Genomic DNA, 113,766 nt, shown 5'->3' with positions numbered 1-113,766 from the left:
CTGGACGCTGGCGAATTGCCTGACCTACGGGCGGCTCGTCGCCGTCCCCGTCGTCGTGGCGCTGCTGTACTGGCCGGACGAGCATGCGGCACGGTTCGCGGCTCTCGGCGTCTTCATCGCGGCCGCCATCACCGATTATCTCGACGGCTACGTCGCACGGACCTACGATCAGAGCTCGGCCCTCGGGCGCATGCTCGATCCGATCGCCGACAAGCTCCTCGTCGCCGCCTGTCTGCTGATGCTGGTGGCCGACAAGACGATCCATGACTGGAGCCTGTGGGCGGCCATCGTCATCCTGTGCCGCGAGATCCTCGTCTCGGGCCTGCGCGAATATCTGGCGGAGTTGAAGGTCAGCGTGCCGGTCAGCCGCGTCGCCAAATGGAAGACCACCCTTCAACTCGTGGCGATCGGCTTCCTCGTGGCCGGAAAGGCGGGGGAGACGATCCTCCCCCATACTGTCATCGCCGGAGAGGCCCTGCTCTGGATCGCCGCGGCCCTGACGCTCTACACGGGCTACGATTATATGAGAGCCGGCATCCGGCACGTGATGGACGATCCGCGCTGACCCGCCGATGCCACAGCCGGAAGGGCAGACCATGAAGCTCGTCTATTTCGCCTGGGTGCGAGAACGCATCGGCAAGGCCGAAGAGGTCGTGACCCCGCCCGCCGGGACCGAGACGGTCGCCGACCTCGTGGCCTGGTTGAGTGGCAGGGGCGAAGAATATGCCTACGCGTTCGAGAATGTCGGCATCGTCCGGGCGGCCATCGACCGCGTCCATGCCAAGCCGGATGCGCCCATCGCCGGTGCCACCGAGATCGCGTTCTTCCCGCCGATGACGGGCGGCTGAGCCGCCTCGGATCGTCTGCGAGGAGACCCTCACGCGATGACGCCCGTGATCCGTGAATTCCAGGACGCCGATTTCGATGGCGTCGCGGCCCTATGGCTCGCGGCCGGAATCTCTCGGCCGTGGAACGATGCGGGCAAGGACATCGCCTTCGCCCGCCGCGATACGCACTCGACCATCCTGGTCGTCGAGCGCGAGGGGGCCGTCGCCGCCACCGCCATGGTGGGTGAGGACGGTCACCGGGGATGGCTCTATTACGTCGCCGTCGACCCGCGGTATCGCGACCTCGGCCTGGGCAGGGCGATCATGGAGGCTGCCGAGCGGTGGCTGTCCGCGCGTGGCGTCTGGAAGGTTCAGCTTCTCGTGCGCGAAGAGAACGAAGCGATCCGCCACTTCTACGAACATCTCGGCTACCGGGACACCCGGACGATCTGTCTGCAGAAAGTCATCGGCGAGACGGCGGGGTGAGTGGCTCCGGCCCAAAACCCCGCCGGGCACTCACTTCTTGCCGAGAGCCGCGCTGAAGGCGGCGATATTGCTGCGCATCATCGCCGCGTAGGTGGCCGCCGGACCATCGGGACCCGACAGGGCGTCGGAATAGACCTTGCCGCCCACAACGGCACCGCTCTCCCGCGAAATCTGCTGCATCAGGCGGGGATCGGCCACGTTCTCGAGGAAGACGGCCGGGATCTTGTCGCGCCGGATCTGCCGGATGATGCGGGCCACATCCTTCGGGCTCGCCTCGCTGTCGGTGGAGACACCCTGGGGCGCGATGAAGTCGAGGCCGTAGGCGGCGGTGAAATAGCCGAACGCATCGTGCGTGGTGATGATCTTGCGATGTTCGGGGGGAATCGCCGCGATGGCCGCGCGGATGTCGGTCTCCAAACCCGCCAGGGTCGTCAGATAGGCCTTCGCGTTGGCTGCGTAGTCGGCGGCGTGTTCGGGATCGATGGTCGAGAGCCCGTCGCTGATGTTGCCGATGTAGATCCGCACATTGGCGATGCTCTGCCAGGCATGGGGATCGTCGTGATGGGCGTGTCCCGCATGCCCTCCGCCATGGTCGTCGTCACCCTCGATGGGCTTCACGCCCTTGGTCGCGACGATGACGGGCGCCTTCGTCCCGGAGGCCTTGATCAGTCTGTCGAGCCAGCCTTCCAGGCCGAGGCCGTTGACCACGACCAGCTTGGCGGCGGTGAGTTTGCGCGCGTCTCCGGGGGCCGGGTTGTAGCCATGTGCGTCGGCATCGGGGCCGACGAGGGTCGAGACCTCGACGCGGTCGCCGCCCACCTGCTTCACCAGGTCCCCGAGGATCGAGAAGGTCGCCACCGCCTTCAGCGGCTCGGCGGCATCCGCATTCCCGCCGAAGGCCGTGAGAGCGAGGGCGATACCGACCCACGCCGAAAGGCCCGTCTTCATGGCGTGACGTCTCGATCGCATGGCCGTCGTCCTTCGCATCGGCTCCCGGAACCGGGCAGACCAGATGAACCGTCGCGCGGTGTAATGTAACACTATCACATTGCCAAGCCCGATGGCCTCGCTTGATCTTCCGGTCTCTGACCGGCAAACCCCCGACCGAGAGCCGGGAGCCCCCCGCGCGACAGACAATGGATGAGCATGGCCCGTCGGCCGCTTCTGAGGGGTGAGACCCTCCCCCTCCTCGGCCGGGTCTGGCGCGAATGGCTGCGGCCGCATCGGGGCACCCTCGCCGTGGTGCTGGTGCTCATCGCCATCATCGGAGCGGCGACGGGTTTGTATCCCGCCCTGATCAAGGGGGCGTTCGATGCGTTCGACCACAAGGACCCGTCGGCCCTCACCTACGGACCGCTCATCGTCATCGCCATCACCTCGATCCGGGGCTTCGCCCTGTTCGGGCAGACGGTGCTGACCAATCGGGTCGTCACGCGGGTCGAAGCCGACATGCAGGCGGCGCTCTACGGCCACCTCATCGATTCCGACCTCGCCCAGCTCGGCCGCGAGAGCCCGGCGGCGTTCACCCAGCGCTTCACCACGGATTTCGCCTTCATCAAGGAGGCGCTGACCCGCATCTCCACCGTGTTGCTGCGCGATCTCGCGATGCTGATCGCCCTCGTGGTCGCGTTGCTCTGGATGGACCCGGTGCTCACCCTCGTGGCCGGCGTGGTCGTGCCCTTCGTCGCCGGCCCCATCGGCCGCATCGGCAAGAAGCTGAGGCGGGTCTCCACCACCACGCAGGAGCAGATGGGCCTCACCGCCAGCCTCATCACCGAGAGCCTGCAGGGCGCGCGCATCGCCAAGACCTACGCGCTGGAATCCTACCTGAAGGGCCGTGCCTCGGGCGCGTTCGATACCGTCCGCCGCTTGAAGATGAAGGCGGCCAATGCGCGGGGACGCCTCGACCCGTTGATGGAGATCGGCGGGGGCTTCGCCGTGGCGGCGGTGCTGGTCCTGGTGGGCCAGCGCGTCATGTCCGGTGACCGCACGGTGGGCGATTTCACCGGTTACGTGGCAGCTTTGCTCCTGGCCGCGCAGCCCGCCCGCGCCTTGGGCACCCTCAACGCCATCCTTCAGGAAGCCGGGGCGGCGCTCCATCGCTACTTCGCCCTGATGGACGAAGCACCGCGCATTCGTGAAAAGCCCGATGCCGTGCCGCTGGTCATCACCGGCGGCGAGATCCGCTTCGAGGAGGTCCGCTTCCGATATCGCGAGGATGCGCCGGCGCTGGAGGGCATCGACCTCACCGTTCCCGCAGGCGCCACCGTCGCCCTGGTCGGGCGTTCCGGCTCCGGCAAGTCGTCTCTGCTGAACCTCGTGCCCCGACTGTACGATGTGACGGGGGGCCGCGTTCTCATCGATGGCGCGGATCTGCGCGACCTGACGATCCCATCCCTGCGCGCGGCCGTGGCGGTAGTCTCTCAGGACGTGGTGCTGTTCGACGATACCATCGCGGCCAATATCGGGTTTGGGCGCCCCGGTGCGACGCTCGCCGAGATCGAGGCGGCTGCGGAGGCCGCCGCAGCGCATGGATTCATCACCCGGCTGACGGAGGGCTACGAGTTCCGCGTCGGGCCTTCCGGCGGGCGGCTGTCCGGTGGCGAACGCCAGCGCATCTCCCTGGCCCGCGCCTTCCTCAAGGACGCGCCGATCCTGCTTCTGGATGAGGCGACGAGCGCCCTCGATTCCGAATCCGAGCGGCTGGTCCAGGGCGCGCTGCTGCGCCTGATGCAGGGGCGGACCACCCTCGTCATCGCGCACCGCCTCTCCACCGTGCGCGATGCCGACATGATCGTGGTGATGGAGGCCGGCCGCATCATCGAGACGGGGACGCATGACGCCCTGATGGCCTCGCAGGGTGGCTATGCCCGTCTGCATCGCATGCAATTGTCCGGAGATGCGGAAGAGCCCGCCGCCCCCTGATCCGCATTCCGCGCGTTGAAGCGTCACGAATCCTCGCGCGTGAAACGGATGCCGGCATGGCAGGACAGCCCTTCGGACGGACGAAGGATGGGAGCCCCGTCACTCGATACAAGCTCGCCCGGTCTCGCCTGCGGGTCGATATCCTCGATTATGGCGGCGTGGTCAGCCGGATCGATACGCCCGACCGCGAGGGAGCCTGGACCAATGTCGTCCTCGGTGCGCGTGACGTCGCGGGCTACGAGGCCAGCGACGCGCATTTCGGCGCCATCATCGGACGCTACGCCAACCGCATCGCCGGAGGGCGCTTCAGCCTCGACGGACACGAATACCAATTGCCGCTCAATGTCGGTGGCAACACCATGCACGGCGGGACGAATGGGTTCGACCGTCGCGTCTGGCGGGTGATCCGGGCGGACGAGACGACCGTGGTACTCGGCTATCGCTCAATCGACGGTGAACAGGGCTTCCCCGGCAATCTCGATGTGGAAGTCGCTTACTCCCTCAGCGACGACCAGACCCTACGGATCGATTACAGGGCCTGGACCGACCGGCCGACCATCCTCAACCTCACCAACCACAGCTATTTCAACCTCTCCGGCGAGGGCTCCGGTGACGTGATGCAGCATCGGGTCGCCATCGCGGCGGACCATTACCTCCCCACCGATGCCGACCAGATTCCCACGGGCGAGATCAGACCCGTGGCGGGCACCGCCTTCGATTTCCGCGAGCCCGAAGCCCTGGGCTCACGCATCCGCGACGGGGATTCGCAGCTCGCTCTGGCCCACGGCTACGACCACACCTTCGTGCTGCGCGAACCCGGCTCCCTCCGGCATGCGGCCTCCGCCGTCGATCCTGCGAGCGGGAGACGGCTCGACGTCGCCACCACCCAGCCGGGCCTGCAACTCTACACCGCCAACATGCTCGACGGCACGGCGATCGGGTCCGGCGGGCGCCTGTACCGAGCCGGCGACGCGGTCTGTTTCGAGGCGCAGGGGTTTCCCGACGCGCCGAACCGGGCGGAGTTTCCCTCCACGACGCTCCGCCCCGGCGAGGTCTTCACCGCGACGACGACCTATCGTCTCAGCGCGGACTGACACACCGCCTGTCATCGCCCGAAGTGATGGTCGCTTGACTTGGGTTCTTTTGTGTCTGTAATTTCTGTCATGACAGAAATTACAGATATTCCCGAAAAGCTTCCCGTGGCGGTGGAGCGCTTCATCCTCCACTGGGGCGATCTCGGCGGGCAATGGGGCGTCAACCGTTCCGTCGCCCAGATTCACGCGCTGCTCTACCTGTCGGACAGGCCCCTGGCAGCGGAGGAGATCGCGGCGACGCTGGGCATCGCGCGCTCCAACGTCTCGACGTCGCTCAAGGAGCTGTCCGGTTGGAACCTGATCCGGCGCGTCCCCGTGCTGGGCGAGCGTCGCGATCACTTCGTCGCCGAGACCGACCTGTGGGAGATGGTCACGCGCATCGCCGCCGGCCGCAAGGAGCGCGAGATCGATCCGGCGATCGCGGCCCTGCGCACCTGCGTGGCGCAGGCCGAGGGCGATCCGACCATCGGCGCCGTTGCCTCCCGCCGCCTCAAGGCGATGCTCGAATTCACCGAGACCATGGATCGCTGGCACAGCCAGATGCTCGGCGTTCCGCACGCGACCCTCGCCAAGCTGATCCGCCTCGGCAGCCGGATCGTGCGCTTCCTGCCCTCCAAGCCCGAAGGCTGAGCCGGGGAGCCGCGATCATGACCATGACGGCGATGAGGGGGCCTTCCAAGAGCCGTACACCAATTCCCATCGGCGAAAGCCCGGTGATGGCCCGTGCGCACGAGGCCGACCTCCGCGACCTGCGCTTTCGCAGCCTGATCGCGGACGAGGACTGGACCACTCTGTCGCCCGCGATCCGCCGGCGCTTCACCAAGCGTCTCCGCCCCGGCACCAGCGCCGTCTATGTGGGAACCGTGATCGAGACGCGGATGAGCCGCCTCGGCTGGGTCCTGGCACAAGCCGCCCGCCTCATCGGCGGCCCGCTCCCCACCTCCCGGGCCACGGGCCTCGCCAGCGTCGTCTCCGTGACGGAGGACCGGTCGGGCGGCGGGCAGGTCTGGACGCGGCTCTACGCGCGGCCGGACGGATTTCCCCAGACCGTCAATTCGGCCAAGCGCTTCGCCGGGCCCACCGGCCTCGAAGAGCATGTGGGCGGCCGTCTCGGTATGAGCCTCGATGTCTCCGTCGTCGACGGCAGGCTGGTCTTTTCGAGCCGCCGCTACTTCCTCCGGCTGGGCGGATGGCGTCTGCCGCTTCCCGGTTTCCTGACGCCGGGCACCCTCACGGTGACCCACGGCGAGACCGGGACGAACCGCTTCGCCTTCATCCTCACCGTTCGTCATCCCTGGTTCGGCACGCTGATCCGCCAGGAGGCGGAGTTCCGCGACGTCGTCGACGCCTGATCCATCACGGGGGAGACCCGACATCATGACTTCGATAGTGCTGTGGTCGCTGATCGCCGTGCAGATCGCCATGGGGGCCTTCGACACGCTCTACCACCACGAACTGACCGAGCGCCTCGCCTGGCGCCCGTCCCAGCGCGGCGAGTTGCGTCTCCATGCCGTGCGCAACGGGCTCTATGCCCTGCTCTTCCTCACCCTCGGTTTCGCCGAACCCAAGGGACTGCTCGCCTGGGCCATCATGGGCGTGCTCATCGTCGAGGTCGTCATCACGCTGATGGACTTTGTCGAGGAGGATCTGAGTCGGCGCCTACCGGCCACCGAACGGGTGAACCACACCCTCCTGGCGCTGAATTACGGTGCGATCCTCGTCCTCATTCTGCCGGTGCTGCTCGGCTGGGCCAGGGAGGCCACGGGCATCGCCTGGGTGAGCCACGGAGCCTGGAGCGCCCTCGCCCTCGCCGCCTCGCTCTCCGTCGCGATCTTCGGCCTGCGCGACTGGTTCGCCGCCGGGCGGTCCGAGCGCCTGGGCCTGCCCGCGCCGGCCGGGCTCGCGGACGTGCTCGCTCCGGCGCGGGCGATCCTGGTGACAGGCGCCACCGGCTTCGTCGGCCAGCGCCTCGTGGCGAGCCTCGTGGCGGCCGGCCACGAGGTGACGGTCCTGACCCGTGACGGGGCGAAAGCCGCGGCACTGCCCGCGCCGTTGCGGATCGTCACCTCCCTCGACCAACTGCCGGACGGCGCGCGGCTCGATGCCATCGTGAATCTCGCGGGCGAACCGATCGCCGACGGGCCGTGGACGCCCGCCAAGCGCCGCGCGATCCTCGCGTCGCGCCTGAGGATAACTCGGAGGCTCGCCAAACTGGTGGCCCGCCTCGACAGGGCACCGTCGGTGGTCGTCAGCGGCTCGGCCGTCGGATGGTACGGCCTGCGCGGCGATGACCGCCTCACCGAATCGAGCCCGGCGGCTCCAGCCTTCACCCACAGGGTGTGCGCGGCCTGGGAGCGGGAGGCGATGGCAATCGCGGCCCTCGGCCCACGGGTCGTCCTCCTGCGCACCGGGCTGGTGCTCGGAATCGAGGGCGGCCTCCTCGCGCGACTTCTCATGCCGTTCGAGTTCGGCCTCGGGGGACGGATCGGCTCCGGGCGGCAATGGATGTCGTGGATTTCCCGCGACGACCTCGTCCGCCTGATCTGCCACGCCATCGCGACGCCGACCTTGGCGGGACCGGTGAACGCCACCGCGCCGGAGCCGGTCCGCAATGCCGATTTCGCCGCATCCCTGGCGCGGCAGCTCCACCGCCCGGCAATCTTCCCGCTTCCGGCGCGGCTCCTGCGCTGGCTGGGCGGCGACTTCGCCGAGGAGATGCTCCTGGGCGGGCAGAGGGTGCTGCCCGAGAAAGCGCTCGCCAGCGGGTTCGCCTTCCGGCATGCCCGGCTGGATTCGGCACTCGGATCCATTCTGGGCCGGAATGTCGGGCGGGAGGCGGAGGCCCGGCCCTCGCGGGCCGTCATCCCGCTGAGAGAATGACCGGCATGGGAACGCGGCGCACGGTCCCCCTTCGTGATGGAGCGAACCCCTGATCACCGCCCTCGTCTATACCGGCGCCGCTTTGGCCGAGATCGCCGGGTGCTTCGCCTTCTGGGCCTGGCTGCGACTCGGCCGGTCGGCCTGGTGGGCCCTGCCGGGCGTGGCGTCCCTCGTCCTCTTCGCCGTGCTGCTCACCAGGGTGGAGAGCGACGCGGCGGGCCGGGCCTATGCCGCCTATGGCGGCGTCTACATCGCCGCCTCCATCCTGTGGCTGTGGCTCGCCGAGAGCCAGAGGCCGGACCGGTGGGATATGACCGGTGCCGCGATCTGCCTCGTCGGCACCGGGATCATCCTGTTCGCGCCGCGCGCCTGACGGCGCGCATCACATCTCGTGCGGATCGGGCTCGACCAGGATCTCTCGTTTGCCCGCGTGGTTGGCCGAACCGACGATCCCCTCGACCTCCATCCGCTCCATGAGCGAGGCGGCGCGGTTGTAGCCGATCTGCAGGCGGCGCTGGATGTAGCTGGTGGAGGCTTTCTTGTCCCGCATCACCACCTGCACCGCCTGGGCGTAGAGGTCGCCGCCGCTCTCGCCGAAGCTGCCCTGGTCGAAGACCGCGCCATCGACCTCGATCTCGTCGATCGAGCCCTTGGCCGATTTTCCGCCGCCCTTCGAGCCCTTGTCGTCGTCCTCGCCATCGTCCGCAGTGACGGCTTCGAGATAGGACGGCCGGCCCTGGCGTTTCAGGTGGGCGACCACGCTCTCGACTTCCGAATCCGAGCAGAACGGGCCGTGGACACGGGTGGTGCGGCCGCCGCCGGCCATGAACAGCATGTCGCCCTGGCCCAGCAGCTGCTCGGCGCCCATCTCGCCGAGGATCGTGCGGCTGTCGATCTTGGACGTGACCTGGAAGGAGATCCGGGTCGGGAAGTTCGCCTTGATCGTGCCGGTGATGACGTCCACCGAGGGACGCTGCGTCGCCATGATCAGGTGGATGCCGGCCGCGCGCGCCATCTGCGCGAGACGCTGGATCGCGCCTTCGATGTCCTTGCCGGCCACCATCATCAGGTCGGCCATCTCGTCGACCACGATCACGATGTAGGGGAGCGGATTGAGATCCATCTCCTCGGTCTCGTAGACCGCCTCGCCGGTTTCGCGATCGAACCCGGTCTGGACCGTACGGGTCAGGACCTCGCCACGCCCACGGGCCTCGGCGAGGCGCGCGTTGAACCCGTCGATGTTGCGCACACCGACCTTCGACATCTTTTTGTAGCGCTCTTCCATCTCGCGCACGGCCCATTTGAGGGCGATGACCGCCTTCTTCGGGTCGGTGACGACGGGGGAGAGCAGGTGCGGGATGCCGTCATAGACGGAGAGTTCCAGCATCTTCGGGTCGACCATGATCAGGCGGCACTCTTCCGGCTTCATCCGGTAGAGGAGCGACAGGATCATCGTGTTGATGGCCACCGACTTGCCGGAGCCGGTGGTGCCGGCGACGAGCAGGTGGGGCATCTTGGCGAGATCGGCGATGATCGGCTCACCGCCGATATTCTTGCCGAGGCACAAAGCGAGGCTCTGCTTCGTCTCGACGAAATCCGCCGAAGCGAGAAGCTCGCGCAGATACACGGTTTCGCGCCTGGCATTGGGCAATTCGATGCCGATGGCGTTGCGGCCGGGAACGACCGCGACGCGAGCCGAGACCGCCGACATGGAGCGGGCGATGTCGTCCGAGAGCGAGATCACGCGGCTCGACTTGGTGCCGGGGGCCGGCTCCAGTTCGTAGAGCGTGACCACCGGGCCGGGGCGCACGGCGAGGATGTCGCCGCGCACGCCGAAATCGCTGAGCGTCGCCTCGAGCAGGGTCGCATTCTGCTCCAGGGCCTCGGTCGAGACCTGGCTGGCGAGGGACAGGCTCGGCGCTTCGGCGAGCAATTCGAGGGCCGGATGGGCGTAGCTCTCCGCACCATAGTTCTGGGCGACGGGCGCGCGCCGGATCGGCGCCGGAGCGGGAGACGGTGCCACCGGGGCGACGCGGGAGCGCGGGGCCGGCACTGATGCGGCCGGTTCCTCGGACGCATAGAACTCCTCGCCGCCATCATCCGGCTCGTCGTCGTGCAGGATCGGCTCCGGGAGGGGCCGGCGTGTCACCGGGCGGGGCTCGGACATGGGCTGCGGCTCGAAGACCGGCTCGCGGCGAGCCGAGGCGTCCGCCCCACCCTGCCGCGGCGCCGCCTGACCGGCACCGCTTCTGACCGGGTTTCCCATCTCCTGCGGCGCATGGGCCGACCAGGGCGCGTCGTCTCCATCCGAGAACGCGCGGCGCGCGGCCAGAGCCGGCGAGGCGCCCGCATAGGCGAGGTCCGTGGCCGCCGCTGCCCTTTCGGCACGCCATTCGGCGATGCGCCTGGCGAGGGCGGTCCGGCCGCCCATGAGGAGATGCGCCAGGGTGCCAAGGGAGACGATGCCGAGGCTCGGCTCGTCCTCCTCATAGCGGCCGTCATGCCGCGCGGAGGATGGCGGACGCTGGTTGGACGCGGACGGAAGGGGTTGATCGTAGGGCTCCTCCTCCGGCTCCGCTCCGGCGCGGCAGGCACCCGTGAGGCAGAGGATTGCCACGGCCGCGAAGGCGAAGCCCACGAGGGCAGCCGCCGGCGACGCGATGGCGCCGACGATGAGTCGCGCGGTATGGATCAGGGCATCGCCCGCCACCCCGCCGAGACCGGTGGGAAGAGGCCAGCGGGCGGTGGGCGGCAGAGCGCTCGCCACCGCGCTCGCGGCAAAGAACCCGATGATCCAGAGGGTGAGCCGCAGCCCGCCTCGGGGCAACTCGCGCGATCGCATCAGCTGCACGCCCCAGAAGGCGGGCGGCAGGGCGAAAGCGAGAGAGCCCAGCCCGAGGAGCTGCATCGCGAGGTCCGACACCACCGCACCGCCGGTGCCGAGCACGTTGTGCGCGGCATGATCGGTGGCGTGGTTGATGCTCGGATCGTCGATGGACCAGGTCGCCAGAGCGACCGTGAGCGCGGTCGCGCCGGCAAAGAGGATGAGACCGCCCATCTCCGTCATCCGCTTGGCCAAAAATGGCCGAAAGCTGTCGACGAAGGTGTCGTAAGGCGATGCGGAACGGCGGAGCGAGCGCATACGGGACCAGACGCAGGGAGAAACGATCCGGTAACGCTATGGCGACCGAGTTAACGGCTGTTTAAGGCTTAGAGATCGTTAGCGCGGTGCGTACAGATGTCTGTGCTTTCATGCGCTGTCACGACGCGCCTTGCCGGCATTCATCCGCGCCGCCAACGAAGAAGGCCCCGGATCGCTCCGGGGCCTTCTTTGTCCGTCGCTGAGCTTGGGGCTTAGCGGAAGAGGTTCAGGAGGCCGCCCGGCTCGGCATAGATGCCAGGAGCTGCAGTCGACGTCTGGAAGGTGATCGAGCCGATGACGGCATCGCCACACCACTTGGAGGTTCCGCCGTTGTTGAAGCCGCGGTAGTCGCCGGTGAAGTTGAAGCAGTCCGTCTTGCTCAGGTTGGTGTTGTGGTAGCGAACGTCGAGGACGATGTTCTTGTAGGTGTAGGACAGGCCGACGTTGCCGTAGAGGTAGCTCGGCAGGTTGAACGCGGTCTGGCCGGTGGCCGAGGTCTTGGCGGCGGTCAGGAAGTAGTAGCCGAGCTCGGACGAAAGCGAGAAGCCGCCCGAATAGGCCTCGGGAAGGAACGAGAACCAGTTTGCCGGCAGGGTGTAGGCGGCGGTACCCGAGGTGTAGGTGCCGTTGGCGTGCTGGCCGAGGAAGTTCGGCGAGAAGAACACGTTGAGGCCGAGGGTCAGCGCATCCGACGCTGCCCAGGTGCCCTTGGCGGCATATTCCATGAAGTCGGTGTTGGCGGTGGTCAGGAACGCGCCGCCGGGGCCGAGCAGGCGCTTCTCATTCGGGTAGAAGTAGTAGAGCACGCCGAGATCGAGGGTGAACTTGTCGAAGGTCGGACGGATACCGGCGGCGAGATCGAACTCCATGTCCGGCTGCGTGGGCAGGCGGGTCTGGTAGGTGGCGAGGCCGGTATAGGCGAAGCCGCCGAAATACTGGGCCTCGAAGAAGGACTGGTAGCTGCCCTGGCGGTTCGACTGCGACACACCGCGGAAGTTGTAGTCCGTCTGGTAGCGCGAGCCGAACGAGAAGCCGATCAGCGGGTCGGCGACCTTCGCCTCGACCGGCATGACCTTCGGAGCGGCAAGGTCGGCGGCGTTGACGCTGCCAACGCTCAGGAACGCGGCGAGGGAAGCGGCAGTCCCCAGTGAAGTCAGCTTCAGTGTCATTAGAGTTCAGCCCCAGTTATTCTGTGAGAGCCAAGTTGCCCAATCCCACCGATCTTCGCAAAACTAACTTTGATGCAATTGCCCAGCAAATAGGCAAATACGGCTTCTCGCGGGACTTGCCATCGGGATGTTGCATTTGCATCACATTCTCGCCCCAGTCCGGCGGGGTGAGCCGGTCCCGCCCGTATACCGAGGGGCGGTCGATGCCTCTTCGCGGGCCTTCACAGCCATGAAAAAGGCCCCGGTCGCATGGCGACCGGGGCCTCTCGGTGCGGTGAGATCGCGCTAGAGCAGGATCAGTAGTTGTAGGCGCGCTCGCCGTGATCGGCGATGTCGAGGCCTTCGCGCTCTTCGTCCTGGGTCACGCGCAGACCGATGGTCAGGTCGACGAGCTTGTACAGGATGGCGGAGCCGATGGCGGACCACAGGATGGTGAAGCCGACGGCCTTACCTTGGGCGAGGAGCTGGGCCGCCATATCGTAGGCGCCCACAACCAGTTCGCCGGGCTTGCTGGTGTAGTCGGGGATGCCGACGCCGCCGAGGTCCGGGCTCACCAGGATACCGGTGGCCAGGGCGCCGAGGATGCCGCCGATGCAGTGGACGCCGAAGACGTCGAGCGAATCGTCGTAGCCGAGGGCGTTCTTGACGGTGGAGCACATGATGAAGCAGGCGCCGCCGGCGACGAAGCCGAGGACGATCGATCCCATCGGGCCGGCGAAGCCGGCAGCGGGCGTGACGGCGACGAGGCCGGCAATGGCGCCCGAGAGCATGCCCAGGAGAGAGGGCTTGCCCTTCAGCATCCACTCCACGAACAGCCAGGAGACGGCCGCGGCGGCGGTGGCGACGAAGGTGTTGATCATGGCCAGACCGGCCGAGCCGTTGGCTTCGAGGTTGGAACCGACGTTGAAGCCGAACCAGCCGACCCAGAGCAGCGAAGCGCCGATCGTGGTCATGGTCAGCGAATGCGGGGCGAGCAGGTCACGGCCGTAGCCGATACGCTTGCCGAGCATCAGGCAGCCGACGAAGCCGGCGATGCCCGCATTGATGTGCACGACGGTGCCGCCGGCGAAGTCGAGGGCGCCCCACTTGAAGAGCATTCCGGCATCGGCGTTGACGGCGTCCAGGGCAGCCTGAGCGGTCGCCTTCGAGGCGTCGTCGGTCGCGGCAGCAAGAGCCTTGGCCGCATCGCCGACGACGTCCGGACCACCCCAGTACCAGACCATGTGAGCCATCGGGAAGTAGATCAGCGTGACCCACAGGATGGAGAACACGAGCAGGGCCGAGAACTTCATCCGCTCGGCGAAGGCACCGACGATGAGGCCGGGCGTGATCATCGCGAACGTCATCTGGAAGCAGATGTAGACGTATTCGGGGATCACGACGCCGTTGGAGAAGGTCGCCACGGTGGTGGACGGATCGACCCCCTTCAGGAAGACCTTGGAGAAGCCGCCGACGAAGTCGTTGAGACCGCCGCCATTGGTGAAGGCCATGCTGTAGCCGAAGGCGACCCACAGAAGGCTGACGACCGCCGCGATGGCGAAGACCTGCGTTAGGATCGAGAGCATGTTCTTGGTGCGCACGAGGCCGCCGTAGAACAGCGCCAGGCCGGGCACCGTCATCAGCAGCACCAGGACCGCCGAGATCATCACCCAGGCGGTGTCGCCCTTGTTCGGAACGGGTGCGGCGGCAGCCGGGGCCGAGACGACTTCTGGCGTCGGCGACTGTGCGAGGGATGGCTCGACGAACAGGAGGGCCAGCGCGGCGCCTCCCATCCCGAGCGCAAGGGCATTGCGAAGTTTCATGGAAACGGAACTCCCGGTCGCGGTGCGATGGTGATGTTGGGAAAGGAGGGGAAGGCAGGCCGGAGCGTCGTCCAGCCGGGCCTCTGGATCAGAGCGCGTCGACGTCGGTCTCGCCCGTGCGGATGCGGACGGCCTTCTCGAGCGGCACGACGAAGATCTTACCGTCGCCGATCTGGCCGGTGCGGGCGGCGGCGGCGATGGCGTCGATGACGCTGCTGGTGAGGTCTGACGCGACGGCGACCTCGATCTTCAGCTTCGGCAGGAAGCTCACCGCGTATTCGGCGCCGCGATAAATCTCGGTATGGCCCTTCTGGCGGCCGTAACCCTTGACCTCGGTCACCGTGAGGCCGTGCACGCCGATCCCGGTCAGCGCATCCCTGACCTCCTCGAGCTTGAACGGCTTGATGATAGCCATCACGATCTTCATGGGCGGCGCCCCCTTTGTTCTGGATGCCCCCGGTCACCGGCGCGATCTACGTCGCGGCCCGGCGATCCGGCATTTTCGCACCAGCCAGAATGGCCAAGCGATCGGCGCCCATCATTCAAGGATTATGCCAAAGGGAACTTTTCGCGATTTTGCCATCTGCACACAAAGTGACCGATCACTGACGCGTGATCGGGCGAAATTTCTGCGTCAATCGCCTAAAGAATACTCATTCAGACGATATCGTGAGCAGAATGGCAGCCAGTAAAGCAAAGGTTGCAGAGGTTCAGGATCCATCGCCGGTCGGGCGTATCAGGCCTTCCTGAGCCACGGAGGCCACCAGCTCGCCACGTCGAGTGAAGAGCGATCCTCTGGCGAAACCGCGCGCGCCGGAGGCGGACGGGCTGTCATGGACATAGAGCAGCCATTCATCGGCGCGGAACGATCGGTGGAACCAGAGCGCGTGATCCAGGCTGGCGGATTGGATCGACGCGTCGAACACCGTCTTGCCATGCGGAATCAGGGTGGCGTCGAGGAGCATCAGGTCGGAAGCATAGGCGAGTACGGCCCTGTGTAGCGCCGGCTCGTCCGGTAGCCGCTCTCGCGCCCGCATCCAGACGTGGAACCGAGGCTCGCGCGGATCGCGCGACAGATAGCGTTCGACCTCCACCGGCCTCAACTCGATCGGGGTGGCCCGTCCGAGATAGGCGCGCATGGTCGCGGGGATCGCCGGCCCCGCCGCCGCGGCGAGAGCGGGGGCGTCGAGCAGCGCCTCGGGGGCCGGCACGTCCGGCATGCCGGCCTGATGGAAAGCACCGTCTTCCTCGATGTGGAACGAGGCCGAGAGGGTGAAGATCGCGCGGCCATGCTGGTGGGCCACGACCCGCCGCGTGGCGAAGCTGCGCCCGTCGCGAATCCGCTCCACCGCGTAATCGATCGGGGCGGCGGGATCGCCGCCGAGGATGAAATAGGCGTGGAGGGAATGCGCCGGGCGGCTGGCCTCCACGGTACGCGACGCGGCCACCAGGGCCTGCCCGAGCACCTGGCCGCCGAAGACGCGGAACCATCCGGTCTGGATGCTCTGTCCACGGAACAGGTCGTCAGTGAGCGGTTCAAGGTCGAGGCAAGCGAGGAGTTCGTCGACGGATCCGGTCATGCGGGCCTTTGCAGGACAGTGACACCAAGGGTGTCTTGCAACGCGTATTATTGGGCATCGGCATCGCCACACCGGGCACGGAATGCAAGGCGCGCGGGTGAAAGCCACGCATCGGACGTCTCGCCCACGTATCGAGCCTCGCCAATGCACCAAGCCTCGCCTTCGCGCGTTGGCTCCGGCAAAGCGCATGGCCTCGGGCAAGAAACGTTGCCTCGGATGAGACGCGGTGCCAGTGCAGGCCCGTCGGATCGCAGCCGGCGCGGAAGGGGACGAGGTGAAGAGCATGGGCGGATCGATGGACGGTCGCGCACCTCGCAAGGTGATCGTCGCGGGCGGCGGTATTCCCGGCCTCAGCCTGGCGCTGGCTCTGCGCCAGGCCCATGGCGAATCGTTGGATGTGGCCGTCTTCGATCCGGGGTTGGATCGTGCGGCTTTACGCCATCGGGGGCGTGCCTTCGCGGTGGCGGCCGGCGGGCGGCGCATGCTGACGAGGCTGGGGGTCTGGGACGACATCGCCCATGCGACCGAACCGATCCTCGACATGGCGATCAGCGACAGTCGGCTGACGGACCCGGTCCGGCCCATCTTTCTTACCTTTGGCGGACATGGCGCCGATGACGGAGCGGAGGCCGGCGAGCCCTTCGCGCACATGGCCGAAGCGGAGTTCCTGGTGGAATCCCTGCTCTCGGCATCGAGAGCCTGCGGCGTTGTCCTGGAACCGGTCGGCATCCGCCATGCGCAGGCGCGGGGTTCCGGCATCGCCGTCGCCCTGTCCGACGGGCGCGAGGCCATCGCCTCCCTGCTGGTGGCGGCGGATGGCTCGCGTTCGAGATTGCGCGAGGCCGCGGGGATCGGTTGGGTCGGACGCTCCTATCCGCAGATGGGCATCGTCGCGACGATCGGGCATGAGCGTCCGCATGGTGGCCGCGCCTTCGAACATTTTCTGCCGAGCGGCCCCTTCGCCATCCTGCCGCTGGTGGATGGCGGCGCATTGGGTCATCGCTCGTCCATCGTCTGGACCGAGCGGACCTCGGATGTGGAGGCGCTGATCGGCGGCAGCCGGGAAGAAACGCTTGCGGAAATCGAACGGCGCTTCGGGCTCAATCTCGGTCGTCTCGTCCTCGAAGACGGGCCGAGCGCCCACCCGCTGTCCCTCGGCATGGCACGGAGCTTCCGGGGCGAGCGACTCGCCTTGCTCGGCGACGCGGCCCACGTGATCCACCCCATCGCCGGGCAGGGATTGAATCTCGGCCTCGCGGATGCCGCCTCCCTTGCGGAAGAGATCACAGAGGCCCTGCGTCTCGGCCTCGATCCGGGGGCGAAGGATGTGCTGCAGCGCTACGAGCGCAGCCGGCGCTTCGACACTTTCGCCATGGCGGCGGCCACGGATGGGTTGAACCGGTTGTTCTCGAACGACGTCCTGCCGGTTCGCCTCGTGCGCGATCTCGGGCTCGGCCTCGTCGACAGGCTCCCCGGCCTGAAGTCGCTGTTCATCGGCGAGGCCTCGGCCTCGCGGGCTGCCTCGCCCCGGCTGATGCGGGGCGAGGCGTTGTGAGCGTTGGTGTGATCGGATTTCTCAGTGGCTGCTCAAGGCACAGTAGATCATCCTATCAGACCTCCTCATCCTGAGGCGCCCTTTGCCTGAGCGAAGGGCCTCGAAGGAGCCTTCCAGGGATCGCGCGACCACTGGAGGGCTCCTTCGAGGCCGCTACGCGGCGCCTCAGGATGAGGTAGAGCTTGGACAAACACCTCTTGAACAGGCCCTGAGAGGTCCGTGGTTCAGGCCTTCTCGGCCTTGGCGCGCTCGATACCCTCATTGATGAGGCGCTGAGCCTCGGCCTTGTCGCCCCAGCGCTTGATCTTGACCCACTTGCCGGGTTCCAGATCCTTGTAATGCTCGAAGAAGTGCTGGATCTGCTGGATCGTGATGTCCGGCAGGTCGGTGTAGTTCTCGATCCGGTCGTAGCGCATCGTCAGGTGGCGCGAGGGCACGGCGATGATCTTCTCGTCCTCGCCGGCATTGTCCTCCATCACGAGGACGCCCACCGGCCGAACGCTGATGACCGCGCCGGGAGCGATGGCGCGCGTATTGGCCACGAGAACGTCGCACGGATCACCGTCACCAGAGAGCGTGTGCGGGATGAAGCCGTAATTCCCCGGGTAATGCATCGCGGTGTAGAGAAACCGGTCGACCACCAGAGCACCGGATTCCTTGTCCATCTCGTACTTGATCGGATCACCGCCGATCGGAACCTCGATGATGACGTTGACGTCGTCCGGCGGATTCTTACCGATCGAGATGGAATCGATGATCATGGGGTCCTCTCTCTAACCTGCAGCAACCTGGGGCGCTGTTTGACGCGTCTCTTAAATCCCTTCCCGGTTAAAAGAAATCGGCCTTCGCCCGTTGCGCGGGGCTTTTGCCCCAAATCGTTACCTCAGGGTGCAGTGACGCCCGCCCGGTGAAGCGTCCATCGAGCCCGCTTCCGGTCGATCGGCACGACGTCCACGTCGTCGATCAGGGCTTGTTCTTGCGCGAGCCGAACCAGCGCTGCCAGACGCCCTCGGTCCAACGGGCCGAGCGTTCGAGCGGGATCTTCAAGGCCGGGATGTCCTGGCTGAGGAGAGCCAGGCCCACCGGCAGCATCCAAAGCCCAAGTACCGGCAGGATGGAGAAGATACCGCCGAGGATAAACAGGAGCGCCGCCCCGATCCTGATCCAGCGGCGATGGGGTTCGCGAAGCCACTCGATGGCCTTGCGCAGCGTGTCCGGCAGCTTCTCGGTGAGGCGGGTGACGCGGTCGTCCCAATCCTGCGCCGTGCAATCACGGCGCGACACGTCCTGCTGACTGGTGGTCATTGTGATCCTTGTTCCGGCGCAGGGAAGTCCGGGCCGGCCCCCGACATGTGGGGGCGGTCCGGCTTCAGCGCAGGATCAACGATCCATGCCGTGCTCAGGGTTCCGTGACGGCGGATTACAGAACGGTCCGGCGGCCGGAGGTCATTCGAAGCGGTAGGCCGCCTTGTCGAGGACGGCACCAGCCATGCGGTCGACGGCCTCGGCCACCCTCTTGCCGCCAAGACCGGCGTAGAACGCGCAGGCGCGCTCGTTGCCCGTCAGCGTCCAGACCCCGATCCGTGTCAGGCCGTGGTCGATCAGGTCGTTGCGGATCGCGCGGAACAGGCGCCGGCCAAGCCCCAGGCCCTGATAGGCCGGCAGGATGTAGAGCTCGTCGATCTCGCCCGCTGCCTTGAGCGCGCTCCCCCTCGCCTGCCCGTAGATGGCGTATCCGACGATCTCGTCGCCGATCTCGACCACGACCAGGGGGCGGTTGCGCTGGGCCGCGCCGACCCACCATTGCGACGAGCGCTGGGAGATCATCCGCTCCAGGGAAATGCCGGGGATGATGCCGCGATAGGCCTCCCGCCATGTTTCGTCGAAGACGTCGCTCAGCCGGTCGGCGTCTCCCGAACGGGCGCGGCGGATGCTGGTGGTGCTCGTCTTCATGACTGTCCCTACGCTCGGTGGAAACGGGAACGACGTCGCATCGAAATCCACGATACGGGCATGATGAAGGCAAGCCGGATGCCGAATTCTCGTGGCCGGGAATATCGATGCCCGATGGCGCCCTTACGCGACACGCGTTTGCCCGATCCTCTACCGGCTGTTAGAGCCGCAGCACTGTCCTCCCGACCGGTTCCAGCAGCCACCCGTGTTCAACAGATTCATCAAGCCCGAGATCCGCTATGCCCGGCGCATGGCGCGGATCGCCCGCTTCGAGCAGCCGATCTCCGGTCGGAGCGCACGCGTGCGGGCCTGGGCCAACATGCTGCTCGTCGACCACGGCGTGTTCCGTCTCGCCTATCTGAACCGTCATAAGATCGGGACCGGCAAGATCTGGCGCTCGGCCCAGCCGACGCCCCACCAGCTCGCCTGGTTCCGGCGGCAGGGCGTGCGCACGGTGATCTCCCTGCGTGGCGGCCGCGAGCACGGCTCCTGGCCGCTCCAGCGCGAGGCCTGCGCCCAGCAGGGGCTGAACCTCGTGGAATTCGTGCTGCGCTCTCGCGAAGCGCCCTCGAAGGAGACGATCCTCGCTGCGAAGGCGTTTTTCGACGGCGTCCAGTATCCCGCCGTGATGCATTGCAAGTCGGGAGCGGACCGGGCCGGCCTCGGCGCGGCCCTGTTCCTCATCCTCCACGAAAGCGTGCCGGTCTCGGAGGCGATGCAGCAGCTTTCGGCCCGGTACGGCCATTTCCGCTTTGCCAAGACCGGGATTCTCGACGCTTTCTTCGACCTCTACCTGCGCGACGGCGAGGCGAAGGGTCTGGATTTCCTGACCTGGGTCGAGACGGTCTACGACCCCGAGGCCTTGAAGCGCGATTTCCGCCCCGGCTTCTGGTCCGACCTCGTGGTCGACCGGGTGATCAAGCGCGAATAGGTCCGCCGCCCGCGCCTACTCCGCCGCCAGCCGCGTCGTCTCGCGGAACGGATGGGCCGGGTAGGTGCCGATGATGCGCAATTCGCGCGAGAAATACGCGAGTTCGTCCAGCGCGCGGGCGAGACCCGGATCCTCCGGATGGCCGTCGACCTCCGCATAGAACTGCGTCGCCGAGAACTGGCCTTCGACCATGTAGCTCTCGAGCTTCGACATATTGACGCCGTTGGTGGCAAAGCCCCCGAGCGCCTTGTAGAGCGCCGCCGGAATGTTGCGGACGCGGAAGATGAAGCTCGTCACCGTCGGTCCGGTATTGGCCGGCACCTCCACAGCCTCGGGCGAGAACACCACGAAGCGCGTGGTGTTGTGGCTCTCGTCCTCCACGTCACGGGCGAGGATATCGAGCCCGTAGACGCCTGCCGCCATGGCCGGCGCCAGCGCGCCGCGACTGGGATCCCCGGCCTCGGCGACTTCGCGCGCCGCGCCCGCCGTGTCGCCGGCCACGATGGCCTTCAGCCCCAGCCGCCGGATGATCTTGCGGCACTGGCCGAGGGCGTGGACATGGCTGTGCACCGTTTTGATCGCCTCGATCGGCGTGCCGGGGAGCGCCATCAACTGGAAATGGATCGGCAGGAAGTGCTCGGCCACGATGTGCAGGCCGGATGTGGGGATGAGATGGTGGATGTCGGCGACACGGCCGGCGATGGAGTTCTCGATCGGGATCATGGCCAGCGCCGCGCGGCCGTCATTCACCGCCGCGAAGGCTTCCTCGAACGAGGCGCAGGGCAGCGGGGTCCAGTCCGGATAGGCCTGGGCGCAGATGATGTGCGAGTTGGCGCCGGGCTCACCCTGGTAGGAGATCGTCTTACGGGATTCGGACGTGCGGGATTCGGACGTGCGGGGCTCGGTCGTCTGGGACATTGAGGTGATGACTCGGTTCGTCAGTTGAGACGCCGGGCCTTGAGCACGGCCCGCGCGCGCTCGAGGTCGGCGGGGGTGTCGACGCCCAGCGGCAGGTCGTCGACGATGGTGGCGTCGATGCGCATGCCCGCCTCCAGCGCCCGCAGCTGCTCCAGCTTCTCGCGGGTCTCGAGCTCCCCGGGCGGCAGGGCCATGAAGCGGGTGAGCGCACGGCGGCGATAGGCGTAGAGGCCGATATGGTGGAACAGCGGCCCCTCCCCCCAGGGGGCCTGCGCCCTGGTGAAGTAGAGGGCGCGCAGGCGGGTCGGCGTCACATGGTGGCCCACGAGTTTCACCACGTTGGGATCCTGCCGCTCCTCGTCGCGGATGATGAGGGCGCAGAGGGTGGCGATATCCACAGCCCGATCCGCGAGTGGCAGGATCGCGGCGACGATGGCCGCCGGGTCGATCGTCGGCAGGTCGCCCTGCACGTTGACGATGACGTCGTGGTTGCCCTGCGGATCGATGATCTCGAGGGCCTCGGCCAGCCGGTCCGATCCGGAGGGGTGATCGGCCCGGGTGAGGGTCGCGAGGCCTCCGACCCGCTCGATGGCATCGACGATCTCGACGGCATCGGTCGCCACCACCACGGGGCCGATGCCGGCCTCCACGGCCCGGCGCCAGACATGCACGATCATCGGCTCGCCGGCGATGTCGGCCATGGGCTTGTTGGGCAGCCGCGTGGCCGCCATGCGGGCGGGGATCAGGACGAGGGGATCTGACATCGACCGGCGGATCTCTCCAGCGAGGGGGCGGATTAGCAGGGGCGATGCGGGTTGTCATCGTCGCCGGGGCGTCGCACGGGTGACAGCTTCGCCTCTGCGACTACGCGGCCCGTGACTCCGGCATTGTCAAGATCGGTCGAGTACCGCTATTCACCCTCGAACATTTCCAGAGTCCGGGGCATCCGCTCACCGGGCCTCGCATGCCGCCGCAACCGGCGGACGCCCCCGGAGTTGTCGAGAATGGACTCTTTCGAGCTGAACAAGGTCGCGGGCGCCGTACTCGGCACTCTTCTTCTCGCCATGGGCTCCGGGTTTGTCGCCGAGTTGATCTATTCTCCCAAGCCCGCCGGCAGCGCGGGCTACGCCCTCCCCGAGCCTCAGCCCGAGGCGGCGGGGGGTGGTGCGGCCGCCGCTGCCAAGGTCGAGCCGCTTCCGGTTCGCCTCGCCAGCGCCAGCGTCGAGAAGGGCACCGGCGCCGCCAAGAAATGCGCCGCCTGCCACAGTTTCGAGAAGGGCGGCCCCAACAAGGTCGGCCCGCATCTCTGGGGCGTGGTGGATCGTCAACGCGCGCATGAAGGCGGGTTCGAGTATTCCGCCGCCTTGAAGGAAAAGGGCGGCACCTGGACCTACGACGAGCTCGACCACTTCCTCGCCAATCCGAAGACCTACGTGCCCGGCACCAAGATGGCCTTCGCCGGGATCCAGTCTCCGCAGGAGCGCGCCGATGTGATCGCGTATCTGCGTTCGCTCGCCGATACGCCGGCTCCGCTCCCCGCCGTGGAGAAGGCCGCGGCTGCGGACAGCCCGGCTGGCGACAAGCCTGCCGATCAGAAAGCGCCGGAAGAGAAGCCCGCGCAGTAGGCTACGCGACCGGGGGAAATTCCCGCATCGATGAACGATCGGAAAGGCCGGGCTTGTCCCGGCCTTTTGCGTTCCAGGACGTGAGCCGCGTTTCCAAGGAGGGAATCACCCGGACCGACAGCATCCCGCACTGCAGCAAAATAATGTGAAAGCCGGCTCACCCGGTGACTGGGGCGGTGCGGATCGCATGATCGTGACGACAGCAAATTAAGCACGATAATCCTGCGCTTCGAGTCGAAAAACAGTCTCACTGTCGACTTTGTGGGAGGATTTCCCGGTAAGACGGGGGAGTGGGACACCACCACATTGAGTTAGAATTATATCAGTTATTGCATTGCACAATAAAAATGATGCAGGAAAGCCCCGTAATCTGGGCCGTGGAAACGGCGCGTAGGTCGAACGGATTTGAAGGGCAGAGTGTCATGAGCGAGCATGCATCGATCCACCGTCGCAAGCTGCTGACGTATTTCTCGACCAGCCCGCTTTTCGCACCGAGCGCTGCCCGCGCCCTGGCCGGCATCGCCGCTTTCGGAACCACCGAAGCCGTGGCCCAGAGCTACGACGTGCTCCGCGCCGCCCCCGTGATGAACGGTGACCTCATCGCCTCCCCGGCGCAGGCCCTCAACGTGTTCGATTTCGAGCCCGTGGCGAAGAAGGAATTGCCGCCGGCGCATTATGGCTACCTCGCCAGCGGCGTCGACGCCGACAAGACGCTGAAGGCCAACCGCGACGATTTCGACAAGATCCACGTCCGTGCCCGTCGCCTGATCGACGTGCGCAAGATCGACACGACCGTGAAGATCTTCGGCGAGACCTGGGCGAGCCCCATCGCCCTGGCGCCCGTCAGTAGCGTGGGCGCGTTCCACCCCGAGGCGGAGGCGGCCGCCGCCCGCGCCTGCAAGGTCAAGGGTCACCAGATGATCCTGTCCACGGTGGGCAGCACCTCGATCGAGGATGTCATCAAGGAGCGCGGCGCGCCCGTCTGGTACATGCTCTACCCGACCGACGATTGGGCCGTGACCGAGAAGCTGGTTAAGCGGGCCGAGGCGGCCGGCGCCCCGGCCATCGTGCTCACCGTGGATCGCCAGGGCGGCCGCAACACCGAGACGCTGTTCCGCGAGCGCCGCGCCGACACCCGCACCTGTACCGATTGCCACACGCCCGGCTTCAAGAACGAAGTCAGCCGCAAGCCGATGTTCGACGAGATCGACGTGTCGAAGGTCACCAACCTCTACGGCACAGGCATGACCTGGGATTATGTGAAGCGCCTGCGCGGCATCGTGAAGGGCAAGCTCGTCCTCAAGGGCATCATGACCCAGGAAGATGCCAAGATCGCCCTCACCCACGGCGTCGATGCGATCATCGTCTCCAACCATGGCGGCCGCGCCGAGGAGAGCCTGCAATCGACCATCGGCGCCCTGCCCGAGGTGGTCGCCGCCGTGAACGGCAAGGTGCCGGTCCTCATCGATGGCGGGTTCCGCCGCGGCACCGACGTGCTCAAGGCCCTGGCGCTAGGCGCCACCGCCGTCTGCGTCGGTCGTCCCTACATCTGGGGCCTCGCCGCCTTCGGCCAGCCGGGTGTCGAGACGGTGCTGACCCTGATGCAGCGCGAGTTCGAGACGATCATGCGCCAGGTCGGTGCGACCAAGATTGCCGAGATCACGCCCAAGAGCGTTCAGATCGTCTGACGTCCGGTCGATCGGATTTGTCCTACGGATGATCAGGCGTGAGCGGATCATCCGCAGAAGTCGATTATCCAATCAGACCACCTCATCCTGAGGTGCCCTTTGCCTGAGCAAAGGGCCTCGAAGGAGCCCTCCAGTCTGCTCTATGGGTTCTGGAGGCCTCCTTCGAGGCCGCTGCGCGGCACCTCAGGATGAGGTAAGCCCTTGGGAGAACAGCCTAAACAGGTTCTTCCCCTCTCTCACGAAACTCCCGCTCCCGCTACGGCGCCGTACGTCGCGGGAAAATCGACCCTGATCTAGAGTTCCGTCAAGTACTCCGACGTCCTTCGGAGGACGGTCCTCCCACGCGTTCAACCGACGCGCCTGGGACTTGCCCGCTTGGCGCGCCCCGCCCCGGCGTCCTAGAAGGACATGCCGCCTGAGCCCTCTACGGCTTCGGCCATGGAATTCGGGAGACAGCCGCCTCGTGAAGCGAACAGCCCTGATCGGACGCCTACTCGCCGCTACCCTGGCAGTCTCCCTCGCCGTGGCGAGCTTCGCGGAGAATGCGCGCGCCGCCACGCAGGACGGTGGATGGGCCCATGCCCTCACGCTGATGGGCGAGCCGAAATATCCGGCCGATTTCAAGCATTTCGATTACGCGGACCCGAAGGCTCCCAAGGGCGGCCTCGTCCGCCTCGGGGCACAGGGCGGGTTCGACAATTTCAACCTCGTCGTCTCCGGCCTGAAGGGCGATCTCGAGAGCGGGATCGGCCAGATCTACGATACGCTCATGACGGAATCGCTCGATGAGCCCTTCACCTCCTACGGCCTGCTGGCCGAGGGGGCGAAACTCGCCGACGACCTCTCCTCCGTGACCTACCGCCTGCGCGAGAACGCCCGCTGGCACGACGGCAAGCCGATCACGCCTGAAGATGTGGTCTGGTCCTACGAGACCCTGAAGGCCAACAGCCCGTTCTACGCCGCCTATTACCAGACCGTGGCGAAGGGCGAAGTCACCGGCCCGCGCGAGGTCACCTTCACCTTCGCCGAGAAGGGCAATCGCGAGCTGCCGCAGGTCCTCGGCCAGCTCCGCGTGCTGCCCAAGCATTGGTGGACGGGCAAGGACGCGGAAGGACGCCAGCGCGACGTCACCCAGACCACCCTCGAGATGCCGCTGGGCTCCGGCCCCTACCGCCTCGCCAAGTTCGAGCCCGGCCGCAGCGCCACCTATGAGCGCGTGGCCGATTACTGGGGCGCCGACCTGCCGGTGAATGCCGGACGCAACAATTTCGGCACGATGCGCAACGAGTATTTTCGCGATTCCACCGTGCTGATCGAGGCGCTGAAGGGCGACCTGTTCGATTTCCGTGCCGAGAACGTCGCCCGCAACTGGGCCACGGCCTATGACGATTTCCCCGCCGTGAAAGAGGGCCGCCTCATCAAGGAGGAGTTCCCCGATCGCGGGAACGGCACCATGCAGGCCTTCGTCTTCAACACCCGCAAGGCGAAATTCGCCGACGAGCGGGTGAGGCGCGCCTTCAACCTCGCCATGAATTTCGAGGAGATGAACCGCTCGCTGTTCTACGGCCTCTACAAGCGGATCGACTCTTACTACTTCGGCTCGGAACTCGCCTCGTCGGGGCTCCCCCAGGGTGAGGAACTGGCGATCCTCGAGGCGGTGAAGGACAAAGTCCCGGCCTCCGTCTTCACGACCCCTTACGCGAACCCGGTGAACGGCACACCCGATGCCGTGCGCGCCAACCTGCGCGAGGCGGTGCGCCTCCTCAAGGAGGCCGGCTACGAGCTTCGCGACGGGCGCATGACCAACGTGAAGACCGGTGAACCGCTCACGGTCGAGTTCCTGGAGTTCCAGAGCGTGTTCGAGCGGGTGATCCTGCCCTTCTCGGCTCAGTTGAAGCTCATCGGCATCCAGACCTCGCTCCGCGTCATCGACCAGGCGCAGTACCAGAACCGGCTGCGCGGCTTCGACTTCGACGTGACCACGAGTTCCTGGGGCCAGTCCCTCTCGCCCGGTAACGAGCAGCGCGAATATTGGGGCTCGGCCGCCGCCGACAAGCAGGGATCGCGCAACCTGATCGGCATCAAGGACCCGGCCATCGATACGCTGATCGAGCGTGTGATCTTCGCCAAGGACCGCCCGGGCGTGCTTGCCGCCACCCACGCCCTCGACCGGGTGCTCCTCGCCCACAACTTCGTTGTGCCGCAATGGGCCTCGAACGTGTCGCGGACCCTGCGCTGGAACCGGTTCGCGCATCCGGCGACCCTGCCGCTCTACGGTTCGTCCGGCTTCCCGACCACGTGGTGGTACGACGAGGCGCTCGCCGCCAAGACCGGGGCGCCGCGGTGAGGTTCGCGCCGACCCGCCGGGACTTCGTCGCCGGGGCCGGCGCTCTCGGCATCGCCACCGCCCTGACGAAGCCGGCGGGGGCCGCCCCCACCGGGGCGAGCCACGGCATGTCGAGTTTCGGGGAACTGAAATACCCGGCCGACTTTCCGCATTTCGCCTATGTGAACCCGGCGGCCCCGCGCGGCGCCCGGTTCTCGGCGCAGCTCTCCTCCACCCTCGGCAACCAGGCCGGCGACACGTTCAACACCCTCAACATTTACGTCCTGCGCGGCGACGGCGCCGCCGGCATGAACCTAACCTTCGATTCGCTGATGGTGCGGGCGTTGGACGAGCCCGATTCGCTCTACGGCCTCGTCGCCCGCAGCGTGGAGGCGAGCGAGGACGGCCTCACCTACCGCTTCACCCTTCGCCCCCAGGCGCGGTTCCACGATGGCACGCGCCTCACCGCCGCCGATGTCGCCTTCTCCCTGAATCTACTGAAGGAGAAGGGACATCCCGAGATCTCCCAGGTGATCCGCGACATGGCGGATGCCGTGGCCGAGAGCGACGAGACGCTGATCGTGCGTTTCGAGAAGGGCCGCAGCCGCGATCTGCCGCTCTTCGTCGCCACCCTGCCGATCTTCTCGAAGGCCTATTACGCGGGCCGCGACTTCGAGGCGTCGACCCTGGAGCCGCCGATGGGGTCCGGCCCCTACAAGGTCGGGCGCCTGGAAGCCGGTCGCTTCATCGAGTTGGAGCGAGTGGCCGATTACTGGGCCACCGACCTGCCCGTGATGGTCGGTCAGAACAATTTCGAGCAGATCCGCTACGAGTATTTCCGCGATCGCCAGGTGGCGTTCGAGGCGTTCAAGAGCGGCATCTTCACCTTCCGCGAGGAGTTCACCGCCCGCGTCTGGGCGACGGGCTACGATTTCCCCGCCTTCCGCGAGGGTCGTGTCCGCAAGGAAATCGTGCCCGATGCCCGACCCTCCGGCACGCAGGGCTGGTGGATCAATACCCGCCGCGAAGCCTTCAAGGATCGCCGGGTCCGCGAGGCGATCGGCCTGTGTTTCGACTTCCCCTGGGCGAACAAGAACTTGATGTTCGGTGCCTATATCCGTACGGCCTCGTTCTTCGAGAATTCAGACCTCAAGGCCACCGGTAAACCCTCGGCCGAGGAGCTCGCGCTGCTCGACCCCATGCGCGCCGGCCTGCCGGACGAGGTCTTCGGCGAAGCCTGGCAGCCGGCCCAGTCGGACGGCTCCGGCCAGGACCGGGCGTTGCTCAGCCGCGCCGTGGCGCTCCTTCGCGAGGCGGGCTGCACGCGGGAAGGCGGCACCATCGCGCTGCCGGGGGGCAAGCCCCTGGAGATCGAGTTCCTCGACGCCGATCCGGCCCTCGAGCCGCACACCCAATCCTTCATCCGCAATCTCGGCCTGATCGGGATCAAGGCCACCATCCGGCGGGTGGACACCTCCCAGTATCAGTCCCGCCTGAAGGATTTCGACTTCGACATCACCTCGCGCCGCTATAGCAACGGCCCGACGCCCGGGCCGGAACTGAGGCAGGTCTACGGCTCGGCCAGCGCCGCGACGCCGGGCTCCGACAACCTCGCCGGGATCTCCAACGCCACGGTGGACGCCCTGATCGGCCGGGTGCTCGATGCGTCCACCCGCGCCGATCTCACCGTTGCCGCCCGCGCCCTCGACCGGGTGCTGCGCTCGGGCCGCTACTGGATTCCGATGTGGTACAAGGCCGATCACCGCCTTGCCCTCTGGGACGTCTACGGCCACCCATCGCCCGGACCGGCCTACGATCTCGGCGCCCCGGCGATCTGGTGGCACGATGCCGAGAAGGCCCGGCGAATCGGCAGGAATTGAGGACCAGACGTGCTCGCCTACATCCTGCGCCGCATCGCCCTCATGGTCCCGACGATCTTCGGGATCATGCTTATCACCTTCGTCATCGTGCAGTTCGCCCCCGGCGGGCCGGTGGAGCGCGTGCTGGCGCAGCTGCAGGGCCAGAGCGAGGGCAGCCTGTCCCGCGTCACCGGCGGGGCCGGCGATCTCGGCGGCGGCGGGCGCTCGGCCGGCGGCGGCTCGGAGGCGAGTTCGCGCTATCGCGGCGCGCAGGGGCTCGACCCGGCCTTCATCAAGAAGCTCGAACAGCAATTCGGCTTCGACAAGCCCGCCCCCGAGCGCTTCGCCAAGATGCTGTGGGACTACGCCACCTTCGATTTCGGCAAGAGCTATTTTCGCGATGTCTCGGTGCTGCAGCTGATCCGCGAGCGCCTGCCGGTCTCGATCTCCCTCGGCCTGTGGATGACGCTCCTGTCCTACGCGATCTCGATTCCGCTGGGCATCCGGAAAGCCGTGAAGGACGGCTCGCGCTTCGATCTGTGGACCTCAAGCATCGTCATCGTCGGCTATGCCATCCCGAGCTTCCTGTTCGGCATCGCCCTCATCATCCTGTTCGCCGGCGGCTCGTTCCTGCAGGTCTTCCCGATTCGCGGCCTCACCAGCGAGGGCTGGGAGAACTTCACCCTCTGGGGCAAGATCGTCGATTACGCCTGGCACATGACGCTGCCCCTCACCGCCCTGGTGCTCGGCGCCTTCGCCACCTCGACGCTCCTTACCAAAAACTCGTTCCTCGACGAGATTCGCAAGCAATACGTGATGACGGCCAGGATGAAGGGGCTCACCGAGCGGCGGGTGCTCTATGGCCACGTGTTCCGCAACGCCATGCTGATCGTGGTCGCGGGCTTTCCCGGCGCGTTCATTTCGGCCTTCTTCGCCGGCTCCCTGCTCATCGAGACGATCTTCTCCCTCGACGGGCTCGGCCTCCTGTCCTTCACCGCCATCGTCGGGCGCGATTACCCGATCGTCTTCGCCACGCTCTACATCTTCTCGCTGATGGGCTTGGCGGTGAACCTGCTCTCCGACCTGATCTACACCTGGATCGATCCGCGCATCGATTTCTCGGCGCGGGCGACATGACCAGCCTGCCTATCGTCATCCGGTCCGAGCGGCCGGGCGACGCCGATTCCATCGAACGCCTCCACGCCCGCGCCTTCGGGCCGGGACGTTTCGCCCGCACCGCCTATCGCCTGCGCGAAGGCGCCCGGCCCATGGCGGATCTCTGCTTCACCGCGCTGGTCGGCACCTATCTCGTCGGCTCGGTCCGTGTCGCTCCTGCAGAGGCGGGAGGGCCGCTGCTGGTTCTGGGGCCGCTCACGGTGGATCCGAGCTTCGGTAAACGCGGCATCGGCGGATCGTTGATGCAGGCGAGCCTCGATGCCGCGCGGGCCGGCGGCCACGGGCTCGTCATTCTGGTGGGAGACGCGCCCTATTACCGCCGCTTCGGCTTCGCGCCGGTGCCGCCGGGCCGCCTGCTGCCGCCGGGACCGGTGGACCCCGCGCGCTTCCTCTGGCTCGAACTCCGTCCCGGCGCCTTGGAGACGGTATCTGGGATCGTCAGGCCCGTTCGTCCGGTCGCAATCTTGGGTGGCGAAACGCGAGGCTGACCCTCCCCAGAGGGTGAGACGCGCGCCACTCCTCTCCCCTCTGCGGGAGAAGGTGGCCCGCAGCCAAGTCGGATGAGGGGAGCGCCATCATCGGAGAGGTCGCCCCCTCTCCCGGTCGCTCCGCGACCACCCTCCCCCGCGAGGGCTATCGCATATGCCGATCCGCCTGTCAGAAACCCGCTGGCACCACCCCGTCATCCCGGGTCCGCGCAGCGGAGCCCGGGATCCAGAAACACAAGTGGTGCAGGACTTTACACTGTCGGCGGCTCTGGATTGCACGCCTCTGGCGCGGCCCTCCGGGTCCGGGCTCGCCTGTGGCGACCCGGAATGACGGCGTGGTGTCATATGCGATCGCCCTGCTCCCCCGCAGAGGGGGGAGGGTCGACAATCTCTACGCCACCCGGCCGCGCCGGCCCTCCACCAGCCACATCGCCAGCACCGCACCGGCCAAAGCCACCAGCGCCCACAGACCGAGCGCCAGGGGATAGACCTCGACGCCGCGAATGACGGCGCTGTCGCTGGGGCGGAAGCCGATCCAATCGGCACCGGCAAGACGCCCACTGCGCACGGCCTGAAGGCGCGGCACCACGGTGGTCCCGCCCGCATCGGCGAGGCGGCGGATCGACCCGCCGGTCCCTTCGGCCAGGGCCTTCAGACGCTCGGTATCGCTGAACACGTCGGTGAGTTCGCGCGGGTTCGGCGGCCCGACGCTGACGAAGGCGATGAGCGAGCCGGAGCGCAGGGTATGGAGCCCGAGTTCCGTCGCTTCGAAGGTCGTGCTGAACAGGCCGGGCTCCCCGGCAGTGAGGGTGAGCGTCCGCTCCGGTCCGGTCGGTCCCTTCACGGTGACGGGGTCGGTGGTCTCGGCCATGGTCTGGCGCTCGACGCGGACTTCGCGGCCATGCCCCGTCGTCTGCGCCCGCAGGGCCTCCTCTTCGAGGGCCGGCTCCTTCATCAGCCAATGGCCGAGGCGGCGCAGCAGGTCGAGATAGGGGCCACCTTCCTGGTAGCCCCGCGCCCAGAGCCAGGCATGGTCGGACAGGAGCAGGGCGACACGGCCCTTGTCCTCCCGCGAGAGAGCGAGGAGCGGCAGGGCGTTCGGCCCCTGCAGGATCGGCTGGATGCCGGGCTTTGTCTGGGCCGAGACGATGCGCAGCCAGTCACCCCAGGCCGGGGGAGAGGCCTCCGATCCCGGCAGGGCGCGGGTGACGGGGTGGCGGGTGCCGGTGCCCGTCAGCGCCGCCTTGTAGGGCTGCTCCACCACGCGGCCATTGGGTTCGCCGGGCAGGATCTGGGAGAGGCGGGTACGGGCGAGGCTCGCCGAGGAGGCGAATTCCGGCCCCGCCGCGATGAGCAGCGCGCCGCCATCGCGGACATAGCGGACGATGTTGTCGAAATAGGCCGAGGGCAGCACGCTCTGGTTGGCGTAGCGGTCGAAGATGATGAGGTCGAAATCCTTGATCTTCTGGACGAACAATTCGCGCGTCGGGAAGGCGATGAGCGACAGTTCGGAGATCGGCGTGCCGTCCTGCTTCTCCGGGGGGCGCAGGATGGTGAAGTGGACGAGATCGACGTTGGCGTCCGATTTCAGCAGGTTGCGCCAGGTCCGCTCACCCTGGTGCGGCTCGCCCGAGACGAGGAGAACGCGCAGCTTCTCGCGGATGCCCTCGATGGGCAGGACGGCGCGGTTGTTGATGGTGGTCAACTCACCGGGCAGCGGCTCGACCTCGATCTCCACGACGTTGGGGCCGCCATGCTCGATCTTGGTCGTCAGCGAGAAGGGCTGGCCGGTGGGGAAGGTGCGGCGTCCGATCTCCTCGCCGTCGCGGCGCACGGTGACGGTGGCGTTGCCGGTGCCGCCCCGCTCCATCACCTCGGCGCGAATGGTGAGATCGCGCCCGACGATGCCGAAGCGCGGCGCTTCGATCAGCTTGATCTGCCGGTCGCGCTCGTCCGGATGGCCGGTGACGAGGACATGGAGCGGCGCCTTGATGCCGAGTGCCGCGACATTGGCCGGGATGTCGTGGACCACGCCGTCCGTCAGCATCACCACCCCGGCGAGGCGATCCGGCGGAACGTCGGCAAGCCCCTGGGACAGGGCCGTGAACAGCTTGGTGCCGTCATCGCCGTCCTTGGCGTCGGGCACATCGATGAAGCGGGGCTCGATGTTGCTGAGCGATCCGAAGCGCCGCTGCAACTCGGCCCGGACCGTATCGGTCATGGCCGGCCGGTCACCGAGGGTTTGCGACCCCGACCGGTCGACGACGATGGCCGCGATGTCCTTCACCGGCTCGCGGTCCTCGCGCACCAGCGACGGGTTGGCGATGGCCAGCAGCACGAGCCCGAGGGCCAGCGCCCGCAGGATCGCTGTGCGCCCCCGCGCCACGAAGGCGAGGACGACGAAGATGGCCACCAGAACGCCGAACCCGGCAATGACCGGCCACGGGATGAGCGGCGTGAAGCTGAGGCTCAGCATGGACTAGCGGCCTCTGTGGTTCGGGTTCCCGCACTTTCCCGCCAGACCACCTCATCCTGAGGTGCCCGCAAAGCGGGTCTCCGGATGAGGTCGGAGGCCAAGCGATTGCAAACGCCGACAACCCAATCGTAGCAGGCAGTTATCCCGGGGCCGCGCAGCGGAGCCCGGGATCCAGAAACACAGGTGGTGGAGGACTTTGCACCATCAGCGGATCTGGATTCTGGGCTCGCCTGCGGCGCCCCAGAATGACGGAGTCGTGTCACTTGCGATTGCCCTGGGACAAAGGGGAGTACGCCGCGCATCATGTGGCTCATCACTGTCCCAACCGCTCCAGCAGGGCCGGGACGTGGACCTGATCCGCCTTGTAGTTGCCGGTGAGCGTGTAGATCACGAGGTTGATGCCGCCGCGAAACGACATCTCACGCTGGCGCTGGTCGCCGCCGACGATCGGGTAGAGCGCCTCGCCGCGCTTCCCCACCGCCCAGGCGGAAGCCAGGTCGTTGCCCGTGATGACGATGGGGGAGACGCCGTCGCCGGCCCGCGCGGGGCGGCGTTCGGCCCCGTCTCCGGCGGGCGGCAGGGTCTCGACCCAGGTCTGGCCGGTGGCGTAGCGGCCGGGAAAATTGTCCACGAGGTAGAAGGCCTTGGTGAGCACATGGTCCGCCGGAACCGGCTCCAGTTCGGGCACTTCCAGCGTGGAGAGCATCTTGCGCAGATAGGCCCCCTCCGGTGTCGGGGGGCCGCCCGGCCGCGCCGTGAGCGCGTCGCGGGTGTCGAACAGGACCGTCCCGCCATTGCGCATGAAGGCGTCGATCCGGCGGATCGCGGCTTCGCTCGGCTGCGGACGGCTGGCGACGATGGGCCAGTAGATGATCGGATAGAAGGCGAGCTCGTCCTTGCCCGGATCGATGCCGATCGGGTCGCCCGGCTCCAGGGCGGTCCGGCTGGCCAGCATCTGCGTCAGGCCGTTGAGCCCGGCGCGGCTGGCCGTATCCGTCGCCTCGTCGCCGGTGACGACGTAGGCCAGACGAGTGGCGAGGGCCGAGTCGAACGTGTTCAGCCGCGCACCCTCCTGCGCATGGGTGCCGCTCGACAGGCCGGCGACGCCGATGCCGGCCACGATGAGCACAGCCGCCGCCCGTCCGGCGAAGCGTCCGAACAGCCCCCCGCGCGACCGGTTGAAGAGGCCGCCGAGCCAGAGGCCGGCGAGGGTGTCGAGGATCAGGAGCATCAGCGCCAGGGTAAACAGCGTGGCGCGCAAGTCGAGGGTGTCTCCGCCGGTGAGCGAACCGGTGCGTGCGTCGGTGAAGGCCGACAGGTCGAGGGGTTTCAGGCGGTCGTCGGGCCTGAGCGCGTTCACGGCGACGCCGCCGTCGGCCGGGCCATAGAATCCGGCCGGGTGTTCGAGGCTGGCGCGCTCGCCGTAATCGTCCGGCACTGCCGTGGCGCCGGCGGGCGGGCTGCCGAGTGCCCCGAAACCGTCGAGGGTCAGGCGAGGCGCCAGGACGGCGGCGGCGGGCCGGGTCGACCCCTCCCCTCCGTTCGGCGCAGCGCTGCCCGACAGGGCGACCACGCGGCGCAACATGTCGATGAACAGGCCGGAGAGCGGCAGGTTCGACCAGGTCGTGTCGGCGGTGACGTGGAACAGAACGATCTGCCCCTTGCCGCGCTTCTCGGCGGTGACGATGGGCGTGCCATCCTGCAGCGAGGCCCAGGTGCGGCCCGGCAAGTCGCCATCCGGCTCCGCCAGGATCTGGCGGCGCACCCCGATATCCGCCGGGGGGACCAGCCCGGCAAACGGACTTTCCGGGGCAAAGGTCGCGAGCGTCTTGGGGCTGTCCCAGGACAGGGTACCGCCCAGGGTCCTGCCACCCCGGCGCAGGCGCACGGGGACCAGGGTGTCGTTGCCGGCAGCCAAACGCGGCCCGGCGAAGCGCAGCAGCAGGCCGCCCTCGTCCACGAAACTCGCCACCCGGCGCATGGTCGCCTCGTCGAGGGCGCCCACATCGGCGAGCACCAGGACCGAGACCTGATTGTCGAGGAGCTGCCCGACGGATTCGGCCACCCCCTTGGCCCCGCGTGCTTCCTGCACATCCGCGAACGGGGTCAGTGCACGGGAGAGATAGTAGGTTGGGGCCAGGAGTGGTTGGGCCTGATCGTTGGTGCCGCCGAAGACCAACCCGACGCGGCGGCGCTTGCCGCGCTCGTCCATCAGCGTCACCGCGCCGGCCGAGCGCTCGGCGGCGATCTCGAGCCGGCTGATGCCGTTGCGGAGCTCCACCGGAAGCTCGAACTGGACCTCGGTTTCGGTGGCCCCATCGGGGAAGCGGAAATCGTGCTCGGCCAGCGGCAGGCCCTTCTGGTCCAGGGCACGGACCACGCCGGCATCGCGGCCATTGGCCGAAGCGCGCAGCACTTGGGCGGTCAGCTTGCCGCCGCTCTCGGCCGCGGCGAGGGCCAGAGCCGGTGGACGGTCCGCGCGCAGGATGGTGAGACGGGCGCCGGCCTTGTTCAGCGCGTCGGACAAACCCTTACCGAATGCTTCGGATGCGGCACCCGCAACGCCATCGGTGATCCAGACCACAGCGACCGCCGGATGGCGGTCGAGGAAGGCTCCGATGGCGGTCAAATGGACGTCGCGTTGCGGTAGATGCGAGCGCGGCGCGACGGCCCGGAGCCGGTCCAGAGCGGCGGCGGGCGTCTTCGCCTCTATAGCCGCCGGGGCGTCGGCCAGGGCGATCAGGGCCACAGGGCGACCGTCCCGCGAGGCCGCCTCGATTTCGTCAGTGGCGGCCCGCATGCGCTCGCGCCAATCATGCGCGGCGGAAAACCCGTTATCGATCATGACGATAAGAGGCGTCCGCCCCGATGTCGCGCCGGTACCCGATGGGTTCCAGACCGGCCCCGACACGGCGAGGATCAGGCAGGCGGCGGCAATCATCCGGAGGATCAGCAGCCAGGGCGGGGTCCGCGCCGGAGTCTCGCGCTTGGCCAGCAGGTCGGCCATGATCCGCAAGGGCGGAAACTCGATCCGCTGCGGCCGCGGCGGCGTCACCCGCAGCAAATACCACAATGCCGGCAATGCGATAAGCGCCGCGAGCGCCAGCGGCGCGGCGAAGGTCAGGGGCAATCCGAACATGCGCTGCTCCTCACCCCGTCCCGCGCGCGGCGGCGACCAGCGTGAGGAGACGCAGGGCCGCCTCACTTGCCGGCCGGTCGGTGCGGTGGATCGTCAGGGTCCAGCCCTGGGCTCGGGCGATCTCGGTGAGACCCTCCCGATGCGCGGCGATGCGGGTGCGATAGGCCGCCCCCCACGACGCCGCGTCACCGATATCGAGGCTCATCTTGGTCTCAGGATCGTGCAGCACGGCCTGCCCGGCGAAGGGAAAGGTCTCCTCCACCGGGTCGACCACCATGACGAGATGGCCTCTCGTGCCGGAGCCCGCCAGCGAACCCACAGATTCTCTAACCTGTTCCAGAGGCGAGAGAAAATCGCTGATTAGGATCGCCTCGTCGAAGCGGCCCGGCGTGGCGCGCGGCGGCATATCCTGCGTAAGACCTGCTTTGTCGGCAACCAGGGCATGCGCCATCGTCTCGACAATGCGGCGTGAGGCCGTGGCTCTGGTGAGACCGAGAAGCCCCGCCCGCTCACCCCCGTCGACCAAGGCATCGGCGACGGCAAGGCCGAGCACGAGGGCGCGCTCGACCTTCGGCCCCTGTCCGAGGCTCGACGAGAACCCCATGGAGGCGGAACGGTCGATCCAGAACCAGATATTGTGGGTCGCCTCCCATTCGCGCTCGCGCACGTAGAGCCGGTCGTCGCGGGCGGAGCGGCGCCAATCCACCCGCGCCGCCGCTTCGCCAGCCACGAAGGGTCTGAACTGCCAGAAGCTTTCCCCCTGCCCCGCCCGGCGTCTGCCATGCAGGCCATGCGCGAGCGTCGAGGAGACACGGCGCGATTCAAGGGTCAAACGCGGCATCCGCTCGGCGAGAGAGAGCGCGCCTTCGGTCTCGTGTCGCCCAGGAGCGCGCTGGGCCTCGTCGAGAACCCGGGTCGCGATCATCCGGCTAAAGCTTCCCAGCCAGCTGGGCGATGATCCCCGGCACGGTCTCACCGTCGGCGCGCGCCGCAAAGCTCAGCGCCATCCGGTGCTTGAGCACGGGCTCCGCGAGCGCCTTCACGTCGGCGACCGAGGGTGCGACGCGGCCTTCGATCAAGGCGCGAGCGCGCACCGCCAGCGTCAATGCCTGACTGGCGCGGGGACCAGGCCCCCAAAGGAGCTTTCCCTTCAAAGAAGGATCGCCCCCTTCCGGTCGTGCGGAGCGGACGAGGTCGAGGATCGCGTCCACCACGGCGTCGCCGACTGGCAGGCGACGCACGAGGCGCTGCGCCGTGAGAAGCGCCTCCGTGGATATCACCGCCTGCGGGCTATGGTCCCCGATTCCCGTCGTCTCGATGAGGATCCGACGCTCAGCCGCGCGGTCAGGATAGCCGACATCGATCTCGAGCAGGAAACGGTCGAGCTGCGCCTCGGGGAGCGGGTAAGTGCCCTCCTGCTCGATCGGGTTCTGCGTCGCCAGCACATGGAACGGGCGCGGAAGGTCGTGCCGCTCACCGGCCACCGAGACGAAATTCTCTTGCATTGCCTGCAGCAGAGCGGATTGGGTGCGCGGGCTGGCCCGGTTGATCTCGTCCGCCATCAGCAATTGCGTGAAGACAGGGCCGCGCACGAAACGAAACGAGCGGCGGCGGTCCTGGTCCTCGTCGAGGATCTCGGTGCCGAGGATGTCGGAAGGCATCAGGTCGGGGGTGAATTGAACGCGCCGGGCATCGAGTCCAAGCACGGTGCCAAGCGTCTCGACGAGCTTGGTCTTTGCCAGACCGGGCAGTCCGACGAGCAGGCCGTGGCCACCCGCCAGAATGGTGATGAGGGCGAGGTCGACCACTTTTTCCTGGCCGAAGATGACCTTGTGGATCGCGTCGCGGGCCTGTCCCACCTGGCCGAGACACGCCTCCGCGGTGGCAACGATGCCGTCGTCGAGAGAGGTGGCCGTCGCCGGCGTGGAGCCTGAAGTCATGCGTTCGATCCCGGTTTGCCGCGCGGCCGATGGTCAGGATCGCGGTGGCACGTGGGTGCAGCCTGGCGGCGGCATTGGGAGAGAGTGTGGCGTTCTTTCCCGCATGCTGGCAAGGTCGGCGCGACGACGCAGGCATTTTGCGGTCCCTCGTTGACGGCGAAGGACGATTTCGCGTCTCGGCTACCGCTGGACCCGCTACAAGAATGGCGCATCCGCGATCAGGCTGGAGACGTGCAACGTCGGCAACTGAAGCTTCTCACCGCTGCGGGAAGTTGCCCGGTGATTCAGAAGTGGCTGAAGGAGCGCGTGGCGAAGGCGTACTCACTGCCGTCCGCCCGGCGGAACGCAGGCGGGCGGTCGCCTTCGACGACCGATCCTATCCGCGCCAGCGGAACCCCCAACGAGAGGGCTTCGGCAATGAACGCCTCGACCCGGTCCGGTGCCACCACGCAAAGGATTTCGTAATCGTCGCCACCGGTTACAATCGGGCTGATCAGCGACGGATCGAGAGCAAGCGCAGCACGGGCGGCATCGGACAGTGGCACTTTGGAGAGTGTGATCTCGGCAGTCCGACCAGCACCCATCAGCATCTTCGTCAGATCGCCGGCAAGCCCATCGGAGACGTCCATAGCGGCCCGCGCATGGCGGCGGAGAAGCGGTGCGAGGGCGATACGCGGGCGCGGATGGCGATAGCGGTCGATCAAGACATCGCGACCTTCCCCTCCCAAGCGCTCGGCCCATTCAGGCGTCACCCCGTTCAGGGCAAGTAGGCCTAGTGCCGCGTCGCCGATCGTGCCGCTGACGCAGATGACGTCACCGATTTCCGCACTCATCCGCCGAACCATGCCGCCGCGCGGCACTTCCCCGAGGGCGGTCACGCCAATCAGAGCGGGACCCGCTGCGCGGACGGTATCGCCTCCGAGGAGCGGGCAATGGAAAGCGATCGCCGCTTCCCTGAGGCCGTCTGCGAAGCCGGCAAGCCACGCTTCCGTCCAGTCGTCAGGCAGGGCGAGCGTCAGGAGGAACCCACGCGGCATCGCCCCCTTGGCGGCGATATCGGACAGGTTCACCCCGAGCGCTTTGCGCCCGATGGATGCGGGAGGGTCGCCGGCCAGGTAGTGGACGCCCGCCACGATAGCGTCTGCAGTCAACACCAGATCGCAGCCTGGACTTGGCACGAGGGTGGCGGCATCATCCCGCAGCCCATCCGCGCCATAGCCAGCCCAGGGCGCAAAGTAGCGCGCGATCAGCCCGTTCTCATCGGAACGAACGGTGGGGGGCGTGATCGTCAAGCGCGCCCGGAGCCGGGGAGCCCGGCGAATTCCGATCCGCGAACCTCACGGGCTACCTTATCGAGGACCGCGTTGACCATGCCGGGCTCGTCGCCGGCATAAAAGCTATGGGCGACGTCGACATATTCAGAGATCGCAGCGCGAGCTGGCACATCCTTGCGGAACATGAGTTCGTAGGCCCCAGCGCGCAGGATAGCACGCAAAACTGCTTCGATGCGCTTCAGCGGCCAGCCGCTCGACAATGCCTTGTCCAATTGCGGATCGATGGCACGCTGCTCCTCGACGACACCACGCAAGAGATCGCGGAAGAATGAGATTTCGGCGGGGGGCTGTTCGACGCCGTCGACGTCGCGGCCGATCCAATACGCCTCGAACTCGGCAAGTGCTTCGATGACGCCCTTGTCGGAGATTTCCATCTCGTACAGCGCTTGAACCACGGTGAGGCGTGCGCCGCTGCGCTCGATCGTCTTGGCCATCGGGTTCTCAATCCTCTCCCACGGGCGCGGCAGCCGCGGCACGTTTGAGCGCCAGGACGGCCAGGGCTGCCTCCGCGGCACCCGCACCCTTGTTCAGGTCGGAAACGCGGGCGCGGGCAAGCGCCTGCTCCATCGTTTCCACCGTCAGAATGCCGTTTCCGAGGGGAAGGCGACCCACCACGGACAAGTCCATGAGAGCCCGTGCGCTCTCAGTCGCTACGATGTCGTAATGGCCGGTCTCGCCACGGATGACGCAGCCCAAGGCAACGGCAGCGTCATAGGGCTGACCTGCACGGGCGGCCTCCTCCACCAGAATGGCAATGGCGGCTGGGATCTCGAGGGCACCTGGCACCGTCACCACGATGCCCTCGGCCTCCGCTGCGTCGAGGGCACCCTGTGCTCCGGCAAGAAGCTCATCGGAAATGTCGTCGTAATATCGCGCTTCTACCACGAGGACGCGCGCGCCCTTCACGTTCGTAGGCGTTGCCAGCCGGGCGGCGGGTGAGGGCGAAACCATCGTAGGCCTTGTCTGTAGTGGCGAAGGGCAAGATCGGCACGGATGTGACGAATGAGCCGTTAGCGCGGATCGTCGGCGTCGCCACCCAGTATGACCGGGTCGGCCCGGTTCGAAATCTTGCGACCGATGACGCCTGAGACGCGGACCGGCGACGTGTCGTTCGTGGTGGGCGAGCGATAGACTGAAGGGTGGCGTATCACAAGATAGCGCGTCAGGAGGCGCGATTCTCGAATAGGCGGGCAGCATACCGAGCGATCAGGTCGACCTCTAAATTGAGCTTGTGGCCGGTTCGTCGGTCACCCCAGGTCGTAACCGCCAGGGTGTGCGGAATGAGCAGGACCGAGAAGAGGTCTCCGTCCACGGAGTTGACCGTGAGTGACGTTCCGTCGAGGCAGATTGACCCCTTCTCTGCAATGAAGCGCGATACGGATGACGGCGCACGCAACACGAATCGGTCGCTCGGTGCCCATTGCGGATCGCCGGTCCCACCCGTCACGCTCTCGCGAGCGACGATCTCGGTGACGCCGTCCACATGCCCGGTCACAAGATGGCCGCCGAGCTCATCCCCGATCTTCAACGAACGTTCGAGGTTGAGGCGCGTACCTTCAGCCCAGCCGCCAACGGTGGTCCGCACGAGAGTTTCGGCCGCGGCGTCAATGGCAAAGATACAGCCCTTGGTTTCGCGCTCGATCGCCACCACGGTGAGGCAGGGACCGGAACACGCAATGGATGCACCGAGGGCGATGGTTGCGGGATCGTAGGAGGACCGGATGCGGATTCGGCGCAGACGCTCATCACCCTCGACACTGAGGACCGATCCCACATCGCTTACCAAGCCAGTGAACATCTAGACGCTCCGTTCGTAGGTTACACACTGGTCCGGTCCGAAAGCGCGAGTTTCGGTAATGCTGAATTCGGGCTCTTGGAGGCGCGCCGTCAACGCATCGCCGACTGCGGGAAGGCCTCCCCCGCCGATGGCACGAGGGCCAGTCACGAGTGTGCAGACATCCACCAGATCCGCGGCTGCAAGCGAATCGGCGAGGTGGGGACCGCCTTCGCAGCAGATCCGTGTCACTCCACGCTCGGCCAATTGTGAGAGCGCGGCAGAGAGGTCGATCCGACCATGTGTGCAGGCCTCGACTTGGATCGTTTCGACCCCAAAAGAGACGAGCATCCGCTTGGCATGAATGGGAGCCGATCGTGTTGTCACCACGAGAGTCGGGATGTCCCGTGCGCTTCGCACGAGGTGAGAAGCCGGCGAGAGACGAAGTGTCGAATCGAGGATGATGCGCAGCGGCGATCGTTGCGAGAGACCAGGTAATCGCACCGTCAGCGACGGGTCGTCAGCCCGTGCCGTTCCAATCCCTACGAGAATTGCGTCGGCATGAGCGCGCCAGAGATGGACCGCGCCATCGGCAATGGGGCCCGTGATGCGAAGGCGCTCATCCGGCGCGCCAGCCGCAAATCCGTCCAGGGTACGGGCAAGCTTGAGATGTAGGCTGGGACGTTTCTTCGTTACGCGGGTGACGTGACCGCGATGATCCCTCGCGGCCTCGTCGCAGAGTACATCCTGTGTCACGGCGATACCGGCCTGGGCGAGGCGGGCATGGCCCCTCCCCGCCACGCGCGGATCCGGGTCTGCGATCGCAGTGACGACACGAGTGATTCCCGAAGCGATGATAGCGTCGACACAAGGGGGGGTGGCCCCGTGGTGAGAGCAGGGCTCGAGTGTGACGTAGAGAGTCGCGCCGCGCGCGCTCTCCCCGGCCATCGCGAGAGCAAGAGGCTCTGCATGGGGACGTCCTCCCGATGCCGTTACGCCCTGCCCGATGATGCGCTCCCTGCCCCTCTCACCCGCGACCACCACCGCGCCGACGGACGGATTGGGCCAGGTCCGCCCGAGATTGCGCCTGCCGATCGCCAGAGCCAGGCGCATGAAGCGACGATCATCCGTGCTGGCTGTCTGATAGTCGTTCATGGCCGCCCTCGCGTCTGGCGCTTCGCAGGCGGTTTGGCCGGCGGGCTACCACCGGGCAAGACTTCATGGAGAGCGTGTTGGTCGCTCATTCCATCGTCTCGTAGCCTCGTGATATCGGGAGTATGACCGAGGGTTCCGAGCAACGCTTTGAAGTCGCTCGCCTCTCGGAAGTTCTTGTAAACTGAGGCGAAGCGGACATAGGCCACGTCGTCTAGCCCCTTTAGCCCCTCCATCACCAATTCACCGATGGCCTCGCTGGCGATCTCAGCCTCGCCGCCGCTTTCGAGTTGGCGGGTGATCCCACTGACCAGACGTTCGATCCGTTCCGGATCCACCGGCCGTTTGCGGACGGCCACGTCGATAGAGCGTTGAAGCTTATCGCGATCAAACGGTACGCGCTTACCCGAGCGCTTGAGCACCGTCAGTTCCCGCAGCTGCACCCGCTCGAAAGTGGTGAAGCGGCCGCCGCAGTCCGGGCAGACCCGCCGCCGGCGGATTGCCGCTGAATCATCGCTGGGACGCGAATCCTTCACCTGGGTGTCGGGACCGCCGCAATAGGGACACCGCATCGGGCGGATACCTGCATGGTTGGTGAAAAAATGAGAACGGCCGCGGATATGGCGATCCGCGGCCGTCTCTATCATGACGTCATCTGCGGGGGCACCCGCAGACGGAGGCTTCAGCCGTAGATCGGGAAGCGGTGCGTGAGGGCGTGGACCTTGTCCTTCACCGCGGCCTCGATCGCCGGATCTCCGCCTTCACCTTTGGCCACCAGACCGTCGAGTACCTCAATGATGAGGGCACCGATCTGCTTGAACTCCGCGACGCCGAAGCCGCGCGAGGTGCCGGCAGGTGTGCCGAGGCGGATGCCCGACGTGATCGTCGGCTTGGCCGGATCGAAGGGCACGCCGTTCTTGTTGCAGGTGATGTGGGCGCGGCTGAGTGCGGCTTCCGCCGCCTTGCCGGTCAGGCCCTTCTTCTGAAGGTCCACCAGCATGAGGTGGTTGTCGGTCCCACCGGACGTGATGTCGTAGCCGCCGGAAATGAGGGTATCGGCGAGCGCCTTGGCGTTCTCGATCACCTGCTTGGCGTAGATCTTGAACTCGGGCTTTAGCGCCTCACCGAAGGCCACGGCCTTGCCGGCGATGACGTGCATGAGCGGTCCGCCCTGCAGGCCGGGGAAGATCGCCGAATTGAACTTCTTGGCGAGCGCCTCGTCGTTCGTCAGGATCATTCCGCCGCGCGGGCCGCGGAGTGTCTTGTGGGTCGTCGTAGTGGCGACATGGGCGTGTGGGAACGGCGACGGGTGGACACCGGCCGCGACGAGACCCGCGAAATGGGCCATGTCCACGAAGAAATAAGCTCCGACCGCATCGGCGATCTCGCGGAACTTGGCAAAGTCCCAATGACGCGGGTAGCCCGAGCCGCCAGCGATGATGACCTTGGGCTTATGTTCATGGGCCAGACGCTCAACCTGTTCCATGTCGATGCGCTGGTCGTCGCGACGCACGGTGTAGGAGACGGGCTTGAACCATTTGCCGGACACATTCGGCGGGGCGCCGTGGGTCAGGTGGCCGCCAGCAGCGAGGTCGAGGCCCAGGAAGGTGTCGCCCGGCTGCATAAGAGCCATGAACACGCCTTGGTTCGCCTGACTCCCGGAATTCGGCTGAACGTTTGCGAATCCGCAATCGAACAAGCGCTTAGCGCGCTCGATTGCAAGGTTCTCAGCGATGTCGACGAACTCGCAACCACCATAATAGCGACGGCCCGGATAGCCTTCCGCGTACTTGTTAGTGAGGACCGAGCCCTGGGCTTCCAGGACCGCACGGGAGACGATGTTCTCCGACGCGATCAGTTCGATCTCGTGCTGCTGCCGACCGAGTTCCTGGCCCACCGCCTTCGCGACTTCCGGATCCGCGTCGGCCAAGGATGCGCTGAAGAAGGAATTCGAAAAATGCTTGTCGCTTGCAGTACCGGCGCTCATGGAAAGCCTCGATTGTTGAACGGGCGAGGGCGTCCGTTATCCGCTGGCGTAGGGCGGGCGGTCGCTCGAAGCGTGATTTACTACACGTGCCGCGGGGCGAGGCCAAGCACAGCTAATTTGTAGCCCCGGGCAAAAAAAATTCGGTGCATCCTGTATTTGTCGGTGCGCCAATGACATCCACGGGATACTGGCCGTGCCGATCGGGAGTTTGGCGACCCTATGTCGCGACGCTTGCATGCATGTGTCGCGCTCGAAAGCTGTCGGCGTCTCGCGACTAAGGGGTGAGCAAGAGCCGCGTCATACCATGGCGGCGAACCAAGCTTTCTCCAGGCGATCTGTTTTCCAAGACCTGCGATCGTAATTCAAAACCAAAGAGGCGGGATTCGCACCCGAATCCCGCCGCCCGCTTTCGCGCACATAAGTGAAGCGATTAGTTCTCTTCGTCACCCGGTTCGAAGGTCTGAATTTGCTCAGCGCTGGCGACCGGAGTCGGCCCAGACAAGGTTGAAGGCACATTGACACCGTCGCGCTTGTAGATGTCGTCGCGGAACTGGACGAGACCGTCTGGGGTCGCCCAGGCCGTGATGTAGGTCCAGTAGACCGGAACCGGGCTGCTCAGAGTCGCGTCGACGCGCTTGCCGCTCTCGATCGCCTGTTCCACTTGGTCGCGGCCCCAACCGGGCGTGTCCTTGAGAAGCCAGGTGATGTACTCGCGCACATTCTGGACGCGAACACATCCGGAAGAGATGAAGCGGAAATCGTCTCCGTACACACCCTTCGAATTCGTGTCGTGCATGAACACGCCGTGCGGGTTCGGGATATTGATGCGGACGATTCCCATCGAGTTGAAATCGGCGCCCGAGTCCTGACGGTAGCGATAGCGCGTACCCTCATCCGAGTTCCAGTTCACCGAGGCCGGCGAAATCTCAGTGTCCCCAGTGAAGATGCGGATCTTATTCTCGGTAAGGTAATTCGGATCCTTCTGCATCTTGGGGATGAGGTCCTTCTTCACGATGGAAGCCGGAACCGTCCAGAAGGGGTTGAAATTGATCTGCGTCGCCTTGGTATTCATGATCGGCGACTGACGGTCGATCTTGCCGACGCCGGCGGCGTGCAAGGTCACGACTTGGCCATTCTCTACCGTCTGGACCAGGGCGGCGGGAATGTTGGTGATGACGAAGCGATTGCCGAGATTGCCCGCGTAGGAGCGGAGGCGGACGGCGTTCACCTCGAGCTGCTTCAGGCGGATATCGGCCGAGACGTTCATCGCCTGCTGGGTGGCCATGCTCATGGAGCCAGTCTGGCTCAGCCCGTGACGGGCCTGGAAGCGCTTCACCGCAGCGGCGACGTAGGAATCGTAGACACCCGAGCTGCCCGACGCCGAGTCGATGTCGCCGGTCACGGCGAGACGAGCGCGCAGAGCCGCCACAGCTGGACCCTTGGCGCCGACGCGCAGGCGATCCGCGCCGGAGACCGGGCGCCAACCGCCGCGTGCGACGATGTCCTTGTAGCGTTCGACCATCTGCTCAGTCGCCGCCATCGTCTGCGGAGAAAGAATCGGTGTCGAGGAACGCTGCACCTGCATCGTTGCAGGCGAGGCATAATCCTGGGCCCACTCCGCCTGAGCGAAGCCGGCCGCTTCGCGCGCAGTGGCCGTTTGGGCGAAGGCGGCGGCGCTGGCGAGAAGCGCGAAGCCCAGCGAGCGGGCGATGGGAGCCTGTTTCAGCATCGGACGGAAACTCTAATCTGACCTGTGAAGCGGCACGAGGCCGTCGGGGCATGGTTGGGGTGGATACCGACCACCGAAAGTCTTGTGCCGCGAACGTGTCGGGGCACGGTTAAGAAGTCATGCCGTCCGGGCTAGATTGTGGCGCCGCCGCGATAAATCACAGGCTGTGCTGTACTGCAGCGCACATGCAACATGACGCCTCGTCCGATTGTGAAAGAGATGGCGGGATTATGTCCGTTGCGCTAAGCGCTGAAGGATGATGTCGCGAGATTCAGGGGCTGGCGGCTTGCGCGCGATCACTGCTGTGATCGCGCTCTACGCGTTGGTTCTTCAGATCTTCCTCGGCACCCTGATGCCATTGCCCTCCCTCGGCCATGTCGGTCCGCTCTGCTCGAGTCTGACCGATGGGACGGATACCGATCAGAGCCCGGTGAAGTCCGGGCACGGCAAACACGACTTCTGCTGTACGTCCGCGTCCGCCGTTGCAGTGGCGACAGTGATTGGGCTCGTCTCGAGCCAGACGGTCTGGCCTCTCTCGGCGGGCATCCGCCTGACATGGCTTACTGAGGCCCGACCCGGTGGGCGCGGTCCCCCTGGCACCATTCCTCAACCGCGTGGTCCTCCTGTCGTCTGAAGTGATCCGAAATCTCGATCCCTTCAGACACGGACAGCCATCATGAAACGGATAGTGCGGGCAGAACTTGCCGCGACCCTTCTCCTCACCGTCTCGACCAATGTCGCTTTCTCTCACGCCACGCTCGAGCGGAAGGAGGCCAGCCCGAACGCCACCTATCGGGGCGTCATTCAGATCACCCATGGCTGCGAAGGCACGCCGACGAAACGCGTGAGCGTGACCATTCCAGAAGGCGTCATCGGTGCCAAACCGATGCCGAAGCCCGGCTGGACCCTGTCCTTGGAAAAAGCTCCCTATGCCAAGGCCTATCCATATTACCACGGCGATATTTCAGAAGGCGTGAAAACTATAACCTGGAGCGGAGGTGAACTGCCCGACGATCAGGTCGACGAATTTACGTTCCTCGCCCGTGTCACGGATACATTCGCTCCCGGTGCGATCGTGTACTTTCCTGTGGAGCAGGATTGCATGAAGGGCGCGTATCGCTGGAGCGAGATTCCCGCAACGGGCCAGAACGCTAACTCGTTGCAATCTCCCGCTCCCGGCGTGACCATCGTTGCCGCGCGCACTAAATCGTCGTCGAGCGCTGCGTCCTCCCCTGCGAACACCATCCAGGCCGGTGATCTCGTCATCGATACACCGTGGATGCGTGCCACTCCCGGTGGCGCGACGGTTGCTGGCGGCTACGTCCGGATCACGAATACCGGAACGCGCCCGGACACGCTGATCTCCGCCTCTATTCCGTTGGCTAGCACCGGTTCAATCCATTCCATGACCATGGATGGCGGGGTGATGAAGATGGCCGCGGTGGATGGCGGCCTCGTCATCAAGCCCGGCGAAACCGTGGAGCTCAAGCCCGGCGGCTTCCATTTGATGTTCGAAGGGCTGAGTGCGTCGCCGAAGGTCGGTGAACCGGTTTCCGGGACACTGGGCTTTCAGCGCACGGGTGAGGTGCGAGTCACCTTCGCCGTCGCTCCGATCGGCGCCAAGGCCCCTAATGCGCCTGCTGCGACCGAACCCGCGGCCGGACATCATCAGCACTGACGAATCACGTCGACGAATCGGTTTCCCCTGGGGAACACGATGCCGGATTTGATCCCAGGCTTTCCGTTGCCGCGTGATCGCCTGGGCTAAGGCCGATCCCATCTCTTTCTCTTTCAGGATCCGCTGCTCCTCCGCGCTGACCGCGCGGAGTGATTGAGGGCGCGGGGTCCGGAGCCTATTTCCATGCAGAATTCCTACTTCGGAAGTGCGCTCGCCTTCCTACTTTTGTCCTCGACATCGGCCCTCGCACAAGAAGTGGCCAATGCCGAACTGCCAGAACTCAGCGTTCAGGGCGCTTCGGCCGGGTCCCTCACGGTGCCGAGCGTCGCGGCGCAACGCGCTACGGTGAATGCCACCGTCGGGTCCGTCGCCTTCGTCGATGCCAAGGACTTTCAGAACCGCTACGCCAATACGCTACGCGATGTTCTCAAGGATACGCCCGGTGTCTTTGCGCAGCAGCGTTATGGTCAGGAAATGCGCCTTTCCCTGCGCGGATCGGGCATCTCGCGCGGTTTTCACCTCCGCGGCATCGAGCTGCTTCAGGACGGATTTCCGGTGAATGCCGCCGATGGAAGCGGTGATTTCTACCAGATCGATCCCCTCGCCCTGCGCTCCGTCGAGGTCTACAAAGGCGGCAACGCCTTGACCTACGGCGCCACGACGCTCGGCGGGGCGATCAACTTCGTGACACCGACGGCGCAGACCGCCCTTGCGCCAAACGTCGTGCGCGTCGATGGCGGCAGCTTTGGTACGATCCGCGAGCATTTCCAGTTCTCGCGTTTATCAGGACCAGCCAATTTCCTCATCAGTGGTACGATCACCAATGCTGATGGGTTTCGGGATCACGAGGCCCAGCGGACGCAGAACTTCAACGCCAATCTCGGCTATCAGCTAGCCCCCGGTATCGAAACGAGATTCTATGTTGGAGTTTACCTTACAGACCAGAAGCTCCCCGGCACCCTGAGCCTGTTCAACAGTCTGAAAAATCCGACCATCGCGAATCCTGGCGCCATCGCGGGCAATCAGTCCCGGAAGGTGGAGACTGAGCGCGTCGCCAACCGAACCTCGTTTGCCCTCGACGTCGGCAAGCTCGATATCGATACCTGGGCGATCCACAAGTCGCTCTACCATCCGATCTTTCAGGTCATCGACGAGGATGGCTGGACATACGGTATCTCACCTCACTGGGCCGGCACCTTCGACATCGCCGGCTACCGCAACGACACGATACTGGGTCTGCGCGCGTTTGCCGGGCAGAACTCGTCGCTTCGCTTCACCAATCTTGCCGGTCAGCGGGGCGCGCAGACTCTGAATGCGCTGCAAAGTTCATCGAATTACGAGGCTTACGGTGAGAACCGCTTCTGGTTCCTGCCTGATGTCGCGCTGATGACGGGCGCGAAGGCCTTCTCGTCGAACCGGACCTATAGCGACAAAGGCGGCTTCGGCCCGAACTCCGGCGCCAAATTTGACAACCAGACCTATCAGGGCATCAACCCGAAACTTGGTGTGATCTGGCAGCCTGTGCCGGATGTCCAGGTCTTCGCCGACATCACCCGTTCACGCGATGTGCCCGACTTCACCGATCTGACCCAGACCATCGGGGTAACAACGCAGTTCGTGCCGCTTCAGGCTCAACGCGCCTGGACTTACGAAGCAGGCACGCGCGGCCGGCTCGATGGGATTGCCTGGGACGTGACGCTCTATCGGTCGGAAGTTCGGGATGAGCTAGTCAATTTCAGCGTCAATCCGGGACTGAACATTCCGGCAGCTACGTTCAATTCACCGCGTACGATCCACCAGGGTGTCGAGGCGGCAATGACCCTCGACCTCGTTCGCGACGTCACCGGCAGTGGCGACCGTATCTCGGCTTCGCAGATCTGGACGCATAACGACTTTCGCTTCGTAAGCGACCCGCAATTCGGAGACAACCGCATCGCCGGCATCCCGCAGGACGTGTTGCGGAGCGTCGTGACCTACACCCATCCGAGCGGTTTTCACCTGAGCCCGTCAGTCGATTGGGTACCGCACGGAGCTTTCGCGGATCATGCCAACACTCTTCAGGTGCCCGGCTACACTCTCGTCAACGTCCAGGCTGGTTTTGACTTTGCCAACGGAGTTTCGCTGTTCCTGGATGCGAGAAACCTGGGGGATATCCGATATGTCTCGGACATTTCGGTGTTGAACGACGCGGCTGCGATGGGCGGCAATCCGATCGCGTTCTATCCCGGCACCGGCCGCAGTGTATTCGGGGGGATCCGCGCCTCGTTTTGACGGCAGGTCGAATGAAGCCGCCTATTCACGCCAGCAGAAGGGCGTTTGATTTCGGCACTTTTCTTCGATCGACCGGCGCCGTTATGGCGACACTTCCCGGACCACCGCTCGCCCGAGCGTCGGGTGTCCGGGAAGGGAGAGAGGCAGCCTAATACAATCCGCCTGCCTGCGCCGCACGGTCTGCATCCGCAGGCGCTGCAGCGGGCGCGGAAGGTGCAGCCACATAAGCGTCCGGCGGGGCAGTGCCCGGCTTGAAGGCTTCGAGGATCGTACCTGAACCCTCGCCCGAGCCGGCGCGCATGCCGGAGGCGACATTGACGCGGATCAGCTTGATCCCCGGAGGCACGCGGAAGGGGGTCGGTGGCTTGTCTTTAAGAGCCTGCTTGAGGAAGTCGAGCGCGATGGGCGCCGACAACCCGCCGCCGGTGGCCCGGTCGCCGAGTGAGCGAGGCTTGTCGAAGCCGAGATAGACACCGACCGCGAGATCCGGCGAGAAGCCCACGAACCACGCATCCTTGGCGTCGTTCGTCGTTCCGGTCTTACCGGCAAGGGGCTTCCCAACCTGTTTCAGGATCGTCGCCGTGCCGCGCTGGACCACACCCTCCATGATGGAGACCATCTGGTAAGCCGTCAGCGGATCGAGGACCTGCTCCGAATCGTCCACGAGCTTGGGCTCATCCTGGCCGGACCACTTCTCGGCATCGCACCCAAGGCACTTACGGTTGTCGTGCTTATAGATGGTCTCGCCGACGCGGTCCTGAATCCGGTCGATCAAGGTCGGACGGATGCGGCGGCCACCATTGGCCAGCATGGAATAGGCCGTGACCATACGCATGACCGTGGTCTCGCCGGCCCCAAGGGACATTGGCAGAACAGGGAGCATGTCGTCATAGACGCCGAAGCGGCGGGCATATTCGGCGATGAGCGGCATGCCGACATCCTTGGCCAGCCGCACGGTCATCAGGTTCTTCGAATGCTCGATGCCGTAGCGCAGCGTGTGCGGACCACCCGACTTGCCGTCATAGTTCGAGGGCGACCACGCTTCCTGGCCTGGTCCAGCCTCGATGGTGATCGGTGAATCCTGCACGATCGAGGACGGGGTGTAACCATTGTCCAGGGCCGCCGAGTAGACGATCGGCTTGAACGAAGAGCCCGGCTGGCGCTGGGCCTGTGTCGCTCGGTTGAACTGGCTCTCGTCATAGGAGAAGCCGCCGACCATGGCGTGGACGCGCCCGGTGAACGGGTCCATCGCGACGATGGCACCAGAGATTTCTGGGCGCTGACGGAGGCGATACTGTCCGCGACCGCCGTCTATAGCTTCGACATAAATGACATCACCGGCGTTCAGCGCGGCCGAGGGTGAGCGACCGGTCCAACGAGTACCGTCAGCGGCGATTGTTCCGGTCTCGCGCTCCTTCGAGACTTGGCCAGAGGCTTCGCGGCGGGGCTGAAGACCGATCTGGGCGACGCCGCCCGTGGTGCTCAGGACGACGGCAAGCCGCCATGGCTGCACGTCGCCAAGGCCCGGAACTTCCGCTACGGCGAGGCCCCAATCACGACCGACGAGATCGACCTTGGCCTGCGCACCGCGCCAGCCATGCGACTGGTCGTATCGGATAAGGCCGTCCACCAGTGCCTTGCGCGCCCAGGCCTGCATCTTCGGATCGAGGGTCGCGCGTACGGAGAGGCCACCCTCATACAGCTTCTTCTCGCCGTAGCGCTCGGTGATCTCTCGCCGGACCTCTTCGGTGAAGTAGTTGGCGTTCGCCGCGTTGGCAAAGGCCACGCGCGGGTTCACGCCCAGCGGCATCTTGCGGGCAGCCTCACCTTCTTCCTTGGTGATGTACCCGTTCTGGGCCATCAGGCCGATGATCTCGTTGCGGCGGTCGAGGGCCTTCTGGGTCTGACGGTAGGGGTGGTAGTTGTTCGGGCCCTTCGGCAAAGCGGCGAGATAAGCGGCCTCGTTGATGGTCAGTTCGTGGACGGACTTGCCGAAATAATCGAGCGCCGCGGCGGCAACCCCGTGTAGGTTGCGACCGGGCACGATGGTGCCGAGGAAGATTTCGTTCAGATAGAGTTCGAGGATCTTGTCCTTCGAATAGGTCGATTCGATCCGAAGCGCGATCAGCGCCTCCTTGATCTTGCGGTCGAAGGTCTGCTCGTTGGTGAGCAGGAAGTTCTTCGCCACCTGCTGTGTGATGGTCGAGGCGCCCTGCTTTTTGCCGCTCTTGGCATTGGTCAGAATTGCGCGAACGACACCTTCGGGGTCGATGCCGCCATGCTTATAGAAATTCTTGTCCTCGGCCGAGAGGAAGGCCGCCACCACGACCTTCGGCATCGCCTGGATCGGTAGGTAGAGACGGCGCTCGTTGGCATATTCGGCGAGCAGGCTGCCATCCGCCGCGTGGACGCGGCTCATCACCGGCGGCTCGTAATTGGCGAGCGCGGCGTGGTCGGGCAGGTCCTGGCTGTAGGTGTAGTAAAAATACGCCCCGGCTGCGGATAGCAGTACGAACAGCATCGCACCGATGCTGAACAGGAAGCCGAAGAAACGAAGGATGAAGCGCATCCGGGTCCCGTCCGTCGATGATCTGCCGCTGCCGGTCCGGCCGAGAGGCGAGGATGACCGAGACCTCGATTATCCCGGAAAGGCAAGAGTGACGCGACGACCCGTGATCGACCGGAGGCGGTGGAACGCCTGTTCCGAGGCCGGGGCGCCGTGAGCCCCGGTTTCACACCGTATCTATGGTGAAACTGGGGCGATTGCCGCAGAGCGGCGCGGCGGCACAGGCCGGGTCAGCGAAGTGCGGTTGGCGAAGAACGCGTCGATCGCCTTCGCCATGCCCCCGGTGACGTCAGCGCGCCAAGCTTCGGATTGAAGCATCTCAAGGTCGCGCTTGCTCGACAGGTAGCCGAGCTCAACCAGCACCGAAGGCACGTCGGGCGAGCGTAGGACCACGAAGCCGGCCTCACGATGAGGCTTGTTGCTCAGCTCCATCACGGGGCTGAGATAGGACATCAGCCCTTTGGCGAAGCCCGACGAGAAGGTCCGCGTCTCCCGCAGGGTCAGTTCCTGGAGGATGTCCGCGATGTGGCCGGGGCCTTCGCTGGAATCCGTGCCGGCGGTCGAATCCGCCTTGTTCTCACGCTCAGCGAGCTTGGCCGATTCGGCGTCAGTGGCCTTCTCGGAGCCGGTATAGATGGTGGCGCCACGCACCTGCGGCGCGGAGGAAATGGAATCGGCGTGAATCGAGACGAAGAGGTCGGCGCTCGCCTCGCGGGCGATCCGCACGCGCTCTGACAGCGGTACGAACACGTCACGATCTCTGGTCATCCGGACACGGTAACGGCCGGAGGCTTCGAGCTTCCCGACAAGAGCCTGGGCGAAGCCGAAGACGATGTCCTTTTCAAAAACACCGCTGGCGGCGATAGCGCCCGGATCGATTCCGCCATGGCCAGCATCGATCATAATGAGTGGTCGGGAATCGGTCGGCTCCGCCACGGCTTCCTTCCGGCTAGGTGGAGATGGGTCGTTGGAAACGGCGGCTCGGCGGAAGGCGTCGCGGTCGGCTTTCTGGAACTCGACCGTCAGCAGAATGGCGCCGTCACGCGTACGTGTCGTCGTCTCGATTCGTCCGACTGTAGCTGGTTGCGCGAGATCAACGACGATGCGGGAGCGTCCGGGCGCAAACAGGCCGTAGCGGAAGGAGGAAACCAAGCCTTCGCGGCGGCGGCCGGTTTCTGGCCCAAGCTGAAAGTTCACTTCCGCGAGGTCGATGACCGCCCGGTCCGGCCGCTCCATAACGAAGACGCGTGCCTCGATGGGCTTTGACAATGTCAGGGTCAGCTTCGTCGAGCCGCCCGAACCGGCGGAAAGATCGGCGGCAATGGCGACCGCCGATTGTTGGCTGGATGCCGCTGGGTTGGTTCGCAGACCGTCCTGGGCCACGACCGGAGAAGTCGTCGCGACAACACACAGAATAAATGCGGAACGGAGCAGGCGAGCGAGAGGCGGCATCGGTCCGGCAGTCGTTGTCCTGGAACCATAAGGTCCTTCGGAAGCGCGAGCGTTCGTTAAGGGATACGATCAGGATGGTTAACCGTTCCTATCGTCCCTGATTCGCAAAGTGGCTAGGATGGTGCCGTGGGGCGACAGGTGCGAGCCGGATGCCGCGCACCCGACTACGGCGGCAAAGTTGAGACGGCGGCTGCGTTGCTGCTTGCCAAGCGCCCGCGACGATCTGTAATGGTAGTGTCCCTTCCCGGGTGCCGTGCGGTCGTCACCGTGGCCCGCGGGTGCGTCATGGCCTTTCGCCGCGTCGCCTCGCAGTCGGCTCTCCGCGTCAAGTTCGCCGGTAACTTCAATCCGGGTGGGTATCGGTGCATGCGGCGATTGTTTCGCCGAAGCGCCGTTCTTGAAATCAGCGGCCGGCGATTGCTCGGCTTCAAATTATTCGTGAGGTCAGGGAGCGGATGGGCGGACGCACAGCATCGGTTGCCGTTGCTCGTGTTCAAAGCGTACGCGATTCGCGTGGCGCCGGTTCCCCGTCGGCCTTGGCCAGGTTCAACCCCAGTCGCGCCGATCACCGGCGCCTAGCGGCGGTTGACGGCAATCCCTTCCCTAAAGCCCCCTTGGCCCGCTTCTGTGGGCCTAAGCGTGCTCTCCCCTCGACGGCCGATGGGCCGGGATCGGGCAGCGCTTCGCCGGGACAATTCGGCTGCAGAAGGACGACGTCGACCGCCATGAAAGTTCGTCATGGCCAACAACAACAAGATGCTCATCGATGCGATGCACCCGGAAGAGACCCGGGTCGTCACGGTGCATGGTTCCCGGGTTGAGGAGTTCGACTTCGAGGCGGCGAACCGCCGGCAGCTTCGGGGCAATATCTACCTCGCGAAGGTGACCCGAGTGGAGCCATCGCTCCAGGCTGCGTTCATCGAATATGGCGGTAACCGCCACGGCTTCCTCGCCTTCAGTGAGATTCATCCCGACTATTACCAGATCCCCCTCGCGGATCGTCAGGCACTGTTGGAAGACGAGGCGCGGGACGCCGAGGAGCATCGCGAGCGTGAGGAGCGTAAGCCACGCCGGCGCTCGCGCGGTCGCCGCGCTGAAGCCGCATCCGCCAAGACCAGCGATACGGTGAGCGTCGAGGACGTGTCCGAGGCCGTCGCGGCGCGTTCTTCCGACGACGCGACGCCGCAGGATCACACACCGCAGAACAACGAATCGGGTGAACATCCCATCGTGCCCGAGGCTGTCGGGACGCCTGATTCTGTCGTGTCCTCGGAAAATGCCGTCGACGAGTCTGTGAAGGACGAGGCCACTTCAGCCGATCCCTTCGCGCCTGACGCCACTTTCATCGAGCCCGGTTCGGACGCGTCGTCGGACCTGCCGCCCGCATCCCTCGAAGGCGAGGCTGCTGCTCCCGTCGAGGCCCCTGCCCTCAACTTGGAGAGGACGGCTCCCTCAGAGGATGCTGTTGAAGAGCCGTCGCCTGAAGCCCATCCGGATGCCTCGGTTGCCGAAGACGAGACCGATGAGGACGACGATTCCGATGAAGACGAATCGGATGAGGACGATGATTCGGACGATGAGGACGACTCCGATGACGAAGATTCGGACGACGAGCATGAAGGCGAGGATGGCGAGCACAAGATCGCCCAGGTAGGTGGCAACGGCGACGCGTTGGCCGAGATCCCCGAGCGGCCGCGCACCTATCGCCGTCATTATAAGATCCAGGAGGTCATCAAGCGTCGCCAGATCATCCTGGTTCAGGTCGTCAAGGAAGAGCGCGGCACCAAAGGCGCGGCGCTCACCACGTACTTGTCGCTGGCGGGCCGGTATTCCGTGCTGATGCCCAATACCGGTCGTGGTGGCGGCATATCCCGCAAGATCACTTCGGCAGCGGACCGTAAGCGCCTCAAGGAAGTCGCTCAGGATCTCGAAGTGCCGGAGGGCATGGGCGTAATCCTTCGCACCGCCGGTGCGTCTCGGACCAAGCCCGAGATCAAGCGCGATTTCGAGTATCTGATGCGCCTTTGGGAGAGCGTTCGCGAATTGACGCTGTCCTCATCCGCGCCGGCCCTGGTCTATGAGGAAGGCTCACTGATCAAACGCGCGATCCGCGACCTCTATAACAAGGATATCGACGATATCCTCGTGGCTGGCGACGAGGCCTACCGCGAAGCACGCGACTTCATGCGCATGCTGATGCCGGGCCAGTCCAAGGTGGTGCAGCCCTACCGGGACGCGACGCCGATCTTTGCGCGCCACGGTGTCGAGCAACAGCTCGACGCGATGTTCTCGACCCATGTCACACTCAAATCCGGCGGCTACCTCGTCATCAATCCGACGGAGGCGCTCGTCTCCATCGACGTGAATTCGGGCCGTTCGACCCGCGAGCACGACATTGAGGATACGGCGCTCCGCACCAATCTGGAGGCGGCCGAGGAAGTCGCCCGCCAACTCCGTCTGCGCGACCTCGCTGGCCTCGTCGTCATCGACTTCATCGACATGGAGGAGAAGCGCAACAACCGCGCTGTCGAGAAGAAGCTGAACGATTGTCTGAAGAACGATCGCGCCCGTATCCAAGTCGGTCGGATCTCGCCGTTCGGTCTGCTTGAAATGAGCCGCCAGCGCATTCGCACCGGCATGCTCGAGAGTTCGTCGCTCCCCTGCGTCCATTGCGGCGGTTCGGGCTACGTCCGAGCTACGGCATCGGTTGCCCTGCAAATCCTGCGCGCCATTGAGGAATCACTCCTCAAGAGCACGACGCACAACCTTATCCTGCGTACCCGTACCGAGGTGGCGCTCTACATTCTCAACCAGAAGCGCGCGCATCTGCGCGAGCTGGAGATCCGCTTCGGCGTCAGCGTTACCATTGCTGCAGACGAGCGCTTGGCCGCGACATCCGCGTTCCAGCTCGATCGAGGTGAGCTGGCGATCCGAAGCGAGGGGCCCGCAACCGGTATCCGCGCCGTGGCGATTTCACCCCAGGTGGATACCGACGACGATTTCGACGGCGACGAGGAAGAAGAGACCGTCGTCGAGGCCGAGGCTGAGGCGTCCGAGGTTGACGGTTCGCGTGAGAATCCGAGTGACGGCAATGGCGAGGGGCGCTCCGGTGGCCGCCGCCGCCGTCGGCGCCGTCGGGGTGGTCGTCACGAGACCGGCGAATCGACGGGTGAGCACTCCGCTAGCGGCGATGAGCATTCCGGTGACGAGGACGCCGATGGAGAGAGTCAAGATCTAGGCGATCAGGCCGGCGAGGGTCAGGACAATACGGCTCGCGAGAATGCGGCCGACGAGATCGTCGTTGGGGATGCTTCGGACGGCGAGACGACGCCCCGCTCCGAACTGTCAGAAGACGAAGGCGCTGGCCGCCGGCGTCGCCGCGGACGCAGGGGTGGACGCGGTCGGGATCGTAACGAGAGCCGCCCGCGTGACGATGCCGATGAGGAGCGGAACGCTTCAGACCCCGTGCAAGAGGGGGCTCCGGTTTCGGTCGATCTTCCGCCAGACGCATCGGAAGCGGCACTCGCACCTGTTTCGGTGGACCTGCCTATTGCTGACGAACCCTCGCTCAAACCAATCGAGGCGGCGACTCCCGAGGCCCCGGACAACCTTCACGATACGTCTATATCGGACTTGTCCCCTGAGCCGGCTCCGGCGCCAATTCCTGCTCCCGAGCCGGTAGCGGTGGTGCTGACGCCGATCGATCCCGATCGTCCGAAGCGCGCCGGATGGTGGTCGCGGACCAAGGCTGCGCTTACAGGCGAATAATCCAACCTCCGACGACGCCGAGCGAACCAAAATGGGCCGCATCCTAACTGGATGCGGCCCATTTCATTTCCGGCTCCGTGTGCACCGTGCGAGACCACCGCGCGCGACTGGCCATTCGGCCTCATTGCAGATGAAGGTTCTTAGTGACGGCGATACTTATCGTGCATTTCAAGTATATTTCTTGCGCATATTGCACATGTATTCGTCTATTTTTGGTTTTTTCAATAGGTCTCATGTGATTGGTGGGCTCTGTTGCAGCAAAGTCATTTTTCTCAAAGGCGTAGTCCCTTACGGTCAAGCTTGAGTTAGGGGCGAAAGATATGACGTCAGAAAAGACAGTCATCATCCCAGCCTTCACTGGCGCTAGAAAACCGAGCTGTTTGCACGTCGGTCTAGAAGCCCGGGGGATCTCATTGAAATGGGGTTTGTGTCGCCACAGCCCCTTCGGCGACCACTAGAAGGATCGGGCCATGCGCCGTTTGTACACATCACTCCTGGCCTTCAGTACGCTTGCGAGCGTCGCTGTCTCGCCGACGATTGCAGCCGATCTTTCCGTACCCAAAGTCATGCCGGTCGAGGCGAAGGCTGCCGATCCGCTGATCGGATTCTCGTTCGGCTCTCGCTACCAGACGGATTATAACTTCCGCGGTGTGTCGCAATCGAACCTGCAGGGCAGCTACCAGACCTTTTTCGAAGCACAGTTCTTGAACAACTTCGCCTATGCGGGTTTCGCGACTTATCAGACCCGCCTACCGACGCGACCAGACATGGAGTTCGATCTGATTGCGGGTATTCGCCCGACCTTCGGTAAGTTCGCCTTCGATCTCGGTATTCTGTACTACTTCTATCCGAACGAGCAGCAGGTCGTCCTGCCCGGCGGTACTGCGTTCTCCACCAAGAATTCTGATTTCTACGAAGCCGCTGGAAAGATGCTGTACACGGCGACGGATGCGCTGACGCTCGGTACGAACGTATTCTTCTCGCCGAACTTCTTCGGCACGCACGCCATCAGCACCTATGCTTCGGGTACCGCCGCTTACGCGTTGCCAGCCTCACTTTTCCCTTTCCTGGCTGAAGCCTATGCAGGCGGGTTCTCGCTGTCGTCAGAACTCGGCTACTTTTTCCTCGGTGCTGCAAAGAACTCCGCTACCGGATTCAACGCGGATATCGGGCGGTTCAACTCGATCAACCTGCCCAGTTACCTCTATGGGAACGTCGGCCTGTCCTACACCTACAAGAACATCGTTCTCGACGTACGCTACCACAACACCGATCTTACCAAGACCGAATGCGCCGTCTTCAGCGGCGACTTCCGCCAGGTTACCAATGGCGGGACCTCGAAATGGTGCGGTGACGCGGTGATTGGTTCGATCACGTTCCAGACCTCCACGGCGGCCCCGGGCATCTATGCCGAGCCGGGCGGATTCCTGAACCTGTTCCGCTAAGCGCGGCGCTCAGATACAAAAAAATGGCCCCGGAGCGCTTCGGGGCCATTCTCATGTCGATGGCCAAAAGCCTTCAACCGAGCCAAGCCTTCAGGCGACGAACCGCCTCTACGCAATCCCGTTCGGACCCCGCGAAGGAGAACCGCACATGGTGGCTTCCCTCCGCGGCGTCGAAATCAAGTCCCGGGGTCGCGGCCACACCGGATTGCTCCAGCATCCGGCGACAGAAGGACGATGCGTCGTCGGTGAGGTTGGCGACGTCGGCATAGAGGTAGAAGGCGCCATCGGCCGGATGGGTACTTCCCAGGCCGAGGGAGGGAAACGCGTCGAGCAACAATGCCCGGTTGGCGGCGTAGCCGAGGCGAATCGTCTCCGCCTCTTCCATCGCGTCGAAGGAAGCCAACGCCGCCACCTGCGACAGGTAGGGCGCGGAGATGTAGAGATTCTGCGCTAATCGCTCGACGGGACGAGCTAGCCAAGGCGGAACCACCATCCAGCCAATGCGCCAGCCGGTCATGCAAAAGGTCTTCGAGAACGAGTTGATGACGATGGCATCGTCATCGAACTTCAGTGCGGTTTCGGTGGGCATACCGTAGCTGAGACCGTGGTAGATTTCGTCCGAAATGAAAGGCAGCCCCAAGTCGCGGGCCGTGGCGCAGAGTTCCGCGAGCCGGGCAGGCTCGATGACCGTGCCGGACGGGTTGGCGGGACTCATCACCAGGATGCCGGAAAGTGAGTCGCGATGATGCATGGTGCGCAAAGCCTCACTCGTTGGAGCGAAGCGGTCTTCGTCCCGCAGCGTCATAGGCACCGGAACGAGATCCAATGCGTGGAGAATGCTGCGATAAGCGGGATAGCCCGGTTGTGGCACCGCAACGCGCGCGCCTGCATCGAACAGTCCGAGAAAAGCCAGCACGAAGCCGGCTGAGGAGCCGCTGGTGACGACGATCCGATTGGGTGACACCGTGACACCATAGGTGTCGCGATAATGCCGGGCGATGCGCTCGCGCAGGGCCGGAATCCCACAGGCATCGGTGTAAGGCAGCCTGCCGATTTCCAAAGCACGCTGTGCGGCCTCGATCACACGACGCGGCGCGGGAGCCGAAGGCTGGCCGATTTCCATATGGATCACGCCGTCACCCTGCCTGTCACGCAGAGCAGCGGCGGCCATGATGTCCATGGCGAGAAAGGGCGCTACGCGGCTTGCGCGCAGTGAGGCTCTCGCGGCAATGCTGCTGTCGGGGCGATCGGCGGCTGACGTCATGGTGCTGGCTTACTCCCCTCCGCCCTCCTCTTCCAGGCAACTTACCCATTCCTCGCCGCCACGGATTATGGCGCATCGGGCGATGCGATTGACCCGCCGCCGCGAAAACGCCTAACCCGGCGACTAACGACCGGTCGTCCCGAGCCGGATCACGGCCGACGGGACGCGACCCCGCGAGGATCAATGCGCCTGCTTCGCCACTTTATTTCGTCCGTCGCCCTCGCTGGCGCTCTGACCTCCGGCGTTTCGAACGCTAATGCGCAGGCGCCGGCTCCCGCTCAGATGGCCCCGGCTTCGGCTGCAGCCTTCACCGATGTGCAGCGCCAGGCGATCGAGGCGATCATCAAGGATTACCTCGTCAAGAATCCTGATGTTTTGCAGGAGGCCATTGCCGAGGGCGAGCGCCGCCAGCAGGAGACACAGAAGCTGGCCCAGGCCGCCGCGCTGAAGGAATCCCGCGAGGCCCTCGTGAACTCGCCGCACGGCGTGGTGGTCGGCAATCCGTCCGGCGACGTCACCCTGGTGGAGTTCTTCGACTATAATTGCGGCTATTGCCGCAAGGCGCTCGCCGACATCCAGACGTTGGTGAAGGGGGATCCCAAGCTGCGGGTCGTGCTGAAGGATTTCCCCGTCCTCGGAGCGGAATCACTGGAAGCCAGCAAGATCTCGCTGGCGGCCAAGCAGCAGCTCAAGGGCGAGAAGCTGTTCGAGTTCCACGTCAAGCTGCTGGAGAGCAAGGGGCGGGTCAACGGCGAGCGCGCGGTTGCGCTGGCCAAGGATATGGGCCTCGACATCGCCAAGCTGCAGAAGGATGCACAGGGAGCGGAAGTGAAGGCGGCGCTGGCAGAGAATGTCGGCCTCGGCGACAAGCTCGGTCTCTCCGGTACGCCGGCCTTCATCATCGGTGAGGAGATCATCCCCGGTGCCGTGGGCGTGGAGCCAATCCGCAAGACTATCAGCGATATCCGGCAATGCGGCCACGCGAGCTGCTGAGGTGCATCATGCCCGGCGATTGCCCGGGTAATGCATCTGTCGCTTCCGGCGGCGATCGTCTAGGACCACCGCCCCGGCTCATTGGTGCGGCCGGCGCTTCGAACGCGATGTCATGATCCCGATCCACGTCCTTCATGGACCGAACCTCAACCTCCTGGGACGCCGCGAGCCAGGCATCTACGGGACCGCAACGCTCGACGACATCGAGCGCGACCTACGCGCGCGCGCCGAAACCCTCGGCGTCACGTTGACCGTCCGCCAGACCAACCACGAGGGCGAACTGGTAGGTTTCGTGCAGGAGGCGGGCCTTGCGGGCGCCGGGGTGCTTATCAACGCCGCCGCCTACACCCATACCTCCGTCGCCCTACGCGATGCTATCGCGGGTAGTGGTGCCATCGCGGTTGAGGTGCATCTCTCGAACGTGCATGCGCGCGAAGCCTTCAGGCATGTTTCGCTCATCGCACCGGTCTGCGCTGGAATCATCTGCGGTTTCGGTCCGCACAGCTACGGTCTGGGTCTGGAAGCCCTGGTGCGGTTGCTCCAGGCTCGCCTACCGTCTCTCCCTTCTCTCCTGTCCGATGCTTCGTCGGACGCCAACTCTCAAGACTGACCGGAATGGCCAAGGTGCCGATGCCTAAGAACGAACCTTTCGATCCCGAGCTCGTACGCGAACTCGCCAAACTCGTGACCGAGACGGATCTGACCGAAATCGAGGTGGAGAAGGGTGACCTGCGCATCCGCGTGGTCCGTCGGATCGAGCCCGTCCACGTTCAGGTGGCTGCTCCCGCCCCTGCCCTGGCGACGCCTGCTCCCGTGGCGGCTGCGGCGCCTGTCGCCGGCCCCGGCACCGCCGGTGATCGTACCAAGGCCGGGGCGGGACACCCTGGAGCCGTACCCTCGCCAATGGTCGGTACCGCGTATCGTCGACCCTCCCCGGATGCCAAGGCCTTCGTCGATATCGGCTCAACAGTCGCAGCTGGCGAGAAGCTCCTTCTGATCGAGGCCATGAAGACGTTCAATGAGATCGTCGCCCCCCGCGCCGGAACGGTGACCGCGATCTTCTTCGAGGATGGGCAGCCGGTCGAGTTCGGCGAACCTCTCCTCGTCATCGAGTGATTGCGCGTCCCATGTTTGAAAAGATCCTGATCGCCAATCGCGGCGAGATCGCCCTTCGCGTCCTTCGCGCGGCCAAGGAACTCGGGATCGCCACCGTAGCGGTGCATTCCACAGCTGATGCCGATGCGATGCATGTGCGGCTTGCCGACGAGAGCGTGTGCATCGGGCCCCCGTCGGCCCGGGACAGCTACCTCAACATCCCGTCGATTATCGCCGCCTGCGAGATCACGGGGGCGGATGCGGTGCACCCGGGCTACGGATTCCTGTCGGAGAACGCCCGCTTCGCTGAGGTGCTGGCCCACCACAATATTGGTTTCATCGGCCCCAAGGCTGAGCATATCCGCATCATGGGTGACAAGATCGAGGCCAAACGAACGGCAAAGCGTCTGGGCATCCCTTGTGTGCCGGGCTCCGAGGGTGGGGTCGACGATCCGGTAGAAGCCAAGCGGATCGCGGCCGAGATCGGATATCCCGTGCTGGTGAAGGCCGCCTCCGGTGGGGGGGGGCGCGGTATGAAGGTGGCTCGGACGGAAGCCGATCTCGAGCAGGCCCTCGATATGGCGCGCACCGAAGCGAAGGCGGCTTTCGGTGACGATGCGGTCTATCTCGAGAAGTATCTCGAGAAGCCGCGCCATATCGAAGTTCAGGTTCTTGGTGATGGCCGAGGCCGGGCCGTCCACCTCGCGGAGCGCGATTGCTCGCTCCAACGGCGGCACCAGAAGGTCTGGGAAGAGGGCGGCTCGCCGGTGATCGACGAGGCGACTCGCGCCGAGATCGGCGGCATCTGCGCCAAGGCGATGCAGGAACTCGAATATATCGGCGCCGGTACCGTAGAATTCCTCTACGAGGATGGTCGATTCTATTTCATCGAGATGAACACCCGCATCCAAGTCGAACACCCGGTCACAGAGATGATCACGGGTGTCGATCTCGTGGCCGAGCAGATCCGTGTGGCCGCTGGCCTACCCCTCTCGGTGACGCAGGACGACATCAAGGTGTCCGGGCATGCCATTGAGTGCCGGATCAACGCCGAACACCCGGCCACCTTTCGTCCCTCGCCGGGCCTCATCACCTACTTCCATCCGCCGGGTGGGCTCGGCGTCCGTGTCGATTCCGCCGCCTATCAGGGATATCGCATTCCGCCGAACTACGATTCCCTCATTGGGAAGCTTATCGTTCACGGGCGCACCCGCCAGGAATGCCTCATGCGCCTGCGTCGCGCCCTTGATGAGTTCGTTGTCGCCGGCGTCGACACCACGCTTCCGCTCTTTCGCACACTCGTGCGAAATCCGGAGGTCCTCAATGGAGCTTACGATATCCATTGGCTAGAGGGTTTTCTCGAAGCTGGCGGTCTCGCGGACGCCGCAGTCTGAAGCGGTTTTACCGTCGGCTAAGCGGAACTGCTCCGCTAGAAGCTCGTTCTTTGAGTGAACAATTTCTCATTGTGCGCAATCGAGCGTGATTGTGCCAGCGTGATGAGAACTGGAATCAGCAAGGACGAACTTCATGCGTATCGCAAAGCTCACTGTCGCCGCCCTGCTTCTCGCAGCCTCCCCGGCTCTGGCGCAGTCACCTTCGGGTAACGTCTCGCAGCCGGAACGGGCCGTACCGCAGGCTGGCACGACCACAGGTGGGCCGCTCGACAACCCGTCGACGCGCGATATGCCGCCGGCCACGGGCAGCACGAGCCGTCCAGCCGGGGAGAACGGAATGTCGCCGGGTGCCGGCGCGGTCGATTCTGCGAAGGGCGGCAATGCCGATCAGACGAACAAAGGCATGGGGGCCAATACCGGCTCGACCTCCGGCGGCCCCGCCCGCTAATTGCTCGTAATTCCAAAGTGACGATACAGAACAGTCGGCCTCAACAGGTCGGCTGTTTTGTTTTGCCGGCCTCTGAAAGCGTAGGTCATTCTCGATTAGTGCGGATGAGCACGATGATGGATATTCCTACCTCCGTGATTTGGAAAGCGAGCTAGTCATTTTTTCCAAAAATCACTGCACAGGCGCCTATTAAGAGTAAAATACAGTTCTCTCTGGGGCATCCATAGCATGGCGGTCATTTGATGTGGTTTTTCACCCCCGGTGGCATGTGACACATCGCCGGCTCAATATCTCCGGAACGTCTTGGGTCGTCAGAGCTTATTCGACCAGTCCGGCCCGGCCAGCGCCTTTCTATTCTTACCAGGCAGCTACTGAGAGGCCGATCCTCCTCCTACCGACTGAGTTCCAATCATGCGCACCCTGACACTCGCCCTCGTGGCTGCTACCCTGAGCGCCACCGCCGTTCTCGCCCAGGCGCAATCTGACTTTGTTGGTGCGTCCGACAGGATCGTACCGCTAGCGGGTACAAATGGTGTCGACACAATCGATCGCCCGCCGGTCTACGGTACTTATCGCGATGCAGAAGGCCGTCTCGACGTAGAGGACACAGGAAGTGTCCGCGGCGGTTCCTTCAACTCCAACCGTGAGGCCGTGTTCGAGGATTCTGCGAAGGGCGGCAATGCCGAGCAGAACCAGCGCTCCTACCCCAACCTTGGCACGACCTCGGGCGGCCCGGAATTCTGAGGTCGGTTCGTTCAAAACGTCAGTGGGCGGAGCGGAGGCTCCGCTCTTTTTCGTTGGGCGCGACGCTGGGCGACGCTTTGTTGCTCTGGCTTTCGCGCGCAGGAGACGTCACATTAGTGGCCATGCACCACGACCACGACGGCGATTGCGTGGACATCACTCCGCAGATCCTGTTGAAAGCCTATGCCGCCGGCATCTTCCCCATGGCGGAGGATGCCGAGGACCCGACGATCTACTGGGTCGAGCCGAAGGCTCGCGGCGTCCTGCCGATCGACTATTTCCACGTTTCGCGTCGGCTTGCCCGAACCATTCGATCCGACCGTTTCGAGGTGCGGACAGATTTCGATTTCGATGGCGTCATCTCGGGCTGTGCCGCTCCGCGAGGCGATGGCGAGAAGACCTGGATCAATGCGCGCATCCGCGAACTCTACGGCGCACTTTATGATGCAGGCCACGCACATACGATCGAGGTCTATGCCGAAAGTCGGCTGGTCGGCGGGCTTTATGGCGTTTCGCTCGGAGCGGCCTTCTTCGGCGAGAGCATGTTTCACATCTCCCGCGACGCTTCGAAGGTTGCGCTCGCGCACCTGATGGCGAGACTGCGGAAGGGCGGATATCGCCTCGCTGACACACAGTTCGTCACGGACCATCTGATCCAGTTCGGAGCTGAAGAGGTTCCGCGCCATGTCTACAAGCGTCGCCTCGCCGAGGCGATCGCTGCTGAAGCGGTTTGGGACGTTTGGCCCAGGGAACGGGCGGTCAGCGGGGAGGAGGTGCTTGCCTCGCTCGCTCAGGCCCAGGAAACCTGAGTCGCGAGCCGAATTAGCGACCTCTATCGAGCGCCATACGAAGTGCGATGCTCCCCAGGACGCCCCCCATGATCCAGCGCTGGGCCTTCAGCCATCCGGGATTGCGGGACAGGAAGACGGCGATCGATCCCGCCGCCAAGGCGATGAGCGCGTTCACCGCGATGCTGATCACGATCTGAACGGAGCCGAGCATCAGCGTCTGTCCCAGCACCGAGCCGCCCGTTGGCGTCACGAATTGCGGCAGCAGCGCGAGGTAGAGCATCGCGATCTTTGGGTTGAGGAGGTTGGTGAGGAAACCCATGGCGAAGAGCCGCGTCCGGCTGTCGGGGGCGAGCCGGCTCACCTCGAACGGCGAGCGACCGCCGGGCTTCAGGGCCTGCCAGGCGAGATAACCGAGATAGAGGGCGCCGGTCAGCCGCAGCGCGTCATACGCGTAGGGGATCGCAAGGATCAGCGCCGTGATGCCGAACGCAGCGCACAGCATATAGACGACGAAACCCAGCGCGACTCCGCAGAGGGAGACCAGTGCTGCCGCGCGGCCCTGGCAGATCGCGCGGGAGACCAGATAGGCCATGTTCGGCCCCGGCGTCAGCACCATCCCAAGGGAGACGCCCGCGAAGGCCAGGAAGGTGACGGCGTCGGGCATGCTGGGGAACTCCGTTGCCCGGCCGATCCTACCGGAAGATAGCGTCGAAGATCGATTGTGGCTGCGGCGGCGGCGCGGGGGCCGGACCTTCATTCGTCGGGAAGAACTTGCGCGAGGGCTTCTGCTTGGGCTGTACCGGAACGCCACGCGGCGCTTCCACGTCGACCTGCCCGTTTGGATTGACCTGCTGAGCCGTCCGCGTCGGGTCGGCATTTTTCTGGCGTTTCGTCCTTTCCGGCTTCGACGCCATAGCAGGCACGTCCTCCTGCTCTCGGGCCTCGGCGATGATGTCGTTGCCGCCTTTGCAATCAACGAGCCATACATCGTAGATCGGATGCTCGATGGCGTGGAGGCCCGGGCTGGCCGCGAACATCCAGCCAGTGAAGATGCGGCGGTACTTATTGTCGAGGGTCACCTCGTCAACTTCCAGGAAGGCCGTGGTCTTCGGGCTCTCGGTCGGCGGCCGGCTGTAGCAGACGCGCGGCGTCATCTGCAGCGCGCCGAACTGCACGGTCTCGTCGACAGCGACCTCGAAGGACACGATCCGTCCGGTGATCTTGTCGAGGCCGGAGAACACGGCGGTCGGGTTCTTGATCTTGTCGGCGAGGGCCTGCCCCGTCATCGGCAATCCGAGCGCCACCGCGCCCGCGAGCATGAGGCCGGCCCTCAGGGCAATGTGCAATCGGCGTTGAACGAGCATGCGGCTTACCCGGAGCGGGACGATGAGGCGTCTGCCCTAAGCCAGGGCGGTCGCGATGTCATGCACCGATAGACAGACCAAGCATGGTGTAAAAAGGGCGGCGCGCCTGTTCATGGGTGTCGGGCGTTCGCCGATGGCGCTTTACCCCTGCGGGCCGAGGAGAGGGAGCCAGATCGCCAGCGCCGCGAGGGTGACCAGCAGGACCGGCGGGGTGATCGCCAGCCCGATCTTCATGTACTGGGCCCAGGTGATGGTCTGTCCCTTCGCGGCCAGCACATGCAGCCAGAGCAGGGTGGCGAGGCTGCCGATCGGGGTAAATTTCGGGCCGAGATCGCAGCCGATCACGTTGGCGTAGATCATCAGTTCGCGGGTCAATGGCGACAGGTCCGGGGCTTGCTGGATCGACAGCGCGCCGATCAGCACGCTCGGCATGTTGTTCATCACCGAGGACAGGATGGCGGTGGCAAAACCGGTGCCGATGGTGGCCACCCACGGCCCCTGCCCGGCCAGCCAGGTGAGGCCCTTGGCCAGTTCGCCGGTGAGGCCGGCATTCCTGAGGCCGTAGACCACCAGATACATGCCCAGGCTGAACAGGACGATCTGCCAGGGCGCGCCGGTCAGCACCTTGCGGACCGGGATGATCCGGCCGCGCAGAGCGAGGCCGAGCAGCAGCGCGGCACCGAGGCCGGTCACCGCCGAGACCGGCACGCCGAGCGGTGCGGTGAGCGTATAGGCGAGCAGCAGCAAGCCGAGCAGCGGGAATGCAGTCCGGAACACGACGGGATCGCGGATGGCGTCGCTGGGCGTTTCCAACGCGTGCATCGGATAGGCTTCGGGGATGTCGCGCCGGTAGGCGAGCCACAGAACCACCAGGGTCGCGGTCAGCGATACGAGGTTCACCGGCACCATCACGGACGCATAGCGCCCGAAGGGCACGGCGAAATAATTGGCCGAGACGATGTTGACGAGGTTGGAAATCACCAGCGGCAGGCTCGTCGAATCGGCGACGAAACCGCAGGCGACGATGAAGGCTAAGGCTGCGGGCGGTTTGAACTCGAGCCGCAACAGGACCGCGAGCACGATGGGGGTCAGGAGCAAAGCCGCACCGTCATTGGCAAAGACCGCCGCAATGGCGGCGCCGAGCAGAATCACAAGGGGGAACAGCCGCCGGCCCCTGCCGCCGCCCCGGCGGGCGATGTGCAGGGCCGCCCAATGAAAGAACCCGGCCTCATCGAGCAGCAGCGAGATGATGATGAGGGCGACGAAGGTGAAGGTCGCATCCCAGACGATGTGCCAGACGATCGGGACGTCGCCCGGCTGGATGACCCCGGCGGCGAGCGCCAAGGTGGCCCCGGCCAGGGCGCTCCACCCGATCCCGATCCCCTTCGGCTGCCAAATCACGAATACCAGGGTGGCGAGGAAGATGGCGAGCGCAAGCATCCGGGTCGTTTCTCGTAATGGGTCGAACCGCGCTCAGGCGGTGGCGACGCGGCGTCCATGCTCGTCCACCACCCGCTCGCCATCCTCTTTGACGAACTCGCCGTGCTGGACCGGCAGAAGGTCGAGCACAACCTCGGAGGGCCGGCACAGGGCGACGCCCCTCGGCGTCACCACGAGCGGGCGGTTGAGCAGGATCGGATGCGACGCGATGGCGTCGAGCAACTCCTCGTCCGTCAGGGTCGGGTCGCTGAGGGCGAGCGACAGGTAGGGTGTGCCCGTCTCGCGCAGGATGTCCCGGACACAGAGCCCGGCCCTGCCGAGCAGTCGGCGGATCAGGTCCGGGTTCGGCGGGGACTTCAGATACTCGACCACATGCGGCTCGATCCCGGCATTGCGGATCATCGCCAAGGCGTTGCGGGACGTGCCGCAATCCGGGTTGTGGTAGATCACGACGTCGAACGGTTCAGACATGGGTGCGGTCTCCATAGGCCTCGTCGCTGGTGGGACTGGGACAGGCGGCGAGCGCGTTCACGGCCGGAGCGCAGACCTCCGCTCTGCCCCGGCAGCAATCGCGCATCAGGAACTCGATCAGCCCCGACAGGGCCGGATAGGTGGCGCTGTAGATGATCGATCGGCCGTCGCGCCGGGATTGGATCAGCCCGGCATGGCTCAGTTCCTTGGCGTGGAACGACAGGTTGGTGCCGGAGACGCCGACCTCGCCCGCCAGCGCGCCCGCGCTCAACCCGTCCGGACCGGCGGTGACCAGGGCGCGGATGATCCGCAACCGGTTCTCCTGGCCGAGGGCCGCGAAAGCCGCGACGGCTTGCCGTTCCTCGATCATCGATGCAATATCTCAATCATTATTGAAATATAAGGGAAGATCGATCCTTGGACAAGGCCGGACAGCCCTTCACCGACGGATTGCCAAGCCTCAGCGAATCCCATTTCGCGGTGCCGCTACCGGAGCATCTGCGGATCAACGAGCCCTTCAGCCACGCGCCGCGCTTCCTGATCCTGTACGGGTCGTTGCGTGAGTGGTCGTTCAGTCGATTCCTCGCCCACGAGGCTGCGCGCCTGCTTGAAGCCATGGGCGGCGAGGTACGCATCTACGACGCAGATGGCCTACCCCTGCCGGATGACGCCACCGCCGCTCATCCGAAGGTGCAGGAGCTGCGCCGGCTGTCGCTCTGGTCGGAGGGGCAGGTATGGGTGTCGCCCGAGCGCCATGGCACCCTGACGGGTGTGATGAAGAGCCAGATCGACTGGTTGCCCCTCAGCGAGGGCAGCGTACGCCCGACCCAGGGGCGCACCCTGGCGGTGATGCAGGTCTCCGGCGGCTCTCAGAGTTTCAACGCGGTGAATGCCCTGCGCCTGCTCGGACGCTGGATGCGGATGATCACGATCCCGAACCAGTCCTCGGTGCCGATGGCCTACAAGGAATTCGACGAGGCCGGCCGGATGAAGCCGGGGCCGCTCTACGAGCGCGTGGTGGATGTCTGCGAGGAACTGATGAAGTTCACGCTCCTGACGCGCGAGAGGGCCGGCTACCTCGTCGACCGCTACAGCGAGCGCAAGGACCGCCAACCGGAGCGGCTGAAGGAAGTCGCCGCGGATACCGGCTTTGCCAAGCCTCCGGAGGCGCCCTGAGTCACAAAGGGATAGCTGATAGGCGCCGCCCCGCCGGGCGACCGCCGGATTGAGATGCCGGTTCGCTCGGGCTCCGGTTTATTCCGGGCTCCAGGCCGCGTAATCGCCCGCCGTCAGCGGCTTGGAGCCGGGATTGAGCTGAGAGCCTTTCGGCCGGTAGGCCGCGCTGGTGCCGGTCAAATTCTCCACATGCGGCTTCTGCCATTCACGCGGGATGTAGGTCTCCTCGCTCGGAGGCACGTCGCTGTTGTGGCACAGCCAGCCGCGCCAGCCGGGCGGCACCTTCGAGGCGTCGGCATAGCCGTTATAGATCACCCAACGGCGCTCCGGGCCGACCGAGCGATCGATCAGCGGGCCGAGCGCTTTGTAATAGGTGTTGCCGAAATCGTCCGTGCCGACGAGCTGGCCATGCCGGGCCGTCATGAGAGCGAGCGACATGGTCTGCCCGTTCCACCACGTGAAGATCCGCAGAAGCGTGTCCTTGAGAGCCATCGCACTTGCCTGAACCGGACCGGCTCGACCGCCCGCCCTTCGTGGGCCGGACTATGGTGAGGGGCCGATGCGAAGTCCAGCTTTTGTCGGGTCCCGCCCGCCGGTCCGGGCGGGACCGGTGCGGCCTGAATCCCACATCGCGGGCTTCTTAACCAAACGCTTACTTTGACCGACCCCCGCCCGGCCTGTGAACCGAAAATTTTCCGCGCCGAATCCTCCAAGCCGAAAGGACACTTATCGGTGTGGCCGCGATATCCACAGCTTTCTAAGCAGAACCACAACATCTAGCGCGGAACGTAGCCGGCACACACAAGTTGTTGACGGGAAGGCCCCGGTCGCGATAGCGTTCGATGGTCACCGGAGCGGTCGAGTCCGCTGGGTGGTTCAAGACATTTCCGGCCAGGGGACAGCGCATCGCGAGCGTTCGCGGGCGCTCGCCTTCGTCAGACTGAGCAAGAATTCGGCGGCGCGCGACGCGGCGTCGCCATCGATACTTCGGCAAGGGATACAGGGTTCATGCGGTTCGAGCGGCGTTACACCACGGCCGGGCAATCCCCCTACGCGACCATCGCCTTCCGCAAGGCGCTGAGCGAGATCCGCAACCCGGACGGATCCATCGTCTTTCGCCTCGACGGTATCTCGGTGCCGGAGAGCTGGAGCCAGGTCGCCAGCGATGTGCTGGCGCAGAAGTATTTCCGCAAGGCCGGCGTACCGGCGCGTCTGAAGAAGGTCGAGGAGAACGACGTTCCATCGTTCCTGTGGCGCTCCGTGGCCGATGAGGCCGCCCTGGCGGAACTGCCCGAGGCCGAGCGTTCGGGCTCTGAGATCTCCTCCACACAGGTGTTCGACCGCCTCGCCGGCTGCTGGACCTACTGGGGCTGGAAGGGCGGCTATTTCACTTCCGAGGAGGATGCCGCCGCCTTCCTCGACGAGCTGCGCTTCATGCTCGCCCGCCAGATGGTGGCTCCGAACTCGCCGCAATGGTTCAATACCGGTCTTCACTGGGCCTACGGCATCGACGGCCCGGCGCAGGGCCACCATTACGTCGATTACCGCACCGGCGAACTGGTGAAGTCGGCCTCGAGCTACGAGCACCCGCAGCCGCATGCCTGTTTCATCCAGGGCGTGCAGGACGACCTCGTGAACGAGGGCGGCATCATGGACTTGTGGGTCCGCGAGGCGCGCCTGTTCAAGTACGGCTCCGGTACCGGCTCGAACTTCTCGATGCTGCGCGGCGAGAACGAGAAGCTCGGCGGTGGAGGCAAGTCCTCGGGCCTGATGTCCTTCCTGAAGATCGGCGACCGGGCGGCCGGCGCGATCAAGTCCGGCGGCACCACGCGCCGCGCCGCCAAGATGGTCATCGTCGACATCGACCACCCGGATATCGAGCAGTACATCGACTGGAAGGTGAAGGAGGAGCAGAAGGTCGCCGCCCTGGTGACCGGCTCCAAGATCGTCTCGAAGCATCTCCAGGCGGTGATGAAGGCCTGCACCCAGTGCGAGGCCGAGGGTGACGCCTGTTTCGATCCCGAGCGTAACCCGGCGCTGAAGAAGGCCGTGAAGGCCGCCCGCAAGGAGATGGTGCCGGATGCCTACACCAAGCGGGTGATTCAGTTCGCCCGCCAGGGCTTCACCAAGATCGATTTCCCCGTTTACGACACCGACTGGGATTCGGAGGCCTACCTCACCGTCGCCGGTCAGAATTCGAACAATTCCGTCTCGCTCACCGACGACTTCCTCCGGGCGGTCGAGGCCGATGGCGACTGGAACCTCACCGCCCGCACCACCGGCAAGCCGGTAAAGACCCTGAAGGCGCGTGAGCTGTGGGACAAGATCGGCGAGGCCGCCTGGGCCTCGGCCGATCCGGGCCTGCACTTCAACACCACGATGAACGACTGGCACACCTGCCCCTCGGCGGGCCGGATCCGCGCCTCGAACCCGTGCTCCGAGTACATGTTCCTCGACGACACGGCCTGTAACCTCGCCTCCGCCAACCTGCTGACGATGTATGACCGCGCCAGCGGCCAGTTCGATGTCGCCGCCTTCGAGCATCTCAACCGTCTCTGGACCGTGGTCCTCGAGATCTCGGTGATGATGGCGCAGTTCCCGTCGAAGGAGATCGCGGAGCTGTCCTACCGCTACCGCACCCTAGGCCTCGGCTTCGCCAATATCGGCGGCCTGCTGATGAGCATGGGCCTGCCCTACGATTCGCATCAGGGCCGGGCCCTCGCCGGGGCGCTGACCGCGATCATGACCGGCGTTGCCTACGCCACCTCCGCCGAGATGGCGGCCGAGCTCGGGCCGTTCCCCGGCTACGATGAGAACGCGGACGCCATGCTCAAGGTGATCCGCAACCATCGTCGTGCCGCTCACGGCGAGGCCGCGGGCTACGAGTTCCTCTCCATCGCCCCCGTTCCCCTCGACATCGCCAACGTGCCCCAGGCCGATCTAGCCGAGCGTGCCAAGGTGGCGTGGGACCGGGCCCTGGCGCTCGGCGAAGAGCACGGCTACCGCAACGCCCAGGCCACCGTCATCGCGCCCACCGGCACGATCGGCCTCGTGATGGATTGCGACACGACCGGCATCGAGCCGGACTTCGCCCTGGTGAAGTTCAAGAAGCTCGCCGGCGGCGGCTACTTCAAGATCATCAACCGCGCCGTGCCGGATGCGCTGCGCTCCCTTGGCTACCGCGAATCCGAGATCGCCGAGATCGAGGCCTATGCGGTCGGCCACGGCTCGATGGGCCAGGCCCCGGCCATCAACCCGGGCTCCCTGCGTGCGAAGGGGTTCACCGACGACAAGCTCGCCGCCATCGAGGCGGGCTTGAAATCGGCCTTCGACATCAAGTTCGTGTTCAACCGCTGGACGCTCGGGGACGACTTCCTGACGAGTGTGCTGAAGGTTCCGACCGAGAAGCTGGCCGACCCTACCTTCGAGATCCTGCCCTTCCTCGGCTATTCGAAGAAGGACATCGAGGCCGCCAACACGCATATTTGCGGTGCGATGACCCTCGAAGGTGCGCCGTTCCTGAAGCAGGAGCATTACGCGGTCTTCGATTGCGCCAACCCGTGCGGCCGCATCGGCAAGCGCTACCTCTCGGTGGAAAGCCACATCCGCATGATGGCGGCGGCGCAGCCCTTCATCTCGGGGGCGATCTCCAAAACCATCAACATGCCGAACGACGCCACGGTCGAGGATTGCAAGAGCGCCTACAAGCTGTCCTGGACGCTGGCCCTCAAGGCCAACGCCCTTTACCGCGACGGCTCGAAGCTGTCCCAGCCCCTAAACTCGGCGCTCATCGCCGATGAAGAAGAGGATGCCGAGGAGGCGATCGAGGCGCTGGTGGCCCAGCCGGCCAACGCCAAGGCGGCGCAGCTCGCCGAGAAGATCGTCGAGCGCGTGATCGAGCGGGTGGAGCGCATCCGGTCCCGGGAGAAGCTTCCCGACCGGCGCAAGGGCTACACCCAGAAGGCCGTCGTTGGGGGCCATAAGGTCTACCTGCGCACCGGCGAATACGAGGACGGCCGCATCGGCGAGATCTTCATCGACATGCACAAGGAAGGCGCCGCCTTCCGCTCGCTGATGAACAACTTCGCCATCGCGATCTCGATCGGCCTGCAATACGGCGTGCCGATGGAGGAATATGTCGACGCCTTCACCTTCACTCGGTTCGAGCCCTCGGGCTTCGTGCAGGGCAACGACGCGATCAAGAACGCCACGTCGATCCTCGACTACGTGTTCCGCGAACTCGCCGTCTCCTATCTCGGCCGCATGGACCTCGCCCATGTGGACCCGTCCGAGATCGGCAACACGGTGATGGGCAAAGGCGAAGGCGAAGGCACCCGCAACGGCGACCGGCCGGACACGATGGCCTCGAGCGTCGTCTCGCGCGGCCTGCTACGCGGCTCGGCCGACCGGCTCACCCTGATCCAGGGTGGTCCGGGCGGCGGCACGGTGGGCGTCGGATCCGGCATGGTCGGAACCAGCGCTCCGGCTGGAGGCGTCGTCCACGCCCTGCGGGGAGCGACGGCGCTAAAGGCCGAGCCGGAAGTGGCGGGCCAAGCCGAAAACCTCGTCACCGCCCTCCCCTTCGCCAAGGCTGAACGCACCGTGTCGGACCGCCGAGCCGAGGCCAAGATGAAGGGTTATGTCGGCGAATCCTGCCCGGAATGCGCGAACTTCACCCTCGTGCGCAACGGAACTTGCCTGAAATGCGATACGTGCGGGTCCACGACTGGATGCTCCTAACGTGTCGAGCAAAGATCATATTCTCTGGCACTCGTATTGTTGCAAGGTCTGAGATAAGATGGGCCTTCGTTGCCGGAAAAATTCCTGAAAACTCACTATAAAATAAGTAAAGGCCAGCCTCTCAGGAGGCTGGCCTTTTTGATTGGCATTTACGTTCTCAAGGTTCTCCGAGAGGACAGGATTTAAAGCAGGTGTGGTACCGTCGGCTCCGTGCATCGGCGGAGGGCTAACGAAGCGGCAATTTGCGAGCCGTCACGATCTAACGCTGCGTACGCCGTTCCGCATTGGGGCGGGGGAAAGCAATGGGTCAGCTTGGCCGAAGAAATTTTCTTAGGGCTGCCGCAACGGCAAGTGGTCTCGCACTCCCCTCGTTCCGCGCGCTCGCCGGCGCGCGCGCGACGCTCCCCTTCGCCAACGGGGAAAGGCCTCTTGTGGCTTACCCCGGTAAGCGACCATTGCTGCAGACGACGGCACGTCCGCCTCAGCTTGAAACGCCGTTCCAGGTTTTCGACGAGGGGGTGATCACGCCGAACGATGCGTTCTTCGTGCGTTATCACCTCGCCGATATCCCGACGTCCATCGATCCAGACCTGTTCCGGCTGGAGGTAAGCGGCCATGTCGACAGGCCGATCTTCCTCTCCTTGAGGGAACTGAAGAGCCTTCCCGTCATCGACCTCGTGGCCGTGAACCAATGCTCGGGGAACTCTCGGGGCTTCTTCTTGCCCCGTGTCGCCGGGGGGCAACTCGGCAATGGCGCCATGGGGAATGCCCGCTGGACCGGCGTCTCGCTCAAATCCGTGCTCGACAAAGCCGGGGTGAAGCAGGGCGCCGTGCAGGTGGCGTTCACCGGTCTCGACGGGCCGGTTCTGTCCGAGACGCCGCGTTACGCCAAGGCTCTCGCTATCGATCATGCCGAGGAGGGCAAGGTGATGCTGGCCTGGGCAATGAACGGAGAGGATCTTCCCTGGCTCAACGGCTACCCGTTGAGGCTCGTGGTACCGGGTTTCTACGGCACCTACTGGATCAAGCACCTGAGCTCGATCACGGTGCTGGACACCCCCTTCGATGGGTTCTGGATGCAGAAGGCCTATCGCATCCCCGACAACGAGTGTGCCTGTGTCGAGCCGGGAGCCGCCTTGGGGAAGACGGTACCGATCCATCGGCTGCCCGTTCGCTCCTTCATCACCAACCTGACGGATGGTGCGACGGTTCGCGCGGGAACGGTAGCACTGCGCGGTATCGCCTTCGATGGAGGTTCCGGCATTACGGCCGTCGACATCTCGTTGGATGACGGGACGACATGGTCGGCAGCACGGCTCGGCCAAAACATCGGGCAGTACTCGTTTCGGTCCTGGAGTTATGAGGCCGATCTCAAGTCGGGCTCGCACGTGGTTCGTGTCCGCGCCAAAGCCGGAGACGGGACGACGCAGCCGATGGAGCCGCGTTGGAATCCGGCGGGATATATGCGGAACGTCATCGAGACCACCCGACTTGAGGCGCTGTGAGGAGAAGCGAGATGAGACACCATCGTTTCGCGGCCGCCTTTGGATCGCTCGCCCTTCTCATCGGTGGAACGGCCTGGGCCGCACCGCGCAGTTATGACGTCCCGGAGCCAACAGCGGAGTTGCTGCCCGTTCAGGGTCACGAAGCCGGTTTCGAGGCGGCGCAAACCTACTGCACCATGTGTCACTCGGTGGATTACATCCTCACGCAGCCGCCCGGAAAAGGCGCCGCTTTTTGGAATGCCGAGGTCACAAAGATGGTGAAGGTCTTTCACGCACCGATCGAGGAAGCCGAAGCCAAAGCGATCGCCGCCTATCTCGCAGCCGCCTACTAACTGGCGGCCATCGATCTCAGTCTAGCGGATCGCCGTGACGAAAGCCGCGATCTGCGCCTGGGCAAGCGTCATCGTCTGATCGAAGGTCTGCTCGCTGAAATAGATCCGGCCCGCGGTGAGCGTAAGTGCCAGAGTCCAGAACACTGCGATAGCGGCATTTCGTGCGCGCCGATCACCCTGCATCGTGGAAGCGTTGCGGTCGTCGCTGACCGGTTCGCCATACGGATCGAAACTGGTGGAGCCGAAATTCGAACGAGCACTCATACGCGTTAAGATCGAGGTTTGGTTGCCATCGATCAATGGATGGGTCTTTTGAAGTTAGGGCCATATGGAGAGGGGTTTTCTCCTTTCTGCGCCCAAGGCAGAAGTTTGTTTTTGGAACGGCCTGCTGGCTGATCCCGGCAGGTGGAATGGGCGTGAAAACATCATTGAATACGGGTCTTCCCGCGGGTGAGACCACCACGCGCATGCGGCCGGCGCTGCTGCCCGGCCTGATGCTCTGCCTCGCCGTGACTGCTTCCGCCATGGCTATCCAGGCTTGGGAAGAGCGGGCCACCGGTCACCCCTATATAGAGGCATTAGTCATCGCGATCCTGTTCGGTATCGCCATCCGCACCGCATGGGTGCCGGGTGAACGCTTCCGAGCCGGGATCGCCTTCAGCGCGAAGCAACTGCTCGAAATCGCCGTGACGTTGCTGGGTGCTTCCATCAGCCTCGGTGCCATCGTTGCCTCTGGCCCGGCTCTGCTCACCGGCATCGTTGGAACGGTGTTTCTCGCGATTCTGGCGAGTTACGCGATCTGCCGGGGGCTCGGTCTGCCGGCCCGCATGGCGATCCTTGTCGCCTGCGGCAACGCCATCTGCGGGAACTCGGCTATCGCTGCCGTGGCGCCGGTGATTGGGGCCGACAGCAAGGACGTCGCTGGCTCCATTGCATTCACCGCTGTGCTCGGCGTGCTGATGGTACTCGGGCTGCCTTTGTTCATTCCCCTCGCCGGCCTGTCAGACCACCAATACGGTGTGCTCGCCGGCCTGACGGTTTATGCCGTGCCCCAAGTCCTGGCCGCTACGGTGCCGGTCGGGCTCCTGAGCACCCAGGTCGGCACGCTGGTCAAGCTAGTTCGCGTCCTGATGCTCGGACCCGTCGTGGTGGCGTTCTCGCTTCTCGCCCACCGGTTGCCCCGGGAGACAGGCCTACAAAGCGCGTCGCCCCGGAGACTGGGATTCACCAGGCTCGTGCCCTGGTTCATCCTCGGATTCCTCGGGCTCGCCACCCTGCGCTCCCTCGGGCTGATCCCTGACGCTGCCTCCGGCCCGGTGCGGCAAGTGGCCGGTTTTCTCACGATCATGTCGATGGCTGCCCTTGGGCTCGGAGTCGATGTCCGGGTCCTGGCGCGCATGGGCGGCCGGGTCACCCTGGCCGTCACCGGCTCGCTCGCCGTCCTCCTCGCCACCAGCCTCATCCTCATCAGGGCCCTCGGCATCTCCTGATCGGCGCAAAGCCGATGAGCGGTAAGGATGCCGGATTGGTTCGCTGTGGTGGCGCCGGTGCCGACCGGCTACGGTCGGGTCTCTGCCGGTTCAGCGGCTCCGAATCCTCCTCAAGCAGTCGCACGATGGTTCATACCGGCTACAATCCCGCCCTCGTCGCCCTGTCCGTCGCCATCGCGATCTTCGCCTCCTACACGGCTTTGGATCTTGGAGCTCGAGTACACAATGCAGCGCCTGGCCGCCGCATCGCGTGGATCGGAGGGGCGGCGCTGGCCATGGGTGGCGGCATCTGGTCGATGCATTTCATCGGCATGCTCGCCTTCGAGATGGGGATGCCCACCTCTTACGAGGCCGGTCTCACCGTGCTCTCGCTCGTCATCGCAATTGGCGCAACCGGCGGCGCCTTCGCTTGGGTCGGCCGACCGGGAGCGAAGGCGCAGGACATCCTTGTGAGCGGCACGCTGATGGGGATCGGCATCGCCGGCATGCACTTCATCGGCATGGCCGCTCTGCACATGCCCGGTAGCGTTACCTACAATCTTCTCCTTGCCGCCATATCGGTGCTCATTGCCGTGACGGCAGCGACGGTCGGGCTCTGGCTCACGTTCCGAAATCACGGAGCGTGGCAAAAAATCATCGCTGCTTTCGTGATGGGGTTCGCCGTCTCCGGGATGCACTATACCGGCATGGCCGCCGCGACCTTCACGACCGGAGAAACCGGCGCGCATACGAGCCACGTTACGGGCCTCGCCCCAAGCCAGCAGAACCTCGCCCTCTTCGTCGGGGCGGCGACCTTCCTCACTCTGTTCCTCGCCATGCTGGCCTCCTCCATCGACCAGCAGCGCGTCCAGCGTGAGTTGAGCAATAGCGAGGCGCGGTTCCGCGCGGCGATTCAGGCTGTGCGCGGCGTGCTCTGGACCAACGATGCCGAGGGCCGAATGGTCGGCGAACAGCCGGGATGGTCAGCGATCACCGGCCAATCCTTCGAGGAGTACCAGGGGTTCGGATGGGCCAACGCCGTGCATCCGGACGATTCTCGATCGTCCGTGGACGCCTGGAACGAAACGGTCCGGGAGAAGCGAACCTTCGTCCACGAGCATCGCGTCCGGGTGAGCGACGGGACGTGGCGGCATTTCGCGATCCGTGCCGTCCCGGTTCTGGCCCCCGATGGGTCAATTCGTGAATGGGTCGGCGTGCATACCGACATCACCGAGCAGCGCGAGGCGGAAGCGGAACTCCGAGAATCCAACGAGGAGATTCAGCGCTATGCCTACATCGTCAGCCACGACCTTCGCGCCCCCCTCGTGAACGTCATGGGTTTCACGAGTGAGCTCGACGCTACGCGTGAGGACATCCGTTCCGCCCTGAAGTCCCATCCCGACGCGGAGAGGATCGACGCCGATCTTGGTGAGGCGCTCGGCTTCATCAGCGCCGCGGTGACGCGGATGGAAAGCCTGATCGCCGCGATCCTGAAACTGTCCCGCGAAGGGCGGCGAAGTTTCAGGCCGGAACCCCTCGACCTTCACGCGCTGCTTCAGCGCCTTGCCGATGCCCAGCGCCATCAGACCGACGCGGCCGGCGCGGAAGTCATCGTCGCGCGCGATCTGCCGAGGATCACGGCGGACCGACTCGCCCTCGAACAGATCTTCGGCAATCTGCTCGACAATGCGGTGAAGTATCTGGATCCCACTCGCGCCGGTCGAATCACAGTGACTGCCGCGGCCGTTGGGCCGCGAATTCGTATCGACGTCGCTGATAACGGCAGGGGAATTGCTGAACGTGACCATTCCCGCGTGTTCGAACTGTTCCGCCGCTCCGGAGCGCAGGATCGGCCGGGCGAAGGGATCGGTCTCGCCCATGTCAAAGCTTTGGTCCGGTCGCTGGGTGGACGGATCGATGTCGCCTCCAAGCTCGGTGAAGGCACCACCTTCAGCGTGACGCTGCCCCGCGGGAGCGCTACAGCTGTATACGAGGATGTTTCGGCGACGTCCCTCGCAGCGGAATGAGGCGTGATCCGAACGTGAACCCCGTCAGTATCGTGATGATCGAGGATGACGAGGGTCATGCCCGGCTCATCGAGCGCAATATTCGCCGCGCGGGCGTCAACAACGAGATCATTCCGTTCCGAGACGGGACGTCGGCGCTCGCTTATCTGCTCGGACCAGACGGCACCGGAGAGGCCAGCGCCAAGCGCCCTCTCCTGATCCTGCTCGATCTCAATCTTCCCGATATGACCGGGATCGACATCCTGGAGAAGGTCAAGGCGAACCCGCATACGCGGCGCTCGCCCGTGGTCGTTCTCACGACGACGGACGACAGCCGCGAGGTCCAGCGTTGCTACGATCTCGGCGCGAACGTCTACATCACCAAGCCGGTGAATTATGAGGGCTTCTCGAACGCTATTCGTCAGCTCGGGTTGTTCTTTTCCGTGATGCAGGTGCCCGAGAACCCATGAAAATCCGCACCGCATGAGCGCTCCCCTCGCCCCGGAGCGCGGTCGCATCCTCTATGTCGACGACGATCCCGGCCTCGGGCGCCTCGTGCAGAAGGGCCTGAACGCACGCGGCTATATCGTGGAACTTGCCGCCACCGGCGACGAGGGTCTTGCGCGTCTGGGCCAGGGCGGCATCGATCTCGTGGCCCTCGATCATCACATGCCCGGCCAGACCGGTCTCGACGTACTCCCAGCCATCCGCGCCATGCCCTTCGCCCCGCCGGTAATTTATGTCACCGGGTCTGAGGATAGCCGCGTCGCGGTGGCCGCTCTGAAGGCCGGGGCCGTGGATTACGTCTGGAAGGACCTACAGGGTCAGTTCCGCGAACTCCTCGGCGAAGCCATCGACACGGCTCTGCGCCAGGAGGCCATGAGGCGCGACAAGGAACGGGCCGAGGCAGAGGTCCGTGAGGCCCGAGACCGCGCGGTCATGTTGTTGCGCGAGGTGAATCACCGGGTCGCCAATTCTCTCGCCCTCGTGGCGGCCTTGACGCATATGCAAACCAACGCCGTCTCCGATCCCGCTGCCAAAGCGGCCTTGCGCGAGATGCAGGCGCGGATCTCGGCCATCGCCGGCATTCATAGGCGGCTCTACACCTCCGACGATGTCGAGGCGGTGGAACTCGACGCCTATCTTTCGAGCCTCGTGGAGGAACTGCAGGGAGCGATGAAGGCAGCCGGTCGCGACCATGCCATTCGCCTCGTCGCGGAGCCGATCCGGCTTGCCACCGACAAGGCGGTCTCCGTCGGCGTCGTGGTCACGGAACTCGTGACGAACGCCTATAAATATGCGTATCCGCCGGAAGTCCCCGGCGAGATCCGGGTAGCGGTGGCGCGCGACGGGACGGACGGTTTGAGCCTGACCGTCGAGGATGACGGGATCGGGTGGACGGGCGAAGGCCAGCCTCGCGGCACCGGTCTCGGCTCGCGCATCGTAAAGGCCATGGCCACCAACCTCCGTTCCGCCCTTATCTATCGAGAGAGCGGACCCGGAACCAAGGCGACGCTGCTGTTCCAGGGCTGAGCGGACGGCTGCTTTGCCCGCGAACCCAGCACTTCGCTTACCGAGCGGAATGCAGTATTTCCCGTGCCCTCCTCATCGGACATCCGGGCCGGATCATGAAACCTGTCGTCGTCGCCGTCGCCATCACCGGTTCAGTTCCGCGCAAGACCGACAATCCGGCCCTTCCGGTGACGGTCGCCGAGCAGATCGAGTCGACGCGCCAGGCCTACGAGGCGGGTGCCGCCCTGGTGCACATCCATGTGCGCAACGACGACGAAACGCCCTCGTCCGATCCCGACCGTTTCGCCGCCGTGCAGGAGGGAATTCGCCGCCATTGCCCCGGCATGATCGTGCAGTTCTCCACTGGAGGACGCGGACGCGATCCGGCCAGCCGTGGCCTGTCGCTTCGCCACCGGCCGGATATGGCCTCGCTCTCCACCGGCTCGGTCAACTTTCCGACCATCGTCTATGAAAATCCGGCGAGCCTCGTCACCGATCTCGCCGGTCAGATGCTGGCGCATGGTGTCCGGCCGGAGATCGAGATCTTCGATCTCTCACATCTTCATGGCGCCCGGCGGCTGGTGGATGAAGGGCTCATGGATGCCCGCCCCCACGTCCAATTCGTCATGGGAGTGAAGAATGCTCTGCCGGCCGACGAGCGCCTGCTCGATCTGCTCCTGGGCGAACTGAAGCAGGTACTGCCCGAGGCGACCTGGACCGCTGCAGGCATCGGACGCCATCAGGCCGAGGTCATGGACTGGGCACTTGCCCGTGGGGCGTTCTCGGTACGGACCGGATTGGAGGACAACATCCGGGTGACGAAGCACCAACTGGCAGCGAGCAATGCCGAACTGGTCGGGCTGGCCGTGGAGTGCGTGAAGCGGCACGGTCGTACCGTGGCGACACCCGCCGAGGCTCGAGCGGCACTGGGGTTGGCAGCCTGAGCGTTAGCGGGACCGATTGGGGACAGGCTAAGAGCCGGACGAGGCGAGGCTCGTCCGGGTATAAGGGTCGGGTTCAGTTCACGCCGAGCAGTTCCACGTCGAAGATGAGCGTGGCGTTTGGCGGAATTAGCCCACCGGCACCGCGCGCGCCGTAGCCGAGGTCAGAGGGGATGATGAGCGTGCGCTTGCCGCCGACCTTCATCGTGGCGACACCCTGATCCCAACCACCGATCACCTGGCCGATGCCGAGGGTGAAGCTGAAGGGCTGGCCACGGTCGCGCGAGGAGTCGAACTTCTTGCCCGGCTTGCCGCCCTCATCGAGCCAGCCGGTATAATGGACGCTGACTTTCTTGCCGGTCTGCGGCGTAGGGCCGGTCCCGACGACTTCGTCGCGATATTGCAGGCCCGAAGGCGTGGTCACGGTCTCGGCGGATGCGGAAGCGGTCATGGCGATCAACAAAGCTCCGGTGAGGGCAAGAAGCGGACGACGCATGCGGATGGTTCCTGTCTGGCGTGCCGAACCGGCCGAGTAGCATGCCTGTGCCCGCCCGTCAGCGCCTGCCCAGGGCCCGTTTGACGCGGACCATGGCGCGCCGCTCCATCGAGATTAGGCGGATTCGCTGTTCGACCGTGATCATACGCGCGGCACCGCTAGGGGCGGCGACGATCTCGCAGATCGTCTCTCGATCAGGATAAAGATTCTCGAGGACCGAGCCGGCGAGCGTGGCCGAATCGAGCCGTTCGGCAAAGCCGGTCCCGTACAGAGCTTCGATGATCCGTGCCTCCAGCAGCAGGCCCGGAGCGCTGGAGCGCTCATTCTCTTCAAAGGTGGTCTTCAAGAGCGTGGCCGTACCGCTCGCTACGAGGGCAAGGCTGATCGAGAGCGGGCGACCATCCAACAGAAGGCTATCCGCCCGGACGCGGACCGGGCCATCGGCTCCGGTGAACAAGGCACGCGCGAAAGCCTCGTGCTGTGGGCGAGAAGCGAGCGCCGTCCCGGCCCTCCCCTTCCACCCGGCCTTCTCCAGTCTGAGAAAGCCCGCGACGGCATCGTTCAGGAGGTCGCCGCCGGTGGCGATGTCATGGCTGAGTGTGCCTCGCTTCGACAGGTTGCGATGGCGACGGCTGAGATCCTTCATCCGCGATCGGTGCGGATGCTCGTCGAGGAAACTGGCATATGACTCGCGACGCTCGACGATCGGTCGCTCGAAACGGCTGGCGATGCCTCTCATCCAGCCGGCGCGATCCATGGCCTCGAGCAATCCGCGACCGAGCTTCGTCTCGGTGGGAAGCAGGGGCCAGCGCCAGATCCGCCCCTTGGAGGCGGATTGGAGCCCTTTCACCAACAGATCGAGGATGTCGGGCAGGTCGGGAGCATCCGCAACGAGAGGGCTCGTCTGGGTGATGAAGGGCGACAGGAAGGGGCGGGCAATGCGCGTTCCGAGCCCGCTCACATCGCGTTTCCACGCGAAGGGCAACAGAGCCTCCAGCCCGAGCCGGCCTTGCACAACGACGAAGGCGAGGTCGGTGGCGGCCAACCCCGCCCTCCGATGAGCCGCCATGACATGGCGGCTGTAATGCGGGTGCGTGGTGAGCGCATTGGCCATGAGCGCATCCCAGGGATCGGGATCGGCAGCCAGTTCCGAATATGTGGCGAGCGAGACTGAGCGTCCGGAGCGTAGGTCTTGTAAGCCCGTCTTCATGAGCCAAGCCGACCGGCGAACGGCAGGTCCGTCGTAACGATACCGTGCACACGGAAAGCGGCCAAAGCCATTCCCAACCCGCGAAGCACGTTGGCTAGGGCCATCGCGATGGCCGCTCCCATGATTCCGAGGACCGGCACCAGAACCAGACAGAGCAGAGCGGCCAGGGCCAGCATCGCCAGGGTGATGCCAGCGCAGAGACGTTCACCGTCGATCATGGTGAGAAGGTCTTCGCCGGGTCCGAACAGGCTCGCTCCGACATTGCCCGCGACCAGCACGGCGAGAAGCGGATAGCTCGCTCCAAATTCCGGCCCGAACATCGCGAGCAGGAATGGGCCCGCCGTGACGATGAAGAGACCGACGATCACCGTGGCGGCGAAGGTAAGGCGGGCCTGCATGCGGACGAAGCGCGTCAGCCCGTCTGCATCCCCGGATGCGTGGATGGCGGCGAAACGCTGAGCGGTGGCCGCGGACGCAGCGTAATGCACGAAGGGGACGAATTGCTGGATCCGGGTCGCGACAAAATACAGGCCCACCGCCGCAGGTGGCATCAGCATGCCGAGGATGACCACGTCGATCATGCTGAACGCGGAATATGCGAGGTCGGCGGCTGCGATCGGAAGGCAGGCCCGGAGCCAGATCCGCCAGCGGTATCGCGGTTTCGCAGGGAGCAGATCGTTACGAAGGCGCAGGATCAGGAGCCATGCTTGGATCGCCAGGGCGAGTCCAGTGGCGACCAGGGTGCAGGCGATGGCAACCCATGCCTGAGCCGGTGCTCCGACGGTGACGGCGCCCGCCATGGTGACCATGATGAGCCCCTGGCGCAGGAGGTAGGGCGGCGCGATGGCGAGCACCGCCCAGTTCTGGCTTCGAGCGACGCCCTCCAGATAATCCTGCATCGTGAAGAGCGGCAGAACGAGTGCTGCGAGGAGCAAAGGCCCAGCATACGGCCCATCGAGGAGGATGCCCTGCATCCAGGCAATGGCGAGGCCGATGCCTGCAACTAGAGACGCAGCGGCAATGGTCACCCATGCGCCCGCGAGGAGGAACCCGCGCATATGGGCGGCGTCGCCTCTCGCCTGATCGGCGGGCAGGAAGCGGCAGGCACCCTGGGCGAAGCCCAGCGTGGAGGAATGTCCTAGGATGGCGATCCACACCCAGATCGAAGCGAAAACGCCGTATTCCGAGCGCCCCATGAGGCGCGCCATCATGACCTGTGCCCCGTAGGCGAAGATGGCGGCGGCAATGCGAATCGCGAAGACGTCGAGCGCCGCTCCCGCCGCGCCTGCGCGAAACGTCCTCAAGCGGCTGAAGGCCGCGCCGAGGGTCCAGCCCTCCGTCCCGTCCCTCACTGACCCCACTCCACGCCCCGAACGCTCAGGTCGACCCTATCTGTTTCCGACACAAACTCCGTTACGCTTTCGGGCTCTGAGCGAAACCCGTCCCGGAATGGAGGCTGTAAAGGGCTTTTCTCTAGCTTCGCCCCGGAAGGTCGCCCGGCTTTCGATGACGGCCCACTTGTTCGCCTCGGCCTACAACACCGTCCGAACGAGACATTGCAGGATGGCCCTTTAGATCGATGACCTACGGACCGACAGAGTATCGCCGCGATCGCTATGGCAAGCCGATCAGGGTTGCTCTTGAAGCGAGGCACCACCGCTCCGGGGCGGTGAAGGCGGCTTCACCGCCGCATCCTTCGGCGGTGCGACGATGACCGACGGAGCAGTTGCGGTTCCGGTCCCAGACGGGTCGGGCTGGAGCAGCGAGAGGGTGATGGCTCGCGTAACATGCTCGGCCATGCAGCGCAGGCCAAGGTCGTTGAGACGGAACTGTCGTCCCAGCATATGTGCTTCGCCCTTGTCGCTGCTCCCGGACAGGTAGCGCATCGCCTCGTAGCGCTGCACGAGCGGCACTCTCTCGCGCAGTGCAACCTCCTGCACCTTCCGGACAATGCTGCTGTAATACTCGTCCTGGGCAAGCGAAGCCGTGTAGACTGGATTGACCAGCACCACGTCGATCTCGTGGGACTTGATCCACTGAACCGTCTCGTCGAGGACGCTGGCGAAGGCGTCGAGATCGACCCGGGCGAGCGCGTCGTGGGTACCGACCTGCCAGACCACCAGGTCGGGCTCGACCTCGGCCACCATGCTGCGCAGGCGCTCCGCAGCGCCCGAGGCGATCTCGCCCTGCATGCCTCGGCTCTCGACCTCCACATCCACGTTGGGAAGCGAGCGCTCAAGGGCCGTTTCCAGCTTGACCGGATAGGTCGCCGAGGCCCCTGCCCCCGCCGAGGACGACCCGATGGCGAGAACCCGTACGGGCCGCTTCTCCTTGAGCGCGGCCTTCACCGAGCTCAACCGGGCCAGAGTATAGAGCTTCGATCCCGGCACCCGGCATTCGGGCGACAGGCTCACATCGACGGCCTCCGACGCTTCGCCACCGGGAGCCGGGGCCGCCGCAGTCGGGGGTGAGACGATCGTCGCGCTGCCTTCCGCTCCGGCGCGGGATGATCCGCAGATCGTCCCGAGGGAGGCAAGGCCGAGTGAGATCAGGAGAGCCGAGGTTTGCGCGAGCGCCATTCGACGAACCATGCAGTGAAGCCCAGAGCGAACAAACCGAATCCCATGGCGCCGACATCCACGAGAAGGCCGCCCCCCGTCCAGAACCGCACGAGCTGCGCGGCGAGGCTCAAGAGCGAGCCGATGGAGAAGACTGCCAGTGAATTACGACCGAGTCCCGCCAAATATCGACCGATCGCACCGATGTGTGGGACGATGAGCGCGTAGACGCCTTGAAAGGCGAGCAACACGCCGATGAAGTGGATCAGTCGCGCTGGCGAAAGATACGTTTTGTCGAAGGAGAAGACGAGACGAGGATCGGGAACAAGCAGCGGGTCTGGCCGGAGGTCGAACACGGACAGGACAATTCCGAGCACGACGATGACGACGCCGAGGGGCATCAGGCGTTGAGACCAGCGCCGGAGCGTGCCGGATCGCTGGTTCAGGTCCTGGGCAACGAAGCCGAGCACCAGGAGAAGCTGCCAGCACAGGGGATCGAAGAACCAATCCCCCTCGCCCGGCCAGGACGGCAGGTTCCATTCGAAGACGAGGCTTGCCGAATAGAGGCCGAAGGACAGGACGAGCGCCGCAATACGGCTCACGCGGGCGATCAGGATGAAGATCGGGGCAATGCCCAACAGCACCACGTAGAGCGGCAGTATATTGAAGAAGCCGAGCTGATGCGTGAGCGCGACGAAACCGATCGTGGTCTGGATCGGGTCGGCGAAGAAGCCTCCGGCATTGTGCCATTCGAGAAGGAGCGGATTGTCGAGGATCAGAGCCGTCCCGGCGATCATGGCCAGGGCGATCGCCATAGTGGTGATCTGTGCACGGTAGACTTCGATCGTGCGCGACAGGAGCCTCAGCACGCTTTTCAGACGCGGTTCCGGCTGGCCGTCACGCCCGCGCGTGGCGATCCCGATCGACCATCCGGCCAGGAAGACGAACAGTTCCGCGGCATCCGAGATGCCGTACTGCGAATAGGTGTAACGTTCGAATGTGTTGCCCGGGATGTGGTTGACGTAGATCGTCACGAGGGCGAGGCCACGCCAGAAGTCGATCGCGTTCGGTTCGCGCATTATGGGATCCGAACTCCGGACTATCAGGTTGTGGGAGGAGCGCGAGGCGGTAGCGGCTGCCGCCTCGCAGCGCGGCGGCACGGTCTGATAAGGCGACGCACGACAATCTGCAAAGCCTGTTATTCCCGCCCTCTCGAATGGCATCGGCTCCTGGTGTGGCCGATTTATCGAGGACAGACCCGCCGGGGAAATTTATGTTGAACCGTTGCCGTATCCACCGGACATGATGATGCCATCCAGTGACGCCCCCGACGCCCAACCGATCCCCACGGGAGTGCCGGGGTTCGATGGCATCCTTTCGGGAGGTTACGCGGCCCGCCGTGCGCATCTCGTGGAGGGTCGGCCGGGAAGCGGCAAGACGACCCTCGGCCTCCAGTTCCTCATCGACGGCGTGGCGCAGGGGGAGACCTGCCTCTACATCACCCTATCGGAAAGCCGGCGGGAGTTGCTCTCCGTGGCGGGACGCCATGGCTGGTCCCTGGACGGGATCGAGATCTACGAGCTCGTGCCGCCAGAGCTGAGCCTCGATCTGAAGCAGCAACAGAGTCTCGTGCATTCGTCGGACCTCGAACTGGGCGAGACCGTCCGCATGGCCCTGGGCGAGATGGAGCGGGTGAAACCGACCCGCGTCGTCTTCGACAGCCTGTCCGAGATCCGGCTGCTCTCGCAAGGATCGCTGCGCTACCGCCGTCAGGTTCTCGCGCTCAAGAGCTACTTTCTTCTCAACGACATCACGGTGCTGATGCTCGACGATCTCAGCGCCGAACATGACGATCTGAACCTACACTCGATCAGCCACGCGGTGATCCGGCTCGAACAGGTGACCCCGCCTTACGGCGCAGTTCGGCGGCGCATCCACGTCATCAAGATGCGCGGAACCGAGTATCAAGGCGGCTACCACGATTTCGTCATCAGGAAGGGCGGCATCCGCGTGCATCCGCGCTTGGTGGCGAGCGAACACCATCGCAGCTTCGTCATCGATTCTGTGGCGAGCGGCGTTCCCGAACTCGACCGGGTTCTCGGCGGCGGCCTCGATCGCGGGACGGCGAGCCTCGTGATCGGGCCATCGGGGGCCGGGAAATCGACGCTCGCCGTGAGCTACCTCGTCGCGGCCCTGAAACGCGGGGAACGAGGGCTGATCATCAGCTTCGATGAAACGCGCAACATCCTGCTGCAGCGCGCCCAGAGCGTGGGAATGCCTCTGGGGGCTTTTGTCGAAGCCGGAATGCTGCAGATCGAGCAGATCGACCCGGCCGACGTCTCGCCCGGCGATTTCTCCGGCCGCATCCGCGACGCTGTAGAGCGAGATGGAACGCGGATCGTCATCATCGATAGTCTGACCGGCTATCTCAGCGCCATGTCGGGTCAGCCGTACCTGGTCATGCAGATGCACGAACTTGTCACCTACCTGAATCAACAGGGGGTCGTGACGATTCTGATCCTGGCCCAGCATGGCATGGTCGGAAAGATGGAATCGCCCGTGGACCTGACCTATGTCAGCGACACCGTGATCATGCTCCGCTTCTTCGAAGCCGCCGGCCGGGTCCGTAGGGCTCTGTCCGTCCTGAAGAAGCGGACAGGCGCGCATGAGGATACGATCCGCGAGTTCAAGATCGATGCAGGCGGATTGCGGGTGGGCGAACCGCTGGAGCGGTTCCGCGGTGTTCTCACGGGCGTTCCGACCTATGACGGCGACCGGGATCATCTGCTCGCGGAACGAATCCGGACGGATGGAGCGATCGTGAACGAGCCCGGCCGCGATGCCGCATCCTGAACCGGTTGTCCTGATCCTCGCGCCGCTCGGACGGGATGCGATGGTGGCAGCGACGATTCTAGCGGAAGTCGGTATCGCGTCGAAAGCGACGTCGACCTTGGACGATCTCGTGGCCCATCTGGACCACGCCGCCTGCGCGGTGGTGACGGAGGAAGCGCTTCTGCATTGGGACCGGCAGGAGATCGCTCGATGGGTCGAGCGGCAACCGCCCTGGTCGGACTTTCCCTTCGTGCTGCTCAGCTATCGCGGCGGCCCGCCGGATGTGAGGCTCACCGACCTACTCGGCAACGTCACGGTGCTGGAACGGCCGTTCCATCCGGCCGTACTGGCGAATGCGGTTCGCTCGGCCCTCCGCGCGCGACGGCGGCAACGCGAAGTGCAGGCGTATCTGGAAGAACGCCAGCGGACGCACGAGCGCCAGGCGCTGCTGATCCGCGAGCTTCACCACCGCGTGAAAAACACGCTCGCAACGGTGCAGGGGCTCCTCGGTGCCACGGCGCGTTCGACCAAGGATGTGGACACATTCTACCAGTCCTTCTCGGACCGGATCGTCTCGCTCGGCAAGACGCATAACCTGCTCACGGAGGATTACTGGCAGACGGCGCCCCTGCGCGAGCTTCTCCAGAACGAGCTCGGCCATTACAATGACGGGACAGCCAATCGGATCACGCTCGAAGGGCCCGCGGTCGAGCTGGCCGCAGATCTTGCCGTACCCACCGGTATGGCAATCCACGAACTGACCACCAATGCCACCAAGTACGGGGCGCTGTCGCTGCCGAGCGGGCGGGTCACGGTCAGCTGGAGCGTGGATCAACGCGATGCCGAGCGCGTCCTGGAACTCCGCTGGACTGAATCGGGCGGACCCCTGGTCAAGGCGCCGGAACGCAAGGGCTTCGGCTCGACGCTGCTCCAGCGCGTGCTCGCACAGCAATGCAATGCCGATGTCGACATCACCTATGGGGCCGAGGGCCTGCACTTTCGCATGGTCGCGCCCTTGCCCGGAGACAGGTTGGTGCCGGCCTATTGATCCGACCGGTCAGGATTTGACGATCCGGTCGAGGCGACCGTTGACGAAGAAATACAGCTCCTTCGCTCCCGGCTCGCTGTAGAGCACCTGTACCTCCCGGCCTGAACGGCCTTCGCCGATCAACACGTCCGTCGCAGGCTTCGCCTTCAACCGGACGAGATCGCATTCGCCGATCCCAGGCTCGATCACGGTCGCGCTGGCTGCGGAGGTCTGGCTGCACGTCCCATCGGCGTTGAGCACCGGGCCCGTGACGGACGGCGACGGGAGCGGTGCGACGGCGACCTTCGCTGGTACCGCCGCCGGTGCCTCGCGCTCGCTCGTCGTACATGCGCCGACGATATTGAGACCCATGAGACAAGCGGCGAAGCCCAGCCGCGACGACATCCTCGTCACTTCACGTCCTTTGTAGCGCCCGACCGCGCCTTGAGCGATGCAGCGTATAGCTCGGCCGCATCCCTATGAAAGGCAGCACGCGAATCGGGCCGCGAATAGAACATATGGCCGCCGGGATACACAGTGAGGTCGATCCGCCTGTCCGTGCCGAAGGCCGGCAACTGGTCGATGAGGAGTTTCGACGTGAAGTACGGGGTCACGAGATCGGTGAAACCGTGGGCAACGAGGACGCGCAGGTTACCATCGAGCGCCATGACGCCGCGCAGGGCTCCGAGCGATTCCGGTGCCATGCGTCCGCCGCCCCAGCCCCACCCTCGGCTGACCGCACCGTTGAGGAGTTCGTAGCGAAGATCGGGCACGCGATAGTTCAGTTTCGTGCCGTAGAGTTCGAGCATGGCGCTGGTCAGCGGAGCCTGCATGGCTGTGAGCAGCGGGTCCTCGAAGCCCGAGAATGTGGCGGCCGGGTCCGGATCCCATCCGGTGATGCCGGTATCGTAGGCGCTGGCGACCCTCCCCTCCTCCTGGCCGATCTCGCGTTGGACGCTGTTCGAACTCAGGCGTCCGGCTTGGCGGCGGACGAAGTTCGGATCGAGACCCGTGATGGCTCCGACCCTTTCGCCGAGCCGGGCCAGCGCCGCTTGGTCCGACGGGCCCTTGAGCAGGTCGGTGAGATAGTCGCCGGTGGCATAGGCCTCGGTCTCTGCCAGAGCCTTCCGGCTCGGCGTGCCACCGGCTCGTTCGATGGCGGCGGCGGCAAAGGACGGCAACTTCGTCACATGGCCCCAGGGGGTCGTGCGCGGCGATTGCAACCAGGCGAAATCGAGGACGGGTGACAGGAGAACCATGCCGGAGAGGCCGATGCCGATCTCCTCCTGCAGCTTTGCGGCAATGAGCGGCCCGCGGAAACCGCCATAGCTCTCGCCGACGAAGAACTTGGGTGCCGCGATCCGATCATTCGTCCGCAGCCAGCGGGCGATGGCCGAGGACAGGACCGACGCATCCGAGTCGACGCTCCAGTAACGCTTGGCATCGCCGTCCGATGCGCGGCTGTATCCGGTCCCCACCGGGTCGAGGAAGACGAGATCGGTGAAATCGAGCCAGGTGCCGTCGTTGGGGACGAGGCTCACCGGCGTGGAGGGGCTGATGCTCGTGCCGTCGAGAGGAAGGCGCCAGGGGCCGATCGCTCCAATATTGAGATAGGCCGATGCCGCGCCAGGACCGCCGTTGACCGCGAAGGTGACGGGCCGGGTCGCTTCGCTCCTGTCCGCGAGACGATAGGCGATGAAGGCGATCTCTGCCTGGAGCTTTCCGCTCTCATCCACGAGGGGAAGGCTGCCCGCGGTGGCGGTAAAGCGAAGAAGGCGTCCATCCGGCAGGGTGACACTGTGCTCGGTGGTGACGTCGGAGGGAAGCTTGCGTCCCTCTGGGCCCCGTTCGGCGGCCCGCCGCTCCTGAGGCTTGTCGGCACCATGGGGGGACTGCGCCATGGCGGGCTGCCCGGCGACGAGGAGCATGGCGGACAAGACGAGTGCGAGGCGCTTGGTGCCGCCTGCCAGAATGGACCGAAGCCCCGCGGGGATTGTGCCCGGCTTGGCCACACCACCGGGCCGGCATGAATCCGCGACGGTCGAACCTCGGTTCATGCGATTCTCGCTACAATGATGGGCCAAGGCGCTCACGCTTTTTTCTGCCAGCGTCCGGATTCGTCCTGCTGCCAATAGGCGATGGCATGGCCCGCTTCCTTCGCCTGCTTCCACTGCGCCCGCGCACCGAGCAACGCGTCCTGATCGTTACCGTCGAACAGGATGCAGATCCGCTGATAGTCCGACGCATCCGGTGGCAGTGGGGCGCCGTCCACGAGAAAGCGGATGGCGGCGGCGTTGGGATTACCATCCTGGAGCGTCAGGACGACAGGCTGGCTCGCCGCTTGCGGATCGCGATCCGTCCCATGCGGCAGAAAGCTATCGTCGCGATAGGTCCAGAGGTGATCGTCGAGGGCTTGAAGCCGCTCCTCGCCCGATGCCTGGATTGCCGCGCGCCAGTTGCGCTCCAGAGATCGCTCCACGAGGTTCGGTAGAACCGTCTCGAGAGGCTGCTGCTGGAGATGATAGAAGAGGATTTCGGTCACGGGAACCAGGATAGGGTAAAGCCGCCGATTTGAAAGCGGCGGGTTGCCGCTCTCAACCAGGCTCGACGAAGTGAGGGACGAACAGGGCTGAATTACCGGTGATCGGTCCCGCGCTTTCGCGAACGCACAGCCCCGCCGGTTCGTCGCCTACGATCCAGGAGCCGATCACGGGGCGGCGGCCGTCGAAATCCGGCAATTCGGCAAGGGCCTGTCGCACGTAGCGCCCGCCGCCATAGGGTCCGTGATCCTGCGCCAGCACGGCACCGTCGCGCAGCATAAGGATATTCGCCCCCTCCCGTGAAACCAACGGCTTCTTGACGAAGGAGGTGCCCAATGACGCCTTGCGGGAATCGTTCTCGAAGAAGGTGGGCAACAGGTTGGGATGGTCGGGCTCTCTCGCATGGAGATGGGCCAGCAATCCCTTGTTCGAAAGGACGGCCTTCCAGGGTGGCTCGAGGAACCGGATCGTCGTTGTGCCGAGCTCCTTTCCGAAAGCGTCGCTGAAGGCCCATTCCCAGGGATAGAGTTTGAACAGGCGCGGGATCGGCGCATGGACGCGATCGACGAAACGTCCGTCCTCGTCACGTCCGATGTCGGAGAGGTCGAGGAAGCGGGTCGCGAGCCCCGCTTGGCGCGCGCAATCTTCGAGATACGCCACCGTCCCCCTGTCCTCGGGCGCATCGGCATAGGCGGTGAAGGCCATCGCTCCGTCACCGCGAAGCGTGCAGAATCGGGCGATCAGCTTTTCGTGAAGGGAATTGAACTGGTCGGCTGTCTCGGGCAGCGAGCCGGTTCGCAGCCCTTCTTCCAGCCATAACCATTGAAACACCCCGGACTCGTAGAGGGCGGTTGGCGTGTCGGCATTGTATTCGAGGAGCTTTGCCGGCCCGGCGGATGCCCCTCCGTAGGAGAAATCCAGGCGTCCATAGAGGGAGGGGTCTCCCCGCTTCCAGCTCGCGCGGATCGCGTCCCAGGCATGGGAAGGAATGTCGAGCGAGGCCAGGATCCGCTCGTCCTCCACCGCATCGGCGACGAAAGCGAGGCACAGGGCGTGGATCTCGGTGCTCGGCGCTTCGAGATCGTCCTCGATCTCAGCCAGCTTGAAAGCGTAGGCGTGGCTCTCGGACCAATACGCTGCGCCATCGAAGGTGTGGAAGTTGAAACCATGCCGGCGCGCGGTCTCCCGCCAATCCGGTCGTTCGCCGATGGGCACGCGCCGCATCAGCCGCCGCTTCCATGGCTCGACCAGCCGTGCGACGAGAACGAACGACCCGTGCTTCCAAAGCCACCGTATGCGACCTTGCGCACCGCCGAAGAGGCGACCCGCGCGCTGGAGGACGCACCGCCCGAAGATGTGGTGATCCGTCCGCCCCAACTCGTACAATAACCAGCGCCACCCGAGTGGCCGGCGCTTCCGCTATGGGACGCTTCCGACTTCGGAGCATGGTCGAAGATCGGTTGTGGCGGCAGGTTCTGATCGATCCGCCTGCCGATGACGTAGCCGGCCATTCTCGGTACGAAGCGCCTAGTCGCACTCACGGCGACGCCGTCTCCGGGCAGGCAATGCGACGGGCCGTGATGCGCCTCGCAATCGGTCACCGTCGCGTAACGCGGTGCGACCTCGGGATAGGCGGCACGCGCCGTCAGGTACTCGCTCCGGCAATCCTCCTCCGTTCGCCTGTTTCCGGCGATACAGGCCTCCGCATTCGCATAGACGAGCACGGATTCTTCGTCCTGCGACGGATCGAGACGAGCAAGCCCGAAGGCGGCGGCGCCCGCACCCGCCAGCATGACGAGGGTCACCGTCTGCGAGCGCATGAGGCGCGGCGGCTTTACTGGTGTCGGAGTATCGGCCTCGGATGGCATCCTACTGAGGACCGCCTTCCGACGATCCGCTCCCTCACGGCACGATGCCGCACAGACCCGAATGTAGGATCGAGCTTGGCCGTTTGAAACCGGCGACGGGATATTTCCCCGAACGCCGGCTCAGTAGGTCATGGACGCCGCGTTGACGATACCCCCAGCCAGGGACGAGGCGGCGAGCAGGATGGACGCGGCGATCTCACCGGCTTCGATGCGCCGAGATAGGTCCGGCAGGATCAGCCGCACGACGAAATAGACCAGGATCTGCACGATGAGGGCGACGAGGCCCCAGACGATGCAGTCGAGGATCGATTGAGCGTTATAGATCGCCACCGAGAGCGGCAGCGTATAGCCGATCATGCTTCCGCCCAGCGCGATGGCGGCCGAGGCATTGTTGGCGCGGATCAGCGCGATCTCGCGATGGGACGTCGCCGACAGGTAGACCGCGAGATAGACTGCCACGAGGCCGAACGCCGCCGCGACATAGGCGATGAAGGCAGGCAGACCCGAGATCGAGACCATGGCGCCCGCCCCTCCCTCAGACCAGCCGGCTCTGCACGATGGCGGCCGAGATGAAGCTCTTGAACAGCGGATGTGGCTCGAACGGCCTCGACTTCAGTTCCGGGTGAAACTGCACGCCGATGAACCAGGGGTGGCCTGCATGTTCCACCGTCTCGGGAAGCAGACCGTCCGGTGATAGCCCCGAGAACCGCAGGCCCTTGGCTTCCAGCCGCTCGCGATAGGCCATGTTGACCTCGTAGCGGTGCCGGTGACGCTCGGAAATCTCGGTGCCGCCGTAAATCTCGGCGATCTTGGTATCCGCACCGAGGGTCGCCTTGTAGGCACCGAGCCGCATGGTGCCGCCGAGATCGCCCTGTGCAGCGCGCCGCTCCAGTTCGTTGCCCTTGAGCCATTCGGTCAGCAGGCCGACCACGGGCTCGCCGGTCTCCCCGAATTCCGTGGAATTGGCGTCCTCGACCCCGGCCAGGGAGCGAGCTGCTTCGATCACGGCCATCTGCATGCCGAAACAGATACCGAAATATGGGATCTTGCGCTCACGGGCATAGCGGGCCGCGCGAATCTTACCCTCTGCGCCGCGCTGTCCGAAGCCGCCGGGGACGAGAATGCCGTTGATACCTTCAAGGAACGGCGCCGGATCTTCACGCTCGAAGACCTCGGATTCGATCCATTCGAGGTTCACCTTCACATTGTTGGCGATGCCGCCATGCGTCAGCGCCTCGGAGAGGGACTTATAGGCGTCCTTGAGGCCCGTATATTTGCCCACGATGGCGATGGAGACCTCGCCTTCGGGATTGCGCACGCGCTCGGAGATCGTCGTCCAGCGCACGAGATCCGGTTCGCCCTTCGGTTCGATTCCGAAATGCGCGAGCACCTCACGGTCGAGGCCGGCCTCGCGGTAGGACAGTGGCACGTCATAGATCGACGCCACGTCGCGCGCCTCGATGACGGCGGTCTCACGCACGTTGCAGAACAGACCGAGCTTGCGCCGCTCTTCCACCGGAATCGGACGGTCACAGCGGCAGAGCAGGATGTCCGGCTGGATACCGATGGAGCGGAGTTCCTTGACGGAATGCTGCGTCGGCTTGGTCTTCAATTCGCCTGCCGAGGGGATGTAGGGAAGCAGCGTCAGGTGGACGAAGGCGACAGTGCCGCGTGGCAATTCCTGGCCGAGCTGGCGGATCGCCTCGAAAAACGGAAGGCCCTCGATGTCGCCCACCGTGCCGCCGATCTCGACGAGGACGAAATCGAATGCTTCGTTTCCATCGAGTACGAACGTCTTGATGGCGTTGGTGACGTGAGGGATGACCTGGATCGTCGCGCCGAGATAATCGCCGCGCCGCTCCTTCGTGATGATGTCGAGATAGATGCGACCGGTGGTGATGTTATCGGCCTTGGTCGCCGGAAGACCGGTGAAACGCTCGTAATGGCCGAGGTCGAGATCGGTCTCCGCACCGTCGTCGGTAACGAAGACCTCGCCGTGCTGCGTCGGGCTCATCGTGCCCGGATCGACGTTCAGGTAGGGGTCGAGCTTGCGCAGGCGGACCGTGTGGCCGCGCGCCTGCAGGAGAGCTGCGAGAGCCGCAGATGCGAGGCCCTTGCCGAGCGAGGAGACCACGCCGCCGGTGATGAATACGTACCGCGTCATGGGCTTCGGCTCATAAACAAGGGTGGATGATTCGACAAACTTCAAACGACCCCGCCGCTGGTGGCGGCAGGGCTGCATCGGTTCGGATTCTGTGGAACGCCGGGTGGGGACGGTTCGGAGCGAGAGGTGTCCGAGCCGTCGTTCCGCATCGACCTTCGATCAGCGCGACTGGGGCGCTTCGGGCGTGGCAGGCTGAGCCGGCGCGGTCTGGCCAGCGCCCTGACCGGGACGAAGGGTCTCGAGAATATTTCCGTTGGGCGCCGCCGGCTGCGTCGTCGCGGCTCCGTCGAGGATCGACTTCGGCGCGGCGCTCCGGTGGGAGATCACCGCGAGGGTCATGCTCGTCGTGAAGAACAGGGCCGCCAGGATCGCTGTAGCCCGCGTGAGGGCGTTGGCCTGGCCACGTCCGGTCATGAACCCCGATACGCCGCCACCGCTGCTACCACCGCCGAGCCCGAGTCCGCCCTCAGAGCGCTGCAGCAAGACCACGGCGATGAGTGCGAGAACCACGATGAGGTGAATGGAGATCAGGACGGCATTCATGTCGTTTCAGTCCGATGTTCCTGGTCCGTGAACCACGTAGGCCGTATCCGGCGCCCGAAGAGGCCCGGCGAGGAACGTCCGCAAAGGGCAGGCTCCTACACGAGATGGTGTCTCACGCCAAATCCTGCATCGCCCCAGGGCGGCGAATGTTTCAGGCGTAGGCGGCCGCTATCCCCAGGAAGTCGGACGCCACGAGACTGGCGCCTCCGACCAGCGCCCCGTCCACATTCTCTACCGCCATCAATTCGCGGGCGTTACCCGGCTTCACCGAACCGCCATAGAGGATACGGACCTTGGCGGCTTCCGCGCCGATGAGCTGTCCGAGCATCTCACGCAGGGAAGCATGGACTTCGGCGATGTCGGACGGGGTCGGTGTCAGGCCGGTGCCGATGGCCCAGACAGGCTCGTAGGCGATGACCGTATCGGAGGCCTTCGCCCCCTTGGGGACGCCGATGGCGAGCTGGGCGCGGACGATATCGAGCGTCCGGCCCTCTTCCCGTTCCTCCTGCGTCTCGCCGACGCAGATAATGCCGCAGAGTCCGGCGCGGCGGGCACCCAATGCCTTGGCATGGACGCCATCGTCGGTCTCGTGGTGATAGGCGCGGCGCTCCGAATGCCCGACGATGACGTAGCTCGCCCCGAGATCGGCCAGCATCTCGGCGGAGATGCTGCCGGTAAAGGCGCCGCTGGCCTTGGCATGAAGGTTCTGACCGCCGATGGCGATGGCGGACCCGTAGACGGCCGCCACGCAGGAGGAAATCAGGGTCGAAGGAGGGCAGACGAGGACGTCGATCCGGGATGCGAGTTCGGGCGAGAGCCCGTCGCGGATGGCCTCGACCACCGGAACCGAACTGCGCAGGCCGTTCATCTTCCAGTTGCCGGCGATCAGCGGCCGCCGTCCCGACTTCAACATCGTATTCCTCGCGCTCAGATGCTGCTGGTCCGGCTTCACCGGATCGTGAGCGGGGCCGTAACAGAGCCGACTAGCGGGCGCAAACATGGGCTCGAGGATTCGCCCGGCCTTTGCTGGGGCCACCGGATGGTCTATCGCGGGCGGCCTGGAGCGTGCCTCGGCACGCCATCACGACGGATTTTCGAACATTCCGATGCTGCAGAACATGCGTAGTGCGAGCCAGCATTGGCTCGGCAAGATCATTCTCACGGTGGTCTTCACCTTCCTCATCGCTGGCGTTGCGATATTCGGGGTGGAAGATTTCTTCCGCTCGAACTCGGCCACGACCGTGGCTACGGTGGGCAAGACGCAGATCACTTCGGAGGCGGTGCGCTCGGCCTATCAGCTGCAGCTGCAGCGCTATCAGAGCCAGCTTCAGCGCAGCCTGACTCCCGAACAGGCCCGGGGCCTCGGTCTCGACCGGCAGGTCCTTTCGCAGCTGATCAGCGAGGCCTCCCTCGACCAGCAGGCAAAGGATCTCGGTCTCGTCATCCCGGATTCGGCAGTGTTGCGCGCAATCCAGGAAGAGCCGACCTTCAAGGGGGCCAACGGCTCCTTCGACCAGACGCTCTTCTTCCAGACGCTGCAGCGCGCCGGCATCAACGAGGCGATGTTCGTGCGCGACCAGCGCGCCGCCGCCGGACGGCTCCAGATCGCCGAGGCCGTGGCCGCGGACATTCATGTCCCCGCCGCCCTGCGCGAGGCCGTGCATCGCTACACCACCGAGCGCCGGTCGGCCTCCTTCATGATGCTGCCCCCTTCCGTGGCGGGAGACATTCCCGCACCGACGGACGAGGAGGTGAAGACCTTCTACGACGAGAATAAGAGCGCATTCCGCGCGCCGGACTACCGGGCCGTGACCCTCCTCGCCCTCGATCCGCAGGCGATGACCAAGCCCGACGCTGTCACGGACGAGGATGTGCAGAAGCGCTACGATCTCGCCAAGGCGCAATACGGAACGCCGGAGCGGCGCACGATCCAGCAGATCGTGTTCCCCGACGAGGCCTCCGCCGAGGCGGCGCGCAAGGAGATCGAATCCGGCGAAAAGCCGTTCGAGGCCGTCGCTCTGGCGCGCGGCGTCGACGCGAAGGAACTGTCTCTGGGGAACCTGACGAAGGCCGAACTGTTCGACCCGGCCGTCGCAGAGGCCGCCTTCTCGCTTGCCCAGAACACCGTGAGCGCCCCGGTCAAGGGTCGCTTCGGCACCGTGCTCCTCCGAGTCACGGCCATCGAACCCGAGACACGCAAGCCCCTCGCCGACGTGGCGCCGGAGATCCGCAAGACCATCGCTCTCGAACGCGCCAAGACCGCCGTTGAAAAGGACCACGACACGATCGAGGACGAGCGCGCCAACAGCAAGCCGCTGGCCGAGATCGCCAAGGAGCGGGGCCTCACCCTCGTGACGGTGCCGGCGGTGAGCGCCCAGGGGCTCGACCCGTCGGGCAAGCTCGTCGATTCCATTCCGGATCGCGACACGACGCTGCCGATCGTGTTCCGCTCCGAGATCGGGAGCGACACCGAGGCGCTTCGCCTGAAGTCCGGCGGCTACGTCTGGGTCGACGTCACCGGCATAGACCAAGCCCATGACAAGCCCCTCGACCAGGTGCGCGATCAGGCAGTCGCCCAATGGCGCGCCGCCGAGGTGGCCAAGCGCCTCTCCGACAAAGCTCGCAGCCTGACCGAGCGCCTGGACAAGGGCGAGGCCATCGACACGCTGGCAACGGAAATCGGCGTGCAGGTGCAGACCTCCACGGACATCGCCCGTAGCCAGGCCAAGGACGGCCTCTCGGCCGACGTGGTCAATCGCCTCTTCGCCGTCCCGGTGGACAAGGCCGTCTCGGTCGAATCCGGCGAGTCGCGTGTGGTCGCCAAGGTCACGGCGGCGACGATGCCCGCCTTCGTGCCCGGCAGCCCCTCCGACGAGGCGATCTCGAAGCGGTTCCAGGCGACCCTCATCGATGACATCCTCGGCGAGTACATCGCCGACGTTCAGAAAAGCGTGGGGATCACCGTCAACCAGACGGCGTTCCGGCGCGCGATCGGCGGCGAGTACTGAACCGACCATGTTTCAGGAGCCGGATTACGCCGCCTTCGCGGAGGCCTACGAGGCAGGGCGGCCGACCCTCCTCAACCTGACCCTGGTGGCCGATCTGGAGACTCCGGTCGCGGCTTTCCTCAAGCTGCGGGCGGTCCATGCCGGGCCGGCCTTCCTGCTCGAATCCGTCGAGGGCGGTGCGGTGCGCGGCCGCTACTCGATGATAGGCCTCGACCCCGACCTCGCCTGGCGCTGTCGCGACGGCCGACCGGAGACCGCACGGGGCAGCGACCTGTCGGTGTTCGCGCCCGACGACGCATCGCCGCTGGCAAGCCTCCGGTCCCTCATCGCCGAGAGCGCCATCGGAGCCGATGACGGCGTCGAGCTCCCGCCCATGGCGGCGGGCCTCTTCGGCTATCTCGGCTACGACATGGTCCGGGCCATGGAGCGGCTCGGGGTGTCGAACCCGGATCCCCTTGGCGTTCCCGACGCGATCCTCGTCCGGCCGCGCGTCATGGTGGTATTCGATGCCGTGCGCGACATCATCACCGTGGTCGGCCCGGTGCGCCCGAGCGCAGGGGTTTCGGCGCGTGCGGCCTATGAGGGCGCGCTCGCCCGTCTGGAGCGCGTGGCCGATGTCCTGGAAGGTCCGCTTCCGGTGGAAACGCGGATCGACCCCCTCACCATCGCCCATCCCGAGCCGGTCTCGAACACGACGCCCGATGCCTATCTTGGTATGGTCGCGCGGGCGAAGGAGTACATCGTCGCCGGTGACGTTTTCCAGGTCGTACTGTCCCAGCGTTTCGAGGCGCCGTTCACGCTGCCGGCCTTCGCCCTCTACCGGTCCCTGCGGCGGACCAACCCGGCCCCCTTCCTGTGCTACCTCGACTTCGAGGATTTCCAGGTCGTGTGCTCGTCGCCCGAGATCCTGGTGCGGGTGCGAGAGGGGCGCGTCACGATCCGCCCCATCGCCGGCACCCGCCGGCGTGGCGCCACGCCGTCCGAGGACAAGGCCCTGGCCGAGGAATTGCTGGCCGATCCGAAGGAACGCTCCGAGCACATGATGCTGCTCGATCTCGGCCGCAACGATGTCGGCCGGGTCTCGCGCATCGGCAGCGTGACCGTGACGGGGTCGTTCTTCCTCGAATATTACAGCCAGGTCATGCACATCGTCTCGAATGTCGAGGGCGATCTCGATCCGAGCCACGACGCACTCGATGCCCTCTCGGCCGGGTTTCCGGCCGGCACGGTCTCCGGCGCGCCGAAGGTCAGGGCGATGGAGATCATCGACGAGCTTGAACGCGAGAAGCGCGGCCCTTATGGCGGCTGCATCGGCTATTTCGGCGCACGCGGCGAGATGGATACCTGCATCGTGCTGCGCACCGCCATCGTGAAGGACGGGCGGATGCATGTTCAGGCCGGCGCCGGCATCGTCTACGATTCTGATCCGGCCTCCGAACAGCAGGAATGCGTGAACAAGGCCAAAGCCCTGTTCCGCGCCGCGGAGGATGCGGTGATGTTCGCGAGCCGGGCGCGGCGGGGGCAATAGTCCTTCCGCGCACCACGGCTGTCCTTCCGCTTGGCCCGCGATTGCCGATAGACATCGAATCGGTCGTATATCGACGGGTTGCGATGGCGGAGGAACGTGATGGCTGAGACCGAGATCGATGCCATCAGGGATCTTCTCGCGGCCAGTCCACGGTCTTCGAATCTCGCCGAGCGCCGTGAACGGCTCGACGGGTTCGGCGCGCATTATCCAGTTCCCCCCGACGTGACGGTCGTGCCCGTCGATGCGGGCGGGGTGTCGGCCGAATGGACCGGGAGCCCGGGGGCGGACCCGACCCGCGTCGTCCTGTTCCTGCATGGCGGCGGATACGTGTCCGGCTCGCTCAACAGTCACCGGCACATGATGGCCGAGACCGGCTGCGCCGCCGGAGCGCGCACGCTGGCCCTGGATTACCGGCTCGCGCCGGAACATCCGTTTCCCGCGGCCCTCAATGACGCCCTAGCGGGTTACCGCTTCCTGCTCGAATCGGGCGTCAGCCCCCGGAACATCGTCTTGTCCGGGGAGAGTGCCGGCGGCGGGCTTGCCGTCGCGACGGCCCTCTCGCTGCGTGATGCCGGTCTGCCGCTTCCGCGCTGTCTTTGGCTCACGTCGCCCTGGGTCGATCTGGAGATGACCGGTGCCAGCATGGACACCAAGGCGGCGGTCGATCCCCTGATCCAGCGGGAATACCTGACGGAACTCGCGGAGGCCTATTGCTCAGGAAAGGACGCGGCGACCCCGCTGATCTCGCCGCTTCACGCCGACCTCGGCGGTCTGCCGCCGATGCTGATCCAGGTCGGCAGCGCCGAGACCCTGCTGGACGATTCCCTTCGCCTCTCCGGGGTGGCCGCCTCGGCGGACGTCGCCGTGACGCTCCAAGTCTGGCCGCACATGATCCATGCCTGGCACATGTTCTATCCGCAGCTTGCCGAGGGGCGACAATCGCTGGCGAGCGCCGGTGCCTTCATCCGCGCGCATCTGGGGGACGGAACCGACGGCCGGCATCCGACGATCGGGTTCTGAGAGCGGACGCGGCGCGAGAACGCTTGACCCTCTCGGCTCACCTCGTCACACGAGGGGGATCAAGAGAAGCGCGATCATGGCCAACGTCCTCGTCATCGACAACTACGATTCCTTCACCTGGAATCTCGTCCATCTCATCGGGCCGCTTTGCGGATCGATCGATGTCGTGCGCAACAACCAGATCACCATCGACGAGATCCGCGAGCGCGCGCCCGATGCGGTGGTGCTGTCGCCGGGGCCGTGCACGCCTAACGAGGCGGGTATCTGCCTCGACGTGGTGCGCGACCTCTCCGGCGAGGTGCCGATCTTCGGAGTCTGCCTCGGCCTCCAGGCGATCGGGCAGGCCTTCGGCGGCGACGTGGTGCGAGCGCCAAAGCCCATGCATGGCAAGGTCTCGAGCATTACCCACAGGGCAACGGGGGTCTTTCGCGGGCTGAACGGCCCCTTCGATGCCACGCGCTATCACTCGCTCGTGGTGGAGCGCGGCGGGTGTCCGCAGGATCTCGTCGTCACGGCGGAAGCGGACGGGCTCATCATGGCGCTGGAACACGCCACACTCCCGGTCCACGGCGTGCAGTTTCACCCGGAGAGCATCCTCTCGCATCACGGGTCGCAAATCCTGCGCAACTTCCTCGACATTGCTGCGGCCTGGAACGCGGGACGTGACAAGCGAGAGCCCGGCGTGCATTGACGCATCAATCAACGTTGATTGACGTCTCCCGACCCATGGACACTTTCAAGCCGCTCCTCGCGAAAGTCGCGGCCGGGTCGAGTCTCGACCGGGCGGAGGCGCGCGCCGCCTTCGACGACCTGCTTTCCGGCGAAGTGACGCCGGTCCAGGCCAGCGCCTTCCTCATCGCCCTGAAGGTGCGTGGCGAAGCCGAGGACGAGATCGTCGGCGCGGTGGAGGCCATGCGGGCGCGGATGGTACGCGTGGCCCCGGTTCCCGGCGCCATCGACATCGTCGGCACCGGCGGCGACCATTCGGGCAGCTACAACGTCTCGACTCTCGCCGCGATCCTCACGGCGGCCTGCGGCGTGCCGGTGGCCAAGCACGGCAACCGCGCGGCCACCTCGCGATCCGGCGCGGCCGATGTCCTCGTCTCCCTTGGCGTGAAAATCGGTCTCGAACCGGACGGGCTGGCCCGCTGCCTCGCCCAGGCCGGCCTCTGCTTCATGTTCGCTCAGACCCATCACGGCGCCATGCGCCATGTGGCGCCGGTGCGCTCCGAACTTCCGACGCGGACGATCTTCAATCTGCTCGGGCCGCTCTCGAATCCGGCCGGTGTCGAGCGCCAGCTTCTAGGCGTCTCCACCGAGGCCTGGGCCGAACCCCTGACGCGTGTACTGGGCGAACTCGGCAGCACGCGGGTCTGGACGGTGCACGGGTCGGACGGGCTCGACGAGATCACCGTCACCGGCCCGACGCCGGTGGTCACCCTGGAGGACGCGCGGATCGGCCGTTTCACGATCGATCCGCGCGACGTCGGCCTGCCGCTCTGGACCCTCGAGGATCTGCGCGGCGGCGATCCCGACCATAATGCGCACGCGCTGAACGCCGTCCTCGCGGGCGAGCGCAACGCCTATCGCGACATCGCCGTTCTCAATGCGGGGGCCGGCCTCGTCGTCGCCGGTTCCGCGCAGACCTTGAGCGAAGGTGTGGCCCGTGCCGCTTCCGCCATCGATGACGGCGCAGCGAGAGCAACCCTTGCACGCCTCGTGGCGGTCTCGAACACATGAAAGAGGCCCCGATGAGCGAGGCGAAACCCATTGCGGACGTCGTTGCACCACCGGCCACCACCGACCGGAGTGACGTGCTTGCGCGGATCGAGGCCTATAAGCGCCGCGAGATCGCCGAAGCCAAGCTGCGCGTACCGCTCGCGAAGCTCGAGAAGCGCATCGAGAAAGCCTCGCCGGTCCGGCCCTTCGCCGACGCGATCGCTGCTCATATCGCGCAGGGTCGACCCGCGCTCATCGCTGAGGTGAAGAAGGCGTCGCCGTCAAAAGGCCTGATCCGCGAGGATTTCGACCCCGCCACCCTCGCCGCTGCGTACGAGGCAGGTGGCGCCACCTGTATCTCGGTGCTCACCGACACGCCCTCCTTCCAGGGCAAGCCGGAATACCTCACCGAGGCGCGGGACGCCTGTTCGCTGCCGGTGCTGCGCAAGGACTTCCTGTTCGAGCCGTACCAAGTGTTCGAGGCGCGCGCCTGGGGCGCCGATTGCGTGCTGGCCATCATGGCGTGCCTCGATGACGACGAGGCGCTGGCCATCGTCGAGACCGCGCACGATCTCGGCATGGATGTGCTGGTCGAGGTCCATGACGAGGAGGAACTCGCCCGCGCCATTCCGCTCGGCACCCGACTGCTGGGCATCAACAACCGCGACCTCAAGACATTCGAGGTCTCGTTCGATACGGCCATCCGCGTTGCCAAGGGCGTGCCAGAGGACCGTATCGCTGTCGCGGAGAGCGGCATCACCGGGCACGACGATGTCCTGCGCCTCGAAAAGGGTGGACTTCGGACGATCCTCGTCGGGGAAAGCCTGATGCGCGAAGCGGACGTGACCAAGGCGACGAAACGCCTGCTCTTCGGCAAGGCCGGCAAATGAGCACCCTCACGCATCTCGATGCGGCCGGCGCCGCCAATATGGTCGACGTCTCCGACAAAGCCGCCACCACCCGCATCGCTCGCGCCGAAGGCGTGGTGGTGATGCTGCCCGAAACGTTGCGCCTGATCCGCGAAGGCGATGCCAAGAAGGGCGACGTAATCGGCACGGCGAGGCTCGCGGGCATTATGGCGTCGAAACGCACGCATGAACTCATCCCGCTGTGCCATCCGTTGCTGATCTCCAAGGTCCGGGTGGAATGCGAGCCGGACGATTCCCTGCCCGGCCTTCGCGTGACCGCAGAGGTCAAGGTGATCGGTCCGACCGGGGTCGAGATGGAGGCCCTCACCGCCGTCTCGGTCGCCTGCCTCACGATCTACGACATGGTGAAGGCGGCCGATCGCGCCATGCGGATCGAAGGCATCCACCTAGTCTCCAAGGATGGCGGAAAGTCGGGCTCGTACCGGGCCGAGGGCGCTTCGTGAGCAAACTCATTCCGGTGGAGGAGGCGCTCGCGCGCATCCTCGCCAGTGCCGCCGAGCCAGTGGCAGCCGAGACGGTACCGGTAGCCGACGCCTACGGCCGGACCCTGGCCGAGGATGTGGCCGCCCTACGGACCCAGCCGCCCTTCCCCGCCTCCGCTATGGATGGCTATGCGGTGCGTTCCGAGGATGTGGCCGCCGTTCCGGCAAAACTGACGCTCATCGGCATGAGCGCTGCGGGCCACGGCTTCTCGGGCACGATCGGCCCCGGCGAGACGGTACGGATCCTCACGGGGGCTCCAGTGCCCACGGGGGCCGACACGATCCTCATTCAGGAGAATGCCGACGTCTCGGACAATGTGGTCACGGCGAAGGAGACGGTCGCCGCCAAGCGCCATATCCGCGTTCCCGGTCTCGATTTCCGGTCGGGCGATCTGCTCCTGCGGGCGGGGGAGTGCCTGGATGCGCGCCGGCTTGCCCTCGCGGCCGCGGGTGGTCACGCCACCCTCCAGGTTCGCCGCAGGCCTAGGGTCGCGATCCTCGCCACCGGCGACGAACTCGTGGCGCCGGGAGAACCGGCCCGCTGGGACCAGATCGTCGCCTCGAATGGATTGGCGGTGGCGAGCCTTGCCCGCGAGGCAGGCGCGGAACCCATCGATCTCGGCATTGCCGGAGACAGCCTCGCCTCCCTCGAAGCCGCACTGGGCCGGGCGCGGGACGCGAAAGCAGACCTCCTCGTGACCCTGGGCGGCGCCTCCGTGGGTGATCATGACCTCGTCCAGGCGGCTCTGCATCGCGAGGGGCTGGAACTTGGTTTCTGGCGAGTGGCCCTCCGCCCCGGAAAGCCACTGATGCATGGGCGCCTCGGTCCGATGATGGTCATCGGTTTACCGGGCAATCCCGTCTCCGCCGTAGTCTGTGGCCTGCTCTTCGTCGTGCCGGCGATCCGGGCTCTACTTGGCGACCCCAAGGCCGGGGCCGACCGCAGCGAGCCGGCCCTGCTCGGGGCGGACATGCCGGCCAACGATATCCGCCAGGACTACATGCGGGCGCGGATCGAAATCGCGGATGACGGCCGTCCGATGGCGTACGCCGAAACGCGCCAGGATTCCTCGATGCTCTCGGTCCTCGGTCAATCCGAAGCGCTGCTGGTTCGCCCACCCGGCGCTCCGGCCGCGAAGCGCGGCGATCCATGCCGGATCATTCGCCTCGATCGAGCGTTGCTCTGACGACGACAAGTTTCGTCATTTTCCGGTGACGTCAGGGGTCGATCTAGCCAGCCGCGTGGCGAGCCAGCCGACGATGATCGCTACGGTGACGCCCCAGCCCACCTCCATGACGCGCGAGCCGAAGATATGCTGCGCCGTTCCGTCATGGGGGACGAGCAGGATGATGGTCGCGGTGATCCCGGCGAGCCGGGCCGCGCTCGCCACGTTCAGCACCCAGCAGGCCGTGAGCGACAGGATGACTGCGAGGGCATAGGCAGCCAGATGCTGCCCGAGGCCGAGCCAGATACCGAGGCCGATGAGCCCCCCCGTGGCCGCACCGAGCAATTGGTCCCGCCCGACTTTCCGCGTCGCTCGGAACTCGGTCTGGAGTACGGCGATGGCAGTGATCGCCGACCAGAACCCCTCACGCTGGTTCAGCGCCTGGGTCGGCAGATAAGCGATGATCGCCGCGCCAGCGGATAAAAGGCCGTGCACCAAACCATCGATGAGGCGGCGTCGTAGCGGCAGGCCCTTGCGAAGGCGCGCGATACGTTCGCCGAGCCGGCTGATCCTGGCCTCGTCGCGCCCTCCTTTTTCGGTTCCTGGAGGGTGTGCCTGCGCTCGCCACCCAGGGCTTCCCGGTTGCTGCTCCACGATGACACGGTCGGTCGAATCCATGATTTTTGAACGCGAGCCGAGCCTGCTTCGATCCGCCGGCGATCTTCCGGTTTCACGCTTGCCGGCTCGGTCAGCCGAACACGAACTCCACCGCCTGCGCTACAACCTCAGGCTGGTAGGCGTGTGGCCCGTCATACTCCAGAGAGGTCACATCGTAACCAACGTCCCTGAGTTTCGAAGTGTGCACCCGTGCGCTGCGATCGATGGGTATCTGCTCGTCCCGTGTCCCATGTGAGATGAAGATGCGTGGTGACCCGGCCTGCAGATGTACCGACAGGAACCCGGCCGAAGAGATGATGAGGTGGGTGACCACATGGCCATTGGCGAGGCCGGAGGAGAGAGCGTAGCTCCCGCCATCGGAATGGCCGGCGAAGACGATGTGCAGCGGATCGAGCATGAAGCGTGACGCTACCTCGGTCAAAGCGAGGTCGAGCCGTTCGCGGTCCGGCCCGTGACCGCCGATGACGAGATCCCAGGTCGGAAATACGGATTGTGGAGCGAGGAGTAGAAATCCGCGCGCCTCCGCATGCTTTTCGAGCATGGGCAGGATCTTCTCCGCACTCCCGCCGCCGCCATGAAAGAGTACGACGAGGGGAGTCGGCCGTCGCGGATTGATCCCCGGCGGCACGATCAGCATGGCGTCGCGCTCATCGAACAGACCGAGCGGATGGCGGCCCGGAGGCATGGGCTCCCTCGTCGGCAGACGATGCGCAAAAGCGAGACGTCCTGCGAGTTTAGGGTCGATCATGCGGCGAGCCTCGCGTCGTTCGGTGACATGGTGCGGGCGTCGGTCGTTCTCTGCGGACGGCGCCCCTTGCCTAAGCTGCCGCGTCAATCCGGCTTGGCTTCGCTCAAAGGCTTGATCTTCAGTTGATCGATGATCCACAGCCAGCCGCCGGCCTCCTGCTTCCGTGCCGTCTCCACCGAGATCGTTCCGTTCGGTAGGCGCGCGAAGGTCATCGCAATCCCCCCGTTGCGAATGCTCGGCAGCGTCTCCGCGGCCGGAAACTCGGAGCGCCGTGCTAGAAGGTCGGTGTAGAACGCCCGGATCTCCTGATGTCCCGTCGCGACCACCTTTCCGGCAGCCAGCACGGCATCCGGTTCGTAGAGGGCAATCAACCCCTCCACATCGCCGGCATTGGCCCTTTCGTTGAAGAGGCGGGCAAGGTCTTCCGGGGTTTCTGCTAGCACGTGGTCCATGGCGTTTTCCTCTTGTTACACGGCTACTTCAGCAGCGTTCCAGCCGAGTCGCGCACCGCTACGGTGACCGGAATCCCCGCTTTGACGCTCTCGGAGACGGTACAGAAGCGCTCGAACTGCTCGAGAACCTTGTCGAGCCGTGGCATCGTTTCCGCCGGAGCGCTCAGCGCGATGCCGACTTCGATCCCGCTGATCCTCAGGCGACCATCCGCGTTGCGCTCCACGCGAAAGCTCGATCGCGCTGCGAGCCCGGTTGCGTCCTGTTTGAATTTGCCGAGGGCGAAGACCAGGCTCGCGCACAGACAGTTGGTGACGCTGGCGACCAGGATCTGCTCGGGGTAAGGCCCCTCCCCGCCGCCATAGGGTGGCGCCTCGTCAACGGCGAGGTTCGGGAAGGCTTCCCCAAAATCGATCTCGAACCGATAGCCCTCGATCTGCCTGATCGTGATGCTGCCGTCACTGCCCATCCGGGACGTCTCCTCTCGGCTCGCCTAGCCGCCGCATGCGCACTGAAGCGGCAAAGCAACGACTGGCAAGGCAACGAACGAGAAGCGAAGGCGAGTTCCATCTCATCCCCCTCCTTGCCCACGTGTTGACAGCCCGCCATCATTGGCATACCAAATACCAACAGTAGACGCACAGAAAAAGCAAGTGCGCGGAACATCTCACGGACGGGGTTTGACCTTTTCGCGAAATGGAGGAAGCGATCACGATGATGCAATGCAGCATTCGCAACCGCAATATATTCCAGACGGAAGCCGAATTCGCGACCACGACTGCAAACGAAGCATCGCGCGTCTCAAGTGAAATCCCTCATCGCGTTTGACGGCCGTACCTGCTGCCTAAGTCGATGGACGACGTTTCACTCGAAGACGCGAAACAAGCCATGTCGGATCAAGCCAATTTCGCCGGTATCGACGTCTCTCAACTGATCGAAGCCGCCGGAGATGCCATCGTCGTCTCCGATCCGGACGGTGCGATCGTCGTGTGGAACGCGGCGGCGGAGAGGATCTTCGGGTTCTCGTCATCCGAGGCGCTCGGCCAATCCCTCGATCTGATCACCCCGGAACGCCAGCGCCAGCGTCACTGGGATGGTTACGCCAAGACGATGCGGACCGGCATCACCCGCTACGGCACCGAGGTGCTGCGCGTGCCGGCGCTTCACAAAGACGGCCGATCACTCTCGATCGCCTTCACCGTCGGACTCCTTCACGGTTCTGACGGCGCAGTGACTGGAATCCTCGCCATCATCCGCGATGAGACCCGGCGCTGGAACGACGAACGTCAGATGCGCAAGCGTCTGAGCGAGCTCGAAAGCGCTGCCGTTTAAGTGGAGGCGCGAAAATCTAAAGGTTTCGCCAGAATACCGGCTAACACGAGTTCCGGATCAGAACCGGACATTCGAACTATCCGATCCATTATCGTTGCATGACGATCGAAAGGGAGAACGTCGAGATGAGCAAGCCGCTTGAAGGCACCAAGATCATCGATTTCACTCACGTCCAGGCTGGCCCTGCTTGCACGCAGCTTCTCGCCTGGTTCGGCGCCGACGTCATCAAGGTCGAGCGTCCCGGTGCCGGAGACGTTACACGGACGCAGCTGCGCCACGTGGAGGATGCCGACGCCCTTTACTTCACCATGCTGAATTCGAACAAGCGTTCGCTGACCCTCGACACCAAGACCCCCGAGGGCAAGGAAGTTCTCGAGAACCTCATCAAGCAATCCGACGTGATGGTCGAGAATTTCGGTCCCGGTGCCCTCGACCGCATGGGCTTCTCTTGGGCCCGCATTCAAGAACTCAACCCGGGCATGATCCTGGCTTCGGTGAAGGGCTTCTCGGACGGCCACCATTACGAGGACCTGAAGGTCTACGAGAACGTCGCCCAATGCGCCGGCGGCGCCGCCTCCACCACCGGCTTCTGGGACGGCCCCCCCACCGTCAGCGCCGCCGCTCTCGGTGACTCGAACACCGGCATGCATCTCGCCATCGGCATCCTCACGGCGCTCCACCAGAAGAACAAGACCGGCAAGGGCCAGAAGGTCGCCGTGTCGATGCAGGATTCGGTGCTGAACCTCTGCCGTGTGAAGCTGCGCGACCAGCAGCGCCTCGACGCCCTCGGCTACCTCGAAGAGTACCCCCAGTACCCGCATGGCGAGTTCACCGATGTGGTGCCGCGCGGCGGTAATGCGGGCGGCGGCGGGCAGCCGGGCTGGGTGCTGAAGTGCAAGGGCTGGGAAACCGACCCGAACGCCTACATCTACTTCACGATCCAGGGCCATGCCTGGGCCCCAATCTGCAAGGCGATCGGCCGAGAAGAGTGGATCGAAGATCCGGCCTACAACACCGCCCGTGCCCGCCAGGACAAGATCATGGACATCTTCGGCACGATCGAGGAATGGCTCGCTGACAAGACCAAGTTCGAGGCGGTCGACATCCTGCGCAAGTTCGACATCCCGTGTTCGCCGGTCCTGTCGATGAAGGAACTCTCGGTCGATCCGTCGCTGCGCGCCAGCGGCACCATCGTCGAGGTGCAGCACCCGAAGCTCGGCTCGTATCTCACCGTCGGAAGCCCGATCAAGTTCTCGGACATGCCGGTCGAGATCAAATCTTCGCCGCTCCTCGGAGAGCACACTGACGAAGTGCTGCTCGACCTCGGTTACACCCAGCAGCAGATCGAGCGCTTGCACCAGGCACGCGCCGTCTAAGACAGATGCAAAGCGGCCCGTCCTCGGACGGGCCGTGGATTGAGGAAAACGGCGTGCCGCGAGGCGCGCCGTTTTCTTTTGGGATGGGACAAGGCCGCAGCAGGACGGCTGCGTCGTCGGCATCGTTGATCGAGCGCCGGCCCTGTTCGAGTGAACGACCTACGTACCGGGACGCACGGCTTCCTGCCCGAACGAGTTCGTCAAACGCCGCAGGTCGGCGGTGAGGATCAAGCGATGGATCGGCGCGACCGGCACCATGCAGACCCAATCAAAGGCATTGTGGATGACGACCGACGAGGTGATCCTGAGACGGCGACCGGAGGTCGCGAGACAGATCATGACGTCGAGGTGGCGGTCCCGCACGGTGAGAACCAGCATATCCGGGGCGCTGTGTTCCACCAGGAAGAAGTCCAACGTTTCACCCGCGTGCGCTTGGATCCGGCGTTCACCGGAAAAGCCGCCGATCGCCTTCACGCCAAAACGGGCCGCGATCGAATCTCTCAAGCGGAAGGCGAGCGACATGAGCGGTCGTGGCTCTGAAGTGATGAAATTCCAGTCCTGTATCGGAGTCATCGCCGAGGAGAGTACGACCGATCGCGAGTCGTCATAAACGAGCTGATCGCTCGGGCGCAGAAGCTGAACCGGCAGATCGACGGCCAAGGACTTTCCCCATCTCATTGGTGGGTCGGCCCTAGCATGACCGACGCGGATAATCGGCGGCGCGATGGGTGAACGAGCGCGGCCTGGGCCAAACCGGGCCCGGTAGCCGTGCGTTTATCCCCCTAAGGACGTGGTGCGGTCCTGTTGCCCTCCGATGGGATGCGTAACCGGGAGGCCGTTACGCGAGACATCCAGCGAGGCTGCGTCTTTCCCCTCCATCGCGAGTGCCCCGTAGGGGAGCCAGCCGGCGAAAGGTTCCAGATTGTCCTGCCCAGCGGGGCGATACCAACGCCAGACTTGGCGTGCCGCACTTGGGGCGTACCAGCGACCGGGGCGACCCTCGGCCAGGATCGGACCGAGGGTCAGGTGGTTGAGCCAGATCCGCTCCACGATCTGCGGGGCCGTGTGCATCGGGCGCCAGGTCGGCGGCATCGGACATCTCCTGCGAGGGCGATCACGGGGCGATGAAACGGGTGCGGGGGCCAGGACTTGGCGTCCGGCCCCCGCACTCTGTTCGTGGTCGGTGGCTCAGCCTGAGTTCAGGCAGCGACCACGCGGGGGGCAGGCTTGGTCTCGTCGGAGACGGCCAGCGCCTGGGCCACCACCCGCTTG

The 113,766-nt window shown here is 65.2% G+C and carries 101 protein-coding genes and 1 pseudogene; 49 read left to right on the top strand and 53 right to left on the bottom strand.

Annotated elements, in window-relative coordinates:
- From pgsA to IPV08_RS15060, 3 genes are all read left to right on the top strand, one after another.
- A partial coding sequence (pgsA, locus tag IPV08_RS15070) for a CDP-diacylglycerol--glycerol-3-phosphate 3-phosphatidyltransferase (protein ID WP_246747967.1) occupies positions 1-565 on the top strand: 565 nt, incomplete at its 5' end.
- Positions 566-596: 31 nt separating this feature from the next.
- The gene (moaD, locus tag IPV08_RS15065) at positions 597-848 is read left to right on the top strand and encodes a molybdopterin converting factor subunit 1 (RefSeq protein WP_207412443.1); all 252 of its coding nucleotides are present in this window, start codon (positions 597-599) and stop codon (positions 846-848) included.
- A gap of 36 nt (positions 849-884) precedes the next feature.
- Positions 885-1,313, top strand: coding sequence for a GNAT family acetyltransferase (locus IPV08_RS15060; RefSeq protein ID WP_207412432.1), 429 nt, complete (start codon positions 885-887; stop codon positions 1,311-1,313).
- A gap of 30 nt (positions 1,314-1,343) precedes the next feature.
- On the opposite strand, the gene IPV08_RS15055 is transcribed toward IPV08_RS15060, so the two are convergent.
- A complete protein-coding gene (locus IPV08_RS15055) occupies positions 1,344-2,261 on the bottom strand; it encodes a zinc ABC transporter substrate-binding protein (RefSeq protein ID WP_246747966.1) in 918 nt (305 codons plus the stop codon).
- A gap of 198 nt (positions 2,262-2,459) precedes the next feature.
- On the opposite strand from IPV08_RS15055, the gene IPV08_RS15050 reads away from it, so the two are divergent.
- The 6 genes from IPV08_RS15050 (at position 2,460) to IPV08_RS15025 (ending at position 8,585) form a co-directional block, all read left to right on the top strand.
- Positions 2,460-4,238: an ABC transporter transmembrane domain-containing protein gene (locus IPV08_RS15050; protein ID WP_207412442.1), complete on the top strand. Its 1,779-nt coding sequence runs from the start codon at positions 2,460-2,462 to the stop codon at positions 4,236-4,238.
- Positions 4,239-4,294: 56 nt separating this feature from the next.
- The gene (locus tag IPV08_RS15045; RefSeq protein ID WP_207412430.1) at positions 4,295-5,332 is read left to right on the top strand and encodes an aldose epimerase family protein; all 1,038 of its coding nucleotides are present in this window, start codon (positions 4,295-4,297) and stop codon (positions 5,330-5,332) included.
- A 69-nt stretch (positions 5,333-5,401) separates the two neighbouring features.
- Entirely contained in the window at positions 5,402-5,962 is a 561-nt protein-coding gene (locus IPV08_RS15040) for a MarR family transcriptional regulator (protein WP_056429788.1), read from the top strand.
- A gap of 86 nt (positions 5,963-6,048) precedes the next feature.
- Positions 6,049-6,684, top strand: a complete 636-nt coding sequence (locus IPV08_RS15035; RefSeq protein WP_207412441.1) for a DUF4166 domain-containing protein — start codon at positions 6,049-6,051, stop codon at positions 6,682-6,684.
- Positions 6,685-6,709: 25 nt separating this feature from the next.
- Complete coding sequence (locus IPV08_RS15030; protein WP_207412429.1) at positions 6,710-8,212, top strand: TIGR01777 family oxidoreductase; 1,503 nt, start codon at positions 6,710-6,712, stop codon at positions 8,210-8,212.
- A 49-nt stretch (positions 8,213-8,261) separates the two neighbouring features.
- Positions 8,262-8,585: a YnfA family protein gene (locus IPV08_RS15025; RefSeq protein ID WP_207412440.1), complete on the top strand. Its 324-nt coding sequence runs from the start codon at positions 8,262-8,264 to the stop codon at positions 8,583-8,585.
- A gap of 9 nt (positions 8,586-8,594) precedes the next feature.
- Here the strand turns inward: IPV08_RS15025 and IPV08_RS15020 are convergent, their stop codons facing one another.
- From IPV08_RS15020 to tesB, 5 genes are all read right to left on the bottom strand, one after another.
- A complete protein-coding gene (locus IPV08_RS15020) occupies positions 8,595-11,354 on the bottom strand; it encodes a DNA translocase FtsK (protein ID WP_207412428.1) in 2,760 nt (919 codons plus the stop codon).
- A 212-nt stretch (positions 11,355-11,566) separates the two neighbouring features.
- A complete protein-coding gene (locus IPV08_RS15015; RefSeq protein ID WP_244478085.1) occupies positions 11,567-12,523 on the bottom strand; it encodes a TorF family putative porin in 957 nt (318 codons plus the stop codon).
- Between the two features lie 296 nt (positions 12,524-12,819).
- The gene (locus tag IPV08_RS15010) at positions 12,820-14,325 is read right to left on the bottom strand and encodes an ammonium transporter (RefSeq protein ID WP_056429781.1); all 1,506 of its coding nucleotides are present in this window, start codon (positions 14,323-14,325) and stop codon (positions 12,820-12,822) included.
- Between the two features lie 88 nt (positions 14,326-14,413).
- Positions 14,414-14,752: a P-II family nitrogen regulator gene (locus tag IPV08_RS15005; RefSeq protein ID WP_018044676.1), complete on the bottom strand. Its 339-nt coding sequence runs from the start codon at positions 14,750-14,752 to the stop codon at positions 14,414-14,416.
- Positions 14,753-15,035: 283 nt separating this feature from the next.
- Complete coding sequence (gene tesB / locus IPV08_RS15000; RefSeq protein WP_207412427.1) at positions 15,036-15,905, bottom strand: acyl-CoA thioesterase II; 870 nt, start codon at positions 15,903-15,905, stop codon at positions 15,036-15,038.
- 283 nt (positions 15,906-16,188) lie between these two features.
- Here tesB and IPV08_RS14995 point away from each other — a divergent pair, with 283 nt between their 5' ends.
- The gene (locus tag IPV08_RS14995) at positions 16,189-17,460 is read left to right on the top strand and encodes an FAD-dependent monooxygenase (protein ID WP_207412439.1); all 1,272 of its coding nucleotides are present in this window, start codon (positions 16,189-16,191) and stop codon (positions 17,458-17,460) included.
- A 224-nt stretch (positions 17,461-17,684) separates the two neighbouring features.
- On the opposite strand, the gene ppa is transcribed toward IPV08_RS14995, so the two are convergent.
- The 3 genes from ppa to IPV08_RS14980 form a co-directional block, all read right to left on the bottom strand.
- The gene (gene ppa, locus IPV08_RS14990) at positions 17,685-18,221 is read right to left on the bottom strand and encodes an inorganic diphosphatase (RefSeq protein ID WP_018044679.1); all 537 of its coding nucleotides are present in this window, start codon (positions 18,219-18,221) and stop codon (positions 17,685-17,687) included.
- 202 nt (positions 18,222-18,423) lie between these two features.
- Positions 18,424-18,765, bottom strand: coding sequence for a hypothetical protein (locus IPV08_RS14985; RefSeq protein ID WP_207412426.1), 342 nt, complete (start codon positions 18,763-18,765; stop codon positions 18,424-18,426).
- Positions 18,766-18,906: 141 nt separating this feature from the next.
- Complete coding sequence (locus IPV08_RS14980; protein ID WP_056429776.1) at positions 18,907-19,413, bottom strand: GNAT family N-acetyltransferase; 507 nt, start codon at positions 19,411-19,413, stop codon at positions 18,907-18,909.
- 205 nt (positions 19,414-19,618) lie between these two features.
- Between IPV08_RS14980 and IPV08_RS14975 the strand changes: the two genes are divergently transcribed.
- Positions 19,619-20,344: a tyrosine-protein phosphatase gene (locus tag IPV08_RS14975; RefSeq protein WP_207412425.1), complete on the top strand. Its 726-nt coding sequence runs from the start codon at positions 19,619-19,621 to the stop codon at positions 20,342-20,344.
- Between the two features lie 15 nt (positions 20,345-20,359).
- Here IPV08_RS14975 and IPV08_RS14970 read toward each other — a convergent pair whose 3' ends face one another.
- Both IPV08_RS14970 and IPV08_RS14965 read right to left on the bottom strand, forming a co-directional pair.
- Complete coding sequence (locus tag IPV08_RS14970; RefSeq protein ID WP_207412424.1) at positions 20,360-21,262, bottom strand: prephenate dehydratase; 903 nt, start codon at positions 21,260-21,262, stop codon at positions 20,360-20,362.
- Between the two features lie 20 nt (positions 21,263-21,282).
- Positions 21,283-22,026, bottom strand: coding sequence for a 3-deoxy-manno-octulosonate cytidylyltransferase (locus tag IPV08_RS14965; RefSeq protein ID WP_207412423.1), 744 nt, complete (start codon positions 22,024-22,026; stop codon positions 21,283-21,285).
- A gap of 240 nt (positions 22,027-22,266) precedes the next feature.
- Here IPV08_RS14965 and IPV08_RS14960 point away from each other — a divergent pair.
- The 6 genes and pseudogenes from IPV08_RS14960 to IPV08_RS14935 all read left to right on the top strand — a co-directional run.
- Positions 22,267-22,872, top strand: a pseudogene (locus IPV08_RS14960) (cytochrome c family protein); the annotation flags it as partial.
- Between the two features lie 437 nt (positions 22,873-23,309).
- Positions 23,310-24,575, top strand: a complete 1,266-nt coding sequence (locus IPV08_RS14955) for an alpha-hydroxy acid oxidase (protein ID WP_207412422.1) — start codon at positions 23,310-23,312, stop codon at positions 24,573-24,575.
- A 523-nt stretch (positions 24,576-25,098) separates the two neighbouring features.
- Complete coding sequence (locus tag IPV08_RS14950; RefSeq protein WP_348646133.1) at positions 25,099-26,922, top strand: extracellular solute-binding protein; 1,824 nt, start codon at positions 25,099-25,101, stop codon at positions 26,920-26,922.
- On the top strand, positions 26,919-28,781 hold the full coding sequence (locus IPV08_RS14945; RefSeq protein ID WP_207412420.1) for an ABC transporter substrate-binding protein: 1,863 nt from the start codon (positions 26,919-26,921) through the stop codon (positions 28,779-28,781). Before IPV08_RS14950 ends, IPV08_RS14945 begins: the two co-directional genes overlap by 4 nt.
- Positions 28,782-28,790: 9 nt before the next feature.
- Positions 28,791-29,897, top strand: coding sequence for a microcin C ABC transporter permease YejB (locus tag IPV08_RS14940; RefSeq protein ID WP_207412419.1), 1,107 nt, complete (start codon positions 28,791-28,793; stop codon positions 29,895-29,897).
- Positions 29,894-30,424: an N-acetyltransferase gene (locus IPV08_RS14935; protein ID WP_207412418.1), complete on the top strand. Its 531-nt coding sequence runs from the start codon at positions 29,894-29,896 to the stop codon at positions 30,422-30,424. Before IPV08_RS14940 ends, IPV08_RS14935 begins: the two co-directional genes overlap by 4 nt.
- Before the next feature lie 391 nt (positions 30,425-30,815).
- Here IPV08_RS14935 and IPV08_RS14930 read toward each other — a convergent pair whose 3' ends face one another.
- The 12 genes from IPV08_RS14930 to IPV08_RS14875 form a co-directional block, all read right to left on the bottom strand.
- On the bottom strand, positions 30,816-32,900 hold the full coding sequence (locus IPV08_RS14930) for a hypothetical protein (protein WP_207412417.1): 2,085 nt from the start codon (positions 32,898-32,900) through the stop codon (positions 30,816-30,818).
- 313 nt (positions 32,901-33,213) lie between these two features.
- On the bottom strand, positions 33,214-36,039 hold the full coding sequence (locus IPV08_RS14925) for a DUF4159 domain-containing protein (RefSeq protein ID WP_207412416.1): 2,826 nt from the start codon (positions 36,037-36,039) through the stop codon (positions 33,214-33,216).
- Between the two features lie 10 nt (positions 36,040-36,049).
- A complete protein-coding gene (locus tag IPV08_RS14920) occupies positions 36,050-36,964 on the bottom strand; it encodes a DUF58 domain-containing protein (protein ID WP_207412415.1) in 915 nt (304 codons plus the stop codon).
- A 4-nt stretch (positions 36,965-36,968) separates the two neighbouring features.
- Positions 36,969-37,979 carry a MoxR family ATPase gene (locus IPV08_RS14915; protein WP_207412414.1) on the bottom strand — a complete coding sequence of 337 codons (1,011 nt, stop codon included), beginning with the start codon at positions 37,977-37,979 and terminating at the stop codon, positions 36,969-36,971.
- Positions 37,980-38,263: 284 nt separating this feature from the next.
- Positions 38,264-39,265, bottom strand: coding sequence for a thiamine-phosphate kinase (gene thiL / locus IPV08_RS14910; RefSeq protein WP_207412438.1), 1,002 nt, complete (start codon positions 39,263-39,265; stop codon positions 38,264-38,266).
- A 2-nt stretch (positions 39,266-39,267) separates the two neighbouring features.
- A complete protein-coding gene (gene nusB, locus IPV08_RS14905; RefSeq protein WP_056429745.1) occupies positions 39,268-39,747 on the bottom strand; it encodes a transcription antitermination factor NusB in 480 nt (159 codons plus the stop codon).
- Positions 39,748-39,754: 7 nt separating this feature from the next.
- Positions 39,755-40,264 carry a 6,7-dimethyl-8-ribityllumazine synthase gene (ribH, locus tag IPV08_RS14900; RefSeq protein ID WP_207412413.1) on the bottom strand — a complete coding sequence of 170 codons (510 nt, stop codon included), beginning with the start codon at positions 40,262-40,264 and terminating at the stop codon, positions 39,755-39,757.
- Between the two features lie 211 nt (positions 40,265-40,475).
- A complete protein-coding gene (locus IPV08_RS14895; protein WP_207412412.1) occupies positions 40,476-41,111 on the bottom strand; it encodes a riboflavin synthase in 636 nt (211 codons plus the stop codon).
- Positions 41,112-42,242, bottom strand: a complete 1,131-nt coding sequence (ribD, locus tag IPV08_RS14890) for a bifunctional diaminohydroxyphosphoribosylaminopyrimidine deaminase/5-amino-6-(5-phosphoribosylamino)uracil reductase RibD (RefSeq protein WP_246747964.1) — start codon at positions 42,240-42,242, stop codon at positions 41,112-41,114.
- The gene (gene nrdR / locus IPV08_RS14885) at positions 42,239-42,811 is read right to left on the bottom strand and encodes a transcriptional regulator NrdR (protein WP_207412436.1); all 573 of its coding nucleotides are present in this window, start codon (positions 42,809-42,811) and stop codon (positions 42,239-42,241) included. The genes ribD and nrdR overlap by 4 nt, the downstream gene beginning before the upstream one ends.
- Positions 42,812-42,921: 110 nt before the next feature.
- A complete protein-coding gene (gene glyA, locus IPV08_RS14880) occupies positions 42,922-44,226 on the bottom strand; it encodes a serine hydroxymethyltransferase (protein WP_056429738.1) in 1,305 nt (434 codons plus the stop codon).
- Positions 44,227-44,656: 430 nt separating this feature from the next.
- Positions 44,657-45,955, bottom strand: a complete 1,299-nt coding sequence (locus tag IPV08_RS14875) for a L,D-transpeptidase family protein (protein ID WP_207412411.1) — start codon at positions 45,953-45,955, stop codon at positions 44,657-44,659.
- 676 nt (positions 45,956-46,631) lie between these two features.
- On the opposite strand from IPV08_RS14875, the gene IPV08_RS14870 reads away from it, so the two are divergent.
- Together IPV08_RS14870 and IPV08_RS14865 are read left to right on the top strand one after the other, a co-directional pair.
- Complete coding sequence (locus IPV08_RS14870) at positions 46,632-47,633, top strand: DUF1775 domain-containing protein (protein ID WP_207412410.1); 1,002 nt, start codon at positions 46,632-46,634, stop codon at positions 47,631-47,633.
- 183 nt (positions 47,634-47,816) lie between these two features.
- Positions 47,817-49,904, top strand: coding sequence for a TonB-dependent receptor (locus IPV08_RS14865; protein WP_207412409.1), 2,088 nt, complete (start codon positions 47,817-47,819; stop codon positions 49,902-49,904).
- A 148-nt stretch (positions 49,905-50,052) separates the two neighbouring features.
- On the opposite strand, the gene IPV08_RS14860 is transcribed toward IPV08_RS14865, so the two are convergent.
- Positions 50,053-52,473: a penicillin-binding protein 1A gene (locus IPV08_RS14860; protein WP_207412408.1), complete on the bottom strand. Its 2,421-nt coding sequence runs from the start codon at positions 52,471-52,473 to the stop codon at positions 50,053-50,055.
- Positions 52,474-52,647: 174 nt separating this feature from the next.
- Positions 52,648-53,922 (bottom strand): N-acetylmuramoyl-L-alanine amidase, encoded by a 1,275-nt coding sequence (locus IPV08_RS14855; RefSeq protein ID WP_207412407.1) that lies wholly within the window; start codon positions 53,920-53,922, stop codon positions 52,648-52,650.
- 738 nt (positions 53,923-54,660) lie between these two features.
- On the opposite strand from IPV08_RS14855, the gene IPV08_RS14850 reads away from it, so the two are divergent.
- Complete coding sequence (locus IPV08_RS14850; RefSeq protein ID WP_207412406.1) at positions 54,661-57,690, top strand: ribonuclease E/G; 3,030 nt, start codon at positions 54,661-54,663, stop codon at positions 57,688-57,690.
- A 470-nt stretch (positions 57,691-58,160) separates the two neighbouring features.
- Complete coding sequence (locus tag IPV08_RS14845; RefSeq protein WP_246747963.1) at positions 58,161-59,135, top strand: TorF family putative porin; 975 nt, start codon at positions 58,161-58,163, stop codon at positions 59,133-59,135.
- A 73-nt stretch (positions 59,136-59,208) separates the two neighbouring features.
- On the opposite strand, the gene IPV08_RS14840 is transcribed toward IPV08_RS14845, so the two are convergent.
- On the bottom strand, positions 59,209-60,399 hold the full coding sequence (locus tag IPV08_RS14840; RefSeq protein WP_207412405.1) for an aminotransferase class I/II-fold pyridoxal phosphate-dependent enzyme: 1,191 nt from the start codon (positions 60,397-60,399) through the stop codon (positions 59,209-59,211).
- Positions 60,400-60,582: 183 nt separating this feature from the next.
- On the opposite strand from IPV08_RS14840, the gene IPV08_RS14835 reads away from it, so the two are divergent.
- The 7 genes from IPV08_RS14835 to aat all read left to right on the top strand — a co-directional run bounded on the left by IPV08_RS14835 (position 60,583) and on the right by aat (position 65,882).
- Positions 60,583-61,392: a DsbA family protein gene (locus IPV08_RS14835; protein WP_056430642.1), complete on the top strand. Its 810-nt coding sequence runs from the start codon at positions 60,583-60,585 to the stop codon at positions 61,390-61,392.
- Between the two features lie 112 nt (positions 61,393-61,504).
- Entirely contained in the window at positions 61,505-62,002 is a 498-nt protein-coding gene (gene aroQ, locus IPV08_RS14830) for a type II 3-dehydroquinate dehydratase (protein ID WP_207412404.1), read from the top strand.
- Positions 62,003-62,022: 20 nt separating this feature from the next.
- Positions 62,023-62,508: an acetyl-CoA carboxylase biotin carboxyl carrier protein gene (gene accB / locus IPV08_RS14825; RefSeq protein ID WP_207412403.1), complete on the top strand. Its 486-nt coding sequence runs from the start codon at positions 62,023-62,025 to the stop codon at positions 62,506-62,508.
- 11 nt (positions 62,509-62,519) lie between these two features.
- Positions 62,520-63,881 (top strand): acetyl-CoA carboxylase biotin carboxylase subunit, encoded by a 1,362-nt coding sequence (accC, locus tag IPV08_RS14820; RefSeq protein ID WP_207412402.1) that lies wholly within the window; start codon positions 62,520-62,522, stop codon positions 63,879-63,881.
- Positions 63,882-64,014: 133 nt separating this feature from the next.
- Positions 64,015-64,329, top strand: coding sequence for a hypothetical protein (locus tag IPV08_RS14815; protein ID WP_207412401.1), 315 nt, complete (start codon positions 64,015-64,017; stop codon positions 64,327-64,329).
- A gap of 411 nt (positions 64,330-64,740) precedes the next feature.
- Complete coding sequence (locus IPV08_RS14810; RefSeq protein WP_207412400.1) at positions 64,741-65,073, top strand: hypothetical protein; 333 nt, start codon at positions 64,741-64,743, stop codon at positions 65,071-65,073.
- Between the two features lie 122 nt (positions 65,074-65,195).
- Positions 65,196-65,882, top strand: a complete 687-nt coding sequence (gene aat / locus IPV08_RS14805; protein ID WP_207412434.1) for a leucyl/phenylalanyl-tRNA--protein transferase — start codon at positions 65,196-65,198, stop codon at positions 65,880-65,882.
- A 13-nt stretch (positions 65,883-65,895) separates the two neighbouring features.
- Here the strand turns inward: aat and IPV08_RS14800 are convergent, their stop codons facing one another.
- The 5 genes from IPV08_RS14800 to IPV08_RS14780 form a co-directional block, all read right to left on the bottom strand.
- Positions 65,896-66,528 (bottom strand): LysE family translocator, encoded by a 633-nt coding sequence (locus tag IPV08_RS14800; protein WP_207412399.1) that lies wholly within the window; start codon positions 66,526-66,528, stop codon positions 65,896-65,898.
- A 28-nt stretch (positions 66,529-66,556) separates the two neighbouring features.
- Entirely contained in the window at positions 66,557-67,228 is a 672-nt protein-coding gene (locus IPV08_RS14795) for a DUF2155 domain-containing protein (RefSeq protein WP_207412398.1), read from the bottom strand.
- Positions 67,229-67,369: 141 nt separating this feature from the next.
- A complete protein-coding gene (locus IPV08_RS14790) occupies positions 67,370-68,668 on the bottom strand; it encodes an arsenic transporter (protein ID WP_207412397.1) in 1,299 nt (432 codons plus the stop codon).
- 33 nt (positions 68,669-68,701) lie between these two features.
- Complete coding sequence (gene arsC, locus IPV08_RS14785) at positions 68,702-69,139, bottom strand: arsenate reductase (glutaredoxin) (protein ID WP_207412396.1); 438 nt, start codon at positions 69,137-69,139, stop codon at positions 68,702-68,704.
- Positions 69,132-69,509 carry a metalloregulator ArsR/SmtB family transcription factor gene (locus IPV08_RS14780; RefSeq protein WP_207412395.1) on the bottom strand — a complete coding sequence of 126 codons (378 nt, stop codon included), beginning with the start codon at positions 69,507-69,509 and terminating at the stop codon, positions 69,132-69,134. The genes arsC and IPV08_RS14780 overlap by 8 nt, the downstream gene beginning before the upstream one ends.
- 47 nt (positions 69,510-69,556) lie before the next feature.
- On the opposite strand from IPV08_RS14780, the gene arsH reads away from it, so the two are divergent.
- Complete coding sequence (gene arsH / locus IPV08_RS14775) at positions 69,557-70,315, top strand: arsenical resistance protein ArsH (protein WP_207412394.1); 759 nt, start codon at positions 69,557-69,559, stop codon at positions 70,313-70,315.
- Between the two features lie 78 nt (positions 70,316-70,393).
- Here the strand turns inward: arsH and IPV08_RS14770 are convergent, their stop codons facing one another.
- A complete protein-coding gene (locus IPV08_RS14770; protein WP_207412393.1) occupies positions 70,394-70,807 on the bottom strand; it encodes an NADH:ubiquinone oxidoreductase subunit NDUFA12 in 414 nt (137 codons plus the stop codon).
- A gap of 516 nt (positions 70,808-71,323) precedes the next feature.
- On the opposite strand from IPV08_RS14770, the gene IPV08_RS14765 reads away from it, so the two are divergent.
- The 3 genes from IPV08_RS14765 to IPV08_RS14755 all read left to right on the top strand — a co-directional run bounded on the left by IPV08_RS14765 (position 71,324) and on the right by IPV08_RS14755 (position 76,892).
- Positions 71,324-75,055 (top strand): vitamin B12-dependent ribonucleotide reductase, encoded by a 3,732-nt coding sequence (locus IPV08_RS14765; protein WP_207412392.1) that lies wholly within the window; start codon positions 71,324-71,326, stop codon positions 75,053-75,055.
- Between the two features lie 302 nt (positions 75,056-75,357).
- The gene (locus tag IPV08_RS14760; RefSeq protein ID WP_207412391.1) at positions 75,358-76,560 is read left to right on the top strand and encodes a molybdopterin-dependent oxidoreductase; all 1,203 of its coding nucleotides are present in this window, start codon (positions 75,358-75,360) and stop codon (positions 76,558-76,560) included.
- 11 nt (positions 76,561-76,571) lie between these two features.
- Positions 76,572-76,892 (top strand): cytochrome c, encoded by a 321-nt coding sequence (locus IPV08_RS14755; RefSeq protein ID WP_207412390.1) that lies wholly within the window; start codon positions 76,572-76,574, stop codon positions 76,890-76,892.
- 21 nt (positions 76,893-76,913) lie between these two features.
- Here the strand turns inward: IPV08_RS14755 and IPV08_RS14750 are convergent, their stop codons facing one another.
- Positions 76,914-77,156, bottom strand: a complete 243-nt coding sequence (locus IPV08_RS14750; RefSeq protein ID WP_056427062.1) for a hypothetical protein — start codon at positions 77,154-77,156, stop codon at positions 76,914-76,916.
- Positions 77,157-77,359: 203 nt separating this feature from the next.
- On the opposite strand from IPV08_RS14750, the gene IPV08_RS14745 reads away from it, so the two are divergent.
- The 5 genes from IPV08_RS14745 (at position 77,360) to IPV08_RS14725 (ending at position 82,823) form a co-directional block, all read left to right on the top strand.
- On the top strand, positions 77,360-78,382 hold the full coding sequence (locus IPV08_RS14745) for a YeiH family protein (RefSeq protein WP_246747968.1): 1,023 nt from the start codon (positions 77,360-77,362) through the stop codon (positions 78,380-78,382).
- A 125-nt stretch (positions 78,383-78,507) separates the two neighbouring features.
- Complete coding sequence (locus IPV08_RS14740) at positions 78,508-80,388, top strand: MHYT domain-containing protein (RefSeq protein WP_207412388.1); 1,881 nt, start codon at positions 78,508-78,510, stop codon at positions 80,386-80,388.
- Positions 80,385-80,837: a response regulator gene (locus IPV08_RS14735; protein WP_056427054.1), complete on the top strand. Its 453-nt coding sequence runs from the start codon at positions 80,385-80,387 to the stop codon at positions 80,835-80,837. The genes IPV08_RS14740 and IPV08_RS14735 overlap by 4 nt, the downstream gene beginning before the upstream one ends.
- Positions 80,838-80,850: 13 nt before the next feature.
- On the top strand, positions 80,851-81,900 hold the full coding sequence (locus IPV08_RS14730; protein ID WP_207412387.1) for a response regulator: 1,050 nt from the start codon (positions 80,851-80,853) through the stop codon (positions 81,898-81,900).
- Positions 81,901-81,995: 95 nt separating this feature from the next.
- Positions 81,996-82,823: a 3-keto-5-aminohexanoate cleavage protein gene (locus tag IPV08_RS14725; RefSeq protein ID WP_207412386.1), complete on the top strand. Its 828-nt coding sequence runs from the start codon at positions 81,996-81,998 to the stop codon at positions 82,821-82,823.
- 73 nt (positions 82,824-82,896) lie between these two features.
- Here IPV08_RS14725 and IPV08_RS14720 read toward each other — a convergent pair whose 3' ends face one another.
- The 5 genes from IPV08_RS14720 to IPV08_RS14700 all read right to left on the bottom strand — a co-directional run bounded on the left by IPV08_RS14720 (position 82,897) and on the right by IPV08_RS14700 (position 88,163).
- Positions 82,897-83,316, bottom strand: coding sequence for an FKBP-type peptidyl-prolyl cis-trans isomerase (locus tag IPV08_RS14720; RefSeq protein WP_056427046.1), 420 nt, complete (start codon positions 83,314-83,316; stop codon positions 82,897-82,899).
- A 58-nt stretch (positions 83,317-83,374) separates the two neighbouring features.
- Positions 83,375-84,526 (bottom strand): GNAT family N-acetyltransferase, encoded by a 1,152-nt coding sequence (locus IPV08_RS14715; protein ID WP_207412385.1) that lies wholly within the window; start codon positions 84,524-84,526, stop codon positions 83,375-83,377.
- Positions 84,523-85,878: a lipopolysaccharide biosynthesis protein gene (locus tag IPV08_RS14710; RefSeq protein WP_348646129.1), complete on the bottom strand. Its 1,356-nt coding sequence runs from the start codon at positions 85,876-85,878 to the stop codon at positions 84,523-84,525. Before IPV08_RS14710 ends, IPV08_RS14715 begins: the two co-directional genes overlap by 4 nt.
- Before the next feature lie 276 nt (positions 85,879-86,154).
- Positions 86,155-87,105 carry a GDSL-type esterase/lipase family protein gene (locus IPV08_RS14705; RefSeq protein ID WP_207412383.1) on the bottom strand — a complete coding sequence of 317 codons (951 nt, stop codon included), beginning with the start codon at positions 87,103-87,105 and terminating at the stop codon, positions 86,155-86,157.
- Complete coding sequence (locus tag IPV08_RS14700) at positions 87,075-88,163, bottom strand: OpgC domain-containing protein (protein WP_056427035.1); 1,089 nt, start codon at positions 88,161-88,163, stop codon at positions 87,075-87,077. The genes IPV08_RS14705 and IPV08_RS14700 overlap by 31 nt, the downstream gene beginning before the upstream one ends.
- A 229-nt stretch (positions 88,164-88,392) precedes the next feature.
- Between IPV08_RS14700 and IPV08_RS14695 the strand changes: the two genes are divergently transcribed.
- On the top strand, positions 88,393-89,937 hold the full coding sequence (locus tag IPV08_RS14695) for an ATPase domain-containing protein (RefSeq protein WP_207412382.1): 1,545 nt from the start codon (positions 88,393-88,395) through the stop codon (positions 89,935-89,937).
- Complete coding sequence (locus tag IPV08_RS14690; protein WP_207412381.1) at positions 89,924-90,964, top strand: sensor histidine kinase; 1,041 nt, start codon at positions 89,924-89,926, stop codon at positions 90,962-90,964. Before IPV08_RS14695 ends, IPV08_RS14690 begins: the two co-directional genes overlap by 14 nt.
- A gap of 9 nt (positions 90,965-90,973) precedes the next feature.
- Here the strand turns inward: IPV08_RS14690 and IPV08_RS14685 are convergent, their stop codons facing one another.
- The 9 genes from IPV08_RS14685 to tpiA form a co-directional block, all read right to left on the bottom strand.
- A complete protein-coding gene (locus IPV08_RS14685; protein ID WP_207412380.1) occupies positions 90,974-91,348 on the bottom strand; it encodes a hypothetical protein in 375 nt (124 codons plus the stop codon).
- 5 nt (positions 91,349-91,353) lie between these two features.
- Positions 91,354-93,000 (bottom strand): peptidase S10, encoded by a 1,647-nt coding sequence (locus tag IPV08_RS14680; protein ID WP_207412379.1) that lies wholly within the window; start codon positions 92,998-93,000, stop codon positions 91,354-91,356.
- Positions 93,001-93,032: 32 nt separating this feature from the next.
- Positions 93,033-93,485, bottom strand: a complete 453-nt coding sequence (locus tag IPV08_RS14675; RefSeq protein ID WP_207412378.1) for a DNA polymerase III subunit chi — start codon at positions 93,483-93,485, stop codon at positions 93,033-93,035.
- Between the two features lie 52 nt (positions 93,486-93,537).
- Entirely contained in the window at positions 93,538-94,707 is a 1,170-nt protein-coding gene (locus IPV08_RS14670; RefSeq protein WP_207412377.1) for a glutathionylspermidine synthase family protein, read from the bottom strand.
- Positions 94,707-95,351 (bottom strand): DUF1190 domain-containing protein, encoded by a 645-nt coding sequence (locus IPV08_RS14665; protein ID WP_246747962.1) that lies wholly within the window; start codon positions 95,349-95,351, stop codon positions 94,707-94,709. Before IPV08_RS14665 ends, IPV08_RS14670 begins: the two co-directional genes overlap by 1 nt.
- Before the next feature lie 120 nt (positions 95,352-95,471).
- A complete protein-coding gene (locus tag IPV08_RS14660; protein ID WP_207412376.1) occupies positions 95,472-95,870 on the bottom strand; it encodes a DUF350 domain-containing protein in 399 nt (132 codons plus the stop codon).
- Between the two features lie 16 nt (positions 95,871-95,886).
- A complete protein-coding gene (locus tag IPV08_RS14655; RefSeq protein WP_207412375.1) occupies positions 95,887-97,515 on the bottom strand; it encodes a CTP synthase in 1,629 nt (542 codons plus the stop codon).
- A 159-nt stretch (positions 97,516-97,674) separates the two neighbouring features.
- Entirely contained in the window at positions 97,675-98,058 is a 384-nt protein-coding gene (secG, locus tag IPV08_RS14650; protein WP_056427002.1) for a preprotein translocase subunit SecG, read from the bottom strand.
- A gap of 151 nt (positions 98,059-98,209) precedes the next feature.
- Positions 98,210-98,971 carry a triose-phosphate isomerase gene (tpiA, locus tag IPV08_RS14645; RefSeq protein WP_207412374.1) on the bottom strand — a complete coding sequence of 254 codons (762 nt, stop codon included), beginning with the start codon at positions 98,969-98,971 and terminating at the stop codon, positions 98,210-98,212.
- 193 nt (positions 98,972-99,164) lie between these two features.
- Here tpiA and IPV08_RS14640 point away from each other — a divergent pair, with 193 nt between their 5' ends.
- From IPV08_RS14640 to glp, 8 genes are all read left to right on the top strand, one after another.
- On the top strand, positions 99,165-101,066 hold the full coding sequence (locus IPV08_RS14640; protein ID WP_207412373.1) for a peptidylprolyl isomerase: 1,902 nt from the start codon (positions 99,165-99,167) through the stop codon (positions 101,064-101,066).
- Between the two features lie 7 nt (positions 101,067-101,073).
- Entirely contained in the window at positions 101,074-102,594 is a 1,521-nt protein-coding gene (trpE, locus tag IPV08_RS14635) for an anthranilate synthase component I (protein ID WP_207412372.1), read from the top strand.
- 99 nt (positions 102,595-102,693) lie between these two features.
- Positions 102,694-103,614, top strand: coding sequence for an alpha/beta hydrolase (locus IPV08_RS14630; protein ID WP_207412371.1), 921 nt, complete (start codon positions 102,694-102,696; stop codon positions 103,612-103,614).
- Between the two features lie 76 nt (positions 103,615-103,690).
- Positions 103,691-104,305, top strand: coding sequence for an aminodeoxychorismate/anthranilate synthase component II (locus IPV08_RS14625; protein ID WP_207412370.1), 615 nt, complete (start codon positions 103,691-103,693; stop codon positions 104,303-104,305).
- Between the two features lie 35 nt (positions 104,306-104,340).
- On the top strand, positions 104,341-105,354 hold the full coding sequence (gene trpD, locus IPV08_RS14620; protein WP_207412369.1) for an anthranilate phosphoribosyltransferase: 1,014 nt from the start codon (positions 104,341-104,343) through the stop codon (positions 105,352-105,354).
- Positions 105,355-105,365: 11 nt separating this feature from the next.
- The gene (trpC, locus tag IPV08_RS14615; RefSeq protein ID WP_207412368.1) at positions 105,366-106,223 is read left to right on the top strand and encodes an indole-3-glycerol phosphate synthase TrpC; all 858 of its coding nucleotides are present in this window, start codon (positions 105,366-105,368) and stop codon (positions 106,221-106,223) included.
- A complete protein-coding gene (gene moaC, locus IPV08_RS14610) occupies positions 106,220-106,705 on the top strand; it encodes a cyclic pyranopterin monophosphate synthase MoaC (protein WP_207412367.1) in 486 nt (161 codons plus the stop codon). The genes trpC and moaC overlap by 4 nt, the downstream gene beginning before the upstream one ends.
- Positions 106,702-107,931: a gephyrin-like molybdotransferase Glp gene (glp, locus tag IPV08_RS14605; protein ID WP_207412366.1), complete on the top strand. Its 1,230-nt coding sequence runs from the start codon at positions 106,702-106,704 to the stop codon at positions 107,929-107,931. The genes moaC and glp overlap by 4 nt, the downstream gene beginning before the upstream one ends.
- 15 nt (positions 107,932-107,946) lie before the next feature.
- On the opposite strand, the gene IPV08_RS14600 is transcribed toward glp, so the two are convergent.
- From IPV08_RS14600 to IPV08_RS14585, 4 genes are all read right to left on the bottom strand, one after another.
- The gene (locus IPV08_RS14600; RefSeq protein WP_207412365.1) at positions 107,947-108,588 is read right to left on the bottom strand and encodes an FUSC family protein; all 642 of its coding nucleotides are present in this window, start codon (positions 108,586-108,588) and stop codon (positions 107,947-107,949) included.
- Between the two features lie 70 nt (positions 108,589-108,658).
- Positions 108,659-109,336 (bottom strand): esterase, encoded by a 678-nt coding sequence (locus IPV08_RS14595; RefSeq protein ID WP_207412364.1) that lies wholly within the window; start codon positions 109,334-109,336, stop codon positions 108,659-108,661.
- Between the two features lie 83 nt (positions 109,337-109,419).
- Positions 109,420-109,788 carry a nuclear transport factor 2 family protein gene (locus IPV08_RS14590; protein ID WP_207412363.1) on the bottom strand — a complete coding sequence of 123 codons (369 nt, stop codon included), beginning with the start codon at positions 109,786-109,788 and terminating at the stop codon, positions 109,420-109,422.
- 23 nt (positions 109,789-109,811) lie between these two features.
- Positions 109,812-110,255, bottom strand: coding sequence for an OsmC family protein (locus IPV08_RS14585; protein WP_207412362.1), 444 nt, complete (start codon positions 110,253-110,255; stop codon positions 109,812-109,814).
- Positions 110,256-110,674: 419 nt separating this feature from the next.
- Here IPV08_RS14585 and IPV08_RS14580 point away from each other — a divergent pair, with 419 nt between their 5' ends.
- The gene (locus IPV08_RS14580) at positions 110,675-111,118 is read left to right on the top strand and encodes a PAS domain S-box protein (RefSeq protein WP_056426967.1); all 444 of its coding nucleotides are present in this window, start codon (positions 110,675-110,677) and stop codon (positions 111,116-111,118) included.
- A 125-nt stretch (positions 111,119-111,243) separates the two neighbouring features.
- On the top strand, positions 111,244-112,494 hold the full coding sequence (gene frc / locus IPV08_RS14575; protein ID WP_207412361.1) for a formyl-CoA transferase: 1,251 nt from the start codon (positions 111,244-111,246) through the stop codon (positions 112,492-112,494).
- A 159-nt stretch (positions 112,495-112,653) separates the two neighbouring features.
- Here the strand turns inward: frc and IPV08_RS14570 are convergent, their stop codons facing one another.
- Together IPV08_RS14570 and IPV08_RS14565 are read right to left on the bottom strand one after the other, a co-directional pair.
- A complete protein-coding gene (locus IPV08_RS14570) occupies positions 112,654-113,154 on the bottom strand; it encodes a DUF2867 domain-containing protein (RefSeq protein WP_207412360.1) in 501 nt (166 codons plus the stop codon).
- 114 nt (positions 113,155-113,268) lie between these two features.
- Complete coding sequence (locus IPV08_RS14565) at positions 113,269-113,586, bottom strand: hypothetical protein (protein WP_207412359.1); 318 nt, start codon at positions 113,584-113,586, stop codon at positions 113,269-113,271.
- Between the last annotated feature and the right edge of the window lie 180 nt (positions 113,587-113,766).

Source organism: Methylobacterium sp. SD274, assembly GCF_017355285.1.
Classification (GTDB): Bacteria; Pseudomonadota; Alphaproteobacteria; order Rhizobiales; family Beijerinckiaceae; genus Methylobacterium.
The sequence above is the reverse complement of the archived record's forward strand: the minus strand, read 5'-3'. Positions and strand labels throughout refer to the sequence as shown.

What these genes read in the sequence shown, in the direction of transcription:
- IPV08_RS14800 (WP_207412399.1), bottom strand. Translation starts at nt 66,528, where the DNA reads ATGCCCGACGCCGTCACCTTCCTGGCCTTCGCGGGCGTCTCCCTTGGG.
- IPV08_RS14815 (WP_207412401.1), top strand. Translation starts at nt 64,015, where the DNA reads ATGCGTATCGCAAAGCTCACTGTCGCCGCCCTGCTTCTCGCAGCCTCC.
- IPV08_RS14660 (WP_207412376.1), bottom strand. Translation starts at nt 95,870, where the DNA reads ATGGTCTCGATCTCGGGTCTGCCTGCCTTCATCGCCTATGTCGCGGCG.
- IPV08_RS15045 (WP_207412430.1), top strand. Translation starts at nt 4,295, where the DNA reads ATGGCAGGACAGCCCTTCGGACGGACGAAGGATGGGAGCCCCGTCACT.
- IPV08_RS14920 (WP_207412415.1), bottom strand. Translation starts at nt 36,964, where the DNA reads ATGATCGCGACCCGGGTTCTCGACGAGGCCCAGCGCGCTCCTGGGCGA.
- IPV08_RS14985 (WP_207412426.1), bottom strand. Translation starts at nt 18,765, where the DNA reads ATGACCACCAGTCAGCAGGACGTGTCGCGCCGTGATTGCACGGCGCAG.
- IPV08_RS14855 (WP_207412407.1), bottom strand. Translation starts at nt 53,922, where the DNA reads ATGCCGCCTCTCGCTCGCCTGCTCCGTTCCGCATTTATTCTGTGTGTT.
- IPV08_RS15020 (WP_207412428.1), bottom strand. Translation starts at nt 11,354, where the DNA reads ATGCGCTCGCTCCGCCGTTCCGCATCGCCTTACGACACCTTCGTCGAC.
- IPV08_RS14980 (WP_056429776.1), bottom strand. Translation starts at nt 19,413, where the DNA reads ATGAAGACGAGCACCACCAGCATCCGCCGCGCCCGTTCGGGAGACGCC.
- IPV08_RS14655 (WP_207412375.1), bottom strand. Translation starts at nt 97,515, where the DNA reads ATGACGCGGTACGTATTCATCACCGGCGGCGTGGTCTCCTCGCTCGGC.
- IPV08_RS14850 (WP_207412406.1), top strand. Translation starts at nt 54,661, where the DNA reads ATGGCCAACAACAACAAGATGCTCATCGATGCGATGCACCCGGAAGAG.
- ribD (WP_246747964.1), bottom strand. Translation starts at nt 42,242, where the DNA reads ATGAACGACTATCAGACAGCCAGCACGGATGATCGTCGCTTCATGCGC.
- IPV08_RS14935 (WP_207412418.1), top strand. Translation starts at nt 29,894, where the DNA reads ATGACCAGCCTGCCTATCGTCATCCGGTCCGAGCGGCCGGGCGACGCC.
- trpE (WP_207412372.1), top strand. Translation starts at nt 101,074, where the DNA reads ATGTTTCAGGAGCCGGATTACGCCGCCTTCGCGGAGGCCTACGAGGCA.
- IPV08_RS14750 (WP_056427062.1), bottom strand. Translation starts at nt 77,156, where the DNA reads ATGAGTGCTCGTTCGAATTTCGGCTCCACCAGTTTCGATCCGTATGGC.
- IPV08_RS14690 (WP_207412381.1), top strand. Translation starts at nt 89,924, where the DNA reads ATGCCGCATCCTGAACCGGTTGTCCTGATCCTCGCGCCGCTCGGACGG.
- IPV08_RS15055 (WP_246747966.1), bottom strand. Translation starts at nt 2,261, where the DNA reads ATGAAGACGGGCCTTTCGGCGTGGGTCGGTATCGCCCTCGCTCTCACG.
- IPV08_RS15005 (WP_018044676.1), bottom strand. Translation starts at nt 14,752, where the DNA reads ATGAAGATCGTGATGGCTATCATCAAGCCGTTCAAGCTCGAGGAGGTC.
- IPV08_RS15060 (WP_207412432.1), top strand. Translation starts at nt 885, where the DNA reads ATGACGCCCGTGATCCGTGAATTCCAGGACGCCGATTTCGATGGCGTC.
- IPV08_RS14970 (WP_207412424.1), bottom strand. Translation starts at nt 21,262, where the DNA reads ATGTCCCAGACGACCGAGCCCCGCACGTCCGAATCCCGCACGTCCGAA.
- IPV08_RS15030 (WP_207412429.1), top strand. Translation starts at nt 6,710, where the DNA reads ATGACTTCGATAGTGCTGTGGTCGCTGATCGCCGTGCAGATCGCCATG.
- tesB (WP_207412427.1), bottom strand. Translation starts at nt 15,905, where the DNA reads ATGACCGGATCCGTCGACGAACTCCTCGCTTGCCTCGACCTTGAACCG.
- IPV08_RS14745 (WP_246747968.1), top strand. Translation starts at nt 77,360, where the DNA reads ATGCGGCCGGCGCTGCTGCCCGGCCTGATGCTCTGCCTCGCCGTGACT.
- IPV08_RS14840 (WP_207412405.1), bottom strand. Translation starts at nt 60,399, where the DNA reads ATGACGTCAGCCGCCGATCGCCCCGACAGCAGCATTGCCGCGAGAGCC.
- IPV08_RS14955 (WP_207412422.1), top strand. Translation starts at nt 23,310, where the DNA reads ATGAGCGAGCATGCATCGATCCACCGTCGCAAGCTGCTGACGTATTTC.
- IPV08_RS14860 (WP_207412408.1), bottom strand. Translation starts at nt 52,473, where the DNA reads ATGCGCTTCATCCTTCGTTTCTTCGGCTTCCTGTTCAGCATCGGTGCG.
- IPV08_RS14915 (WP_207412414.1), bottom strand. Translation starts at nt 37,979, where the DNA reads ATGACTTCAGGCTCCACGCCGGCGACGGCCACCTCTCTCGACGACGGC.
- moaD (WP_207412443.1), top strand. Translation starts at nt 597, where the DNA reads ATGAAGCTCGTCTATTTCGCCTGGGTGCGAGAACGCATCGGCAAGGCC.
- IPV08_RS14580 (WP_056426967.1), top strand. Translation starts at nt 110,675, where the DNA reads ATGTCGGATCAAGCCAATTTCGCCGGTATCGACGTCTCTCAACTGATC.
- IPV08_RS14670 (WP_207412377.1), bottom strand. Translation starts at nt 94,707, where the DNA reads ATGCGGCGCGTGCCCATCGGCGAACGACCGGATTGGCGGGAGACCGCG.
- IPV08_RS15015 (WP_244478085.1), bottom strand. Translation starts at nt 12,523, where the DNA reads ATGACACTGAAGCTGACTTCACTGGGGACTGCCGCTTCCCTCGCCGCG.
- IPV08_RS15010 (WP_056429781.1), bottom strand. Translation starts at nt 14,325, where the DNA reads ATGAAACTTCGCAATGCCCTTGCGCTCGGGATGGGAGGCGCCGCGCTG.
- moaC (WP_207412367.1), top strand. Translation starts at nt 106,220, where the DNA reads ATGAGCACCCTCACGCATCTCGATGCGGCCGGCGCCGCCAATATGGTC.
- IPV08_RS14725 (WP_207412386.1), top strand. Translation starts at nt 81,996, where the DNA reads ATGAAACCTGTCGTCGTCGCCGTCGCCATCACCGGTTCAGTTCCGCGC.
- IPV08_RS15040 (WP_056429788.1), top strand. Translation starts at nt 5,402, where the DNA reads ATGACAGAAATTACAGATATTCCCGAAAAGCTTCCCGTGGCGGTGGAG.
- frc (WP_207412361.1), top strand. Translation starts at nt 111,244, where the DNA reads ATGAGCAAGCCGCTTGAAGGCACCAAGATCATCGATTTCACTCACGTC.
- aroQ (WP_207412404.1), top strand. Translation starts at nt 61,505, where the DNA reads ATGATCCCGATCCACGTCCTTCATGGACCGAACCTCAACCTCCTGGGA.
- IPV08_RS14925 (WP_207412416.1), bottom strand. Translation starts at nt 36,039, where the DNA reads ATGTTCGGATTGCCCCTGACCTTCGCCGCGCCGCTGGCGCTCGCGGCG.
- IPV08_RS14930 (WP_207412417.1), bottom strand. Translation starts at nt 32,900, where the DNA reads ATGCTGAGCCTCAGCTTCACGCCGCTCATCCCGTGGCCGGTCATTGCC.
- IPV08_RS14730 (WP_207412387.1), top strand. Translation starts at nt 80,851, where the DNA reads ATGAGCGCTCCCCTCGCCCCGGAGCGCGGTCGCATCCTCTATGTCGAC.
- IPV08_RS14695 (WP_207412382.1), top strand. Translation starts at nt 88,393, where the DNA reads ATGCCATCCAGTGACGCCCCCGACGCCCAACCGATCCCCACGGGAGTG.
- IPV08_RS14965 (WP_207412423.1), bottom strand. Translation starts at nt 22,026, where the DNA reads ATGTCAGATCCCCTCGTCCTGATCCCCGCCCGCATGGCGGCCACGCGG.
- IPV08_RS14875 (WP_207412411.1), bottom strand. Translation starts at nt 45,955, where the DNA reads ATGCTGAAACAGGCTCCCATCGCCCGCTCGCTGGGCTTCGCGCTTCTC.
- IPV08_RS14590 (WP_207412363.1), bottom strand. Translation starts at nt 109,788, where the DNA reads ATGGACCACGTGCTAGCAGAAACCCCGGAAGACCTTGCCCGCCTCTTC.
- trpC (WP_207412368.1), top strand. Translation starts at nt 105,366, where the DNA reads ATGAGCGAGGCGAAACCCATTGCGGACGTCGTTGCACCACCGGCCACC.
- IPV08_RS14680 (WP_207412379.1), bottom strand. Translation starts at nt 93,000, where the DNA reads ATGAACCGAGGTTCGACCGTCGCGGATTCATGCCGGCCCGGTGGTGTG.
- IPV08_RS14835 (WP_056430642.1), top strand. Translation starts at nt 60,583, where the DNA reads ATGCGCCTGCTTCGCCACTTTATTTCGTCCGTCGCCCTCGCTGGCGCT.
- IPV08_RS15050 (WP_207412442.1), top strand. Translation starts at nt 2,460, where the DNA reads ATGGCCCGTCGGCCGCTTCTGAGGGGTGAGACCCTCCCCCTCCTCGGC.
- IPV08_RS15035 (WP_207412441.1), top strand. Translation starts at nt 6,049, where the DNA reads ATGGCCCGTGCGCACGAGGCCGACCTCCGCGACCTGCGCTTTCGCAGC.
- IPV08_RS14895 (WP_207412412.1), bottom strand. Translation starts at nt 41,111, where the DNA reads ATGTTCACTGGCTTGGTAAGCGATGTGGGATCGGTCCTCAGTGTCGAG.
- IPV08_RS14665 (WP_246747962.1), bottom strand. Translation starts at nt 95,351, where the DNA reads ATGCCATCCGAGGCCGATACTCCGACACCAGTAAAGCCGCCGCGCCTC.
- IPV08_RS14780 (WP_207412395.1), bottom strand. Translation starts at nt 69,509, where the DNA reads ATGATCGAGGAACGGCAAGCCGTCGCGGCTTTCGCGGCCCTCGGCCAG.
- IPV08_RS14995 (WP_207412439.1), top strand. Translation starts at nt 16,189, where the DNA reads ATGGGCGGATCGATGGACGGTCGCGCACCTCGCAAGGTGATCGTCGCG.
- IPV08_RS14845 (WP_246747963.1), top strand. Translation starts at nt 58,161, where the DNA reads ATGCGCCGTTTGTACACATCACTCCTGGCCTTCAGTACGCTTGCGAGC.
- IPV08_RS14600 (WP_207412365.1), bottom strand. Translation starts at nt 108,588, where the DNA reads ATGGATTCGACCGACCGTGTCATCGTGGAGCAGCAACCGGGAAGCCCT.
- IPV08_RS14700 (WP_056427035.1), bottom strand. Translation starts at nt 88,163, where the DNA reads ATGCGCGAACCGAACGCGATCGACTTCTGGCGTGGCCTCGCCCTCGTG.
- IPV08_RS14595 (WP_207412364.1), bottom strand. Translation starts at nt 109,336, where the DNA reads ATGATCGACCCTAAACTCGCAGGACGTCTCGCTTTTGCGCATCGTCTG.
- IPV08_RS14640 (WP_207412373.1), top strand. Translation starts at nt 99,165, where the DNA reads ATGCTGCAGAACATGCGTAGTGCGAGCCAGCATTGGCTCGGCAAGATC.
- accC (WP_207412402.1), top strand. Translation starts at nt 62,520, where the DNA reads ATGTTTGAAAAGATCCTGATCGCCAATCGCGGCGAGATCGCCCTTCGC.
- tpiA (WP_207412374.1), bottom strand. Translation starts at nt 98,971, where the DNA reads ATGTTGAAGTCGGGACGGCGGCCGCTGATCGCCGGCAACTGGAAGATG.
- IPV08_RS14720 (WP_056427046.1), bottom strand. Translation starts at nt 83,316, where the DNA reads ATGCGTCGTCCGCTTCTTGCCCTCACCGGAGCTTTGTTGATCGCCATG.
- IPV08_RS14870 (WP_207412410.1), top strand. Translation starts at nt 46,632, where the DNA reads ATGAAACGGATAGTGCGGGCAGAACTTGCCGCGACCCTTCTCCTCACC.
- IPV08_RS14755 (WP_207412390.1), top strand. Translation starts at nt 76,572, where the DNA reads ATGAGACACCATCGTTTCGCGGCCGCCTTTGGATCGCTCGCCCTTCTC.
- aat (WP_207412434.1), top strand. Translation starts at nt 65,196, where the DNA reads ATGCACCACGACCACGACGGCGATTGCGTGGACATCACTCCGCAGATC.
- IPV08_RS14735 (WP_056427054.1), top strand. Translation starts at nt 80,385, where the DNA reads ATGAGGCGTGATCCGAACGTGAACCCCGTCAGTATCGTGATGATCGAG.
- IPV08_RS14565 (WP_207412359.1), bottom strand. Translation starts at nt 113,586, where the DNA reads ATGCCGCCGACCTGGCGCCCGATGCACACGGCCCCGCAGATCGTGGAG.
- arsC (WP_207412396.1), bottom strand. Translation starts at nt 69,139, where the DNA reads ATGTCTGAACCGTTCGACGTCGTGATCTACCACAACCCGGATTGCGGC.
- nrdR (WP_207412436.1), bottom strand. Translation starts at nt 42,811, where the DNA reads ATGCGGTGTCCCTATTGCGGCGGTCCCGACACCCAGGTGAAGGATTCG.
- accB (WP_207412403.1), top strand. Translation starts at nt 62,023, where the DNA reads ATGCCTAAGAACGAACCTTTCGATCCCGAGCTCGTACGCGAACTCGCC.
- glyA (WP_056429738.1), bottom strand. Translation starts at nt 44,226, where the DNA reads ATGAGCGCCGGTACTGCAAGCGACAAGCATTTTTCGAATTCCTTCTTC.
- nusB (WP_056429745.1), bottom strand. Translation starts at nt 39,747, where the DNA reads ATGGCCAAGACGATCGAGCGCAGCGGCGCACGCCTCACCGTGGTTCAA.
- IPV08_RS14790 (WP_207412397.1), bottom strand. Translation starts at nt 68,668, where the DNA reads ATGCTTGCGCTCGCCATCTTCCTCGCCACCCTGGTATTCGTGATTTGG.
- IPV08_RS14810 (WP_207412400.1), top strand. Translation starts at nt 64,741, where the DNA reads ATGCGCACCCTGACACTCGCCCTCGTGGCTGCTACCCTGAGCGCCACC.
- IPV08_RS14760 (WP_207412391.1), top strand. Translation starts at nt 75,358, where the DNA reads ATGGGTCAGCTTGGCCGAAGAAATTTTCTTAGGGCTGCCGCAACGGCA.
- trpD (WP_207412369.1), top strand. Translation starts at nt 104,341, where the DNA reads ATGGACACTTTCAAGCCGCTCCTCGCGAAAGTCGCGGCCGGGTCGAGT.
- IPV08_RS14795 (WP_207412398.1), bottom strand. Translation starts at nt 67,228, where the DNA reads ATGCTCGTTCAACGCCGATTGCACATTGCCCTGAGGGCCGGCCTCATG.
- IPV08_RS14740 (WP_207412388.1), top strand. Translation starts at nt 78,508, where the DNA reads ATGGTTCATACCGGCTACAATCCCGCCCTCGTCGCCCTGTCCGTCGCC.
- IPV08_RS14715 (WP_207412385.1), bottom strand. Translation starts at nt 84,526, where the DNA reads ATGAAGACGGGCTTACAAGACCTACGCTCCGGACGCTCAGTCTCGCTC.
- IPV08_RS14705 (WP_207412383.1), bottom strand. Translation starts at nt 87,105, where the DNA reads ATGGCGCTCGCGCAAACCTCGGCTCTCCTGATCTCACTCGGCCTTGCC.
- ribH (WP_207412413.1), bottom strand. Translation starts at nt 40,264, where the DNA reads ATGGTTTCGCCCTCACCCGCCGCCCGGCTGGCAACGCCTACGAACGTG.
- IPV08_RS14630 (WP_207412371.1), top strand. Translation starts at nt 102,694, where the DNA reads ATGGCTGAGACCGAGATCGATGCCATCAGGGATCTTCTCGCGGCCAGT.
- IPV08_RS14865 (WP_207412409.1), top strand. Translation starts at nt 47,817, where the DNA reads ATGCAGAATTCCTACTTCGGAAGTGCGCTCGCCTTCCTACTTTTGTCC.
- IPV08_RS14770 (WP_207412393.1), bottom strand. Translation starts at nt 70,807, where the DNA reads ATGGCTCTCAAGGACACGCTTCTGCGGATCTTCACGTGGTGGAACGGG.
- IPV08_RS14685 (WP_207412380.1), bottom strand. Translation starts at nt 91,348, where the DNA reads ATGTCGTCGCGGCTGGGCTTCGCCGCTTGTCTCATGGGTCTCAATATC.
- secG (WP_056427002.1), bottom strand. Translation starts at nt 98,058, where the DNA reads ATGAATGCCGTCCTGATCTCCATTCACCTCATCGTGGTTCTCGCACTC.
- IPV08_RS14585 (WP_207412362.1), bottom strand. Translation starts at nt 110,255, where the DNA reads ATGGGCAGTGACGGCAGCATCACGATCAGGCAGATCGAGGGCTATCGG.
- IPV08_RS14625 (WP_207412370.1), top strand. Translation starts at nt 103,691, where the DNA reads ATGGCCAACGTCCTCGTCATCGACAACTACGATTCCTTCACCTGGAAT.
- ppa (WP_018044679.1), bottom strand. Translation starts at nt 18,221, where the DNA reads ATGATCATCGATTCCATCTCGATCGGTAAGAATCCGCCGGACGACGTC.
- IPV08_RS14765 (WP_207412392.1), top strand. Translation starts at nt 71,324, where the DNA reads ATGCGGTTCGAGCGGCGTTACACCACGGCCGGGCAATCCCCCTACGCG.